This is a genomic window from Tateyamaria sp. LSS28, from assembly GCF_059611725.1.
The window spans coordinates 111882-223492 of sequence record NZ_JCAPFI010000006.1 but is presented as its reverse complement, the minus strand read 5'-3'; the positions used below and the strand labels follow the sequence as shown (position 1 = coordinate 223492).

114 protein-coding genes and 4 pseudogenes (1 of these 118 only partly in view) are annotated in these 111611 nt (G+C 59.8%); 63 read left to right on the top strand and 55 right to left on the bottom strand.

The window, feature by feature from the left end:
* Nucleotides 1–714, bottom strand: the 5' portion of a protein-coding gene (locus AC53L6_RS18950) for an L-threonylcarbamoyladenylate synthase (RefSeq protein WP_496908958.1). It extends 222 nt beyond the left edge of the window; 714 of the gene's 936 nt are visible here — the first part of the coding sequence; it begins with the start codon at nucleotides 712–714; the stop codon falls past the left edge of the window.
* A gap of 134 nt (nucleotides 715–848) precedes the next feature.
* Between AC53L6_RS18950 and AC53L6_RS18945 the strand changes: the two genes are divergently transcribed.
* The 5 genes from AC53L6_RS18945 to AC53L6_RS18925 all read left to right on the top strand — a co-directional run bounded on the left by AC53L6_RS18945 (nucleotide 849) and on the right by AC53L6_RS18925 (nucleotide 4933).
* Nucleotides 849–2555 (top strand): acyl-CoA dehydrogenase, encoded by a 1707-nt coding sequence (locus AC53L6_RS18945; protein ID WP_496908957.1) that lies wholly within the window; start codon nucleotides 849–851, stop codon nucleotides 2553–2555.
* Nucleotides 2555–3601 (top strand): MBL fold metallo-hydrolase, encoded by a 1047-nt coding sequence (locus tag AC53L6_RS18940; RefSeq protein WP_496908956.1) that lies wholly within the window; start codon nucleotides 2555–2557, stop codon nucleotides 3599–3601. Before AC53L6_RS18945 ends, AC53L6_RS18940 begins: the two co-directional genes overlap by 1 nt.
* Before the next feature lie 12 nt (nucleotides 3602–3613).
* Nucleotides 3614–4072 carry a DUF6173 family protein gene (locus tag AC53L6_RS18935; protein WP_299204890.1) on the top strand — a complete coding sequence of 153 codons (459 nt, stop codon included), beginning with the start codon at nucleotides 3614–3616 and terminating at the stop codon, nucleotides 4070–4072.
* Between the two features lie 81 nt (nucleotides 4073–4153).
* Complete coding sequence (locus tag AC53L6_RS18930) at nucleotides 4154–4288, top strand: aa3-type cytochrome c oxidase subunit IV (protein ID WP_496908955.1); 135 nt, start codon at nucleotides 4154–4156, stop codon at nucleotides 4286–4288.
* 39 nt (nucleotides 4289–4327) lie between these two features.
* On the top strand, nucleotides 4328–4933 hold the full coding sequence (locus tag AC53L6_RS18925; RefSeq protein ID WP_496908954.1) for a hypothetical protein: 606 nt from the start codon (nucleotides 4328–4330) through the stop codon (nucleotides 4931–4933).
* Nucleotides 4934–4984: 51 nt separating this feature from the next.
* On the opposite strand, the gene AC53L6_RS18920 is transcribed toward AC53L6_RS18925, so the two are convergent.
* Together AC53L6_RS18920 and AC53L6_RS18915 are read right to left on the bottom strand one after the other, a co-directional pair.
* Nucleotides 4985–5305 (bottom strand): AzlD domain-containing protein, encoded by a 321-nt coding sequence (locus AC53L6_RS18920; RefSeq protein ID WP_496908953.1) that lies wholly within the window; start codon nucleotides 5303–5305, stop codon nucleotides 4985–4987.
* Complete coding sequence (locus AC53L6_RS18915; protein ID WP_496908952.1) at nucleotides 5302–6012, bottom strand: AzlC family ABC transporter permease; 711 nt, start codon at nucleotides 6010–6012, stop codon at nucleotides 5302–5304. The genes AC53L6_RS18920 and AC53L6_RS18915 overlap by 4 nt, the downstream gene beginning before the upstream one ends.
* Before the next feature lie 48 nt (nucleotides 6013–6060).
* Between AC53L6_RS18915 and AC53L6_RS18910 the strand changes: the two genes are divergently transcribed.
* Genes AC53L6_RS18910 through AC53L6_RS18885 form a run of 6 tightly spaced genes read left to right on the top strand, consistent with a single transcriptional unit; the run spans nucleotide 6061 to nucleotide 10686 of the window.
* A complete protein-coding gene (locus AC53L6_RS18910; RefSeq protein ID WP_299604458.1) occupies nucleotides 6061–6948 on the top strand; it encodes a formate dehydrogenase accessory sulfurtransferase FdhD in 888 nt (295 codons plus the stop codon).
* On the top strand, nucleotides 6945–7478 hold the full coding sequence (locus AC53L6_RS18905) for a hypothetical protein (RefSeq protein ID WP_496908951.1): 534 nt from the start codon (nucleotides 6945–6947) through the stop codon (nucleotides 7476–7478). Before AC53L6_RS18910 ends, AC53L6_RS18905 begins: the two co-directional genes overlap by 4 nt.
* Entirely contained in the window at nucleotides 7475–8077 is a 603-nt protein-coding gene (gene mobA / locus AC53L6_RS18900; protein WP_496908950.1) for a molybdenum cofactor guanylyltransferase MobA, read from the top strand. The genes AC53L6_RS18905 and mobA overlap by 4 nt, the downstream gene beginning before the upstream one ends.
* Nucleotides 8074–8565 (top strand): molybdopterin-guanine dinucleotide biosynthesis protein B, encoded by a 492-nt coding sequence (gene mobB / locus AC53L6_RS18895; protein WP_496908949.1) that lies wholly within the window; start codon nucleotides 8074–8076, stop codon nucleotides 8563–8565. Before mobA ends, mobB begins: the two co-directional genes overlap by 4 nt.
* Entirely contained in the window at nucleotides 8562–9455 is an 894-nt protein-coding gene (locus AC53L6_RS18890; RefSeq protein ID WP_496908948.1) for a hypothetical protein, read from the top strand. The genes mobB and AC53L6_RS18890 overlap by 4 nt, the downstream gene beginning before the upstream one ends.
* Nucleotides 9442–10686 (top strand): molybdopterin-binding protein, encoded by a 1245-nt coding sequence (locus AC53L6_RS18885; protein ID WP_496908947.1) that lies wholly within the window; start codon nucleotides 9442–9444, stop codon nucleotides 10684–10686. The genes AC53L6_RS18890 and AC53L6_RS18885 overlap by 14 nt, the downstream gene beginning before the upstream one ends.
* Here the strand turns inward: AC53L6_RS18885 and AC53L6_RS18880 are convergent.
* From AC53L6_RS18880 to AC53L6_RS18870, 3 genes are all read right to left on the bottom strand, one after another.
* Nucleotides 10683–11693, bottom strand: coding sequence for a hypothetical protein (locus AC53L6_RS18880; RefSeq protein WP_299747226.1), 1011 nt, complete (start codon nucleotides 11691–11693; stop codon nucleotides 10683–10685). The two genes, AC53L6_RS18885 and AC53L6_RS18880, sit on opposite strands and share 4 nt — an antisense overlap.
* A gap of 4 nt (nucleotides 11694–11697) precedes the next feature.
* Nucleotides 11698–12168 (bottom strand): transcription elongation factor GreA, encoded by a 471-nt coding sequence (greA, locus tag AC53L6_RS18875; protein ID WP_299204921.1) that lies wholly within the window; start codon nucleotides 12166–12168, stop codon nucleotides 11698–11700.
* Between the two features lie 213 nt (nucleotides 12169–12381).
* The gene (locus AC53L6_RS18870) at nucleotides 12382–12762 is read right to left on the bottom strand and encodes a VOC family protein (RefSeq protein WP_299204924.1); all 381 of its coding nucleotides are present in this window, start codon (nucleotides 12760–12762) and stop codon (nucleotides 12382–12384) included.
* Between the two features lie 91 nt (nucleotides 12763–12853).
* Between AC53L6_RS18870 and soxR the strand changes: the two genes are divergently transcribed.
* Nucleotides 12854–13306 carry a redox-sensitive transcriptional activator SoxR gene (gene soxR, locus AC53L6_RS18865; protein ID WP_496908946.1) on the top strand — a complete coding sequence of 151 codons (453 nt, stop codon included), beginning with the start codon at nucleotides 12854–12856 and terminating at the stop codon, nucleotides 13304–13306.
* Here soxR and AC53L6_RS18860 read toward each other — a convergent pair.
* A complete protein-coding gene (locus tag AC53L6_RS18860) occupies nucleotides 13303–13611 on the bottom strand; it encodes an EthD family reductase (protein WP_299204930.1) in 309 nt (102 codons plus the stop codon). The two genes, soxR and AC53L6_RS18860, sit on opposite strands and share 4 nt — an antisense overlap.
* A 288-nt stretch (nucleotides 13612–13899) precedes the next feature.
* On the opposite strand from AC53L6_RS18860, the gene AC53L6_RS18855 reads away from it, so the two are divergent.
* The 3 genes from AC53L6_RS18855 (at nucleotide 13900) to AC53L6_RS18845 (ending at nucleotide 18215) form a co-directional block, all read left to right on the top strand.
* Entirely contained in the window at nucleotides 13900–15549 is a 1650-nt protein-coding gene (locus tag AC53L6_RS18855) for an electron transfer flavoprotein-ubiquinone oxidoreductase (protein ID WP_496908945.1), read from the top strand.
* Between the two features lie 163 nt (nucleotides 15550–15712).
* The gene (locus tag AC53L6_RS18850; RefSeq protein WP_496908944.1) at nucleotides 15713–17425 is read left to right on the top strand and encodes a tetratricopeptide repeat protein; all 1713 of its coding nucleotides are present in this window, start codon (nucleotides 15713–15715) and stop codon (nucleotides 17423–17425) included.
* Entirely contained in the window at nucleotides 17415–18215 is an 801-nt protein-coding gene (locus AC53L6_RS18845) for a 4-(cytidine 5'-diphospho)-2-C-methyl-D-erythritol kinase (RefSeq protein ID WP_496908943.1), read from the top strand. The genes AC53L6_RS18850 and AC53L6_RS18845 overlap by 11 nt, the downstream gene beginning before the upstream one ends.
* A gap of 9 nt (nucleotides 18216–18224) precedes the next feature.
* On the opposite strand, the gene AC53L6_RS18840 is transcribed toward AC53L6_RS18845, so the two are convergent.
* Entirely contained in the window at nucleotides 18225–19223 is a 999-nt protein-coding gene (locus AC53L6_RS18840; protein WP_496908942.1) for a polyprenyl synthetase family protein, read from the bottom strand.
* 56 nt (nucleotides 19224–19279) lie between these two features.
* On the opposite strand from AC53L6_RS18840, the gene AC53L6_RS18835 reads away from it, so the two are divergent.
* The 3 genes from AC53L6_RS18835 to AC53L6_RS18825 all read left to right on the top strand — a co-directional run bounded on the left by AC53L6_RS18835 (nucleotide 19280) and on the right by AC53L6_RS18825 (nucleotide 20494).
* Nucleotides 19280–19495: a putative signal transducing protein gene (locus AC53L6_RS18835; protein WP_299204945.1), complete on the top strand. Its 216-nt coding sequence runs from the start codon at nucleotides 19280–19282 to the stop codon at nucleotides 19493–19495.
* Complete coding sequence (locus tag AC53L6_RS18830; RefSeq protein ID WP_496908941.1) at nucleotides 19473–20216, top strand: tRNA1(Val) (adenine(37)-N6)-methyltransferase; 744 nt, start codon at nucleotides 19473–19475, stop codon at nucleotides 20214–20216. Before AC53L6_RS18835 ends, AC53L6_RS18830 begins: the two co-directional genes overlap by 23 nt.
* A 113-nt stretch (nucleotides 20217–20329) precedes the next feature.
* Nucleotides 20330–20494, top strand: a complete 165-nt coding sequence (locus tag AC53L6_RS18825; protein ID WP_299204951.1) for a YdcH family protein — start codon at nucleotides 20330–20332, stop codon at nucleotides 20492–20494.
* Here the strand turns inward: AC53L6_RS18825 and yddG are convergent.
* The 5 genes from yddG to AC53L6_RS18800 form a co-directional block, all read right to left on the bottom strand.
* Nucleotides 20491–21360 carry an aromatic amino acid exporter YddG gene (gene yddG, locus AC53L6_RS18820; RefSeq protein WP_299747240.1) on the bottom strand — a complete coding sequence of 290 codons (870 nt, stop codon included), beginning with the start codon at nucleotides 21358–21360 and terminating at the stop codon, nucleotides 20491–20493. The genes AC53L6_RS18825 and yddG overlap by 4 nt on opposite strands.
* Nucleotides 21357–22304 carry a transcriptional regulator GcvA gene (gene gcvA, locus AC53L6_RS18815; protein ID WP_299204957.1) on the bottom strand — a complete coding sequence of 316 codons (948 nt, stop codon included), beginning with the start codon at nucleotides 22302–22304 and terminating at the stop codon, nucleotides 21357–21359. Before gcvA ends, yddG begins: the two co-directional genes overlap by 4 nt.
* Nucleotides 22305–22618: 314 nt before the next feature.
* On the bottom strand, nucleotides 22619–23341 hold the full coding sequence (gene phbB / locus AC53L6_RS18810) for an acetoacetyl-CoA reductase (RefSeq protein ID WP_496908940.1): 723 nt from the start codon (nucleotides 23339–23341) through the stop codon (nucleotides 22619–22621).
* A 144-nt stretch (nucleotides 23342–23485) separates the two neighbouring features.
* Nucleotides 23486–24661 carry an acetyl-CoA C-acetyltransferase gene (locus AC53L6_RS18805; RefSeq protein ID WP_496908939.1) on the bottom strand — a complete coding sequence of 392 codons (1176 nt, stop codon included), beginning with the start codon at nucleotides 24659–24661 and terminating at the stop codon, nucleotides 23486–23488.
* Nucleotides 24662–24792: 131 nt separating this feature from the next.
* Entirely contained in the window at nucleotides 24793–25641 is an 849-nt protein-coding gene (locus AC53L6_RS18800; RefSeq protein WP_299604424.1) for an EAL domain-containing protein, read from the bottom strand.
* 123 nt (nucleotides 25642–25764) lie between these two features.
* Between AC53L6_RS18800 and AC53L6_RS18795 the strand changes: the two genes are divergently transcribed.
* Together AC53L6_RS18795 and rpsD are read left to right on the top strand one after the other, a co-directional pair.
* Nucleotides 25765–26343, top strand: a complete 579-nt coding sequence (locus AC53L6_RS18795) for a DNA-3-methyladenine glycosylase I (RefSeq protein WP_496908938.1) — start codon at nucleotides 25765–25767, stop codon at nucleotides 26341–26343.
* Between the two features lie 139 nt (nucleotides 26344–26482).
* Nucleotides 26483–27103: a 30S ribosomal protein S4 gene (rpsD, locus tag AC53L6_RS18790; RefSeq protein WP_299204972.1), complete on the top strand. Its 621-nt coding sequence runs from the start codon at nucleotides 26483–26485 to the stop codon at nucleotides 27101–27103.
* A gap of 62 nt (nucleotides 27104–27165) precedes the next feature.
* On the opposite strand, the gene AC53L6_RS18785 is transcribed toward rpsD, so the two are convergent.
* Nucleotides 27166–27624 carry a phage tail protein gene (locus AC53L6_RS18785; RefSeq protein ID WP_299747250.1) on the bottom strand — a complete coding sequence of 153 codons (459 nt, stop codon included), beginning with the start codon at nucleotides 27622–27624 and terminating at the stop codon, nucleotides 27166–27168.
* 128 nt (nucleotides 27625–27752) lie between these two features.
* Between AC53L6_RS18785 and AC53L6_RS18780 the strand changes: the two genes are divergently transcribed.
* Nucleotides 27753–28238 carry a DUF2867 domain-containing protein gene (locus AC53L6_RS18780; protein ID WP_299204978.1) on the top strand — a complete coding sequence of 162 codons (486 nt, stop codon included), beginning with the start codon at nucleotides 27753–27755 and terminating at the stop codon, nucleotides 28236–28238.
* Between the two features lie 9 nt (nucleotides 28239–28247).
* Here the strand turns inward: AC53L6_RS18780 and AC53L6_RS18775 are convergent, their stop codons facing one another.
* A complete protein-coding gene (locus tag AC53L6_RS18775; protein WP_299204981.1) occupies nucleotides 28248–28694 on the bottom strand; it encodes a helix-turn-helix domain-containing protein in 447 nt (148 codons plus the stop codon).
* A gap of 127 nt (nucleotides 28695–28821) precedes the next feature.
* On the opposite strand from AC53L6_RS18775, the gene AC53L6_RS18770 reads away from it, so the two are divergent.
* The 6 genes from AC53L6_RS18770 (at nucleotide 28822) to AC53L6_RS18745 (ending at nucleotide 35561) form a co-directional block, all read left to right on the top strand.
* Nucleotides 28822–29535: a YqiJ family protein gene (locus tag AC53L6_RS18770; RefSeq protein ID WP_496908937.1), complete on the top strand. Its 714-nt coding sequence runs from the start codon at nucleotides 28822–28824 to the stop codon at nucleotides 29533–29535.
* Between the two features lie 67 nt (nucleotides 29536–29602).
* Nucleotides 29603–31324 (top strand): flotillin family protein, encoded by a 1722-nt coding sequence (locus AC53L6_RS18765; protein WP_496908936.1) that lies wholly within the window; start codon nucleotides 29603–29605, stop codon nucleotides 31322–31324.
* Nucleotides 31325–31500: 176 nt separating this feature from the next.
* On the top strand, nucleotides 31501–32538 hold the full coding sequence (locus tag AC53L6_RS18760) for an endonuclease/exonuclease/phosphatase family protein (RefSeq protein WP_496908935.1): 1038 nt from the start codon (nucleotides 31501–31503) through the stop codon (nucleotides 32536–32538).
* 247 nt (nucleotides 32539–32785) lie between these two features.
* Nucleotides 32786–33868, top strand: coding sequence for a histidinol-phosphate transaminase (gene hisC, locus AC53L6_RS18755; RefSeq protein WP_496908934.1), 1083 nt, complete (start codon nucleotides 32786–32788; stop codon nucleotides 33866–33868).
* Nucleotides 33850–34782: a prephenate/arogenate dehydrogenase family protein gene (locus tag AC53L6_RS18750; RefSeq protein ID WP_496908933.1), complete on the top strand. Its 933-nt coding sequence runs from the start codon at nucleotides 33850–33852 to the stop codon at nucleotides 34780–34782. The genes hisC and AC53L6_RS18750 overlap by 19 nt, the downstream gene beginning before the upstream one ends.
* Nucleotides 34779–35561 carry an extensin-like domain-containing protein gene (locus AC53L6_RS18745; RefSeq protein WP_496908932.1) on the top strand — a complete coding sequence of 261 codons (783 nt, stop codon included), beginning with the start codon at nucleotides 34779–34781 and terminating at the stop codon, nucleotides 35559–35561. Before AC53L6_RS18750 ends, AC53L6_RS18745 begins: the two co-directional genes overlap by 4 nt.
* A gap of 12 nt (nucleotides 35562–35573) precedes the next feature.
* Here the strand turns inward: AC53L6_RS18745 and AC53L6_RS18740 are convergent, their stop codons facing one another.
* A complete protein-coding gene (locus AC53L6_RS18740) occupies nucleotides 35574–36572 on the bottom strand; it encodes a DUF2125 domain-containing protein (protein WP_496908931.1) in 999 nt (332 codons plus the stop codon).
* A gap of 66 nt (nucleotides 36573–36638) precedes the next feature.
* Here AC53L6_RS18740 and AC53L6_RS18735 point away from each other — a divergent pair, with 66 nt between their 5' ends.
* The 3 genes from AC53L6_RS18735 (at nucleotide 36639) to AC53L6_RS18725 (ending at nucleotide 40611) form a co-directional block, all read left to right on the top strand.
* On the top strand, nucleotides 36639–37169 hold the full coding sequence (locus tag AC53L6_RS18735) for a gamma-glutamylcyclotransferase (RefSeq protein ID WP_299747266.1): 531 nt from the start codon (nucleotides 36639–36641) through the stop codon (nucleotides 37167–37169).
* Between the two features lie 74 nt (nucleotides 37170–37243).
* Nucleotides 37244–38452 (top strand): biopolymer transporter ExbB, encoded by a 1209-nt coding sequence (locus AC53L6_RS18730; protein ID WP_496908930.1) that lies wholly within the window; start codon nucleotides 37244–37246, stop codon nucleotides 38450–38452.
* 2 nt (nucleotides 38453–38454) lie between these two features.
* On the top strand, nucleotides 38455–40611 hold the full coding sequence (locus AC53L6_RS18725; protein WP_496908929.1) for a peptidoglycan -binding protein: 2157 nt from the start codon (nucleotides 38455–38457) through the stop codon (nucleotides 40609–40611).
* Between the two features lie 77 nt (nucleotides 40612–40688).
* Here AC53L6_RS18725 and AC53L6_RS18720 read toward each other — a convergent pair whose 3' ends face one another.
* The 3 genes from AC53L6_RS18720 to gloB all read right to left on the bottom strand — a co-directional run bounded on the left by AC53L6_RS18720 (nucleotide 40689) and on the right by gloB (nucleotide 44945).
* Nucleotides 40689–41588, bottom strand: coding sequence for a M23 family metallopeptidase (locus AC53L6_RS18720; RefSeq protein ID WP_496908928.1), 900 nt, complete (start codon nucleotides 41586–41588; stop codon nucleotides 40689–40691).
* A gap of 71 nt (nucleotides 41589–41659) precedes the next feature.
* The gene (gene clpA, locus AC53L6_RS18715; protein ID WP_496908927.1) at nucleotides 41660–43981 is read right to left on the bottom strand and encodes an ATP-dependent Clp protease ATP-binding subunit ClpA; all 2322 of its coding nucleotides are present in this window, start codon (nucleotides 43979–43981) and stop codon (nucleotides 41660–41662) included.
* 196 nt (nucleotides 43982–44177) lie between these two features.
* Nucleotides 44178–44945 (bottom strand): hydroxyacylglutathione hydrolase, encoded by a 768-nt coding sequence (gloB, locus tag AC53L6_RS18710; protein ID WP_496908926.1) that lies wholly within the window; start codon nucleotides 44943–44945, stop codon nucleotides 44178–44180.
* A gap of 72 nt (nucleotides 44946–45017) precedes the next feature.
* On the opposite strand from gloB, the gene AC53L6_RS18705 reads away from it, so the two are divergent.
* Nucleotides 45018–45764, top strand: coding sequence for a class I SAM-dependent methyltransferase (locus tag AC53L6_RS18705; protein ID WP_299604390.1), 747 nt, complete (start codon nucleotides 45018–45020; stop codon nucleotides 45762–45764).
* A gap of 2 nt (nucleotides 45765–45766) precedes the next feature.
* Here AC53L6_RS18705 and AC53L6_RS18700 read toward each other — a convergent pair whose 3' ends face one another.
* On the bottom strand, nucleotides 45767–47290 hold the full coding sequence (locus AC53L6_RS18700; protein ID WP_496908925.1) for a calcium-binding protein: 1524 nt from the start codon (nucleotides 47288–47290) through the stop codon (nucleotides 45767–45769).
* A gap of 395 nt (nucleotides 47291–47685) precedes the next feature.
* Between AC53L6_RS18700 and AC53L6_RS18695 the strand changes: the two genes are divergently transcribed.
* From AC53L6_RS18695 to AC53L6_RS18665, 7 genes and pseudogenes are all read left to right on the top strand, one after another.
* Complete coding sequence (locus tag AC53L6_RS18695) at nucleotides 47686–48246, top strand: F0F1 ATP synthase subunit delta (RefSeq protein WP_299205015.1); 561 nt, start codon at nucleotides 47686–47688, stop codon at nucleotides 48244–48246.
* A complete protein-coding gene (gene atpA / locus AC53L6_RS18690; protein ID WP_496908924.1) occupies nucleotides 48247–49788 on the top strand; it encodes a F0F1 ATP synthase subunit alpha in 1542 nt (513 codons plus the stop codon).
* 12 nt (nucleotides 49789–49800) lie between these two features.
* Nucleotides 49801–50673 (top strand): F0F1 ATP synthase subunit gamma, encoded by an 873-nt coding sequence (locus AC53L6_RS18685; protein WP_299205023.1) that lies wholly within the window; start codon nucleotides 49801–49803, stop codon nucleotides 50671–50673.
* A gap of 18 nt (nucleotides 50674–50691) precedes the next feature.
* Nucleotides 50692–52116 (top strand): F0F1 ATP synthase subunit beta, encoded by a 1425-nt coding sequence (atpD, locus tag AC53L6_RS18680; RefSeq protein WP_299550135.1) that lies wholly within the window; start codon nucleotides 50692–50694, stop codon nucleotides 52114–52116.
* A 91-nt stretch (nucleotides 52117–52207) separates the two neighbouring features.
* Nucleotides 52208–52636 (top strand): F0F1 ATP synthase subunit epsilon, encoded by a 429-nt coding sequence (locus tag AC53L6_RS18675; RefSeq protein ID WP_496908923.1) that lies wholly within the window; start codon nucleotides 52208–52210, stop codon nucleotides 52634–52636.
* 117 nt (nucleotides 52637–52753) lie between these two features.
* Nucleotides 52754–53104 (top strand): H-type lectin domain-containing protein, encoded by a 351-nt coding sequence (locus AC53L6_RS18670; RefSeq protein ID WP_299205032.1) that lies wholly within the window; start codon nucleotides 52754–52756, stop codon nucleotides 53102–53104.
* A 665-nt stretch (nucleotides 53105–53769) separates the two neighbouring features.
* Nucleotides 53770–53865 (top strand): annotated as a pseudogene (locus AC53L6_RS18665) (IS5/IS1182 family transposase); the annotation flags it as partial.
* Between the two features lie 304 nt (nucleotides 53866–54169).
* On the opposite strand, the gene AC53L6_RS18660 reads toward AC53L6_RS18665, so the two are convergent.
* The 8 genes and pseudogenes from AC53L6_RS18660 to AC53L6_RS18625 all read right to left on the bottom strand — a co-directional run bounded on the left by AC53L6_RS18660 (nucleotide 54170) and on the right by AC53L6_RS18625 (nucleotide 67966).
* Complete coding sequence (locus AC53L6_RS18660; protein ID WP_496908922.1) at nucleotides 54170–64273, bottom strand: hypothetical protein; 10104 nt, start codon at nucleotides 64271–64273, stop codon at nucleotides 54170–54172.
* A 119-nt stretch (nucleotides 64274–64392) separates the two neighbouring features.
* On the bottom strand, nucleotides 64393–64758 hold the full coding sequence (locus AC53L6_RS18655) for a hypothetical protein (RefSeq protein ID WP_299772807.1): 366 nt from the start codon (nucleotides 64756–64758) through the stop codon (nucleotides 64393–64395).
* Nucleotides 64759–64809: 51 nt separating this feature from the next.
* Nucleotides 64810–65157, bottom strand: coding sequence for a hypothetical protein (locus tag AC53L6_RS18650; protein WP_299604372.1), 348 nt, complete (start codon nucleotides 65155–65157; stop codon nucleotides 64810–64812).
* A gap of 73 nt (nucleotides 65158–65230) precedes the next feature.
* Nucleotides 65231–65659, bottom strand: a complete 429-nt coding sequence (locus AC53L6_RS18645) for a hypothetical protein (protein ID WP_299772811.1) — start codon at nucleotides 65657–65659, stop codon at nucleotides 65231–65233.
* A 95-nt stretch (nucleotides 65660–65754) separates the two neighbouring features.
* Entirely contained in the window at nucleotides 65755–65967 is a 213-nt protein-coding gene (locus tag AC53L6_RS18640) for a hypothetical protein (protein ID WP_299205047.1), read from the bottom strand.
* Between the two features lie 225 nt (nucleotides 65968–66192).
* Nucleotides 66193–66380: pseudogene (locus tag AC53L6_RS18635) on the bottom strand (hypothetical protein); the annotation flags it as partial.
* Between the two features lie 69 nt (nucleotides 66381–66449).
* Complete coding sequence (locus tag AC53L6_RS18630; RefSeq protein ID WP_496908921.1) at nucleotides 66450–67280, bottom strand: GNAT family N-acetyltransferase; 831 nt, start codon at nucleotides 67278–67280, stop codon at nucleotides 66450–66452.
* Complete coding sequence (locus AC53L6_RS18625) at nucleotides 67277–67966, bottom strand: GntR family transcriptional regulator (RefSeq protein ID WP_496908920.1); 690 nt, start codon at nucleotides 67964–67966, stop codon at nucleotides 67277–67279. The genes AC53L6_RS18630 and AC53L6_RS18625 overlap by 4 nt, the downstream gene beginning before the upstream one ends.
* Before the next feature lie 223 nt (nucleotides 67967–68189).
* Here AC53L6_RS18625 and AC53L6_RS18620 point away from each other — a divergent pair, with 223 nt between their 5' ends.
* The 7 genes and pseudogenes from AC53L6_RS18620 (at nucleotide 68190) to AC53L6_RS18590 (ending at nucleotide 73400) form a co-directional block, all read left to right on the top strand.
* Nucleotides 68190–69173 carry an ABC transporter ATP-binding protein gene (locus tag AC53L6_RS18620; protein ID WP_496908919.1) on the top strand — a complete coding sequence of 328 codons (984 nt, stop codon included), beginning with the start codon at nucleotides 68190–68192 and terminating at the stop codon, nucleotides 69171–69173.
* 34 nt (nucleotides 69174–69207) lie between these two features.
* The gene (locus AC53L6_RS18615; RefSeq protein WP_299773045.1) at nucleotides 69208–70473 is read left to right on the top strand and encodes an ABC transporter substrate-binding protein; all 1266 of its coding nucleotides are present in this window, start codon (nucleotides 69208–69210) and stop codon (nucleotides 70471–70473) included.
* A 152-nt stretch (nucleotides 70474–70625) separates the two neighbouring features.
* Entirely contained in the window at nucleotides 70626–71393 is a 768-nt protein-coding gene (locus AC53L6_RS18610) for an ABC transporter permease (RefSeq protein WP_496909086.1), read from the top strand.
* 2 nt (nucleotides 71394–71395) lie between these two features.
* On the top strand, nucleotides 71396–72235 hold the full coding sequence (locus AC53L6_RS18605; protein ID WP_496908918.1) for an ABC transporter permease: 840 nt from the start codon (nucleotides 71396–71398) through the stop codon (nucleotides 72233–72235).
* Entirely contained in the window at nucleotides 72235–72876 is a 642-nt protein-coding gene (locus AC53L6_RS18600; protein WP_496908917.1) for an aspartate/glutamate racemase family protein, read from the top strand. The genes AC53L6_RS18605 and AC53L6_RS18600 overlap by 1 nt, the downstream gene beginning before the upstream one ends.
* A 106-nt stretch (nucleotides 72877–72982) precedes the next feature.
* Nucleotides 72983–73297: pseudogene (locus tag AC53L6_RS18595) on the top strand (hypothetical protein); the annotation flags it as partial.
* On the top strand, nucleotides 73272–73400 hold the full coding sequence (locus tag AC53L6_RS18590) for a hypothetical protein (RefSeq protein ID WP_496909092.1): 129 nt from the start codon (nucleotides 73272–73274) through the stop codon (nucleotides 73398–73400). The pseudogene AC53L6_RS18595 and the gene AC53L6_RS18590, both read left to right, overlap by 26 nt.
* Here the strand turns inward: AC53L6_RS18590 and AC53L6_RS18585 are convergent.
* From AC53L6_RS18585 to AC53L6_RS18555, 7 genes are all read right to left on the bottom strand, one after another.
* Nucleotides 73397–73825, bottom strand: a complete 429-nt coding sequence (locus tag AC53L6_RS18585; protein ID WP_496908916.1) for a VOC family protein — start codon at nucleotides 73823–73825, stop codon at nucleotides 73397–73399. The genes AC53L6_RS18590 and AC53L6_RS18585 overlap by 4 nt on opposite strands.
* 121 nt (nucleotides 73826–73946) lie before the next feature.
* Nucleotides 73947–74705 carry a DUF4332 domain-containing protein gene (locus AC53L6_RS18580; RefSeq protein WP_496908915.1) on the bottom strand — a complete coding sequence of 253 codons (759 nt, stop codon included), beginning with the start codon at nucleotides 74703–74705 and terminating at the stop codon, nucleotides 73947–73949.
* A gap of 337 nt (nucleotides 74706–75042) precedes the next feature.
* Nucleotides 75043–75771, bottom strand: a complete 729-nt coding sequence (locus AC53L6_RS18575; RefSeq protein WP_299705574.1) for an amino acid ABC transporter ATP-binding protein — start codon at nucleotides 75769–75771, stop codon at nucleotides 75043–75045.
* On the bottom strand, nucleotides 75758–76567 hold the full coding sequence (locus tag AC53L6_RS18570; protein ID WP_496908914.1) for an amino acid ABC transporter permease: 810 nt from the start codon (nucleotides 76565–76567) through the stop codon (nucleotides 75758–75760). The genes AC53L6_RS18575 and AC53L6_RS18570 overlap by 14 nt, the downstream gene beginning before the upstream one ends.
* Complete coding sequence (locus tag AC53L6_RS18565) at nucleotides 76564–77379, bottom strand: ABC transporter substrate-binding protein (RefSeq protein ID WP_299210293.1); 816 nt, start codon at nucleotides 77377–77379, stop codon at nucleotides 76564–76566. The genes AC53L6_RS18570 and AC53L6_RS18565 overlap by 4 nt, the downstream gene beginning before the upstream one ends.
* 113 nt (nucleotides 77380–77492) lie before the next feature.
* Nucleotides 77493–78023 carry a hypothetical protein gene (locus AC53L6_RS18560; protein WP_496908913.1) on the bottom strand — a complete coding sequence of 177 codons (531 nt, stop codon included), beginning with the start codon at nucleotides 78021–78023 and terminating at the stop codon, nucleotides 77493–77495.
* A gap of 17 nt (nucleotides 78024–78040) precedes the next feature.
* Complete coding sequence (locus AC53L6_RS18555) at nucleotides 78041–79060, bottom strand: ribose-phosphate pyrophosphokinase (RefSeq protein WP_496908912.1); 1020 nt, start codon at nucleotides 79058–79060, stop codon at nucleotides 78041–78043.
* 105 nt (nucleotides 79061–79165) lie between these two features.
* Here AC53L6_RS18555 and AC53L6_RS18550 point away from each other — a divergent pair, with 105 nt between their 5' ends.
* Nucleotides 79166–79765, top strand: coding sequence for a 2-hydroxychromene-2-carboxylate isomerase (locus AC53L6_RS18550; RefSeq protein WP_496908911.1), 600 nt, complete (start codon nucleotides 79166–79168; stop codon nucleotides 79763–79765).
* Nucleotides 79762–80559 carry an alpha/beta fold hydrolase gene (locus AC53L6_RS18545; RefSeq protein WP_496908910.1) on the top strand — a complete coding sequence of 266 codons (798 nt, stop codon included), beginning with the start codon at nucleotides 79762–79764 and terminating at the stop codon, nucleotides 80557–80559. Before AC53L6_RS18550 ends, AC53L6_RS18545 begins: the two co-directional genes overlap by 4 nt.
* A gap of 237 nt (nucleotides 80560–80796) precedes the next feature.
* Here the strand turns inward: AC53L6_RS18545 and AC53L6_RS18540 are convergent, their stop codons facing one another.
* The 6 genes from AC53L6_RS18540 to AC53L6_RS18515 form a co-directional block, all read right to left on the bottom strand.
* Nucleotides 80797–81267, bottom strand: a complete 471-nt coding sequence (locus AC53L6_RS18540; protein WP_299210283.1) for a YcgN family cysteine cluster protein — start codon at nucleotides 81265–81267, stop codon at nucleotides 80797–80799.
* The gene (locus AC53L6_RS18535; protein WP_496908909.1) at nucleotides 81264–82196 is read right to left on the bottom strand and encodes a bifunctional riboflavin kinase/FAD synthetase; all 933 of its coding nucleotides are present in this window, start codon (nucleotides 82194–82196) and stop codon (nucleotides 81264–81266) included. The genes AC53L6_RS18540 and AC53L6_RS18535 overlap by 4 nt, the downstream gene beginning before the upstream one ends.
* 119 nt (nucleotides 82197–82315) lie before the next feature.
* Complete coding sequence (locus AC53L6_RS18530; RefSeq protein WP_299555849.1) at nucleotides 82316–82759, bottom strand: MaoC family dehydratase; 444 nt, start codon at nucleotides 82757–82759, stop codon at nucleotides 82316–82318.
* Between the two features lie 89 nt (nucleotides 82760–82848).
* A complete protein-coding gene (locus tag AC53L6_RS18525) occupies nucleotides 82849–83721 on the bottom strand; it encodes a TIGR01459 family HAD-type hydrolase (protein WP_496908908.1) in 873 nt (290 codons plus the stop codon).
* 62 nt (nucleotides 83722–83783) lie between these two features.
* Entirely contained in the window at nucleotides 83784–84647 is an 864-nt protein-coding gene (locus AC53L6_RS18520) for a crotonase/enoyl-CoA hydratase family protein (RefSeq protein ID WP_496908907.1), read from the bottom strand.
* A gap of 108 nt (nucleotides 84648–84755) precedes the next feature.
* Nucleotides 84756–85676, bottom strand: a complete 921-nt coding sequence (locus tag AC53L6_RS18515; RefSeq protein WP_299210272.1) for a manganese-dependent inorganic pyrophosphatase — start codon at nucleotides 85674–85676, stop codon at nucleotides 84756–84758.
* 537 nt (nucleotides 85677–86213) lie between these two features.
* Here AC53L6_RS18515 and AC53L6_RS18510 point away from each other — a divergent pair.
* The gene (locus AC53L6_RS18510; protein WP_299210271.1) at nucleotides 86214–86888 is read left to right on the top strand and encodes a DUF2161 domain-containing phosphodiesterase; all 675 of its coding nucleotides are present in this window, start codon (nucleotides 86214–86216) and stop codon (nucleotides 86886–86888) included.
* 37 nt (nucleotides 86889–86925) lie between these two features.
* On the opposite strand, the gene AC53L6_RS18505 is transcribed toward AC53L6_RS18510, so the two are convergent.
* Entirely contained in the window at nucleotides 86926–87912 is a 987-nt protein-coding gene (locus AC53L6_RS18505) for a TraB/GumN family protein (RefSeq protein ID WP_496908906.1), read from the bottom strand.
* Nucleotides 87913–88136: 224 nt separating this feature from the next.
* Here AC53L6_RS18505 and AC53L6_RS18500 point away from each other — a divergent pair, with 224 nt between their 5' ends.
* Nucleotides 88137–88424 (top strand): co-chaperone GroES, encoded by a 288-nt coding sequence (locus AC53L6_RS18500; protein ID WP_147109029.1) that lies wholly within the window; start codon nucleotides 88137–88139, stop codon nucleotides 88422–88424.
* 53 nt (nucleotides 88425–88477) lie between these two features.
* Nucleotides 88478–90115, top strand: coding sequence for a chaperonin GroEL (gene groL / locus AC53L6_RS18495; protein ID WP_299210266.1), 1638 nt, complete (start codon nucleotides 88478–88480; stop codon nucleotides 90113–90115).
* Between the two features lie 136 nt (nucleotides 90116–90251).
* Here groL and AC53L6_RS18490 read toward each other — a convergent pair whose 3' ends face one another.
* The 4 genes from AC53L6_RS18490 to AC53L6_RS18475 all read right to left on the bottom strand — a co-directional run bounded on the left by AC53L6_RS18490 (nucleotide 90252) and on the right by AC53L6_RS18475 (nucleotide 93053).
* Nucleotides 90252–90887 (bottom strand): DUF1826 domain-containing protein, encoded by a 636-nt coding sequence (locus AC53L6_RS18490; protein ID WP_496908905.1) that lies wholly within the window; start codon nucleotides 90885–90887, stop codon nucleotides 90252–90254.
* Complete coding sequence (locus AC53L6_RS18485) at nucleotides 90884–92095, bottom strand: GTP-binding protein (RefSeq protein WP_496908904.1); 1212 nt, start codon at nucleotides 92093–92095, stop codon at nucleotides 90884–90886. The genes AC53L6_RS18490 and AC53L6_RS18485 overlap by 4 nt, the downstream gene beginning before the upstream one ends.
* 230 nt (nucleotides 92096–92325) lie before the next feature.
* Entirely contained in the window at nucleotides 92326–92760 is a 435-nt protein-coding gene (locus AC53L6_RS18480; RefSeq protein WP_496908903.1) for a MarR family transcriptional regulator, read from the bottom strand.
* On the bottom strand, nucleotides 92760–93053 hold the full coding sequence (locus AC53L6_RS18475) for a putative quinol monooxygenase (RefSeq protein WP_496908902.1): 294 nt from the start codon (nucleotides 93051–93053) through the stop codon (nucleotides 92760–92762). The genes AC53L6_RS18480 and AC53L6_RS18475 overlap by 1 nt, the downstream gene beginning before the upstream one ends.
* A 162-nt stretch (nucleotides 93054–93215) precedes the next feature.
* Between AC53L6_RS18475 and AC53L6_RS18470 the strand changes: the two genes are divergently transcribed.
* Together AC53L6_RS18470 and AC53L6_RS18465 are read left to right on the top strand one after the other, a co-directional pair.
* On the top strand, nucleotides 93216–93761 hold the full coding sequence (locus tag AC53L6_RS18470) for a P-loop NTPase family protein (protein WP_496908901.1): 546 nt from the start codon (nucleotides 93216–93218) through the stop codon (nucleotides 93759–93761).
* A gap of 4 nt (nucleotides 93762–93765) precedes the next feature.
* Entirely contained in the window at nucleotides 93766–94614 is an 849-nt protein-coding gene (locus AC53L6_RS18465; protein WP_496908900.1) for a DMT family transporter, read from the top strand.
* Here the strand turns inward: AC53L6_RS18465 and AC53L6_RS18460 are convergent.
* Nucleotides 94580–95032: an NUDIX domain-containing protein gene (locus tag AC53L6_RS18460; RefSeq protein WP_496908899.1), complete on the bottom strand. Its 453-nt coding sequence runs from the start codon at nucleotides 95030–95032 to the stop codon at nucleotides 94580–94582. The two genes, AC53L6_RS18465 and AC53L6_RS18460, sit on opposite strands and share 35 nt — an antisense overlap.
* 71 nt (nucleotides 95033–95103) lie before the next feature.
* Here AC53L6_RS18460 and AC53L6_RS18455 point away from each other — a divergent pair, with 71 nt between their 5' ends.
* Both AC53L6_RS18455 and AC53L6_RS18450 read left to right on the top strand, forming a co-directional pair.
* Entirely contained in the window at nucleotides 95104–95874 is a 771-nt protein-coding gene (locus AC53L6_RS18455; protein WP_299772869.1) for an alpha/beta hydrolase, read from the top strand.
* Nucleotides 95858–97006 carry an alpha-D-ribose 1-methylphosphonate 5-triphosphate diphosphatase gene (locus AC53L6_RS18450; RefSeq protein ID WP_496908898.1) on the top strand — a complete coding sequence of 383 codons (1149 nt, stop codon included), beginning with the start codon at nucleotides 95858–95860 and terminating at the stop codon, nucleotides 97004–97006. The genes AC53L6_RS18455 and AC53L6_RS18450 overlap by 17 nt, the downstream gene beginning before the upstream one ends.
* On the opposite strand, the gene AC53L6_RS18445 is transcribed toward AC53L6_RS18450, so the two are convergent.
* Together AC53L6_RS18445 and purE are read right to left on the bottom strand one after the other, a co-directional pair.
* On the bottom strand, nucleotides 97003–98070 hold the full coding sequence (locus AC53L6_RS18445) for a 5-(carboxyamino)imidazole ribonucleotide synthase (RefSeq protein WP_496908897.1): 1068 nt from the start codon (nucleotides 98068–98070) through the stop codon (nucleotides 97003–97005). The genes AC53L6_RS18450 and AC53L6_RS18445 overlap by 4 nt on opposite strands.
* Nucleotides 98063–98557, bottom strand: a complete 495-nt coding sequence (purE, locus tag AC53L6_RS18440) for a 5-(carboxyamino)imidazole ribonucleotide mutase (RefSeq protein ID WP_299772875.1) — start codon at nucleotides 98555–98557, stop codon at nucleotides 98063–98065. Before purE ends, AC53L6_RS18445 begins: the two co-directional genes overlap by 8 nt.
* Nucleotides 98558–98693: 136 nt before the next feature.
* Here purE and AC53L6_RS18435 point away from each other — a divergent pair, with 136 nt between their 5' ends.
* A complete protein-coding gene (locus tag AC53L6_RS18435) occupies nucleotides 98694–99053 on the top strand; it encodes a hypothetical protein (protein WP_496908896.1) in 360 nt (119 codons plus the stop codon).
* Nucleotides 99054–99056: 3 nt separating this feature from the next.
* Here AC53L6_RS18435 and AC53L6_RS18430 read toward each other — a convergent pair whose 3' ends face one another.
* Nucleotides 99057–99281 carry a YdcH family protein gene (locus AC53L6_RS18430; protein ID WP_299210241.1) on the bottom strand — a complete coding sequence of 75 codons (225 nt, stop codon included), beginning with the start codon at nucleotides 99279–99281 and terminating at the stop codon, nucleotides 99057–99059.
* Nucleotides 99282–99437: 156 nt separating this feature from the next.
* Between AC53L6_RS18430 and AC53L6_RS18425 the strand changes: the two genes are divergently transcribed.
* Complete coding sequence (locus tag AC53L6_RS18425) at nucleotides 99438–99848, top strand: Hsp20 family protein (RefSeq protein WP_299705506.1); 411 nt, start codon at nucleotides 99438–99440, stop codon at nucleotides 99846–99848.
* Nucleotides 99849–99851: 3 nt separating this feature from the next.
* A complete protein-coding gene (locus AC53L6_RS18420) occupies nucleotides 99852–100076 on the top strand; it encodes a DUF1150 family protein (RefSeq protein WP_299210236.1) in 225 nt (74 codons plus the stop codon).
* Nucleotides 100077–100274: 198 nt separating this feature from the next.
* On the opposite strand, the gene AC53L6_RS18415 is transcribed toward AC53L6_RS18420, so the two are convergent.
* The gene (locus AC53L6_RS18415) at nucleotides 100275–100724 is read right to left on the bottom strand and encodes a MarR family winged helix-turn-helix transcriptional regulator (protein WP_496908895.1); all 450 of its coding nucleotides are present in this window, start codon (nucleotides 100722–100724) and stop codon (nucleotides 100275–100277) included.
* 108 nt (nucleotides 100725–100832) lie between these two features.
* Between AC53L6_RS18415 and AC53L6_RS18410 the strand changes: the two are divergent.
* Both AC53L6_RS18410 and AC53L6_RS18405 read left to right on the top strand, forming a co-directional pair.
* A pseudogene (locus tag AC53L6_RS18410) lies at nucleotides 100833–101270 on the top strand (multicopper oxidase domain-containing protein); the annotation flags it as partial.
* Nucleotides 101262–102248 carry a multicopper oxidase domain-containing protein gene (locus AC53L6_RS18405; protein WP_496909085.1) on the top strand — a complete coding sequence of 329 codons (987 nt, stop codon included), beginning with the start codon at nucleotides 101262–101264 and terminating at the stop codon, nucleotides 102246–102248. The pseudogene AC53L6_RS18410 and the gene AC53L6_RS18405, both read left to right, overlap by 9 nt.
* 92 nt (nucleotides 102249–102340) lie before the next feature.
* Here the strand turns inward: AC53L6_RS18405 and AC53L6_RS18400 are convergent, their stop codons facing one another.
* Entirely contained in the window at nucleotides 102341–103765 is a 1425-nt protein-coding gene (locus tag AC53L6_RS18400) for an MFS transporter (protein ID WP_496908894.1), read from the bottom strand.
* 113 nt (nucleotides 103766–103878) lie between these two features.
* On the opposite strand from AC53L6_RS18400, the gene AC53L6_RS18395 reads away from it, so the two are divergent.
* Nucleotides 103879–104292: an RrF2 family transcriptional regulator gene (locus AC53L6_RS18395; protein WP_299747363.1), complete on the top strand. Its 414-nt coding sequence runs from the start codon at nucleotides 103879–103881 to the stop codon at nucleotides 104290–104292.
* Nucleotides 104293–104409: 117 nt separating this feature from the next.
* Nucleotides 104410–105279, top strand: a complete 870-nt coding sequence (locus AC53L6_RS18390) for a PhzF family phenazine biosynthesis protein (protein WP_496908893.1) — start codon at nucleotides 104410–104412, stop codon at nucleotides 105277–105279.
* Between the two features lie 248 nt (nucleotides 105280–105527).
* On the opposite strand, the gene AC53L6_RS18385 is transcribed toward AC53L6_RS18390, so the two are convergent.
* Nucleotides 105528–107603, bottom strand: a complete 2076-nt coding sequence (locus tag AC53L6_RS18385; protein WP_496908892.1) for a bifunctional sulfate adenylyltransferase/adenylylsulfate kinase — start codon at nucleotides 107601–107603, stop codon at nucleotides 105528–105530.
* 135 nt (nucleotides 107604–107738) lie between these two features.
* On the bottom strand, nucleotides 107739–109520 hold the full coding sequence (locus AC53L6_RS18380; RefSeq protein WP_496908891.1) for an adenylate/guanylate cyclase domain-containing protein: 1782 nt from the start codon (nucleotides 109518–109520) through the stop codon (nucleotides 107739–107741).
* Between the two features lie 46 nt (nucleotides 109521–109566).
* Here AC53L6_RS18380 and AC53L6_RS18375 point away from each other — a divergent pair, with 46 nt between their 5' ends.
* A complete protein-coding gene (locus AC53L6_RS18375) occupies nucleotides 109567–109935 on the top strand; it encodes a YunG family protein (protein ID WP_496908890.1) in 369 nt (122 codons plus the stop codon).
* 9 nt (nucleotides 109936–109944) lie between these two features.
* Here AC53L6_RS18375 and trxB read toward each other — a convergent pair whose 3' ends face one another.
* Nucleotides 109945–110913 (bottom strand): thioredoxin-disulfide reductase, encoded by a 969-nt coding sequence (trxB, locus tag AC53L6_RS18370; protein ID WP_496908889.1) that lies wholly within the window; start codon nucleotides 110911–110913, stop codon nucleotides 109945–109947.
* Between the two features lie 188 nt (nucleotides 110914–111101).
* Here trxB and AC53L6_RS18365 point away from each other — a divergent pair, with 188 nt between their 5' ends.
* Complete coding sequence (locus AC53L6_RS18365) at nucleotides 111102–111602, top strand: Lrp/AsnC family transcriptional regulator (protein ID WP_496908888.1); 501 nt, start codon at nucleotides 111102–111104, stop codon at nucleotides 111600–111602.
* Nucleotides 111603–111611 lie beyond the last annotated feature (9 nt).

Here is a 111611-nt window from a genome sequence, read left to right as displayed (position 1 = left end):
ATTGGCATTCAGGCGGACCGCCGCACCGGGGGCGTAATGTGATGCCAATTGGCCCGGTGCCGTGATGGCATCCCCTGCTTGCGCAAGGGGCCCGACAACGCGCTCGATGTCTTCCTGCGCCAGCCCACCGGGGCGCAACAGGGCAAGCGGATGGCCCCCGACGATTGCCGATTCCAGGCCCACGGTGCAGGGGCCTGCGTCAACGATGGCATCGATGCGCCCGCCCAGGCCCTCCATGACATGCGCCGCCGTTGTAGGGCTGATCCGTCCCGATGGGTTCGCGGATGGGGCCGCCACAGGCCCGTCAAAGACGCGCAGAACGTCCTGTGCGGCGGGATGTGCTGGCACCCGCAGCGCGAGCGTGTCGAGACCCGCCGTGACCAGCGGCGACAGACCGTGCCCATCCACCAGCGGTGCCACCAGCGTCAGTGGCCCAGGCCAGAAGCTTTCGGCAAGGTCGGCCAGCAGGCCCGTGATGTCGGCATATCGACGCGCCATATTCAGATCCGGCACATGCACGATCAGCGGGTTGAAGCGCGGGCGCCCCTTCGCCTCAAAGATGCGCGCCACCGCGTGGCTGTTCCGGGCGTCCGCGCCCAGACCATAGACCGTTTCGGTTGGAAACGACACTAACCCACCCGCCGCAAGCAGTCGCGCCGCCTCGGCAATCCCGCCCGCATCTGCAGGCAACAGGGCTGTCTCGCTTTGTGTCATTCGGCCTTGTCCGCTTTGTCGTGACGCCGCGTTTGAGTTGCGGTACGCCCATCAGAAACGCATCTATGATTTCAAACATGCCCCTTTAAGCGCGGTTGCTGCGCTTGCCAAGACTTTGATACCGGAGCTGACACATGCCATATCGCGCCCCCGTGGACGACTATACCTTCCTCTTCGATCATGTCGTTGGACTGGATCAGGTCGCCGCCACCGACCGTTTCGCCGATGCGACGTCCGATGTCACCGCCGCGATCCTGACTGAAGCGGGCAAGCTCTGCGAAGACGTGGTAGCACCCTTGCAACGCGCCGGTGACTTGCACCCGGCAAAGCTGGAAAACGGTGTCGTACGGACCTCGCCCGGCTATGCCGATGGGTACAAGGCCATCGCCGAAGGTGGCTGGGTCGGTATCGCTGCGGATCCTGAATATGGCGGCATGGGCCTGCCGATGACGGTGACCACTGCGGTGAACGAGATGATGTCGGCGGCCTGCCTGTCGCTGCAACTGGCACCGCTGATGACGCAGGGCCAGATCGAAGCGCTGGAACACCACGCCTCGGACGAGATCAAGGCGCTGTACCTGCCCAAGCTGATCTCGGGCGAGTGGACGGGCACCATGAATCTTACCGAGCCACAGGCCGGATCGGATGTTGGTGCCCTTTCGTCCAAGGCCGAGGACAACGGCGACGGTACCTACAGCATCTCGGGCCAGAAAATCTACATCTCTTGGGGCGACAACGACTTTACCGAAAATGTCTGCCACCTTGTGCTGGCCCGCCTGCCGGGCGCACCCGCCGGGACCAAGGGTATTTCCCTATTCCTCGTCCCGCGCAATATCCCGGATGAAAACGGCAATCCCGGTGTCGCCAACACGCTCAAGGTCGTGAGCCTTGAACACAAGATGGGCCTGCACGGCTCGCCCACCTGTGTCATGCAATACGACAATGCCAAGGGCTGGATGGTCGGCCCCGAAGGCGGCGGCATGGCGGCCATGTTCACCATGATGAACAACGCGCGACTTGGCGTCGGGGGACAGGGCGTAGGCGCAGCCGAGGGGGCATACCAGCACGCGCTCAGCTATGCGCTGGATCGCAAGCAGGGCAAAACCGAAGGCGACACCGGCACCATCATTGACCATGCGGATGTGCGCCGCATGCTGATGACGATGCGCGCCGAAACATACGCGGCGCGGGGTATCGCACTTCTGTGCGCCAAGGCGATTGATATGACGACTGCCACCGATGACGAAACCTGGAAATCCCGCGCGGCTTTGCTAACGCCAATTGCCAAAGCCTTTGGCACGGACATCGGCAACGAAGTGGCGGGCATGGGCATCCAAGTCCACGGCGGCATGGGCTTTGTCGAGGAAACGGGGGCAGCCCAATACGCCCGCGATGTACGTGTCACCACCATCTACGAAGGGACCAACGGCATCCAGGCCATGGATCTTGTGGCGCGCAAGATGATGGACGGGGGCGAGGCCGCGGCCCGCATCTTTGATGAGATTGAAGCTGCTGCAGAAGCTGCCCGCGCGACCTTCCCCAAGATGGCCGAAGCGGTCTGGCAGGCAAGCGAGACGCTCCGCGAGACGACGGAATGGATGATCGCGCAGAACCACCGCGTCCGGTTTGCGGGGGCTGTGCCGTACCTGCGCGCCTTTGCCCGCGTGCTGGGTGGCCATATCCACCTGCAATCCGCTCTCAATGATCAGGGCGGCGCGCATGAAAAAGTGGCGCGCTTCTACATCCAGCGGCTGCTGCCCGAACATGACAGCCTGCTTGCACAGGCACAGGCAGGCGACTACGACGTCTATGCACTGACACCAGAAGAGTTCGCCGCCTGATGAAAGACACACCGCCCGCTGGACTGAGATATCCGTGGGCGGAAGCGCCGGAGCACGGGGCCGCAATCGAAGTGGCCCCCGGTGTCCTCTGGATGCGGTTGCCTCTGCCGATGAAGTTGGATCACGTGAACGTCTACGCGCTGGACGATGGTGACAGCTGGACCGTGATCGACACGGGCTTTGCATCCAAGAAAACGAAAGCCATCTGGCAATCGCTGATGGAAGGCCCGTTGGGCGGAAAACCAATTGCGCGCGCGATCGTCACCCACCATCACCCCGACCACGTTGGGTTGGCGGGGTGGCTGCAATCCGACTTCGGGGCGGAACTTATCACCACGCGCACCGCGTGGTTGTTTGCGCGCATGCTGACCCTGGATGTGCAGGAAAAGCCTGTGCAGGAAACGCTCGACTTCTATCGCAGCGCGGGCATGGATGCGGCCATCTATGATCAGCGTGCCCAGGAACGCCCCTTCAACTTCGGGGACATCGTGGCACCCATGCCGCTGGGCTATACACGGATCAAGCAGGGCGACACGATCACCATGGGTGGCCGCACTTGGGACATCCACATTGGCAATGGTCATGCGCCCGAACATGCCACGTTCTGGAGCAGGGACGACAACCTTGTGCTGTCCGGCGATCAGATCCTGCCGTCGATCAGCCCCAATATCGGTGTCTACGCCACGGAACCCATGGCCGACCCTATTGGTGATTGGCTGGAAGCCTGCGAACGGCTCAAACTGCTGGCGCGCGATGACCACCTTGTGCTGGGCGGACATAAGTTGCCGTTCACCGGTTTGCCCACACGGATGCGGCAACTGATCGACAACCACCATGGCGCACTCAAGCGGCTGATGGAGTATATTGACACCCCTAAGGCAGCCTCCGAGTGTTTTGCACCGCTCTTCAAGCGCAAGATTGGCGAAGGCGAATATGGCCTCGCACTGGTTGAAGCTGTCGCGCATCTGTCGCACCTTTACCAAGAAGGGCGGGCGAGCCGCACCCGACGGGAGGATGGCGCGTGGGTTTACCAGCGCGCCGAGTGACAGGAGCAGGTCATGAATGACGAGATCAAAACGGCAGCCGAAGCGGTGGAAGCCGATGCCTTGCCCCGTGCGTATGAGGTGCATTGTGACCCCGACGCGCGCAATGCCGCGGATCAGCCGGTGCCCAAGGGCGTAAGCAAAACCCCGACCGAGAACAAAAGCCCGGCCCAATGGGCCTATGAGCGCATCATCATGTACCTCAAGAACTTCGAGGAAAACCTGGATAACGAACACGAGGTGGCCATGGGGTTCACCGGTGGCGATGCCGGTGTGCTGCGAATCGAGGGGATGGGATATTTCCCGCCTGACGTGGTCACGTTTTATGGTTCGGATCCGACAGGGTCGAAAACGCAGTTGATCCAGCACGTCAGCCAGTTGAATGTCATGCTGCGCGCGTTGCCGAAGGCAGTAGAACAGGCGGAACCGAACCGGATCGGTTTTCGGTTGGCCCAGGACCTCGAAGAGGAATAGAACCGTGCCGCAAAGACGCAGTGACACGACACCGCGGATGCGCTAAAGCGCAGCGCAGCTATTTGGACAAGGGAACCGGATATGGCAGATCACAAAGCGGGCGAGATGGATATTGAGGTCCAGGAAAAAACCTTTGACGGGTTCATGTCGTGGGTCACATGGTCAGTGATCGTGATCCTCGTGCTGCTCGTCGGTATGGCGATCTTCATTTCATAAAGCCTTTTGCATCTTGACGATTGATTGGGGAGTACGGGTATGCGTTTGATTGCAGCCCTAGCAGTGTGTGTCACGCTTGCCGGATGCGCGCCGCCTCCCACTGTGTCTTATGCGTCAAATGAACGTGTGGCGTCCGTCGCCTATCGCGAACCGGGTCCGGCCACCATTACGGTGCTGACCATGGTCAGCAATCGCGACGGGTCTGGTGGGCATTCGGCTCTGATGATCAACGGCAGCCAGCGCGTGATCTTTGACCCGGCAGGGTCCTTCGTGAACGACCGTGTGCCGGAGCAGCAGGACGTGCTTTATGGCGTGTCGCCTGCCGTTCTGGCGGGATACAAGAGCGCACACGCGCGCAGCACCTATCACGTTGTCAGTCAGACCGTGGAAGTGACCCCCGAACAGGCCGAGATTGCGTTGCGGCTGGCCCGGCAGAATGGTGCGGTGGCTCGTGCGTTCTGCACCAATGCCAACACGGCGCTGCTACGCCAGGTGCCGGGTTTCCAAGACATCCGCACCACCTTCTTTCCGACCAACCTGATGGAACAGATGGCCGCGCGCGTCGGCGTGATGGAAGAGAAGTATTACGAAGACGACGAAGGTACGATTGTCGACGGCATCGAAAACCTTGTTATTGCCGAGTGACGGGGTCGGACGCTCTTTGACTGTGTCAAAGTCGCCCCGCCCGCCGTCCCATCAGAGGACATAGATCAACAGAAACAGCGTTGCGGCCCCCGCGCCGATGGCGGCAAACACGTTCCGCGTCCACATCCCCACCGCGAGCGTTACAATGGCAGCCCCGACGCGCGTGATGTCCGTGCTGCCGCCTTCACCGGAGTAGACGACCAGCGGTGCAACCAATGCAGGCAGGATTGCGACGGCTGTATAGCGCAGGTGACGCAGCAACCACGCAGGCAGGGGGCGGTCGCCAACAAAACCCAGAAATGTAAAGCGCAACAGGAAGCTGCCCACGCCAAGGCAGATGATCACGGTCCACAAGGTCGCGGTGTCTGTCATGGTGCGCGCCCCTTCAGCCAAAGCTCGGCCTGCGCCCCCGCCATCATCCCTGCCGCACCGGCGATGATCAGGCCAAGCGAGTAGGGGACTGACACCGCCAGCAACCCGACGATCACAGCCACCGTGGCGGCGATCAGATGGGGCAAGGTGCGTACCATGGGCGCAACCATCGACAGGAACGCGATCGGCAGCGCGAAATCGAGGGGCAAGTCCGCGGGCAGCTGCGTGCCCAGAGCCGCACCGGCGTAGCTCATCCCGAACCAGACGATCATCACCAGCAGGCAGGTCCCAAAATAGTAGGCCATGCGCTGCGGTATGGTCAGCTCTGGGACGGCTTCGAATTTTGCGTGGCTCAGAGCATAGCTTTGATCGACCAGCAGATAGGCAGCGAACACGCGCTGCCACAGCGGGGCATGGCCCAGATACGGCGTCAGCGCGGCTGAATACATCGCCACGCGCAGGTTCACGGCCGGTGCTGACAGGATGACCACGACTGTCGGCGCATCGTTTTCCATCACCTGCAACGCGGTGAACTGGGCGGCACCCGCAATGACGGCCAGCGAAAAGGTCATCACCTCGAACACGTTCAGCCCCGCTTCGGTCGCGAGTACGCCAAACAGCATGGCAAACGGGCCAGCGACGAAGATAAACGGTGCGCCGTCGCGCACACCCGCCCAAAAAGCGGATTTGGTGGTGGTGATGGGCATGAGGGGGCCTTAGACTATCCGCCAAGACTTAAGAGCTACTAAGGGGGGATGCAATTGGCACGTGACAGCGATCAAAGTGGATACCTGATTGCACCCGATCCATCGGCACCCCGACTGACACGCGCCGTCACAGGGTTCGACCATACCGGGGCCGAAACGGAAATCTCCGTGGTCGAGGAACGGCCCTTGACCATCTATCTGAACGGGCAGGAAATTGTCACTGCCATGACCATTGGCGATTACCCCGACTATCTGGCGCTTGGCTTTCTGCGGAACCAGCGGATGCTGACCGATGCGGACACGGTGACGCGCGTCGACTATGACGAGGAACTGGAGACGGTTGTTGTCCGCACTGAGAACCCCACGAACCACGAAGACAAGCTGAAGAAAAAGACGCGCACCAGCGGCTGCGCGGTGGGCACCGTCTTTGGCGACATGATGGAGGGGCTGGAGGATGTCACGCTGCCACAGGCGCAGGTCCGTACCTCATGGCTTTACGCCCTCAGCGCTGCCATCAACCGCACGCCGTCGCTCTACCTTGAGGCCGGGGCAATCCACGGCACGGTACTGTGCCAGCAGGACCAACCGCTAGTCTACATGGAAGACGTGGGCCGCCACAACGCGGTGGACAAGGTGGCGGGCTGGATGCTGCAAACAAGCAGCAACCCAGCGGACAAAATCCTCTACACCACCGGTCGCCTCACCTCTGAAATGGTAATCAAGACGGCGCTCATGGGCATCCCCGTCCTTGCGTCCCGCTCGGGCTTCACCGCCTGGGGCGTTGAGATCGCACGCGAAGTCGGCCTGACGCTGATCGGACGGATGCGAGGACAGCGTTTCGTCTGCCTGAGCGGAGAAGAACGCCTGATCCGCGACACCGACCCGGCCAGCGTCAAGGATGAACCAAAGGGCGCAGGGCGCAAGGGGACCGCGTGACCGATACTCTTACCCTGAACTACACGGTCGATGAAGCCTCGGCCCGCGACATGCTCGACGGTATGATGCCAGCCCCTGCTGCCATGCAACGGCTCAGCAAAGCAGCCTCCGTATCGCTGTCGGCCATAGCGATGATTATCGGTATGCTCACCGGTTTCGCAATCTCGTTCTACGCCAGGCTGGGCGAAATCGCATTTTCCATCCTTCCCATTGGTCTTGGCTTAGGGTGCGTTGTGGCCTGCTATGTCTGGGCGCGGCGGGTCAACAGGCAGGTGCGCCAATCACAGATCGACGTGATGCGCCCGGGTTCTCCGGTCAGCTACGTTTTTGATACATCCGGTCTTTCCCTCAAGACATGGTGTCAGCAGTGGCAAACCAGTTGGGCCGGGGTGACTGAAATCAGAACCTCCGACAAGGGACTGGTGATCATGTGTGGACTTGTCGGGTTCGCCATCCCACGCGCCGCGCTGGGCGATCACCCCAATGCCACGAGCACACAGATCACGAACCTATGGACACAGCACAAATGACCCCACCCCTCGGTGTGATCCTCGCGGGCGGGTTGGCCACGCGCATGGGCGGCGGCGACAAGGGGCTGCTGTGGGCAGGCAACAAGCGCCTGATCGACCACGTGATCGACCGGCTCAGCCCCCAAGTGGCAGACCTGGCGCTCAACGCAAACGGCGACCCGGCCCGTTTTGCAGACCTGAACCTGCCGGTGGTTCCAGACAGCATTGAAGGCTTCGCAGGCCCCCTCGCAGGCGTCCTCGCGGGCCTCGACTGGGCGGCGGAGCAGGGTGCCGACACCATCGTGACCGCCGCCGCCGACACACCGTTCTTTCCCTGTGATCTCGTCCCGCGCTTGCAACTCGCAACCGAAGGGATGCAGCACCCTCTGGCCCTTGCTGCCACCCCTGATCCCAAGCGGGGACAGGCACGGCACCCCACCTTTGGTCTCTGGCCCGTTGCCCTGCGCGATGACCTGCGCGCGGCCCTTCAGGACGGGCTGCGCAAGGTCGTCCTCTGGACCGACAAACATGATGGCCGTACCGCGCTTTTTCCGGACGAGGCGGCATTCTTCAACGTCAACACGCCCGAAGACCTCGCGCGTGCAAAGGATATGGCATGAGACTTTACGGCGTCGTTGGCTGGAAAAACGCGGGCAAGACCGGCCTGATGGAACGACTGGTGACCGAGATCACCGGGCGCGGCCACTCGGTGTCGACCGTCAAACATGCCCACCACACCTTTGATGTGGATCATCCCGGCAAAGACAGCCACCGCCACCGCGTCGCTGGCGCGTCCGAGGTGCTGCTTGCCTCCCGCAACCGTGTGGCGCTCATGCAGGAGTTACGGGATCAGGATGAACCGACGCTCGATCAACTTCTGACCCGGCTCAGCCCAGTCGATCTGGTGCTGGTCGAGGGGTACAAACGCGACGCGCACCCCAAGGTCGAGGCGCATAGGGCCGAAACAGGTAACGCGCTGATCGCCCCCGACGATCCCACCATTCGGGCCATTGCCAGCGATACAGCCCTGACGATGGACCGCCCGGTCTTCGATCTGAACGACACCGAATCCATTGCTGATTTCATCCTTTCCGAGGTTGGATTGTGAGTGTCGGCGACACCGGCGCGGTGTTCGACACCATAATCGTCGCGGATTGGTCGGCAGGCAAAAGGCGGCCTGCGCGGCCCAGCAAAGACTCCATCTGGCTCGGCATCGCCCGCGATGGCGTGGCTGAGACACCGATCTACTGCCGGTCCCGACAAGATGCTGAAAACCGGATCAACCAGATCATCGACGATGAAACCGCGGCTGGGCACCGGATGCTTTTGTCGTTCGACTTCCCCTTTGGATACCCGCGTGGCTTTGCCCGCCATATCACAGGTCAGGATGATCCTTTCGCGCTCTGGGATTGGATCAGTGCACGGATCACCGATGCAGCCGACGGCACCAATAACCGTTACGCCGTCGCCGAAGAGATGAATGCGCTTTTCGAGGGGTCCGGTCCCTTCTGGGGTAAGCCAAACGACCGCGACTGGCCCGCGGTTCCCTATCGCAAGGCCGATATCACCTACGACATCGTGCCCGAACGCCGCACCTGTGACTTGGCGGCCAAGGCCGCCTCGAGCTGTTTCCAACTGGCTTTCCCGCCCACGGTCGGTGGCCAAGTCCTCATGGGCCTGCCCACGCTCAACCGCCTGCGTGCCCGCGCTGGTGTCGCGGTGTGGCCCTTCGAAGACTGGACCGAGGCGTCGGTCGTGTTGGCAGAAATCTGGCCCGGCCTCATTGAACCGGCGGTCAAGGCCACGCAAACGGACGATATCCGTGATGCTGTGCAGGTGCGCCTGCTAGCGGCGGCCCTATCGCGCTTGCCAGCGGCCACATTGCAGACTTGGATGACCGACCTGCCGGACGTCGCGCGCGAGGAGGCGTGGATCCTCGGGGCAGGCCACAATGCAGAACTCGTTTCATATGCCGAGGACACAGATGCCGCCGCTTAAGAACGACTGTTTCGCCCTGCCGCCTGGCGTTCACTGGACTCCGGTTGACGAGGCTTTGGCTGACCTGCGGACCCGCTTGTCCTGCGTTGTGGGGCAAGAGGTTCTACCCGTCGCAGACACTCTTGATCGCATCCTTGCCACCGACATCACCGCGCCGCGTGCCCATCCGCCGCTGCCAAACACGGCCGTAGATGGTTACGGGTTCCTTAACGGACGCGGGGACGGCGACCACCATATCCCGCTTGTCGCCCAACATATGCCAGCCGGTGCGACCCCCGACGCAAGTGTCCCCGCGGGGACAGCCATTCGAATCCTCACAGGTGCCGCGCTCCCGCCGGGCGTTGACACGGTCATTCTGCAAGAGGATGTGACAGTCGAAGACGGTGCCATCCACTTCACCGGACCCATCAAGCAGGGGGCCAACACCCGCAAGGCGGGCGAAGATGTCGAAGCGGGTGATGTGATCGCCCAAGCGGGGCGTAGATTGACGCCTGCGGACCTTGCCTTGCTCTCTGCCGTGGGTGTGGCTGAGGTGCGTGTTCGTCGCTCGTTGCGTGTCGGTATCCTGTCCACCGGGGATGAATTGGTCCAACCGGGCGATGATGCTGGACCGGGGCAGATCTATGATGCGAACCGGCCCATGTTGCGTGGGCTGATTGCGCGTCTCGGTCATGTGCCCGTCGATCTGGGCCATGTGGTTGATGATCGGGCAGCTTTGCGCGCGCGTCTTGATCAAGGTGCAGAGCAAGCGGATGTCATCTTTACCAGTGGCGGTGCCTCTGCGGGGGATGCAGACCACGTGTCGGCCTTGTTGAACGAGGCGGGGGCGATGGCGCTGTGGCGTGTGGCGATCAAGCCCGGGCGACCCTTGGCCCTGGGAATGTGGCAGGGCAAACCTGTCTTTGGACTGCCGGGGAACCCGGTGGCTGCGATGGTCTGCACGCTTGTGTTTGGTGCGCCTGCGCTGTCGTTGTTGGCCGGAGCGGACTGGAAAAGCCCGCAGGGGTTCATGGTCCCCGCGGGATTTGCCAAGACCAAGAAGGCCGGGCGGCGTGAGTTCCTGCGCGCCCGAATGCGCGCCGGTCAGGTCGAGGTTTTTGCCTCGGAAGGGTCCGGACGGATCAGTGGGCTGAGCTGGGCCGAGGGTCTGGTCGAGTTGCCTGAGGAGGCGATGTCGGTTCGCCAAGGCGACCTTGTACGCTTCATCCCCTGGGCGGGGTTTGGCGCCTAGTCGAACGTTCCCGCCACGCGGCCCAGCAGCATGAAAGCGCGGGCGGTGCGGGTGTCACTCAGGGCTGAGAGTTCTGCATCCGTGGCCGTCTCGGCAAAAGTGGACACCGTCTGGTCGAAGCGACGCAGGAAGTGGTGCGCCGCGTCGCGGAAGATCGGATCCTGCTTCATGCGGCCAGCAGACAGCGCCAATGACGAACGGTCCCGCACGCCGCCCAACGGAGCGACGGCACGTCCGCGCGCACCTTGGGCAAACTGGCGCCACACTTCGGGCCGAGCACGGTCGGGGCGCAGATCGTCCATGTAGATACCGTCCTGGCTAAGCAAGGTCAGTATGTCCTGCGCGGCCTGGACGAGTTTCGACGTCTCCCGGTCGCGCATGGCCTTGCGCAGCGCGGCAAAGCCTTCTTCGTCTTCTGCCGTTTCGGGGAAGTTCAGGGCGCGGATGAAATCCTCGGTCGCAAGCGGCGGCGCGATATCTTCGGCACTGGTGCCGAGCGCAAGGGTGGGTTGGTCACCGCTGGGTTCCGGCTGCGCTGCGGGTTGCTGGGCCGGGGCTTGCTCGCGGCGGCTTTGGAAAGTTGCAAGCGCCGATTCTGTCTTGCGGGTGGCGGCGGCAATCTCGTCCAGTTTGCGGGCCACGGACGGCTCATCCGCCACGTTGCGCCCCTGATTCTGGGCGATATAGGCGTGCCGGATTGCGTCGATGGCGGTCTGCAAACGCTGGCTTTCCTCGCGCATCACCTTGCTGGACCGGGCCGCCGTCGCTGCAACCCAGATCATCGCGATCGGCATGAAGATGGCGAGCATCGTGATCAGAAACCGCAGACCTTCGCCCGTCCCCGCGGGGTCATCACCAGCCAACAGGAAATAGGCCGCTGCCCCGACCAGCCAGATGGCGGTCAGGATCAGCGCGGCAACTTCGATCCCTGTGACACCCCCTTCATTGGGTTTGTCATAGATACCCAGGGGTGTCGGGCGCGTTTGTGGTTCGGGCTTTTCGGCCATGGCCTCAGCTATAGCTGATTTTCAGGACTTCATAGGACTTTTCGCCGCCCGGCGTGCGCACTTCGACGCTGTCGCCCTCTTCCTTGCCGATCAGGGCGCGGGCGATGGGCGATTTTATGTTCAAAAGGCCCTTTTCGATGTTGGCTTCGTACTCACCAACGATCTGGTAGGTCTTTTCCTCGTCCGTATCTTCGTCCACCAGCGTCACGGTCGCGCCGAACTTAATGGCCCCGGACAGCTTGGTGGGATCGATCACTTCGGCCAGCGAGATCACGCTCTCGAGCTCTTTGATCCGGCCCTCGATAAAGGACTGCTTCTCCTTGGCCGAATGATATTCCGCGTTCTCGGACAGGTCACCATGTTCGCGCGCCTCGGCAATCGCCTTGATGATTGCGGGGCGTTCCTCGGACTTGAGGTGCTTCAATTCCGTTTCCAGTGCAGTCGCACCGGCGCGGGTCATTGGGATCTTTTCCATTGGCGTCGTCCTAATAACAGGCGGCGGCCCGCGATGGAGCCGCCGTTGTTTGCGATAGGAGATACCTGACCCAATGGAGCGGGGGAATGCAAGAGGGTTTGGGGCTTTGCCCCCGGCGCGGCGCGCCTCCCCCATGGTATTTTCGGTCAGAAGAATGAACAGGCGTCCCGGAAACGGTCTGGGGGACCGTTTCGCCTGTGAATGGGCGGAGCCCTAGTCGTATTGCACCACCTCGAACTCGATATTGTCCTTGTCATGAAAATAGAAGCGGCGGCCCGGTTCATAGTCGTGGTGCTGGCCCACACGGAACCCCTGTTCGCGTGCGGCGTTCTCGATCCCTTCGAGGTCGTCCGTCACGATGGCAATGTGGTTGAGCCCGCCGATGGTCGCATAGGAGTTATCGGTGGCCTTGCCCGCCGCGTCCTGCGTGTACAGCGCGAGATAGTGTTTGTCGGTCCCGACGTGGACGGTGCGCCCGACCTCCATCGCGTTGCCGGCCCACCGGATATGCCAGCCAAAGAGGTCGCACATCCATGCTGCGGTCGCATCCGGGTTGGAAACGGTGAGATTGGTGTGTTCGAGCATTGCGGGCATGATCTGGTCCTTTCGTCATGTGGTCTTTCCTTTTCAGGTCGATGAGGGCATCCTGCGACCTCAAGTTAACTTGAGGTCAAGGATTTTTTTCATGGCTGTATCCGAGGGTTTGAGCATTGGCGAAATCGCGTCACGGACAGGGTTGGCCGTGTCGGCCATTCGCTACTATGAGGACGAGGGGCTGGTGGCCCCGTGGCGCAATGCCGGTGGGCAGAGGCGGTTTCAGCGTGCAGACATCCGGCGGCTGAGCTTCGTCATGGTGGCGCAGCAATTTGGCTTCACGCTGGCCCAGATAAAGACAGAACTGGACCTGCTGCCCCGCCACCGCGCCCCGAACAAGCGGGACTGGGCGCGCATCAGCGTGGAATTTCGGGAAGGTCTGGACGAGCGTATCGCGCGGCTGGAAAAACTGCGCGATACATTGGATGGGTGCATCGGTTGTGGCTGTTTGAGCCTTGAGGTTTGTGCGCTGTACAATCCGAAAGATACGGCAGCGGACAAGGGGCAGGGGCCACGCTATCTGATGGGGGACACGCCGCCCTAGTCGTAGGTTTGTCCGATCAGCATCGTCGGAGCAACATTGGTGAAGTTGGGCAGATCGGCCAGCACAGGTCCTGACGCGGCGAGGGTTGCGTCAAGCGCGGCCTGATCCGCAAAGACAAAGGTGGCAATGGCGTGAAAGCCTGGCGGTGTGTCTGGTCCGCCTGCAAGCCCTTTGGTCACCACTTGGCTTTGAATATGCGCGCCCATGTGTTCGGACACGAGATCCATGTGGCTGGATTGGTAGTAGGTGTCGTCAAATGTGGTGCCGTCGCTGACAGGATAGAGCACTTGCAGGGTCATGGGCATTGTCCGGGTCCTTGTGTTGCGTGTGACCACCATGCGCGGACGCGCAGATTCGGCAAACCGTGGTGTCTGTTGGTGACGGAAACGTGTTGGATTGAATGTGCATGAAATTGCGGCTTCGGTTTGCCTGACGTGGTGCGCCGCCACGTCATTTGCCATAACGTGTCGTCGTTTCGTGAATTTTTGATGGATTTTTTCACGAAGACAGTACACCACGTTGCGCAAAGCCTATCTGTAGGCTAGCGAAACGGAAATTTGCGCAAAGGCGCGGGAGAATAGGGGAGCCGCCACATGGCAGAGATTGAACGCGAAGCGATGGAATATGACGTGGTGATCGTTGGGGCCGGCCCGGCGGGCCTGTCAGCAGCCATTCGTCTCAAGCAGTTGGACGCCGACCTGAACGTGGTTGTGTTGGAAAAGGGGTCCGAAGTGGGCGCCCACATCCTGTCCGGCGCTGTGCTGGATCCCAGCGGTCTGGACGCGTTGATCCCTGATTGGAAGGAAAAGGGCGCGCCGCTGAACGTGCCGGTCAAGGACGACAATTTCTATATGCTGGGCGAGGCGGGTCAGGTCCGTATCCCCAACTTCCCGATGCCGCCCCTGATGAACAACCACGGCAACTACATTGTCTCGATGGGCAATGTATGTCGCTGGATGGCCGAGCAGGCCGAGGAAATGGGCGTCGAAATCTTCCCCGGCATGGCCTGTTCCGAGCTGGTCTATGGCGACAATGGCGAGGTGAAGGGCGTTGTGGCCGGTGTGTTCGGTCTGGAAGAAGACGGGTCCATCGGCGAGAACACCGAGCCGGGCATGGAGCTGCACGGCAAGTACGTGTTCCTGTCCGAAGGTGTGCGCGGGTCGCTGTCGAAAGAAGTCATCGCCAAGTATGACCTGTCGAACGGCAAGGAGCCGCAGAAATACGGCCTGGGCATGAAAGAGATCTGGGAGATTGATCCAGCAAAGCACAAGGAAGGGTCTGTCACCCACACGATGGGCTGGCCCCTTGGATCGAACGCGGGCGGCGGATCTTTCATCTACCACCTTGAGAACAATCAGGTTTATGTCGGTTTCGTCGTTCACCTGAACTACAAGAACCCGCACCTGTTCCCCTACATGGAGTTCCAACGCTTTAAGCATCATCCGATGGTGGCAGAGCTGCTCAAGGGCGGGAAGCGCGTGGCTTACGGCGCGCGGGCAATTTCCGAAGGCGGATACCAGTCGATGCCCAAGATGGTGGCACCCGGCGTGGCGTTGCTGGGCTGTTCCGTTGGCATGGTCAACGTGCCGCGCATCAAAGGCAACCACAACGCGATGCATTCGGGCATTCACGCAGCCGAAGCGGCGTTTGAAGCGATCAAGGCGGATCGATCCGGTGACGAGTTGACGGCGTACGAGACCGAAGTACGCAATGGCGTTATCGGCAGTGACCTCAAGAAGGTGCGCAACGTAAAGCCGCTGTGGTCCAAGTACGGCCTCACCGCCAGCCTCGTGCTGGGCGGCTTTGACATGTGGACCAACACGCTGGGCTTTTCGCTGTTTGGCACGATTGGCCATGGCAAGAACGACGCCGACGCCACCGAAGAGGCAAGCAAGCACAAACCCATCGACTATCCCAAGCCTGATGGCACGCTGTCCTTTGACCGGCTGACCAACGTGTCCTTCAGCTTTACCAACCACGAGGAAAGCCAGCCTGCGCACCTCAAGCTGACCGATGCGGATGTGCCTGTGAATGTGAACCTTGCAAAATATGCGGGTCCGTCGGCCCGGTACTGTCCGGCGGGCGTCTATGAATTCGTTGAGGAAGAGGGCAAGGACACGCGCTTTGTCATCAACTTCCAGAACTGCGTGCACTGCAAGACCTGTGACATCAAGGACCCGGCGCAGAACATCACTTGGACCACGCCGCAGGGCGGGGACGGGCCGAACTATCCGAATATGTGATCGGTTCGCGATCTCGCGCGAAATGTGAACAAAAACGACGCCGGGCCCTGTGCCCGGCGTTTTTTCTGGCACGCAACCGCTGACCATTTCGCGAGGTTCCGTTGCACATGTGCGCAGACGTGCTAGCCTATTGCCCAACAACAGGCAAAAGGCAGTGCATTCCGTGATCCGATCGCTTCTTTCAAGTGTCGCTTTGGCCGCCGTGCTGGCGACCACCCCGCATATCGCACCCGCGCAATCCGTGGCCGGATCGTATCTGGCCGGACGGCATGCTGCGATCACAAGCGATTTTGAAGCGGCGGCCAGGTACTACCAGGCTGCTCTGGCCCGAGATCCGGGCAACGTGGAACTGATGGAAGACGCCATCGTTTCGCAGCTGGCGCTGGGCCGTGTGGATCGTGCCCTGCCCATCGCGCGCCTTGTCGAAGAACAGGACGTGCGGAGCCAGGCCGCGCATATGGTCATCATCGCCGACATGTTGGCGCGGGAAGACTATGCTGGCTACCTGGAGCGTGACGTGGAGACGCAGGGCATCGGCCCGCTTGTCGACGGGTTGCTGAACGCCTGGGCCCTTGTCGGGGCCGAAGATATCGAAGGGGCATTGGCCGCCTTTGACGCCGTGTCTGAACAGCGGGGCGTGCGCGGTTTCGCCATGTATCACAAGGCGATGGCGCTGGCTGGCCTGGGCCAGTTCGAAGCCGCCGGAGAGATTTTCGAGGCCGAAGGTTCTGGTCCTCTGCAACAGACCCGCCGCGGTGCCATGGCGCGCGCCGAGGTGCTGTCGCAACTGGGGCGTAACGACCAGGCCATTGCATCGCTTGAAGTGGCTTTTGGCACTGTGAGTGACCCGGAGCTCGATGCCATGACACTGGCGCTTGAGGCGGGGGAGACGCTGGCCTTTACCCACATCACCTCTGCCCGTGACGGGATGGCCGAGGTGTTTTATTCGCTGGCAGGTGCTCTGCGACAGGACGCAGGGGCGGACTACACCCTGCTTTATGGCCGGATTGCGCGGCACTTGCGGCCCGATCACGTCGACGCATTGCTGCTGAACGCTGATCTGCTGGAAACGCTGGAACAGTTCGATCTGGCCAACGCGGTCTACAAGCAGGTGCCGGCCGATCACCCTGCCTTCCACGCGGCTGAACTGGGCCGGGCTGCGGCTTTGCGCGAGTCTGGCAAGCCTGACGCGGCAATCGAAGTGCTTGAGCAGTTGGCCAAACGCTTTGGTGACCTGCCATTGGTTCATTCGACCTTGGGCGATGTGCTGCGCCAGCAAAACCGGTTCGAGGCCGCCGTGGTAGCCTATGACCGCGCGCTGGATCTGACCGACCCGGATGATCGCCGTGCGTGGTTCCTGCATTATGCCCGCGCCATTTCGCATGAACGGCTCGAGGAATGGCCCGAGGCCGAGGCTGACTTTCGGCGCGCGCTGGAGCTGAACCCCGGGCAGCCACAGGTGCTGAATTACCTTGGTTATTCGCTGGTCGAAAAGCAGATCAAGCTGGACGAAGCGCTTGAGATGATCGAACAGGCTGTCGAGGCAAGTCCGGACAGCGGGTATATCGTCGATAGCCTTGGCTGGGTGCTGTACCGTCTGGGCCGCTACGAAGAAGCGGTTGGTCATATGGAGCGTGCGGTCGAGCTGATGCCAGTCGATCCGGTGGTCAATGACCATTTGGGCGATGTGTACTGGGCCGTGGGACGTGAACGCGAAGCGCGGTTCCAATGGATGCGCGCCTTGAGCTTTGTCGATCCAGCGGACACGGATGCTGAGGCGGACCCGGCGCGGATGCGGCGCAAGCTGGATGTGGGCCTCGACGCGGTGCTGGCCGAAGAGGGCGCGGAGCCACTGCAGGTGGCGAATGGCGACTGAGGTCTTTGCACCTGCCAAGATCAACCTGACCCTGCATGTGACCGGCCAACGCGCAGATGGCTACCACCTACTTGATTCCCTTGTGGTTTTTGCTGATGTCGGTGATCGGCTGACCATCGACCCCGCCCCCCGAATGCATCTGGATGTGTCGGGGCCGTTTTCTGTTGGCGTGCCGACCGACGAACGGAACCTTGTTTGGCGCGCAGCCGAGCTGGCTGGCACGGCTGTGCGGATTTCTTTGGAAAAGAATCTGCCCCATGGGGCGGGTATCGGTGGTGGATCATCCGATGCGGCCGCGATCCTGCGCGCCCTCGGGGCCGAGGCGCACGCGTTGGCATTGGGTGCGGATGTTCCGGTATGCCTGTTGGATGCGCCACAGCGGATGCGTGGCATAGGAGAGGTGGTAGCGCCGGTTGGCGGCGTGCCCTCTCTGGATCTGGTGATGGTCAATCCGGGCATTCACGTGCCGACGTCAGATGTGTTCAAGCGTTTGAGGTCCAAGGACAATCCGCCGATGGACGCGCGATTGCACTGGCAGGACCGCGCCACGTTTCTGGCGTGGTTGGCCGACCAGAGGAACGATCTGCAAGCGCCCGCGGCGTCCGGAAATCCGGCGATACTGGCGGCATTGAAGACGCTGAACGGGGCTGAGCTTGCGCGCATGTCCGGGTCAGGCTCGACCTGTTTCGGTGTCTATTCCGACGCAGAGGTGGCCCGCGATGTGGCTGCCAAGATTGCGGAGAAGCAGCCCCGGTGGTGGGTTCGGACTGTGAAGACTGTTGGGTCGTAGGCGGGGCGGTCAGTTGATCCGTTCGACCACGTAGTCGGCGAGGTCGATCAGCATATCGCGCAGGTCATGCGCGGGCAGGGTGCCGAGTGACGCCTTGGCCTTGTCCGCCCATGCGATGGCGTCGCGCTTTGTCTCTTCCAACGCGTTGTGCTTGTGTAAAAGGTCTAGCGCGTGGTCGAGGTCGCCCTCGTCTTGCTGCCCCTTTTCGATGGTGCGCGACCAGAAGGCGCGCTCTTCCGAATCCGCCTTTGCGACAGCCTTGATCACCGGCAGTGTCAGTTTGCGTTCGCGGAAATCGTCGCCCACATTCTTGCCAGTGGCGGACGACTGGCCCTGATAGTCCAGCAGGTCATCGACAATCTGGAACGCGATGCCAAGTGCGTCGCCATAGTCGAACAGGGCCTGCGTTGTTGCCTCGTCCTTGCCAGCGATCACGCCGCCCACTTCCATGGCAGCCGAGAACAGGGCCGCGGTCTTGCCCCGCACCACTTGCAGATAGATCGCTTCGTCGGTGGCAAGGTCTTGGGCCGCAGTCATTTGCAGCACTTCGCCTTCTGCGATGGTGGCGGCGGCGTCTGACAGGATGCGCAGGACGGAGATGTTGCCGGTTTCGGTCATCAGCTGGAAGCTGCGGGCGAACAGGTAGTCGCCGACCAAAACGGAAGACTTGTTGTCCCACAGCAGGTTGGCCGTGGGCCGTCCGCGCCGTTGAGCGCTTTCATCCACCACGTCGTCATGCAGCAGCGTGGCCGTGTGAATGAATTCAACTGTGGCGGCCAGATGCACATGGTAGGGCCCCGGATAGCCGCACAGATGCGCTGAGGCGAGCGTGAGCATGGGCCGCAGCCGCTTGCCACCGGCTTCGACCAGATGGCGTGTTACCTCGGGGATTCGGGGCGCGTGTTCCGATGCCATGCGGTTACGGATCAGGTCATTCACACCCTCCAGATCTGCCGCAAGATAGCTGGCAAGCCGGTCATGCGGCTTTGCGATTGTGGACGCGTCCATCACTTTCCCCATAGCACCCCTCGACAGTTAGGCCGGTGTGCCCCTACATCCATGATATGAAGGAACTTTTGCGCAGCACCGACCCGACGATCATCGCCTTTGCCTCCGCCCTTCTTGAGGGCGAGGATATAGACTGCTTTCAGATGGACGTAAATATGAGCATCCTCGAAGGTGGGATCGGAATTTTCCCACGGCGCCTGATGGTGCGGGACGATGATTATGATGCCGCTTTGCGGGTTGTGACCGACAATGACATCGACCTTGGACGCTGACCTGACCCACGATGCCTTTCTGGGTGGGCGGCTGCATTTGTGGCAACCGCGCGACGGGTATCGGGCGGGCGTTGATCCGGTGTTGCTGGCTGCCTCGGTGCCTGCGCGCGCGGGGCAATCGGTGCTGGATCTTGGGTGTGGCGTTGGGGCTGCGGCCTTGTGTCTTGGCGCGCGGGTGTCCGGGTTGGAGCTGGTCGGTGTCGAACGGCAGGCCGACTATGCCACACTTGCGGTACGGAACGGCTTGCAGGCTCATGCCGCCGATCTGACGGATATGCCCGCAGAGCTGCGAGATCGCAGCTTTGATCATGTTCTGGCCAATCCCCCCTATTTTAATCGTGCGGCGGGGCACGTGGCCGATGATTCGGGGCGCGAGGCGGGGCGCGGTGTTGAGACACCTGTTGCGGCATGGATCGATGCGGCGGCGCGACGGCTGCGGCACAAGGGCTACCTGCACATGATTCACCGGGCCGAGCGGCTGCCGGACCTATTGGCTGGTGCTGCTGGGCGGTTGGGCAGCCCCGAGATCTGGCCGCTTTGCCCGCGGGTCGGAAAAGCGGCAGAACTGGTGATTTTCCGGGCGCGCAAGAACGGGCGCGCAGATTTTCGCCTGCATTTTCCCGTCGTTTTGCACGAGGGCACGCGGCACGAGAGGGATGGCGAAAGCTATACCCATGAAATTCAGTCGGTTTTACGTAAAGGCGCTGCGCTGCATCTTTAATCCGGCGTTGACCATACATACATTTTGTAGGTCCACATGCTGCGCCTGCGGCGTGACTTATGAGCAAAGCTGTGCTTGGCTGTGGAGGCAACTTTATCAGCAAGGAGGACTGCATGAGCGTGATCGCCCATCTCGAGGAGTTGAAAAAGAAGCACCAGACCCTGAGTGATCAGGTTGAGACGGCCCAACGATCGCCGGGCGTGGATCAGATCGAAGTGGCCACCATGAAAAAGCAGAAGCTGAAACTGAAAGAGGAAATTACCCGACTTTCGAGTTAGGGCACCCCCTTCAGGCTGGCGCGGGCTGCCAAGAGCGCTCCGCCAGTGATCAGGATGGCCGCAAGGGCCAGTGACCAGCTGGGCGCAGCAACGCCAGCCAGTATCAGGACTACAGTCGACAAGAGCGGCGCCGCGTAAGAAGCGGTGCCGAGCATCTGGATATCGCCGCGTTTCACGCCGATATCCCAGACATAGAAGGCAAGCCCCACTGGGCCGAGGCCCAGCAAGATGGCGCTTGACCATCCCAAGCTACCCAATGGCCATACCGTTTCTTCCAGCATCAGGTGTAGCGGCACCGAAAGAATGGCGCTCGCCACGCAAAACACGGCAACGGATGCTGTCGGCACAGTGCCAAAACGGCGTGACAGGACGGAATAGCTGGACCAGGTGACGGCGCACGCCATGGCGAGCAGGTAACCGGGTAGGGCACCCGCATCGAACCCCGTGGACCCGCCGGTGACAATCAGCGCGGCCCCCGCAAAACCGACCACCGCCCCCAGCACGTGGCCAGTGCGGAGTGTTTCACCCGGCAGCAGGCCGGAAAACAGAACGATCAGCAGGGGCCAGAGATAGGCGATCAGGCTGGCCTCTGCCGCAGGGGCAAGGCGCAAGGCCGAAAAATAGAGCGCGTGATAGCCGAACAACCCCAATGTGCCCATGACGTAGACGTAAAGGGGCACGGTCCGCAGTTGGCTCAGGCCGCCACTGACGGCGGTCCAGATCAACCCAAGTGTTCCGCCGATGGCAAAGCACAGCGCGTTCAACAGGAATGGCGGCGTCGGCGCCGAGCCGACAGTCAGTAGGGCCAAGACGCCCCAAAGCAGCACAGCCACGAAGCCGATCATGGTGGCGGTGCCGCGTGTCATGCAGCTTGAAAATCGGATGAAGGTTTACGGATCATGCGGTCGGTGATGTAGCTTGTCTTGTCGATCTCGACGATCATCCAATCGAGGAAGGCTGCGATGTGGGGCCGGGTTTCGGCTCCTTCGGCGCAGAGAAACCGGAAACGCACGCCGGTGTCCAGCGCGTTCGGCCAAGGAGCCACAAGGCGACCGTCATGCATGTCCTTAACCACCAGTGACCGCCGACCCAACGTCACACCCATTCCTGCCAGTGCGGCATCAACCGCGTGGTCGGCCTGGCTGAACCGGGCACCGTGGGTTGGGGCAAAGTCGATCCCCATCATCCGAAACCATGTGCTCCAGTCCGCGCTTGGACGCAGATTGACGATGCTGTCGTCAAAGATCAGCGGCGCGTCCTTGAGGCTTTCTGGCGTCGGGTATTGCGCGGCGAGTTCGGGTGTCATCACCGGACAGACCCATTCCATCGCCAGCAGTTTGCTGAACATGTCCTCGTCCTTGCCGGTTCCAAAGCGGATGGCAACATCGACCCCGTCGCGGTTCAGGTCGACCATCTTTAGGGATGCCGAAAAGTGCAGTTCGATCTCGGGATGGGCTTGCGCAAAATCATAGAGCCTTGGAGCAAGCCATTTGGCGGTGAACGCTGGTCCCGCGGTGACGGTTAGCGTTCCTGTGTCCAATGTCCTCTCGGCAGCGCGCCAGGCGGCTGCCAGGGTCTGGAATCCATCAGCCATGCCGGGTGCCATGGCCCGACCGGCTTCCGTCAGCTCCACAGCGCGGTTCAGCCTATGAAACACTTGGGTGCCCAGATATTCCTCAAGCGATTTGATTTGAAAGCTGAGGGCGGCGGGCGTGACATGCAGCTCTTCCGCGGCCTTTGCAAAGGACATGTGGCGGGCCGCGGCATCAAAGGCACGCAACGCGGTCAAAGGGGGAAGGCGGTCAGGCATATTCACTTAAGTACAGCTTAAGTGAAGTTATGGAAAGTCTCGTTTGTGGGCTTTCATAAAAGGGCGCATATTGATCCCAATTCAGAAACGCTGATCCATCAAAGGATACCGCCCATGTTAGAGACATCCGCACACCCCGCCATCCGCCAAGGTTTGGAACGCGCCCATGCGGAGCGTGGCGCAGCCCTTGCAGACGCCTGGAACTGGTTGTTTGGGGGCAAGACTTCCCGCTGATGCGCGCGCGGCATCTTACGGGATAAAGAAGGGCCGGTGCATCGCTGCACCGGCCCTTTTTATGTCGGAATGGCCTGACGTCAGACGAAGAACTGCGCGCCGTTTGCCGAGATGGTCGAGCCGTTGATAAAGCCCGAATCGTCCGAGGCGAGGAAGACAACGCAGCGCGCGATTTCTTCCGGTTCACCCAAGCGGCCCGCCGGGATCTGGCCGATAATGCTTTCGCGCACTTTCTCAGGCACGGCCATGACCATTTCCGTCGCGATGTAGCCGGGGCAGATGGCGTTGGCGGTGATGCCTGCGCGCGCGCCTTCCTGGGCCAGAGACTTCACGATGCCCAGATCGCCAGCCTTGGTGGCGGCATAGTTCACTTGTGCGAACTGGCCTTTCTGACCGTTGATGGAAGAGATCACGATGACACGGCCAAACTTGCGCTCGCGCATGCCGGACCAGACGGGGTGAACAGTGTTGAACACGCCGGTGAGGTTGGTGTCGATAACCTGATGCCACTGTTCCGGCGTCATTTTGTGGAAGGGGGCGTCGCGGGTGATGCCCGCGTTTGCCACGACGATTTCGATGGGCCCCAAGTCAGCTTCGACCTGGGCGAGGCCCGCTTTCGATTCGTCGTAGTCGGCCACGTTCCATTTGTAGGTCTTGATGCCAGTCTCGTCCGTGAACTTGGCGGCAGCCTCGTCGTTGCCCGCATAGGTGGCGGCGACGGTGTATCCTGCGTCTTTCAGGGTTTTCGAAATGGCCTCGCCGATACCGCGGGAACCGCCGGTGACAAGTGCTACACGGGACATGGGGAGAACTCCTTTTGGGTGCGTTTCGCATTGTTTCGCTCAAATGCGGTCTGGGCGCAACAATATTACGCACCTACTTTGGCCTTGAGCGAATTTTGATGGGGAAGGGGTAGGCGGCGCCGTGCGGCACCGCCTTGATCTGGATCATTCGCGTTCGAGGCACATGGCAACGCCCATGCCGCCGCCAATGCACAGCGTGGCAAGGCCCTTCTTGGCGTCGCGGCGCTTCATTTCGAAGAGCAGAGTGTTGAGGATACGTGCGCCCGAGGCACCGATTGGGTGGCCGATGGCGATGGCGCCACCGTTCACGTTCACGATCGACGGATCCCAGCCCATGTCCTTGTTCACGGCGCAGGCTTGGGCGGCAAAGGCTTCGTTGGCTTCGACGAGGTCGAGATCCTCGGGCTTCCAGCCTGCTTTTTCCAGCGCTTTGCGCGAGGCGTAGATCGGGCCGACACCCATGATCGACGGGTCAAGGCCCACGGTCGCATAGCTGGCGATGCGTGCCAGAGGCTCGATCCCCCGCTTTTCGGCATTCTCTGCGCTCATCAACAGGGCGGCGGCGGCACCGTCGTTCAGGCCGGAGGCGTTGGCGGCTGTGACCGACCCATCCTTGGTGAAAGCGGGGCGCAGTTTCTGCATGGCTTCCATGGTTGCGCCGTGGCGGATGTATTCGTCGGCATCGACCACGATGTCGCCCTTGCGGGTCTTCACGGTGAAGGCGGTGATTTCATCGCCGAACTTGCCAGCCTTCTGCGCGGCTTCGGCCTTGTTTTGCGAGGCAACGGCGAATTCGTCCTGCATATCACGAGTGATCTGCCATTGGTCGGCAACATTCTCCGCCGTTTGGCCCATATGGTAGCCGTTGAAGGCATCCCACAGACCGTCGCGGATCATGGTGTCGATGTACTTCATGTCGCCCATCTTGTGACCGGCGCGCAGGGCTGCGGCGTGGGGACTGAGTGTCATGTTTTCCTGGCCGCCAGCGGCCACGATGTCGGCATCACCCAATGCGATGTGCTGGGCGCCGAGAGCGACGGCGCGCAGACCCGAACCGCAAACCTGGTTGATGGACCAGGCGGCGCTTTCCTTGGGCAGGCCGGCGTTGACATGTGCCTGACGGGCAGGGTTCTGACCCTGAGCGGCGGTCAGCACTTGGCCGAGAATGGTTTCGGAAACCTCGGATTTTTCGATACCTGCGCGGTCCACGATCGCTTCGAGAACGGTTGCGCCAAGATCATGGGCGGGGGTGTTGGCAAATGAGCCACCAAAGCTGCCAACGGCAGTCCGGGCGGCCGAAGCGATGACGATGTTGGTCATAGGGTCGGGGTCCTCTGTCAGTTTCCTTGAGGACCAATCCGAGACTTTGCACGCCGGTGCGGGCCTCAGAATGGTCCCGCGCTGCGTGTGCAGTATCGGATTCGCTATGACGCGACAACTGACGTTATGTCTCAGGCGCGCATGCCAGCCTTCTGTGCTCCCACGCCCTGACCAAAGAGCCAGTCGGGGCGAACCTGGGGTGCCTGGAAATAGAAGCCCTGCAAACAGTCGACACCCATCTGTGTCAGCACTTCGACGTCTTCTTGCTGTTCGACCCCTTCGGCCACAACTAACATGTCAAAATGATGTCCGATCTGGATGATTGCAGCGGTCAGTGCCTGCGTGTCCGGATCGTTGGCAATGCCATTGCAGAACTGCATGTCGATTTTGAGCACGTCAAAAAAGAAGTCCTTGAAGTAGCGCAATGCGGTATAGCCCGCACCGAAATCGTCAAGCGCAAAGCAGATCCCCTTGGTACTGAGCCGATCCATGAAATCCACGACCAGTTCAGGTTGGTCCATGGCCGACCCTTCGGTTATTTCCAGAATCAGCCGTTCACCGACCGAGGGATCCTTTTTAAGCCACCGGTTCAGCGTCTGCATCCAACGCTGGTAGCCGATAGAGCGGGCAGACATGTTGATAGACAACCGTATCGATGGATTTTCATTCAGCGTGCGCAGCCCCATGTTCAGCGCCACCACGTCAATCTCGCGCCCAAGTTCGGTACGCTCAACAACGGGCATGAAATCCTTGGCCGGGATGATGCGTCCCGTGTCGTCCATGACCCGGATCAGCCCTTCGTAAAAGCCGACGCGGGATGGATCGTTGGCGATCACGACCGGTTGGAATGCAAGCAAGGTCTGCTGATGTTCGACCGCTTGTTCGACCATCGCCAGCGTGCTGCGGTCACGCGACGATACGGCGGCATTCAGCGGATTGTCCGCGCCAACGGGCACGTTTGAGAACCGGTGTTTCGTCATGGGCTGGCAGCGACCCTTGTGCTTGAAAACTGCTGCCAACATTGTGCCCAAGCTGTAAAAACTGTCTTAATGTTTGCATTTTGTTCCAATTTTAGTTGTTAATCAAAACAAGGGGGATTTGGCATGGTGCACCGCTGTGGGTGGGAGGGGGAAGCCCCCGACTACGTCGCCTATCATGACACCGAATGGGGGGTGCCTGAACATGATGCGCAGGCCCTGTGGGAAAAGCTGATCCTTGATGGATTCCAAGCTGGACTGAGCTGGATCACCATCCTGCGTAAGCGCGATGCCTTCCGCGAAGCCTTTGCTGATTTTGACCCGGCTGTCGTCGCCGAGTGGGGCGAAGATGATGTGCAACGTCTGTTGGCCAATCCCGGCATCATCCGCCACCGTGGCAAGATCGAAGCAACGATCAACAATGCCCGCGCCTATCTCGAGGTTAATGCGACTGTAGGCTTCGATAAATTTCTATGGAATTATGTGGATGGTGCGCCGCTTCAGACCAACTTTGCCAGCCGTGATCAGGTACCGCCCAAGACGAAACTGAGCGAGCAGGTGTCCAAGGATTTGCGGGCCCGTGGCTTCAAGTTCGTGGGGCCCACGATCGTCTATGCTTTCATGGAAGCAACCGGGTTGGTCAATGATCACATCACCCCGTGTTTCCGCCATGCCGAATGCGCTGCCATGGGTGGGCCGAAGTAGCCGTTGACTCTGTCAATTCTGGTCGTATAAGCGCGGCTTCATTGGTGTTGGTGGCCTTCGCAAGAAGATCCCTGTCGTCCCGGCCAAATCCGGGGAGAGGACAACGCCCTTTGGAAACCTGAACCGAAGGAGATCAGCCGTGACAAAACGCACGTCTGCCAAGTACAAGATCGATCGCCGCATGGGCGAAAACATTTGGGGCCGCCCCAAATCCCCCGTCAACCGTCGTGAATATGGCCCCGGCCAGCACGGTCAGCGCCGCAAGGGCAAGCTGTCCGACTTCGGTATTCAGCTGCGCGCCAAGCAGAAGCTGAAAGGCTACTACGGCGACCTGACCGAGAAACAGTTCCGCCGCATCTATGCCGAAGCGGTACGTGTCGGCGGTGACACCGGCGAAAACCTGATCGGTCTGCTGGAGCGCCGCCTCGACGCGGTTGTTTACCGCGCGAAATTCGTGGCAACCGTCTTTGCCGCCCGTCAGTTCGTGAACCACGGCCACGTGCGCGTGAACGGCCGCAAGGTCAACATCCCCTCCTACCGCGTGAAAGAGGGTGACGTGATCGAGGTGCGTGACCGTTCGAAGCAACTGGCAGTGCTGTTGGAAGCAACACAGCTGCCCGAGCGCGACGTGCCCGACTACATTGACGCAGATCACTCGAAAATGACCGCCACCTTCACCCGCACCCCCACTTTGGGCGACGTGCCGTACCCGGTGATGATGGAACCAAACCTGGTCGTCGAATTCTACGCCAAGAACTAAGACGCTGCGGGACTATCCCGTCGTCAGATTTCAAAGGGTCGCCTGCATTGGGCGGCCCTTTTTCATGCGTTTTCGATGGTGATCCCTTCGTGCGCGATCTCGATTCTGTCGACGGCGATTTCGTTGCCCTCTGCCTTGAGGTCGGTGCCTGTGATCTTTGTGGGAAAGGCGTTCATCACCCGCCAGACCATGGTCGGCGTACCGCTTCCATCACGCAGTGAAATGGTCAGGTCCTGACGCTTGATCGTGTTCATCTTGATGCCGCTGAACCAGTCCCAAAACGTTTGACCCCGTGTGAAGACACCCTTTTTGAGGGTCAGGTTACCGGTCTTGCGGAGGCCGGGCATCTTGATCGTGGAAAAGACCTTGCTGTTGCCTGCGCGATATTCAATGGGCTGGCTCTCGACATCGAGACCGCTCACCTCCTGAAATGTCATGTCCTCGCCGGCCATCGTAACTTGGAAATAGAAGGCTGGTAGAGGCCAGATGCTTTGTGATTGTGGGCTGTCATCATCGGTCATGGCGCAGTTCCTGTCGGATGGAGGTGGCGCTACTGTAGCAAGCTTTCAGTTCCGTTGTGGTTTCATGTCACAGGGTAAGGGCTGGCATGCGTCAATAGAGTGACCATGGACAGCCAAAGGAGTGCCACATGTTTTCCGCACCGCGCGTCACCGCCACCCAATTGTCCGCCGACAGTGCCTTGCACGGGCATATGCAGCGGGGTGATTTTCTGGATTGCTATTCGGTTTCGAGCACGACCAGCCCGCGCGCGGCAGCCGAGATCATCACGGCCTTTCCGGGTTGGGCGCAGATATTGGTTAGACTGCGTGGCTTGATCACAACCCCGTTTGGCTTGTCGCAGGATGGGCCAGACGCCGCTGACAAGCTTGGGCCATTTCCTGTGGAGAGCGAGACGGGGACCGAACTAATCGCCGGGTTCAACGACAGACATCTGGATTTCCGGGTCAGCGTTCGGTCCGAGGATGGTGTCGTTTCGCTGGCAACCTGGGTGCATACGCACAATATGGGCGGGCGGCTTTACTTGGCCGCGATCATGCCCTTCCACGTTCTGATCGCACGGGATGCGCTTGCCCGCGTGGCCCGCGCCCCTGCGACACCGCCGCACCCGGCTTAGGCCGACCAGCTACTTGTCGTCCCAGAAGGTGGGGGGCATGTCGTGCAGCAATTCTGCTGCCTTGTCCTCGATCCAGTCCTGCCGAGCATCTGTTGACCACGTGCCAGCATCCGGTTCATCTGCGATAAGCGCGTGTGCGAGTTTCATGGCTTGCGCGTATTTCAGGTCTTCGATCCGTGCCTCAGGCACGATGGCATAGACAAACCGCGCGCCCATGGCGGCGGCCAGCTGTTCCATCTGCTTGATCGAAACGGCTCCGTCCTGTTCGCTGCGTTCCGCCTGATACACCGCGTTTCGACTTACACCCTTGCGTCGTGCCACCTGTTCTGCAGACATGCCCAAAGCATGGCGGACCGAAGCGATCCAACCTTTGTCAGGCACGGCAACATCGGACACTTGGCTGGCCGTACGATCAATCATCCGCGCAAGGCGGCGGCGGTGGAGAAAGTCCGGCATGGTGTGCGCTCAATCCCGTGTGAAACCGTGGCTGGTACAGATGTTAGATAGGTATGAATAAAAAAAATACAATTTCTGCACATAAATACCTAACAATTTTTTTATCAGCGACTATATGGATATGGAAATGAAAGACATGATTGCACTTTTCCTATCGCCCGAGAGCGCCCCGTTTGCCATCGCTTTGGCCGTGGTGGCTGGCTTGTTTGTCCTTGAGATATTGAGCGCCGTTTTGGGCGGCACACTCATGGGCCTTGGCAGCGACGCGCCAGATATTGACGTGGATGCGGACTTTGACCTGTCGGTGGAATTCGCGGCTGACATTGATCCCGGTGTGGATGCCGTCGATGCCGTGGATGCGGCAGAGATGCCTGACATTGATGCGGGTGCTCAGTCCTCCGGGCTGTTCACATGGATCGGTGCGCGCGACGTGCCCTTCCTGATCTGGCTTGCGTCATTCCTGACCATGTTCGGCCTGTTTGGCCTGATCCTTCAGTCCTTTGTCGCGGGCCTGTTCGGGCAGGGGCTGCCTGCCCTCATCGCCTCGGCTGTTGCGGCTGTCCCGGCGCTGGCCGTGACCCGCGTTATCGCCAACTGGGTGGCCCTGATCATGCCCAAGACGGAAACAAGCGCCACGCGGGCCCGGTTTCTTGGCGGCTATCACGGCACGATCACCCAAGGCACCGCTGCGCGTGGTCGCCCGGCTGAGGTCAAGATCAAGGATCGGCACAACAACATCCACTACCTTCGGGTCGAGCCGCTTCATGATGATGATGTTTTCCCCAAGGGCAGCGATGTCACGCTCATTCGCAAGCGTGGTGACAAGTTCTTCGTGATCTGACCCCGCCGGGGGCTCATCATACACGCTGTCTGTCTAACCTTACCTTTGTTCATGTAGGAGTATTCATATGCAACTCACTGCAATTCTGACGATTGCCGCCATCATTCTTGGTTTGCTTGTCCTGATCGGCTTGATCATGGCGCGCCTTTACAAACGTGCGACACGCGAAACCAGCCTGGTCAAAACCGGGTCCGGCGGGCGCAAGGTCATCATGGATGGCGGCACCATTGTTGTCCCGTTCCTGCACGAGATCTCCAAGGTCAACATGAAGACGCTTCGCCTGGAAGTGGCGCGGGTGGCTGAACAGTCGCTGATCACCAAGGACCGGATGCGTGTTGATGTGGGCGTTGAATTCTACGTCTCGGTCAACGCCACCGAAGACGGCATTTCGCGCGCGGCCCAAACGCTGGGCGACCGGACATTCCACGTCGAACAGCTGCGCGAGATGATCGAGGGTAAGCTGGTTGACGGTCTGCGCGCCGTGGCCGCCCAAATGACCATGGACGAGTTGCACGAAAACCGTGCCAGCTTTGTCCAGGAGGTGCAGAATGCCATCTCCGAAGACCTGCTGAAGAACGGTTTGGAGCTTGAGGCCGTGTCGCTGACCGCGTTGGACCAGACACCGTTTGATTCGCTCGATGAAAACAACGCGTTCAACGCGGTTGGTATGCAGAAGCTGGCAGCCGTCATTGCCACCTCGCGCAAACAGCGGGCCGAGATTTCGGCAGAGGCCGATGTGTCCGTCGCCCAATCCGAGATGGAAGCCGAAAAGCGCAAGTATCAGATCGAGCGCGAGCAGAAGCAGGCCGAGATCGCCCAGATCGAGGAAATCCAGACGCTGCAGGCGGAACAGGAGGCACAGATCGCGCGCAACCAGGAAGCGTCGGACCGCGCCAAGGAAGAAGCACGGATTGAACGCGAGAAAGCAGTACGTTCAGCCGAGATTGCGCGTGAGCGCAGCATCCGCGAAGCCGAGATCGCCAAGGAACGCGAGCTGGAAGTGGCGGATCAGGAACGCCAGATCATCGTGGCCCGCAAGTCCGAGGAGGAAAGCCAGGCGCGCGCATCGGCTGACACCGCGAGGGCAGAGGCCAAGAAAGCGGCGGAAGCCATTGAAACGGCGCGCGCCGTGGCCGAGGCGGAGCGGATCAAGCGGATCGCCATCATCGAGGCGCAGAAAGAGGCGGAGCGTCAGGCAACGGGTATTCGCGTGACAGCCGAGGCGGAAAAGGACGCTGCAAGCGACCGTGCTGCGGCCCAACTGGAAGAAGCGCAGGCCGATGCAAATGCGTTGACCGTGCGTGCCGAGGCAAAAAGGACCGACATGCTGGCAACAGCCGAAGGTCAGAAAGCCATAGCGAACTCCGAGAACGAGCTGAGTGCCGAGATCGTGGCGATGAAGATCCGTCTTGCCCAGCTTGAGGCCATGCCTGCCATCATCGCGGAAATGGTCAAACCGGCTGAAAAGATCGACTCGATCAAGATCCACCAGGTGACGGGCATGACCCCCGCCAGTGGTGGTGCAGACGGTGCGCCGAACGTTGGCACGCCGGTCAATCAGGCCTTGGATTCCGTGCTGGGTATGGCACTCCAGATGCCCGCGATGCAGGCCCTTGGCAAAGAGCTTGGGATCAGCATGGAAGACGGGATGGCCGGCATCGCGGATGCAGCTGTGGGCAAAACGGTGACTGTGGTTGATCAACCCGCCCAGCCGAAGTCGATCGAAGGTGCAGCAGCCAAACCGTCAGATGCAAACAGCATCCAGGAGCCTGCAAGCAACAAAGCGTAGGCACCTGTCCAACTTCACCCGAACCTTTGGGGGCGCTGATGCAGCGCCCCTTTTTCGTTTTGTGCGCGGGCGTTCGGGCACGTCCGTGCCTTGCACCGGGTTTTGCGTTTTTCACACCCACGTCATGTAACCTGTGGTAGCGTTCGGGCATTGATTGACGTGAATTGGAGACGACCATGGGCGCCCGCGACATTTCCTTTGCGAGCTTCAACCTCTTGAACCTTCAGACCCCTGGCGACGCCATTTATGGCGACACGGACGGGTGGGACCCGGACATCTACCAGCGCAAGATTGACTTCAGCGCAGCGACCATGGCGCGTTTGGACGCCGACGTCGTGGGCCTGCAAGAGCTCTGGGCCCCTGCTGCGCTGGATCAGGTCTTGGCCGATGCCGGTATGAACAGCGACTACACCGCCCTGACACCCCCGGATCACGCGGGGGACAAGATTGTATGCGCCGCCGCCGTCCGCACCGACGTGCTTGTTGGCGATCCGGAATGGATCGTGGATTTCCCGGACGAGTACGTGCTCAAGTCTGGCGGCGATGACCCGCAACAGGACTATCTTGAGGTCAACCTGAGCACCTTTTCCCGCCCGGTCCTGCATTTCCAGGTGCAGCCCGATCCGCGGACACCCGTAATCCATGTCTTTGTCTGCCACTTCAAATCCCGCCGTCCCACGCAGATCTGGCGCGAGCGCAGCTGGTACGACAAGGATGTGCATGGGGATCATACAACCGCGTTGGGTTATGCCATTTCCACCGTCCGCCGCACGGCCGAAGCGGCCGCCCTGCGGGTCATCATCACGAAGCTGGTCAAGAAGACGGACACGCCCGTTGTTGTCATTGGCGACATGAACGACGGCAAGGTGAGCAACACGCTGAACATCCTGTCCGAACAGCCCACCTACCTGTCGCCCCTGTCAGCGGGGGGCGGGGACAATGCCCTGTACACGGCACAGACGATACAGGAATACCGGTCCGTGCGCGATGTCTACTACACCCACGTCTACAAGGGTCAGCGGGAAAGCCTGGACCACATCATGTTCAGCCAGGAGTTCTATGACAACTCCAAGCGCCGCAAATGGGCCTTTGACGAGATGGTGGTGCAGAACGACCACCTGAACTACGACGATCACAAGGAAAGTGGGACCAACGACCACGGGGTTATCCGGGTGGGGTTCAAGTGGAAGCCCGCACCGGACGTAACCAGTTAAGACTGGACCGGAATCAAGCCGAAGGCGCCGGTCCAGCGGCGGACCGTCCCGTCGGTCTGCCGCTACATCGCCCTCAATCGCCGGACATCAGCCACAGAGGCAAATGATCCACACAAATCGCGTTGTTCATACGCCAGTGCGGCAGCCCACGATCCGCCGCCGGACCGGCTGGTGCTCCGCGCGCTTTTGCCCCTAGCCACTCCGGCCTCCCAGCCCTAAAACCTCTCTAATGGACGAAGAGGACACTATGGCCGCAATAACACCGCAACCCGGAATCATGGACATCTCGCTGTACCAGGGCGGGGCGTCGCATCTGGCCGGTGTGGAGAACGTTCTCAAGCTGTCCTCGAACGAGAACCCGGCGGGCCCGCCCCCGGCGGCGATCGAGGCGTTGACCAACGCCGCTACCCGTATGCACCTCTATCCCTCGACCGACCACGCGGCGTTGCGCACAGCCATTGCCGAGGTCTGGAACGTGGACGCAGATCGCGTGATCTGCGGTGTGGGTAGCGACGAGGTGTTGCAATTCGTAACCCAGGCGTTCTCCGGGCCGGGTGATGAGATCATCCACACCGCGCACGGATTTTCCATGTATCCGATCCTTGCCAACATGGCGGGTGCGACGCCTGTTTCCGTGCCCGAACGGGACCGGGTTGTCGATGTGGATGCCATTTTGAACGCCGTCACCGAACGCACGCGTATCGTGCTGCTTACCAACCCCGGCAACCCTACGGGCACACGTTTATCGGATACAGAACTGGTGCGGTTGGCCAATGATCTGCCCGAACACGTGATCCTTGTGATCGACGGGGCCTATACTGAATACGCCGATGGGTATGATGGCGGCCTTACCTTGGCCGAGGCACGACCCAACGTCCTGATGACACGCACCTTTTCTAAGATCTACGGGCTCGGCGGCTTGCGTGTCGGCTGGGGGTATGGACCCAAGAACATGATTGACGTGATGACCCGCATCCGCCAACCGTTCAACCTGTCCACCGTCGCATTGGCGGCGGCAGAGGCAGCGGTGCGGGACACCAAATGGGTCGAGGAGTGCGCTGCGCTGAATGCGGATCAACGGGCGCGTTTGACGGGGGCTTTGCGCCAACTTGGCCTGGCCTGCGATGGCAGCGATACGAATTTCGTACTGGCCCGCGCGGCTTCGGTGCCCGAGGCGGATGCAGCTGAGGCTGCCTTGAACGCCGATGGCATCCTTGTACGCCGCGTAGGCGGCTACGGGTTTCCCGAGGGTCTGCGTATCACCGTGGGCAATGCCGAACAGACGGGCCGCGTGATCTCGGCCCTGACAGAATGGCGAAACGCATCGTGAGCGTGATCTACAACAAGATTGCCTTTATCGGCTTGGGATTGATTGCAGGGTCCATGGCGTGGGCCACACAGCGCGCTGGCGCGGCCAAGACAATCAGCGGGTACGCCCGGTCCGAGGCGACGCGCGACACGACACGGCGGCTGGGTTTTTGTGACATCGTGACCGACACTGCGGCTGACGCAGTACGGGACGCCGACCTTGTCGTTCTGGCCGTCCCCATCGGTGCGATGGGCCCTGTGATGGCAGAGATCAAGGAGGCGCTGAAACCCGGTGCCACCGTGATCGACGTGGGATCGGTGAAACAGGCCGTGTTCGACGCGGTGCAGCCCCACCTGCCGGATGGCGTGCACTTTGTAGGCACCCACCCCATGGCCGGGACGGAACACAGCGGACCGGAGGCCGGCTTTGCCGAGCTTTATGACAACCGCTGGACACTGATCGTCACGCCGGATGATGCGGACGCCGAGGTTGTGGCGACGGTTGAACGCTACTGGGCGGCACTGGGCGCGATGACGGACCGGATGAATGTGCAGCACCATGATCGGGTCTGCGCGGTCGTCAGCCACATCCCGCACCTGATTGCCTATACCATGGTCGGCGTGGCCGATGATTTGCGGCGCGTGACCGACAGTGAGGTGATCAAGTTTTCAGCCGCCGGTTTCCGGGATTTCACCCGCATCGCGGCCAGCGATCCAACGATGTGGCGTGATGTTTTCCTGACGAACAAGGATGCAACGCTGGAAATTCTTGGCCGCTTCACCGAAGAGCTGTTTGCCCTGCAACGGGCCATTCGCACGGGCGATGGGGATCACCTGTTCGATTATTTCACGCGCACCCGCGCCATCCGCCGGGGGATCATCGAGGCCGGGCAGGACACGGATGCGCCTGACTTTGGCCGGGGTGCGCAACGATGAAGGCGCTGGTGCTTGGACTGATGCTGGCCGCTGGTTTTGCGGTTGCGGCCCCCGAAGCGTCAAAACGCCCAGTCGCGCGGGCAGGTACGGACGCCCGGAATGTCGTGCGTGATGTGGCCGTGGCCCCGGCGGTGCCAACCGTGGCGTCCGCCGTGCCATCAGCGGCGATCTTGCCCGAAAGTGCCACGTCCCTGCGCCCGGCATTGCGCCCTAGGGCGATTGTCGAAAAAGCCATGGCGCGCCGGGCCGAACGTCGTCGCGGACAGGTCTGTGGTGATCCTGACTTGCAAGGGGATTTCGTGGGTTTCGTGCCGGGCCGCATCAATGGCTGCGGCATATCCGAGGCTGTACGGCTGCGCTCGGTGTCGGGAGTGACGCTCAGCCAATCGGCCCTGATGGATTGCACAACAGCCAAGGCGCTCAAAAGCTGGACAGAACGGGGGGCCAAACCCGCGTTGCGCGGCACAGGGGGCGGGTTGGCCAGCTACCGCGTCGCCGCACATTATGCCTGCCGGACGCGCAACAACCAGCCGGGCGCGCGTATCTCGGAACATGGCAAGGGACGGGCCATCGACATCTCGGGTTTCCAGCTCAAGGACGGAACCACGCTGACCGTGCTGAACGACTGGAACTCGCGCCACCGTCGGGCGCTGCGGTCCATGCACAAGGCGGCATGCGGACCGTTTGGCACAGTACTGGGCCCAAACTCGGACCGGTTTCACCGGGATCACTTCCATTTTGACACGGCCCGCTACCGAGGTGGAACCTACTGCCGATAAGGCTGGCTTGCGTCAGCGCAGGATCAAACGCGGTGCCGGGGCCAGCGGGATAAAGCCAAAGCGGATCGCGCCGTCCCTGACTGACAGCTCGACATCCAGCGTGTTTTCATTGCCCGACGCGCCGGCCAGTGCCTGCAGAACACCTTCGGCCTGACCGCGCAATTGGGTTGGCAGCAGCCCTGCCGTTTCTGACATATCCAGCATCTCGCGCCAGTTCTCGGCCTGAATGGCGACTGTCCCCGTGGGTACACCTTGTGCATCGACGGTCAGGTCGGCCGAGAGGTTGAATTTCATGTCGCCCCAGATCGCCTCGACCAGATGCAGGTCAATGACACGGGGCTGCGGGCGGCGCTGATCCAGCGCGCGCCGATCCCATGGCTGGTCAAAGGTCACGTCGGCGCGCAGTTGCAGGCTGTCGAAGGCGCGCGGAAAGTTATCCGGCAGGCGCAGGCCGCGTCGAGTCGCCGCGCCGGGGGTGAACGTGCCTGCGGTGGCGATCAGCCCATATTGCGCACCCTCAACCCGCGTCATGGTCAGGGTGAGGTCGTCGGCCTGCATCTGCACGCCCTCTGGGTCGCTGACCAGCCAGGGTCCGGCTGTCCATCCCAATGCCTCAAGCTCAAGCGCTGTGCCGGGATGCAGGTTCAGGGCCATCACCCCGTCTGCCATGGTCAATGTGGACCGACCAAGGGGTGACGCGATCAGGATCGGGCCGTCATCCAGCGTGACGGCCACGTCGCCCGGCCACCATGTAGGGGCCGCTATATCAAGTGCTTGCGTTTCGATGGCCAGACCTGCCTGTGGGTCGGCCAAGGCGATGTCGCGCAACCGGGCCTGCAAGGCAAAAGGGAAACCGCCGCTCTCAACGTCACGCAACTCGGCCTGCCATCCATCGGCCTGCCGTGCGTCGAACCATGTCTGTACGCCACTGCGCAATCCAGCAGAGGCAACCCACCACCAGCCGCACCATGCCAGCACCGCCAGTGCAACGATCCACATCACTTTGCGCATGGGTGCCCCTTTTCCTTTTCTTCCAAATCGGGTCTACCCCACGGCGCAACAAAAGGACCAGTGACAATGACCATGTGGGTTTTCGGCTATGGCAGCCTGCTTTGGAACCCCGGCTTCGATGTGGCCGAAGCCGCGCGCGGTACCTTGCCGGGCTGGGCGCGGTCGTTTTGCATGCGGTCGATCCACCACCGCGGGTCCGAGGCTGAACCGGGGCTTGTTCTGGCCCTTGATGCCGCTGCCAACGCCTCTTGCGACGGTGTAGCCCTGCGTGTGAAACCGGGGACCGAAGACGAAACACTTGCTTATCTCAGAGAGCGCGAACTGATCTCGTCCGCCTATCTGGAAAAAACGCTGAATGTGGATCTGCTCAGCGGTACGCGGGTCGAGGCCGTGACTTATGTCATCGATCCCGAGCATGTGCAGTATTGCGGTGGTTTGCCGCTTGAAGAGCAGGCGCAGATCATTGCCCACGCGCATGGCGGGCGGGGCCCAAACAGTGAATATCTGTACAACACGGCCCAACATCTGGCCGAGATGGGCGTGGCCGATCCCGACCTGGATTGGCTGTCACGCCGCGTCGCAGCGATACTGGCATAAATCCTTGGCGCTTGGCTACAAAAGCCGATAGTCTGCCGCAAAAGCAGAACAGAGCAGGGGTCAGGAGCCACGCTATGGCACAGACCACACCCAAGGCACAGCCGCATTTCTCGCAGCCGGTTCAACAGATTTTCGCCATGGTCTTTGTACTGGGCATGTCGCTGTTTGGTGCGGTACTCGCACTGCCGCGCGTGCTGCCAGTGTTTCAGGCGAACCCCTATCTGAACGGCTTTATCCTTATGGTCTTTGCCATCGGGGTTATCGCCTGTTTCTGGCAGGTGTTTTCGCTGATCTCATCGGTGCGCTGGATCGAAGAATTTGCAAGCGACCGGGCGGATGCGCAGACAAAGGCGCCGCAGCTTCTGGGGTCGCTCGCGTCGCTGCTGCGGTCGCGGGGCGCGCGGATGCAGCTTTCAGCATCCTCGACCCGTTCCATTCTGGACTCTGTGGCCACCCGGATCGACGAAGTGCGCGATATCACGCGCTACATCGTCAACATGCTGATTTTTCTTGGTCTTTTGGGCACGTTCTACGGTCTGGCTACAACAGTTCCTGCGGTGGTCGACACGATCCGCAGCCTTGCCCCACAAGAGGGTGAAGGCGGGGTGGCGGTGTTCAATCGGCTGATGACGGGGCTTGAGGCGCAATTGGGCGGCATGGGTGTCGCCTTTGCCTCGTCCCTTCTGGGTTTGGCCGGGTCGCTTGTGGTGGGCCTGCTTGAGCTCTTCGCGGGGCGTGGGCAAAACCGCTTTTACCGTGAACTTGAGGAATGGCTGAGTTCCATCACCCGCGTTGGGTTGTCCGATGGCGAGGGTGGAGGCGACCAGAGTGCAATGGCAGGTGTGATCGACCATCTGGCCGAGCAGATGGAAAGCCTGCAAACCATGTTCACGCAGTCGGATATCAGCCGATCGATGGTGGATGAGAAACTGGGCCTTCTGGCGGATTCCGTTGATCGCATGACCGCGCGGCTTGAGGCACAGGGCGGTGGAAACGAGACGCTGGCGCGGATGGCCGATGGGCAGGAACGCCTGATCGACGTGATCGAACGGCAGGGCACGGGCGACGGGATCGACGCTGAAAGCCGGATGCGGTTGCGGTCGATCGACGTTCAGATGCTGCGTATTCTCGAAGAAATCAGCGCGGGTCGACAGGAAACGATGGCGGAACTGCGCACCGATATTTCCGCCCTTGCCACGGCGCTCAGCCAGCCGCGGGGCCAAGGGCGCAAGCCGGGCGGCAACACTCGCAACCGCCAGGGCCACTCCGCAGGGGATAGCTGACCATGGCGCTGTCTCGACGCACAGGGCAACGGTTCCAGGCGTCCATCTGGCCGGGCTTCGTGGATGCGATGACCGGTCTGCTGCTGGTTCTGATGTTTGTTCTGACGATCTTCATGATCGTGCAATTTGTTCTGCGCGAAACGATCTCGGGTCAGGAAAACGAACTGGATCAACTGGCCGGTGAGGTGGCAGCCCTCGCGCAGGCACTTGGCTTGGAAGAACGTCGCGCGAACCAGTTGGATTCCCGCCTGTCCGCGCTGAGCGCGACATTGACCGATGCACAGACGCAAGTGGACACGCAGGCCGCGACAATTGCTGCCCTCACGGCGGAACGCGATGCACAAGCAACTGCGCTTGCACAGGCCGAAACCCGCATCACCAGCTTTGAGGCGCAAGTGGCTGCGCTGATTGCGGACCGCGATACCGCGCTTGAGACGGTGGCCGGGCTTGAAGAAGAACAGACACGCCTGTTGTCCGAGCAGGAGGCACTGAACCTGGCCCTCGCCGCGGCCCGGAACGAGGTGGACGCACAAGCCGAACAGGCGCGTTTAGCCGCTGCACGGACCGACGCATTGCAGGCGCTGATCGCGGATCTGCGCAACAGGAATGCGGACAGCGCGGATCAGGCCGCCGCCTTGCAAGCCGATCTCGATGCGGCGCAAGAGGCGTTGAGCGCAGAAGAAGCCGGGCGTCTGGTCGAAGCCGCAGCCGCCGAAGCGTTGCGCGAACGGCTCGAGAATGCCGACACCGAGCTGACGGCCATGACCCTCGCGCTCGAAGCGCAGCGGAAGGAGGCCGAGGATACGCTCACCCTCTTGGCTGCTGCCCGGGCCGTGGAGAAGGATTTGAACGACCGTCTGGCGGCGGCGCTGCTGTCTGTGCAGGAATCCGGCAGTTCGGCGTCGGCGGCGCAGATCCGCATCGAAGATCTGGAAGCCGAGCTGTCCGCCGCTCTGGCAGCACTTGATACGTCAAACGCGGAAAAGACCGCACTGTCCGAAGCGCAGGCAAGCCTTGAAGCGCGCCTTGCCACGGCTCTGATCGACGCGGAGACCGGGACGGAAGCGTCCCGGGCCCTCGCTGACGTCGAGGCTCAGATGGCCGTGATCGAAGAACGCCTTGCGGCGCTAGATCTGGAACGTGAGGATCTGCGCGAGCGGTTGGCGGCAGCCGTGGCCGAGAAGGTGGCCGCAGAGGGGCAGGTGGCTGCACAGGATGCCAATCTGGCAGAGTTGCGCACGCAGCTGGCCACCGCATTGGCCGCGCGTGAGGCGGCACTGGCTGACGCGCAAGCCGCGGGCAGCAGCAATTCGGACGTCCGCGAACAACTGGCTGCGGCGCTGGCCGCTAAACTCGCGGCAGAAGAGGCGCTTACCACGCAGATGTCCGAGGCAGAGCAGCGCGCAGCCCTTTTGACAGCGGCACGTGAGGCTCTGAATGCCGAGGAAGCGGCCACGCTTGAGGCGCAGCGTCAGACAGAGTTGTTGAACCAACAGGTTTCGCAACTTCGGACGCAATTGGGACAGCTTCAGGCACTTCTGGATGACGCTGTCGTGCGTGACGCAGCCAAAGACGTGCAATTGAGCACACTGGGCCGCGATCTGAACACTGCGCTGGCACGTGCGGCGCTGGAGGAACGCAGGCGGCGCGAGCTGGAAGAGGAAGAGCGCAAGCGGCTTGAGGCAGAGGCGCAGGATCTGGAGCGCTACCGGTCCGAGTTCTTTGGCCAGTTGCGCGACGTGCTGGGCGCTCAGGAAGGTGTGCGGATCGTTGGAGACCGGTTTGTCTTTTCCTCGGAAGTCTTGTTCCCGCCCGGTGGCGCTGAATTGTCGGTGGCAGGCCGGGGAGAGATCGGGAATATCGCGGGTATCCTGCGCGGTGTTGCAGATGACATTCCCGCTGGCATCGACTGGGTACTGCAGGTGGACGGGCACACGGACAACGTGCCGTTGTCGGGGCAGGGCGAGTTTGCGGACAATTGGGAGCTGAGCCAGGCGCGCGCACTGTCGGTTGTGCGGTACATGGTTAATTTCCTCGGCCTGCCGCCGGATCGGCTGTCCGCCAACGGGTTCGGACAATATCAGCCGATCAATCCTGTGGACACCGTTGAAGCGCGGGCGCAAAACCGTCGGATCGAGCTCAAATTCACCGAGAAATAGGGCGCACGGATACGTGCGCCTTACAGTCGTGTCCGGACGGCAGAAGCACCGTTGGGACAGAGCAGTAAAACTGCGCCTTACTGGATGACGGTGGTGCCTTGAACGCGGCTGATTTCCTGTTGCCCCCGTCGCAGAACCACGGTGCCGATGTAGCGCCCGCTGGGCCAGCTGGCCGTTGTTCGTTTCTTGCCAAGGGCGCGGAAAAACTGCGCCTGATTGCGATCTATTTCGACCATGTCGTCAATCAGCGTTCCGTCAGGGCCGTGGATACTCAGTTGCATCTTGTCCCCCGCCTTTCCGCCAAACGCATAGCCAAAAACCACGATCGCAGGGGCATCTACCGGCATATGCGCGGCTCTGGCGCGACCAGCCTTGATGTCATCGAACTCGGGCACTCTGTCGGAAAAGCCCACCTCCAGCACAGCGCCCGGCCGGTATTGCGGGGGCGTTTGCCAGAGCGTGTTGGCGCTGGGGGCCCCGCATTCAACCTTTCCATCGGGGTCAAAGGGATCAACCACCGCTCCGTCCTTGCGAAGGGTCATATGGACATGTGGAAACTGGGTCCGGCCTGAAAGGCCCACCTCTCCCAAAACAGTGCCCTCATCCACGCGGTCGCCCGTTTTGACGGTGACACTTTGGCGTTTGAGGTGGCAATATTGGGTGCTCCACCCATCGCCGTGATCGATCAGTACACCATTGCCGCATTCGCGCCCGTTGATCTGGCTGCTTTCGTCCGCACGGAAAAGCCTGTCTTCCATCCCGTCGCGTGTGCCCTGGACCGTGCCGGGGGCTGCGGCAATGACAGTCACACCGCGCCGCATCTGGTCCAGGGACCGAAGGGCGAAATCCGTGCCCTGATGCGTATCGTAGCTGAGTGTAGAGCAGCGGAAATCCATGGCCTCGGGCGACGGATCATGATCCACATATTGCTGGATGAAGCATTCGGTACCCAGATCGCAATCAATGGGCAGGTTCAACGAAATCTCCCTCGCCGCGAGCGGGGTCGCAGCGAGGGTCGATATCAATGCGGCAAACGCTGCCGCCCGCATCAGTCTGCGGTCAGAAGCGGTGGCTTGTCGCCCGAGATGCGTGGTTTGTCAGGGCCAGAGAGCTTCAGATCCAGCTCGCCATTCTTGACACCCACGCGGACAACGCCGCCTTTCATCAGCTTGCCAAAGAGCAACTCTTCGGCCAGCGGTTTCTTGATATGCTCCTGGATCACACGGCCCAACGGGCGCGCGCCCATCTTGTCGTCGTAGCCCTTGTCGGCTAGCCACTCGGCGGCAGGCTTCGTCAACTCGATGGTCACGTTACGATCCATGAGCTGCGCTTCCAGTTGCAGCACGAATTTCTCGACCACGGACAGGATCGTGTCTTTGCCCAGCGGTGCAAAGCTGATCACAGCATCCAGGCGGTTACGGAATTCCGGCGTGAATGTACGTTCGATCGCTGCCGTATCCTCGCCCTCGCGCCGGTCGCGGCCAAAGCCGATTGCGGCCTTCGCCATGTCAGCCGCACCGGCATTCGACGTCATGATCAGGATCACGTTGCGGAAATCCACGGTCCGACCGTTGTGGTCGGTCAGTTTGCCGTGGTCCATCACCTGCAGCAGGATATTGTAGACATCCGGGTGCGCCTTTTCCATCTCGTCCAACAACAGAACGCAATGCGGATGCTGGTCAACGCCATCGGTGAGCATGCCACCCTGATCGAACCCGACATATCCCGGAGGGGCACCGATCAGGCGGCTGACGGCGTGTTTCTCCATGTATTCCGACATGTCGAAGCGCAGCATTTCCACACCCAGCGTGTCCGCCAGTTGCTTGGCCACCTCGGTTTTGCCCACGCCCGTAGGACCGGCAAACAGGTAGTTGCCGATGGGCTTTTCAGGTTCGCGCAGACCCGCCCGCGCCAGTTTGATGGCCGAGGCCAGCGCCTCGATCGCAGGATCCTGACCAAACACCACGCGCTTGAGGGATACTTCGAGGTCCTTGAGGGTCTCTGCATCGTCCTTGGACACGTTTTTTGGAGGAATACGGGCAATCTTCGCCACGACATTCTCGATCTCCTTGGTGCCGATGGTCTTGCGGCGCTTAGCGGCCGTGACCAGATGCTGGGCCGCGCCCGCCTCGTCGATCACGTCAATCGCGCTGTCAGGCAGCTTGCGGTCGTTGATGTAGCGGCTCGCCAGCTCAACGGATGTCTTGATCGCATCCGAGGTGTATTTGACCCCGTGGTGATCCTCGAAATAGGGCTTGAGGCCCTTGAGGATTTTCGTGGCGTCTTCAACCGAGGGCTCGTTGACGTCAATTTTCTGGAACCGGCGGCTCAGCGCGCGGTCCTTTTCAAAATGCTGGCGGAACTCTTTGTAGGTTGTGGAGCCCATGGTGCGCAGCTTGCCGCCCTGCAAAGCAGGTTTCAGCAGGTTGGACGCATCCATTGCGCCGCCGGATGTTGCTCCGGCGCCGATCACGGTGTGAATCTCGTCGATGAACAGGACCGCATCCTTGTGCTCTTCCAACTCGGTCACGACGGCTTTCAGGCGTTCTTCAAAATCACCGCGATACCGCGTACCGGCCAGCAGCGCGCCCATATCGAGCGAATAGATGGTGGTGCCAGACAGCACTTCGGGTGTCTCACCGGCGACGATCTTGCGCGCCAGCCCTTCGGCGATGGCGGTCTTGCCCACGCCCGGATCACCCACAAGAAGTGGGTTGTTTTTGCGGCGGCGGCACAGCACCTGAATGCAGCGCTCCACTTCGGCCGATCGGCCGATCAGCGGATCGATATCGCCCTCGCGCGACTTTTCGTTCAGGTCCACGCAATACTTGGCAAGTGCGCTTTCCTTCTTCTCGCCCTCTGTCACGCCTTGCGGCTCTTCTTCGGCTTCCGGCGCACCGGAGACAGGTCGCGCTTCGCCAAAGGCGGGGTCCTTGGCCACACCGTGCGCGATAAAGTTCACCGCGTCATAGCGGGTCATGTCCTGCTCTTGCAGGAAATAGGCTGCGTTCGATTCGCGCTCGGCAAAGATGGCGACCAATACGTTGGCACCGGTCACTTCTGTGCGGCCCGATGACTGCACGTGAATGGCCGCGCGTTGGATAACGCGCTGGAAGGCGGCTGTGGGCACGGCTTCGGAGCCGTCAATATCAGTCACCAGGTTCGACAGGTCGTCGTCCACAAACTCCTCAAGCGTGCCGCGCAACTCGTCGATATCGACTGAACACGCCTGCATGACACGGCGTGCATCAGGTTCGTCGACCAGCGACAGCAGCAAATGCTCCAGCGTTGCGAATTCGTGCCGGCGTTCGTTGGCCAGCGCAAGCGCCTGATGAATGGCTTTTTCGAGTGTCGTCGAGAATGAAGGCACGGCTCGTGCTCCTTTCGATCGGGGTCGGGTGGGGGCGCCAAGGTATGTCGAGGCCCCGTACCAACCATGGCCTCATGTGTTTAAGTTTGGTTGAAGATCGCGCAGCTTCAAGGCTTTTTTGCACCTTGACCCTCACAATATGCGTGAGAAACGTTACGATGGTGTCACTTTGGGCGCATTGGTGGGCTGATCCGTCTCAGAAGTTGTCCTTCCGGGTGCGGATTTCCGTGAATACGTCGGTGGCGTTGGCACCTTTCATGCCCAGATGAGCCTGAATGGCGGGGTCGTGGGCGCGCAGAAATGGATTTGTCGCCCGTTCCTCGGACAAAAGCGATGGAACAGTCGGGGTGCCCGATGCGCGTTTCTCGGCCACCTCGCGGATTCGCGATATAAGGTCCGTATTCTCAGGATCAATGGTGAGGGCGAATTTCCCGTTGGCCGTTGTGTATTCATGGCCGGAGTAAACATGGGTATCACCGGGCAGGGCGGCCAGCTTTTGCAGGCTGTCATGCATTTGCGGCTTGGTGCCCTCGAACACCCGCCCGCAGCCTAACGCCATCAGGCTATCGGCGGTAAACACCGCCTTGGAGGCGGGAAAGTGGAACGCGATGTGACCAACGGTGTGGCCTGACACGTCGATGACCGTGCCAGTTTCCGACCCGATGGTGACCGTGTCGCCCTCGGCCACCTGTGCATCCAGCGCAGGCAGGCGGTGCGCATCGGCGCTGGCGCCCGTGACGCGGGCAGGGTGCTGGGCAAGCAGATTCTGCAAACCGTCCACGTGATCGTAATGGTGATGCGTGATCAGAACATCCGTCAGCTTCCATCCCGTCTCGGCCAATGCTGCAAGAATTGGCGCGGCCTCGGGCGCGTCAATTAATGCGGTGTCTCCAGTGTCCGGGTCATGGGCCAGAAACGCATAGTTGTCGGCGAGGCAGGGGATCGTGCGAATGTCGAGAGGCATGGCAATTCGGCTCTTTGTGCTTAGTGTTAGAACCAAGGTGGTCCGAACGGGCCGGATGAACAAGAGACGATCATGCATCTTGATGTGCAGGACCTGCGCAATTTCTATTACCGCAGCGCGCTGGGGCGCGCCGCGCAGGCATCGCTGCGGCGACGGCTTGTCGAATTGTGGCCCGAAGCCAAAGGCCAGACCGTTGCAGGCTTCGGCTTTGCCGCACCGCTCTTGCGCCCCTATCTGAAAGAAGCGCGACGTGTCGTGGCGCTTATGCCCGGCCCCCAGGGGGTGATGCCGTGGCCGCCTGATATGCCGAATGTGTCCGTGCTGACCGAAGAAACCCTGTGGCCCATTGAAACGGGGCACGTGGACAAGCTGGTCGTCTTGCACGGGCTCGAGACGTCAGAGCGCGCCTATGACCTGCTGGAAGAGGCGTGGCGTGTGCTGGGGCCTGGCGGCAAGGCGTTGTTCATCGTGCCGAACCGCGCCGGGCTCTGGTCGCGTCGTGATCGCACGCCCTTTGGCTATGGACGGCCCTATTCGGCCAGCCAACTCGAAACACAGCTGCGCAAACACCAGTTCCTGCCCGAACGGCATGTGGGCGCGCTCTACCAGTTTCCGTCCACCAAACGGCTGTGGATGAAATCAGCCCCAATGTTCGAAAAGGTGGGGCGATTGATGCCGGGTATGGTGGCAGGTGGGGCGTTCATGGTCGAAGCATCGAAACTGGTCTATCCGCCCAAGGGCAAGGCCGTGCGGTCCAAGGCCAAGCGGCAAAAGGTGCCGCAAGGGGTCACGGCACCTGTCGCGGGGCGGGTCTCGTGACGTTAGTTGACGATCACAATCTGATCCGTTGTGATATCCGATATGCCGTTGATGCGGATAATTGCTGCACCCGGGTCTAAAGTACCGTTGGGTGCGTAGGTCAAACGCACATCAGTAACGCCATCTTCCAGGTTCTGAACGACTTCGACGTTGTCGACCGTGGCACCATTGAAAGAACCGATCTGCAGCAGGTCTTCGCTTGGGTCGAAATCCGTTACTTGAAGAAAAACGGCCTCGGGGGCGCCATAGGGATCTCGGACCTGGGCACTGATGGTGTCGGCACCCTCGCCTCCGGTGATGGTGGCCGGACCATCCTCATCGTTGTAGGAACTGACAAGGGTGAACAGGTCATCGCCTTCACCGCCAAGCGCAGTGCTCCCCTCTGCAAGTTGCAACGTATCGTTGCCCGCTCCCCCATAGCCGGTTGCGCCCATGTCCACATTGAGGGAATCGTTCCCCAATCCACCGAAAGCTTCTGACCCGATGCCGCCCACAACCAGCCGGTCGTCGCCAGCGTCTCCGAAAAGCGTCACCACACCGTCGCTTCGCGCGTTCAGTTGGTCATTCCCATCGCCTCCACGGGCTTCACCCCCGTATATGCTAACGGTGTCGTTCCCTGTACCAGCATCCACGGTTGCATTCGAGGTGCGTATCAAGTCGTCGCCGTCACCTCCGTCGATGACGACAGCAGGTTCCGTACCGTCGATCCGCCAGAACGATATGTCTCGAATGCTAAAAACACCTTCGATCGTGTCGTCACCTGCGCCGCCGGAGAGAGTGGTTTCACCATGATCCGCGATCAGGATGTCGTTCCCGTCGCCACCCTCGAGGGCAATCCCTTCTGTTCCGGTCGTCAGCCAATCCCCTTCGCTGGTGCCGGTCGTATCTTCGGTCACCACCTGCTCGGTAATGCCACCACGGGTCACAACATAGTCTTCGTTCAGAAAGGTGATCAGTTCGTCGCCATCGGTTGTGGCCTCCAAATAGTGGACATCAATGTCCACGTTGGAGGTGATGTTGGGCAAAACATCCCGCATCGCGCCCGGATCGGGCAGCGGGTTTCCATCCTCTGGCAAATCCAGCGCAACCGTTCCCAACAGCTCCAGCCCGAAATGGTTCTCGAAATCTGCCAACTGATAATCGTAGGGATCGCCGCCAAAGTCCTGTTGCCCGGGGATGTCCCAACGGTCCTCGAAATCGTTATCAGACAGGTCCACCCCTTCCGGTACCAGATAAAAGCGTGCCTCATAAGTCCGGTAGAAATCGCCGGGGCTGTCCTCACTGTTGACATAGATAACACTGGCCACGTTGCGGGTCTCATCAGCGCCTACGTCGATCATTACTTCATTAGCCGCCGCATCGAAGTCGAACGCTGCACCGATGTCCTGATCGCCGGGGTCTGTTGGAGTGTCGGGTTCGTCCGGCCCGTCCTGTGGCGGAACTGCATCCTCACCGTTTTCGCCATCGTCCAACATGCCGAATGACAGCGCACCCGTCACCAACGCTAAAAGCATCAACGCGCCCATACCAATTCCTTTCCCGTTCGCCCCCCGAACGCCCGGAAGTTGTATCTGACGCCAATGCGAGTCAACAAACCGATCTTGCAAGTGCTGTCGCGCTCAATGACCCGTTGCGATTGAACCACATATCGCCCCGTTAGACCCGGAATCGCCCCCAAACGCCCACGTTTTGTGACGGAAATTTTGCAATTCCTGCGGGCCAAACGGTCGCAGTTTTGTTAACCCCTTGAAATCGCGAAATAACCGCCCTAACGCCCGTTCACGAACACATGTTGCGGGGTGGCAAACCCTCTGCTACATCCCCCCTGATTTTCACGCCTTGGCCAAAATCAGGGCGGTCCAACACCCCGGGCCACGCATCCGTGTGCAGCAATCCGGGCCAAGACATCGAAAGGGTGGACGTGTCCGAACCAGCTTCGATCTCCACAGGTATTGCCGCGCGCTATGCCACTGCTGTCTACGAACTTGCCAAAGAAGGCAAAGCCGTCAAAAAACTCGAAGGTGATATTGAAACCCTGACAGCCGCCATGGCTGACAGCGGCGACTTCAATGCCCTGATCCAATCGCCCGTTTACAGCCGGGAAGAGCAGGCCGCCGCCATCACTGCGATCGCCAAGAAAGCCAAGCTGACCGACCTGATGTCGAACACGCTGGCCCTGATGGCCGAAAAGCGCCGCCTGTTCGTGCTGCCGCAACTGGTGCAGGCGCTGCGCGAGGTGATCGCCGAGGACAAAGGCGAAGTGACCGCAGACGTGACGTCCGCCAAGGCGCTGACCAAGACGCAAAGCGACAAGCTTGCCAAGACGCTCAAGGCCCGTATGGGCAAGGACGTCACCATCAATGCAACCGTCGATGAAAGCCTTATCGGCGGTTTGATCGTAAAAGTGGGCTCGAAGATGATCGACACGTCGATCCGCTCCAAGCTCTCTTCCCTCCAGAATGCAATGAAAGAGGTCGGATAAATGGGTATCCAAGCAGCAGAAATTTCTGCGATCCTGAAAGACCAGATCAAGAACTTTGGTCAGGAAGCAGAAGTGGCCGAAGTGGGCCGCGTTTTGTCGGTAGGGGACGGGATTGCCCGCGTCTATGGCCTCGACAATGTGCAAGCCGGTGAGATGGTCGAATTTCCCGGTGGCATTCAGGGCATGGCCCTGAACCTCGAGAACGACAACGTCGGTGTTGTTATCTTCGGGTCCGACCGTGACATCAAAGAAGGCGACACCGTCAAGCGCACCAACTCCATCGTGGACGTGCCTGCCGGGAACGAACTGCTGGGCCGCGTTGTAGACGGTCTGGGCAACCCGCTGGACGGCAAAGGCCCCATCGCCTCGTCCGAGCGCCGCGTCGCTGACGTCAAAGCCCCCGGCATCATCCCCCGTAAATCGGTGCACGAGCCGATGGCGACCGGCCTCAAAGCCGTTGACGCGATGATCCCCATTGGCCGTGGCCAGCGCGAACTGATCATTGGTGACCGTCAGACCGGCAAGACCGCCGTTGCTCTGGACGCGATCCTGAACCAGAAATCCTACAACGACGCTGCGGGCGATGATGAGAGCAAGAAGCTCTACTGCATCTACGTGGCCGTCGGCCAAAAGCGTTCGACCGTGGCGCAGCTGGTGAAGAAGCTCGAAGAATCCGGTGCGATCGACTACTCGATCGTCGTGGCTGCAACCGCATCCGACCCGGCCCCCATGCAGTTCCTGGCACCCTACGCCGCGACCGCCATGGCCGAGTTTTTCCGTGACAATGGCCGCCACGCGCTGATCATCTATGATGACCTGTCGAAGCAGGCTGTGTCCTATCGCCAGATGTCGTTGCTGCTGCGCCGCCCACCGGGCCGCGAAGCTTACCCTGGCGACGTTTTCTACCTTCACTCGCGCCTGCTGGAACGTTCGGCCAAGCTGAACGAAGACAACGGTGCCGGTTCGCTGACGGCCCTGCCGATCATCGAAACCCAAGGCGGCGACGTGTCGGCCTTTATCCCGACCAACGTGATCTCGATCACCGACGGCCAGATCTTCCTTGAAACCGAACTGTTCTATCAGGGCATCCGCCCCGCCGTGAACACTGGTCTGTCGGTGAGCCGCGTGGGTTCCTCGGCCCAGACATCGGCGATGTCGTCGGTCGCCGGTCCGGTGAAACTGTCGCTGGCCCAGTACCGCGAAATGGCCGCCTTTGCCCAGTTCGGCTCTGACCTTGATGCCGCCACGCAGCAGCTGCTGAACCGTGGTGCGCGCCTGACCGAACTTATGAAGCAATCGCAGTATTCGCCCCTGACCAACGCGGAAATCGTCTGCGTGATCTTTGCAGGCACCAATGGCTACCTCGACAACATCGACGTCAGCGCAGTTGGTAAATTCGAAGCGGGCCTGCTCAACTTCCTGCGCTCGCAGAAAGCCGACTTCCTGAAGTGGATCGCTGACGAAGATCCCAAGTTCAAGAGCGGCGAGAACGTCGACAAGATGAAGGCGGTCCTCGACGAGTTCGCTTCGACCTTCGCATAAGGAGATCGGGCAATGCCAAATCTCAAGGACCTGAAAAACAGGATCGAAAGCGTCAAGTCGACGCGGAAGATCACCAAGGCCATGCAAATGGTGGCCGCCGCGAAATTGCGGCGGGCCCAGGAAGCTGCCGAAATGTCGCGTCCCTATGCCGAACGGTTCACAGCCGTGATGGCGGGGCTGGCGTCGGCGGCGGCGGGCTCCGACAGCGCACCCAAACTGCTCAGCGGTACGGGCTCGGATCAGACGCATCTCTTGGTGGTGATGACATCGGAACGTGGTTTGTGCGGTGGTTTTAACACCAACATCGCCAAACTGGCACGGGCCAAGGCGACGGAACTGCAAGCCGCAGGCAAGACGGTCAAGATCCTGACCGTCGGCAAGAAAGGCCGTGATCAGCTGAAACGCGACTTTGGCAACATGTTTGTCGGTCACGTGGACATGACCGAGGTCAAGCGCATGAGCTATGCAGACGCTCAGGGTGTGGCCAAGGACGTGCTGGGCCGCTTTGATGCGGGCGAATATGACGTGGCGACGATCTTCTTCTCGAAGTTCCAGAACGTCGTGACACAGATCCCCACAGCGCAACAGATCATCCCCTTCGCGATCCCCGAGGATTACGAGGGCAGCGACACGCTCTATGATTACGAGCCGGACGAAGAGGCCATTCTGGCCGACCTTCTGCCGCGTGGCGTGGCCACGGCGATCTTTTCCGGCCTGCTGGAAAACGGTGCGTCCGAACAGGGCGCCCGGATGAGCGCCATGGACAACGCGACGCGCAACGCTGGCGACATGATCGACAAGCTGACCATCGAGTTCAACCGCTCGCGTCAGGCTGTGATCACGAACGAGCTGATTGAAATCATTTCCGGCGCGGAAGCGCTGTAAGACACCCGGAGACGAAAAATGGCAAACGCTAAAGGCAAAATCACACAAGTCATCGGGGCCGTCTGCGACGTGCAATTCGATGACCACCTGCCAGAGATTCTGAACGCTCTGGAAACCGACAACCACGGCAACCGCCTGATCCTTGAGGTCGCGCAGCACCTTGGTGAAAACACCGTGCGCTGCATCGCGATGGACAGCTCCGAAGGTCTGGTACGCGGTCAGGAAGTGACTGACACTGACGGCCCGATCATGGTGCCGGTTGGCCCGAAAACACTGGGTCGTATCCTCAACGTCGTGGGCGAGCCCGTTGACGAAGGTGGCCCGGTTGAAGCGGAAGAAAAACGCGCCATTCACCAGGACGCGCCAGCCTTTTCAGAGCAGTCGACAGAATCCGAAGTCCTCGTGACCGGCATCAAGGTTGTTGACTTGCTGGCCCCTTACGCCAAAGGCGGCAAAATCGGCCTCTTTGGCGGTGCTGGCGTGGGCAAAACCGTTCTGATCATGGAACTGATCAACAACATCGCCAAAGTGCACTCGGGCTACTCCGTGTTCGCAGGTGTGGGTGAACGGACACGTGAAGGCAACGACCTTTATCACGAGATGATCGAGTCTAACGTGATCAAGCCCGACAACCTCGAAGAAAGCCAAGTGGCGCTGGTGTACGGCCAGATGAACGAACCTCCCGGTGCGCGTGCCCGTGTGGCCCTGACCGGTCTGACGCTGGCGGAACAGTTCCGTGATGCCTCCGGGACCGACGTTCTGTTCTTCGTCGACAACATCTTCCGCTTCACCCAAGCGGGTTCCGAAGTGTCCGCTCTGCTCGGCCGTATTCCTTCGGCGGTGGGCTACCAGCCAACACTGGCCACCGACATGGGTGCGATGCAGGAACGGATCACCTCGACCAAATCCGGTTCGATCACATCCATTCAGGCCGTTTACGTGCCTGCGGATGACTTGACCGACCCCGCGCCTGCGACAACCTTTGCGCACCTCGATGCGACCACTGTTCTGAACCGCGCGATCTCGGAACTCGGCATCTACCCCGCCGTGGACCCGCTCGACAGCTCCTCGCGCCTGATGGACCCGCAGATCGTGGGTGAAGAGCACTACAAGGTGGCCTCGGACGTGCAGCAGATCCTGCAGCGCTACAAGTCGCTCCAGGACATCATCGCCATCCTCGGGATGGACGAACTGTCGGAAGAGGACAAGCTGACCGTGGCCCGCGCCCGGAAAATCCAGCGCTTCCTGTCGCAGCCCTTCGATGTGGCCAAAGTGTTCACCGGCTCGGACGGTGTTCAGGTTCCGCTGGAAGACACGATTGCCTCGTTCAAGGCGGTTGTGGCCGGTGAGTATGACCACCTGCCCGAAGGTGCGTTCTACATGGTTGGCGGCATCGACGAAGTGATCGCCAAAGCCGAGAAGATGGCGGCCGACGCAGCTTAAGGTGCATGGCGGGGTGAAACCCCGCCCTACATCTCCGAACGAACTCCGGGCGTAAGGTGGGGTTTAACCCCACCGCCCATTGAAGGAGAAGATGATGCAATTTGATTTGGTATCGCCCGAGCGCAGCCTCGCATCCATGGACGCGACAGCCGTACAGATCCCCGGTGCCGATGGCGATATGACCGTGATGGCCGACCATGCCCCCACGATCACGACCCTGCGCCCCGGCGTGCTCAAGGTCGAGGCGGGCAGCGACACCCACGAATATATCGTGACCGGTGGCTTTGCCGAGATCGGCGCCCAAGGCGTGTCCGTGCTGGCCGAACGTGCCGTCGCAAAGGGTGATATGACGCAGGACCAGTTGGACGCGATGTTCGACGAGGTGCAGGATGTCTACAACCGCGCCAAGGATGCGGCACAAGGCGACACTGGCCCCGTTGACGATGCGGCCAAGCTGCTGGCCGACATGGCAGCCATGGGGTCCGAGATCGGGCTGAGCACCAAGCAGCCCAGCCTGTAACACTCTTTCAAGAGATGTGTGAAAGGCCTCGCATATCGCGGGGCCTTTTTTCGATTTTGAGGCCTTAAATTACCGGCCTGACGTGGTACGAAACCGAAGTCCAATAAGAACGATCTGATGAAACGACTGCGCAACCACCTGATAGGCATCGACCAAGGCGACACCGTCCTGTTCTCCGATTTCGAGGACGGGGGCGAGATGTGGACTGGCCGTGGGCAACGCGAACGCCGCCGTAGAGTGAGCTTTTCCGAACCGTTCCGGACAGAGCCGTCCGTTCATGTGTCGATCTCCATGTGGGACGTTGATACCGCCTCCGCCTTGCGCGCCGATGCCATGGCCGAAACCATCACAAAAGACGGGTTTGACCTCGTGTTCCGCACCTGGGGCGACACGCGCATTGCACGCGTGCGGCTGGCCTGGATGGCCATGGGCGAGTTGCGACAGGCGGACGATTGGGATTTGTACTAACTCCGGTTTTTTCGTCAGCGATGTTTTGACACTCGGCGATTGGTGGCTGTGCTGGACGGAGCTGCCGCCGACGGTTCCAATTCCAATGTGCGAGACGAATAGCGGACAGTCGTTGTTGCGAGTACAATCGATACTCTATCGATTTAGCCAGAAGTATTCATCCACCAAACTCTGAACCAGCTGGTTGGGAGCTGATGGACATGCTGCAAGAAAGTCGTTTCGAACAGTCTTGGCGTCATGCATCAAGTTCGCGCCCGCGGCATGTGTTGGCTTTATTGAGAAGAACGTACTCGTCATTTTCTCGAGGGTCTCTAGGATAAGATCTGCCTTCGTTTCTCCAAAAAACTCAATGACTTCGGACCAAGCATCTGTACGCCATTTTTTTCGTCCAATCGCGTTCGATAGAGGTGATCTCGCACATATTTCCAGGGCTTTCGACAGATCATCAGGCGCTATTTTTGCCGTACTTCTAGGCTTGGACATCGCGATGTTCTCAGTTTTGTTGCAACTATTGGGACATGTTACTTGAGTACACCATTTCAGAGCTAACTCGGCATTCCAGCATTTGTCAAAGGGGGCTCACTGCCGACCTCGGAGCAAACGCAGCATCGTGCTGTCTGCCCCGGCGTACTCAGATGGTAGTCGGGACAGCGACCAGTATGGGCGTCAAATACAACAAACGGCGTAACCGCCTCGAGATCATGTTCGGCAGGCTCAAGGACAGGCGGCGTGCCGCAACGCGGTATGATCGCTGCCCATAGGTGTTCCTCTCGGCAATCGCCATCGCTGCAATCGTCATCTATTGGCTATGATTCATGACCCTAGAACAATGCGGATCTTCTCTTCAGCAGAAAATTCTCACCGCGTCTTGCGCTTGATCTTTCTTACAAGTTTGTCAGCTATCCATTCGGCCCAGTATTCGATCTCAGCTCGTATCCCCTCAAGGATCATGATGAGCTCACAATTCTCGCTTAGCTAAACAACCCAGTCTGTCTCAAAGGCCGTGACTGGGGTCACAGGTACACATACTGGACCTACACAGGCGCAGCCGTAAGGTTGGTGGGATCACCACCAACCTGAACTATCCTTCGGCACAGGGATCACCAGCTCCTGGAACTGCACCAGCGGCAGTCGGTCATTGTCGGTGACAATCGTGGTCGCAAATACCGTCAGCAGGAACTTTAGACTGCTGTCGGGGGATTGTGCGCTCGTGGTTGCTTGCCAATTTGCCAGATTTGACGCGATCTGAGCAGCCAGTGTCCTTTCATCACCCGGATCAACTTTACCTGCGACCAGGAAGACCGGCAGCACGCTGTAGGCGCTGTTGCCCTTATTCGCCATGACCTCATACCGGTAGGAAATCGAGCTTTCAGTTTCCAACGGTGGGTTGGTGCCGTTCTGAACCGAATCCTTCGGCGGGGTGGTCAGGTCGATCAACATCGCCTCAATGGCTTCTGCCAGCGTCACCTTTGACTCGAGGTCTATCTGGTCTGGTGCACCAATCAGAGGCACGATAGGCGTGGGCCACGCGACCGTTTCAGTGCGATAGACAAAGTCCGGGTTGGTCTGCTGGGGTGGAACGGCGAGGTTTCGGTTCCGCTCGGTGAACGCGCTTGGCAGCACATTCTGGTAGTCAAGGACGTAAAGGTTCTCCCATGTCAGCGTCAGAACACGTTCCGACTTGCCGTTGTCGGGCGAATAGATCGCTGTATCACCGCTGGCTGATTTGAACGTGTAACCAGTGATCGTTGGCCATGGCGGCGTGCCGCTTGAGCGCGACCAAGTGCCTTTCACCTGTAAGTCCGTGCTGTTTTCGACATTCTGGATGTTAAAGTGCCAGACTTCAGTGTCGTCATCCGCCGTGACCCGGTCCAGCCCACCGCGCGGTGGCTCCGGCGGTTGCCAGCTGCTCCATGTTGCCGCAACGCCTGCGATGATCGCGCTGAAATCCTTGAGCGCGTTGACCGACTCTGCACCACCATCGGCGGGCAGTTGTTCGATTTTGGGTTCGAGCTGTGGATATTCAAAGACAAACCGCGCCAGCGCATCGAACAAATCCTTGGGCGGGTCGCGCCCGTCGTCGGTGGCCAACAAGGCCCCGGTAGAGACCGATGTGGGACCCATGTTCGTTTGCAGTTGGTTGAACGTCAGCGACAGGTTCAGGGTGTCCTGATCGGCGGCCGAGCGTTCGACCTGCAACTCGTAGCTCCAGACCAGCGCATCCTGAATGGTGCTGACCGTCGTTTTGGCCTGCGCCTTGGTCGACAGCAGTTTGGGCAAGGGCGGATAGCTGCGCAACGGGATCGGAATCCGTGTTTCGCCAATCGGCTGTGTCAGCGTGTTGTCCTGTTCCTGCGGCAGATCGCCGGGGTTTTGTTGCAGGACAAAGGTCAGCCAGCTGGACGGGACATATCCACGATCCGATGCCTGACCATCGCGCTGATGCTCCAACTGGTTGACCTCATAGTTCAGATCCAGATTGAAAGCGCGCTGTGCCTCTGGGTCACTGGCCGAGACCAGGAAGTTCAGCCAGTTCTTTTGGTCGTCTGTGGTTTGCACCAGCGGTAGGGTCGACGGCGTCAGCGAATAGGGCAGCTTGTCCGGGTCACCCTGTCCGGGGACCTGCACGGCACCATAGAGTTGTGGCGGCATCGAAGGGTCCCCGCTGGGTTCGATCGGACCGTTGAGGTTCACAATCGCCTCCAGCTGCGTCAGCGTCGAGAAGCCATAGTCATTGGCCAACGTGCGCAGCAAGGCCTGCCGCCACGTCTCTTTGGCAGACTTCGGATCACCCGTGCCGTCCGGTTCGTCGTAGACATAGGTGATCTTGTCCGAAATCGACCCGGCCAACGTTTCCTTGTTCTCCACAAAAGGATCGTACAGCTCGTCCTCGATGCTGGAATGATCCGCAACGGCCGGGGCCATGATCGGGCTAAAGATCGTTTCGACCGTGGTCAGGAACAGCGCGCCCCATTGGTCCATATCCGTACTGTTGAAAATACGATTGACCAGATCATAGCCTTTGTCCGAGCCGCTGGGATTGCCGTAATCCTTCAGGTTCGGCACGTCCCGCGTGATCAGTTGACGGCTGAGGGGGGGCGGTGCATAGAAGATCGGCTCTGGTTTGCCATCTTCGCCTTTGACGATCTCGACCTCTGTGCCCACGCCCTTGCCCCAGCGCTGCAACCAAATGCTGCGGCGGCCAAAGCGTTGGCTGGTGATATCGCTGTTCTGTCCCGTGGCAACCTTAACCACGCCAACCTTGTCATCGAACGGATAATACGCCGTCTCGAACTTGTCGGCGAACGTCGTCAGGCCCGAGGGATCGTCCTTTTCGCCTGTGTCCTCAACCGGCTGCATCGGAGAGGTGACCATGCGGACCTCAGGTGCTTTGTCGGCAATGTCATCAGGCACATCGGCCCGTTGAAGCACCAGGCTGACCACCAGCTCCTGCAAGTCACCCGCCCAGTTTGCAGGCTGTGATTTGTCGAGCGGCATGGCCAACGTAATGGCCGCAGGTGCCTCACCGGTACCGCCTGCCCGTAGCCAGTCCAGCAGAGGCGTTATGTAACCCACGAGGCCCGAGATCACGCTGCCTCCTGACGTCAGCACACCCAAAGGTGCATCCGCCAGCGTGTCGCCGGTATCCACCGCAGCGCTGGTGTTCGGTTGATCGGTCAGTTGTTCATAGATCTTGGCATATTGGTCGGTTGTGACCTGCAATTGATCTGCATTCACCTTGCCTTCGGCATCCTGGATCGTCGACGGATCGAACGACATGCGCAGTTCCAACTGCACGCCACCCTTGTCTTCGACCGCGTAATACACCTGCGTGCCCGACCAATCGGCCAACCCCATCAGATCGTCGTTGTAAACGACCTTCAGGTCCGTGGTGGCCATCAGCGATGCAGGGACCGAGTTTCCGAACACGTCCTCGATCGAGATGCGCACTGTGAACGTATCGTTGATCGCGCCGTAGCGGTTGTCGCTCCCCACCGGCGTCGCCGTTTCGAACGCCTTGGAATAGATCCACGTGACCGCGTCGGCACCGGCACCGCTTTCGTCATTGGCATTGATCGGACGGCTCCAGTTCTCATTGGGCTGATCAGTGCCATTGATCTTTTCGATGCGGTAGCTGACCATCTGGTACAGCCCCTGCAGAAAGTCACCGCTGCCTGCATCTGCCTCGTCTGGTGCGTTGTCCCAAGTGATCGACCACCCGACTGAACCGCCAGCATAAGCAGCGGCATATCCCTGGACTGGAGTGCCGTCCGAGTCTTCGGCCAACGTGCTGAAGATCGCCTTGCCCTTGTCGGGCGCCGATCCGATCAACGCGTTTTGGTAGGGTGCTGCACGTGTGATCGACCCTTTGGTGCCGAATTGCACCACCAACGCCAGATCAGCCGGACCGTTCTGGAATATGTTCAGATCAAGCCCTTCGACTTGCAGGTAGAAACCCGACGAATGCACGACGGACACTTCCCATGTCAGGCGCAGGAACCGGGCAAGTTGCACACCACCTTCACCTGGTTTCGCCCAGTTTAGGCTGGGGGTCGGTTCGGCATCCGTGCCCGCATTGGCTTCGGCCACCGCGTTGGCGGCGGCCACCCCCGCAGGTGTGCTGACGGTCGACAGATCGGTGCGCACCAATACGCGGGGTGTCTTGGAAGACGCCCAGTTGCCCCGGCTTTCGCTCACCAACAAGTCGATGGAGTTCACCGACTCGTTGCCTGCGTCAATCTCGTCCAGCAGGGCCTGCAACATCGCGCGGTTGGCTTCGTCCGTACCCAACAACGAGAACGTGTCGGTCAGGATTGCGCCCGGCTCAACCGCATCCGGATCGGGGATCGAGGCCAATCGGATCGGCAGGACCAGTGCGCTGTCCGCCTCCCAGGGCGTGCCGCCACTTGAAAGGTCAGTCTGCTGATCGGCATCTGATTCACCACCAAACAGCTGGTTGACCAGCCACGGACCTGTGGTTGCGCCCGTGTCCTTGCGCCAATCCCGCACCGCTTGCACAACATCCTCGGACAATGTGTTGATGATGTAGTCGTCATCCCCGTCGGACCAGCTGTTGATGTTGTTCATCGGGAAAATCAGCGGTTTTTCGACCAGTGCGCGCAATGGTCCCACGGTCCACGGCGGCGTGGCCGGGCCCGTGGTGTGCACCATGGATGGATCAAGGCTGGATGTGGCATCATCCGCGACCTTGATCCACTCGGGCGTGTCGGCGGTGGTGGTCAACTTTGCCCCCAACACCCACGCATCATCCGCTTTGACCAGCGCGAATTGCTGCCCCGTCAGGACATACAGCGCCTCCAGCTTGCTGGTGTCATTGGGATCAGGCAGACGCACACCGCCCATCAGGAAACGCGACACAAAGCCGCCCAGATCGTCAATGCTGATTTCGCTCAACGCGGTGTCGAGATCTGGCGCACCGGTCTCGATCAGCAATTCAATGACCTGCTGACCCAGCAGGTTGAAATATTCGTCGAATACCAGCGCGGCAGTCGATTCCTCCACCATCTCAGCGGCTTGCAGACTGTCACCACCGCCAAAATACGCCGCGACAATGTCGGTGTAGTTCGACGGCAAGCGCAGGTGGCCGAAACTGGCGATGGCGCTGCGCAGCGAGGCGTTCATCACCTTGCCGCCATTGTACTCGAGGCCAAGGCTGTCGGGCATGGCCATCGACACAACGGCGGTGTCAGCCGTGAATATGGTCTTCCCGATGTTGAAGATGAACGTATCGGACAGCGCCTTCAGAATGGCTTCGCGGTCGAATTCACCGTTTTGCAACGCTGCTTCGGTTGCTGCCAACTGTTCCTGGAACGTGGTCGCGGATCCGCTGTAATTGTGCACCAGCCAGCTGGACAATTCCGACGCAAGAACGCCAAACGGACTGCCCAGACTACCGGATTCCAGGACCAGAGTGGCGACGCCCTGTGGCGCCCAGTTTTCTGTCGAATCCCCGGTCGCAATGGCTGTCGGTTGCAGGACAAAGCCCACAGTGATCGGGGTCTTGTCTTTGACAAGCCGCGTGTGGATGCCGTGGGACAACCGCGCCCATGGGGCGCTGGCTGGCCTTGCCATGGCCTCCAGGAGGATATCCGCCTCGAGCGGTCGGCCAGAATTTACGGCCGTGGGCGTTGGTCCACTGAGTTTCGCAACCGCAGACCCGCTGCCGATCACCGTGTCGATCAGGTCCAGCTTGGCGGTAAACGAGAACGATATCTTGACGAACACGATCTTGATCGACGCCTTGGCAACCACTTCGGCTGTCAATTTCAATGGCGACGAATGCGCGGTCTCAATCGCGAATGCGACGGTCAATGAAATGGTCAGCGACACGTCCACCGCGATGATCTTGAAATCGACCTTGCCGAACACGTTGCCGGTCAGCGACAGGCTGACACCCCACCACCAGTAGTCGACACCGGTCTGTGTCATCTTGCCATCGAACGAAGCAAGGAACCCTTCGATTGTGCAGCCCAGCATCAGGCTCGCTCCGGCCTTCAGCGGGCCTTTTTCGAACTCCTTGCCGACGCCTCCTGCAATCCCCAGACCAAAGGTCCAGATCAGATTGAATTCGGTCCCGAACTGGTCAGGCGCGGCGGCACTGCTGAGTTTGCCCAGGTAGAACCCGGCCTTGACGATCAGGGGCAACGGGCCCGCCTGGAACTGGACCGTGATCGGATGTGCCGTTGTCCCGGTGAAAGGCCAGCCGATGGCAAACCGCCAATCGCCATTGGTCCAGATCGAAATGCTGAAATTCGGAAGCGACAGCATCACGGGACCCAGCGGGATGGTGCCCAGATCCAGATAAATGTCGGCGGAATAAACACCGACTTCATCGCTCACTTTTCGGTAGATGATGGTAAAGGTAAAGCCTTTGACCTTGCCCAGGAATCCACCTTCGTCCTTGTCGTCACCGTCCTTGTCATCGTCGGCCATCACGGCGTTGCCGTCGCTGGCAACCAGCCTCTTGCCATTGCCGTTTTTGCCGCCGCCGCCGTCAGGCTCTTTCTTTTCCGGCGGAGTGATGTTGATCTGCAATCCATAAAAGCTGGAATCGATCAGGACCGTTGTCAGCTTGAGGCTTTGGTATTTGAACTGAAGCGCAAAGGCGATGCCTGCGTCCGAATTGTAGAGATCGAGATTGGCAAAGATCAGACGCGCCACCTGTTCGACCGTCTTGTCGGTCATCAGATTCAACTGATTGAATACGTCGGTGATCACGTTTGGATTGGTCGGGTCGGTCTTGATCTCGAACGACCGGCCCAGATACCCCTGCGGCACATCCACCAGCGTCACGCTGATCGTTGGCCCGTTCCAGTTTGTGTCGGTGGATTTACCAATCCAGAACAGTGAGTTGCGACCGCCAGGATCGCCGGGCGCGCCAAAAATGCCAAGATCCTTGGGCCCAACCCCATAGCTAAGGAAGAAATTCAGCAACATCGACTGAAAATGCATGAACCGCAGCATTGAAACATAAGTCGTCTCGCCAAACTCGAACCGGTCGAGCTGCACGTATTCAAAGTCCGAGGCAATGACGCCTTCGAACATGAACCCTTTGGGCCCAGAAATTTCTGGCGGCAGGCGCAGGATCACGCCCACCTGCTTTTCCGGATCTGTCGCGTCGGGATCCCAGCCGATCAACAGCGTCGCGGTCAGGTCGGTCTTGAACGACGCCAACATGCCGAACGTGCCCAGCGGCACTTCGAATTGAAGGCTGTAGCGCGGGGCGCCAGTGTTGGTCCCGCTGCCCGTCTTGACCTGCCACTCTCCAATTTCGGATGGGGTCAGTCCGTCGGGGGATGGCAAAACGGCCTCGATGATACCGGGGAACGTGCGCTCGAAACTGTAATCCCGCGCCTCGCTGAGCATTTGGTCAACCTTGACGCCGGTCAGGTTGGTTGGGATTCCGTCAATCAAATCGGCGGTGTTGTCGGCCTTGATGCAGGTCGTCATGTCAAAGCTGTAACCAGTGATCGCCAAACCTTTGGTCGGAACGTTGTCGGCAACCTCGCCATACGAGAACAGATCGCCCGCAATCCCGTCCTTGAATGCCAGCAATCCGCTGATCCGGAAGGCGGACGCGGCGATCACTTCGCAATCACCGGTCCCATCACGCCGTGTGACCGGGACCAGAGTCGCCTCGGTTATCGATTGGGCCACAAGTGCGGTGAATTTGTCGCCCGTGTCGTCATAGACGAAGCTGCGCTCGTCCTGGGTCGAGAACAACAGCGATCCGGTGCCATCCTCGAACAAGGTATAAACGCCGTCGATGACAATGGTGCCATATTCCGGATAATCCAGCGATGGCCCTGGTTGCAGGGTTACGCTGCTCCCGAACAACTCCTTGATGCTGAACGCAATCTGAGAGTCGAACACCGCCAATTTGCTGTTGGCGTATTGCACGTTCAACAGCAACACCCGGAAATCCGGGAACTCGGTCGGCGGCGAGGCGGGGATGGTGTAAGGCGGATCAAGCTTCGAGGCGTCGTAGTTGATGACCGAAAACAGCGAGCTGTGTTCGACCGACGCGGCGCTGTCCTTGTCCTCGACCCGGTTGATCGTGATGCCAAAGTGATGCGCCAACAGCTGCCCTTTGATCCCGCCCAGCAGGATCTGAATGTCCAGCGGCAGCTCGTCATAATTGAGCGGGCAGTTGAAAATCAGGATGCCGTTCCAATTGGGGTCATCAATCGTCTGGCGGAAGGCCGCGAACAGGTCGCCTCCTTCGTCGGCTGCCTTCAAATAAGTCAGCAGCCGGGTCTGAACATCTGATTTCGTCGCACCATCTGCGATCAACGTGGTCCAGGTGTTGTCATCCTCGATCAGGGCGCGTGCCGAGACCCCGGGCACAAACTTAAAGATCGCAACAGCCTGATTGTCGGCATTGCCCATTTGGACATCAAAGGTGAAATCCCCGAGCTTGATGTTCTTGTCGGGAAACGGTTCGAACGCGCTCTGATCTGTCGCCACCATGAAAAGGCTGTCGTTCAGCACAGTGTTTGAAAACGTCGGGTTGACCACGCCATTGCTGCCCTCATTCGAGGTCAGTTGCAGGAACTGGTCCGGGTTCTGCGGGCTGCGTGCAAGGATCAGGTTCTTTATTGTTCCCGCGGGCGGCGTGCCACCGTTGACGGGGTTCAGCTCCACCAACAGGCCCAACGGCGTGCGCGCAAAGCCGCCGTCAAAGGCCAGGTTGGTGGACGTATCAAAAAAGATCGGGCCGTAATCGACGCTGAAATAGGGTCGCAAGGTGTCCCGCCGATCCGGCGAGACCACCTGTCGTTCAATCGCCGAAAGCTCTTCGGCGGACAGGTCTGCGTTGGGGTTCACGATCCCTTCGTCATCGTCAGAGTAGAACACCCCGCCATAGGGCAGCATGGGAAAGGCCACGTCTTCGTTGGCCTGTTCGAATTGCAGCAGGCTTGCTCCCACCGCAATCGGAAACTCGTATCGCGCCTTCGCTGCGTCCAACTCACGTCCGAAGTAAGTCGACGATGACGCCTGCGCACAATAGCTGGTGTTGACCACTTCGACGTCGTCAGCAGCTTCGACTGCGGATTGCTTGAGTACGCGTATCCAGCTTGTGGTCAACGCGCCGTCCAACGTGGTGGGCGTGCCATCCTGCGGATCGTAGGATTTGGCAAAGGCTGGTTTGCCCGATTCAAACAACAACCGGTCACCGGGCTCGACCAAAACATACTCGGTTCCCGCCAGCCCGCTGCGGATCTGGACGCGTTCTTCTGTTGTCAGACCATCCCCCGGGGCTACTTCGAACTCACCTACCGGGCAAAGGTACCGGTCGCTTTCCTCTGTCCCGGTGTTCTTGGCAAAGGCGAAGCCGCCGGTCAGATCTTGGGTCTTGGGGGCCGCTGGAGAGATCGAAACAGGCGCATTGGTCGTGCTGGACAAGTATTGCGATGTCAGCGCATTGGGTTCGCCCAGATCAAGGGCCATGCGTGTGCGCAGGTCGTTCAGTGGTGAAAGCGGTTGCAGATAAACGTTGAAAAACAAATCTTTGACTCTGATCGGCCCCGGATCAGATGCAGGCGTGAACAGTGGGTATTGCGCCGCGTCAGCGCCTGTCGCGTCAGGGCCATAGAACACGCGCTGCAAACCCGCGTATTGCTGGCCCAACTCGTAATGACTCCAATCCCAGGCAAAGGTCAGCGTGCCGCGGTGATTGCCGGATAAGGGCAGCACCACTTGCGTTGGACGTGTGCCGACAGGTTGGGGTAAGTCGTTTTCGACGATCTGCACCTGAATGCTTTCTTCGCCTGATGCCTTGTCGAACTTGATGGCCGGTGCATCGATATCGAGCGAAATTCGCGTGTTACGCCGCAAGTCCAGCTGCCACGTCCCGATTTGCAACGTCGCGTTTGTCGGCACTGCATAAGCGGTTGACGACGCAACAATGTCATAAGTGTTTGCATCGTGACGCCAGGCGATGCGGGAAAACGTGGTGGGTTCCTTGGTCAGAACGCCGTTCAACTCGGCCAGCAGCGCGTTGGGGTCAACGTCTTCGTCAGAAAAGACATAGGCACCCGTCCTGTCATAGCTTTCGGGTAAGGTCAGCGTATCCGTCGTGCTTTGGCCTTCGAACAGATAGTAATAGGTCAACGCGATATTGCCGCCGCCGGACCCGTTGTTGCTGGCAACATACAAGGTCGCTGTGTCATCGGTCGCGGCCCGCGCGAAACTGATGTCATCGCCACTTTCATGCGGAACAACTGCTGGGGCCGTGCGGGTTGTGAACAGCGCAGCGTCCGGTTCGTGCTCCTCCATCGCGGCCATCGCGACCGTTTTTTCCTCGTCGAACAGGATTACGATGATCTCAAACCCGTCCGTTGTCACCGTGTTGCGCGGCTGAAGAGCGTTGTCGAAAACAATGATCTGGACATCCAGAACCGTTTTGACTTCGTGTCCGACATAGATTTCATATTTGATCGTCGGGCCGTTGTTGATATTGACCACCAACTCGTTGGACCCGGTGCCCAGAACATCCGCCGCCGGGGTTGCGGCCCACCCGTATTCGGTGGTCATATCCAGTTGCGCGTTCTGCAGGTCCAGACCCTTGATCGAGCGTTTTCCGCCCTGGTTCAGAACCAGTTCGATATCGCTGATCGAGCCATTCAGGAAATATGCGTTCGCCATAGCTCAACACCCCCCAGAAGTGTGCGCGGTATAGGGATAACGCCCGACCGGAAAACCGGCCGGTCGGACATCTTATGATTGTAGATCATGTCAGGCGGCTGCAGCGCCGCCTTGACAGGTTAGCCGTCTCGCTTGTCGACCAAGGTGATCGTGATGCCCGAACTGTCGCCGGTGGCGTCTTCACCGACGATCGTGTCCTCGAACATGAAGAAATACAGATCCAGCACGGTCGAGACCTTGGATGTAATGGTGTAGCGACGGGTCTTTGCTTTTTGCTCGGACACGAACAAAACCTCGTTGTCGTGTGTATCCCCGCCAAACACGTTTGGGCTGGGACGGGCCTCGATTTTTGCCGCCCATGCGGGGCCTGAAACCGCTGTCCCGTCGGTATTCACCGAAACCGCTGCCAACGGGTTCTGTGCACCTGTGTTCAGTGTCACCTTCACATCAGTGGGGCTTGCATTGATAAAATACGCTTTTGCCATTTCTGGACTTCCTCCTGGTTGAAAAAAATCTGGTCTGCGTGAGTGGTTCCTTCAGGACGGGTAAATCTTTTGGCCCAGCTGTTTTTCGAGCTGCGAAAACACCACATAATCGGGGAATATCCATAACAGCATTTCGATATTCGGTGCTGCGTCCGCCGGATCGGTAAGGTCGTTGTACAATTGCGATCCCGAACTTCCTTCGGACTGCACAACCAACGTGTTGTGCCGCCCCCAGACCCCGGGCGCAGGCTCGCTTGCCGGTTCGCGACGGACCGTCAGGGAATTCGGGATGTAGTTATACTTGGCCTCGCTGTGCGCGAGCGGTGCCAAGGCCTTGGTGTTCAGCGTGGACGTCATCTTGTCCGCTTGCCAATTTATTATGCGCAGGTTCGAAGCCATCTGCTCCCTCCTGTCGTGGCAGCATCAATGCGCTTCGGGGGGGACGCCTTTCTGGCCGTGCAGTGTGTGCCCGTTACGTGCGCCACTGGTCGGAGCTGAATGCATTCAGCGATTGGATGCGCATCTTCCGCGTCAAATCCTGGTTCCATGGAACGATGGTAATTTTTGAACTGTCGCCGGTCATGTCCGCGCCGGTGATCGCGCCGTCTCGAATGTAGAAATACAAATCCAGCACGATCGATACATCCGATTGTACGTTGAACACCAGTGGAGCGGTGTGTGATTCCATGAACACGGTGATTGCATTGATCTGTTTTTTTCCGCCAAAGATGTTGCGCCCGGCATGGGCTGCAATCGTGGCTGGCCATGAATTGTATTTCATTACAGGCATTTGACGTTTTGTAACGATCTCGAAGGCGGCCAATGGATTGTTTGTTGGGGCTGCGTTCAGGTTGACCGTCATGGAGAGGGGCGTTGCGTTGATGAAATATGCCTTGGCCATAGCCTATTGCGTAGCTGCTTGATCGCGACGTTGAAAGCGTCAGATGGGAGGAGGACACCAATGCACCACCACTCATTTCGGAAAAGCGATCGGATTTAGGTGGCAGGGAATACATCTTCTGAAAGACCTGCAATTTGTGAACAAAACGGAAAATCAATAGTTACTCCCGTTAAGGTAGTATGAAGCTGATCAAAAGTCACTCCCAACAATTTCACCAACGCGCCTATATATTTCTTGACACATTGAAAATAAATGAGATTTTCAGCTTCGAAAGCATGGCTGCTCTGTGGTTTTGAAGCCAGAATCATGTGTATCTATGCGGGAAAAATACACCATAAGTCGATCATGTGGCGAAACGGCTATCTGAGCTCGTATGGAGTGTGAGCTGAGTGCGTACGGGTCAGAATAGTCGATTACACGATTCTGGTTTTTCTATCTGCTGCACTACCGGCCCGATTTGAATGGGCGGGGCAACCTTTTTGCCTGTCCGTCATCAGGTAAATTGAGACTGATGGCAGTTTGACTTTGATGAGTCATCGCTCATCTGGTTTCAGCTGAGCCGCTGATTTTGCGTGCTGCAAGCGCCTCAGTCTCATGGTTTTCGTTTTTGTCCTTCGTGTTCGAGCAGTATTGTGTGCCTGCGGCCTGTGTAGACGTCGGCGGGTGTCAGGTTACGCAATCTTTCATGATAGCGCTGATGGTTGTAGTGACCGATGAAAGCACCCTAGCAGCTCAGGACGTTTGGCTTGGCCAAATCCCTTGAACCAGAATGGGAGATCTTGGCGCGTTTTCAGCCAAGCTCAAGGCTTGTAACCGCGTAAGTTGGGTGGTTCCTGGCTGGAGAAGACCCGCGATACATACGCGCTGTTTTGAAACCGGCCTCCAACCCGAAACGTTCGCAAAGGTCAGCCAAGCCTGCTGATGTCTCAGGAACGTCCAAGGTCACAGGCCCATCAAACGTTGTCGCTGCGTGCGCAATCAACCTGTACGCCATCTCGGTATCTGCGGCGACCAAAGGACCGATCTTTGCCCCCGACCTGCAGGAACGCACCGTGCAAAAGCCGCCGACAGCGCCTTTATCCTCAAGGACAATAGTGGTTCGGGTCGAGGCACCGGAAAACCATGCCTGCAGGTAGGTGGGTTTTGCCACGCCCGAGGCCTCGGCCTCCATCTGGATCAAGGCCGGGATGTCACCGGAGCGTATACGGCGAATGTTCGGATCGTGCTGCCCAGGTAAATGGCCTGTAAAACGTGTGGTGCCGCCTGCATGTATAAATCCCGATGCGCGGTAATTCTGTTGCTGTGCCTCTACCCCGTCCAGTCCGACCGTCCGGTGCTGTGCATGCTGCATCGCATGCGCCCAAAGGCCAAACCCGATGCCCCGCCCGCGATAGGCTGGACGTACGATGTAAAGACCGAGAAATGCAAAATCGGGCGTATGATTGACGACCGAGATTGCAGCAATCGGTGTATCGTCCCGGTCAACAGCCACAAAAAACCCATCCCGGTCCGCTGCGAAAAAGGCCTCCGCATCATCCAGACCGGGGTTCCAGCCTTCATCCCTGGCCCAATCCAGGATCAGCTTCAACTCTGGCAGTGTTGCAGTGCGATATTCAATCATCGCCTGAGCGCGTCCTTTAACGAGGTTGTGGCTTCTTGACGCTCGCGCAGATCAAGTTGCGAGAAGATATCGAGCAAATGCCCCTTCATCAGCTCTTCGGCATTATCACCGTCACCCTTGCGCAAAGCATCGACAAGGGCGTGGTGCGCATTGCTTTCGCAAAGCGCATTCCGACGCCGCCAATACAAGGCAATGACCAGAGACGAGCGGGACACCAACTGTCGCAAGAATTGTTCGATGGTCTGCTGATCAGCCATGCGCGCGATCTCGAGATGAAAGTCGCCGGACAGCTTCAACGCGAGCCCTGCCTCGCCACGGTCGAGCGCCGCGTGCTCCTGTTCGACATGGTGCTCAAGTAGTACGATATCTTCGGCATTGGCGCGATCCGCTGCGGCACGCGCCGTACTTGGTTCAATTAACGCACGCGCTTGAAAGACCTCTCGCGCTTCTTTCAGCGTGGGTTTCGAGACAAAGGCGCCCCTGTTCTTTTCAATTGTGAGCAGGCCCTCGAATTCCATCGAGCGCAAGGCCTGCCGCACAATGGTACGGCTGACACCAAATATCTCGCAGACCTCATCTTCACGCAGCTTCGCACCGGGTTGCAGGCGGTGTTCGTGAACGGCCTCGGTCAATTGACCAACGATTTCCTCAACGGTTGCGGTCTTGGGCTCAGTTAAAAGCGGCATTCAGCACCCCCTTGTCGCAACCTGCACAGCGGGCAGAGGGCGCTCAAGACCTCACACAAAACGAATCCGGATTGTATACAATTTTTGCCTGAATTTTGCACAATGCTCGCACCAATTGGTCGATTTCGGGCAACTCGCCATTTCTGAGCTTGGCAAAGGTCTGATTCAACTTGGTCGAACCAAATTTCATCGGCCAGCGTGGTCTCATGACCTTGGGGGTACGATGAGCCAGAAGCTGGACCTTGAACTAATCAGCCTGACAAAACGCTATGGGGCGACTGTTGCCGTTGACGCGATCAGTTACCACTTCAGCGCAGGCACATATGCTTGCCTTTTGGGGCCGTCCGGTTGCGGGAAATCCTCGACCTTGCGGATGATCGCAGGTCACGAAAACGTTTCGGATGGGTCAATCACCCTCGGCGGGCGAGACATTTCGCACTTGCCACCCGCCAAACGCGGCACCGCGATGATGTTTCAAAACTACGCGCTGTTCCCGCATCTCAGCGTATTGGACAACGTCGCCTTCAGCCTACGCATGCAAGGCGTCGAGACCGCGGCGCGACGTGCCGGGGCGAAAGAGATGCTGGAACTGGTCGATATGACTGCTTTGGCAGACCGCCTTCCCGCACAATTGTCTGGTGGGCAGCAACAACGCGCGGCTCTCGCACGCGCGCTGATCACGAAGCCAGATGTGCTGCTGCTGGATGAGCCGCTATCGGCCCTTGATCCATTCTTACGTATTCGCATGCGGGCAGAATTGAAAAAACTCCAGCGCGAACTTGGGATCACCTTTGTTCACGTGACCCACGGCCAGGATGAAGCCTTGGCGCTTGCCGACGAGATTGTCGTGATGAACGACGCAAAGATTGAACAGGCTGGCAAAACACGGTCTGTCTTCGAGGCCCCCAAGTCGGCGTTTGTCGCCCGATTCCTGGGCTCGCACAATGTTGTGTCCATGCCTGACGGCATGGTGGCCATTCGATCTGATGCTTTGCAGGTCACATCTGCGGGTACCGCCAAACTGCCCGGCACAATCACCAATATCGAATATCAGGGCACGCATGTCGCACTGACCGCCGTCGTTCGAGGCGAACAAGAGGTCACTGCACTTCTCTCGGACAAGGATTTCTTCGGCGACCCGAAGGATTTGGGAGAGGCCATTGGCCTCGACTGGGAAACCGAGGCCGCACACGCCTTGGCAAGTTAACGAAACCTAAAACAGGGAAACTGACATGACGACAATTTCAAAAGTACGCTATTCGCGTCGCTCGCTTTTGAAGTCGGGTGGCGCGGCGGTGGCGGCCGCCGCGCTTCCGGCTCCAATGGTATGGGGACAAGAGACGAAAAACATCACCTTGCGTCAGTTTGGCACCGGGGTGTCGAACCTGAATGAGGTGGCCAAAAAGGTCAAGGAAGACCTGGGCTTTACGCTGGAGATGACAGCGCTGGATTCCGACAGCGTGACCCAGCGTGCGGCGACGCAGCCCGACAGCTTTGACATTGCCGACATCGAATACTGGATCTGCAAAAAGGTCTGGCCCACAGGCAACCTGCAGGCGATGGATACGTCCAAGATCGCCAACTACGACAAGATCGTGGGTATCTTCCGCAACGGGAAACTGACCCCCGAAAGCGTGATTGCTCAAGGCACCGCGCCGCACACCGTTGGCTTCACATCCGGCGTCAACGGCACTGACTTCGTGGACGAAGAGTCAGGCTATATGACCCTGATCCCAACGATCTATAACGCTGATACCCTGGGCATCCGCCCCGACCTGATTGGCCGTCCGATCAACAACTGGTCCGAACTGCTGAACCCAGAGTTCGCAGGCAAGGCCTCGATCCTCGACATTTCCTCCATCGGCATCATGGACATGGCCATGGTGGTCGAGTCGATGGGTGAATACACCTACCCTGACAAAGGCAACATGACCAAAGAAGAGATCGACATGACACTCGGTATCTTCACCGAAGCGAAGAAAGCCGGGCAATTCCGGGCCTTCTGGAAGTCGTTCGATGAATCCGTGAACCTGATGGCATCCGGCGAAGTCGTGATTCAATCCATGTGGTCGCCAGCCATCACCGCAGTGCGCAGCCAAGGCATCCCATGCGTTTATCAGCCGCTGGAAGAGGGCTATCGCTCTTGGGGGGGTGGTATTGGCCTTTCGGCCTCGCTGTCCGACATGGAGTTGGATGCGGCCTATGAATACATCAACTGGTACCTCTCCGGCTGGGTTGGCGGCTTCCTGATGCGTCAGGGTTACTATTCCGCTGTGCCTGAAACCTCCAAAACCTTCATGTCTAACGACGAATGGGGCTTCTGGTTCGAGGGCAAAGCGGCCCAGGGCGACATCGCCAACCCATTCGGGGACGTCATGGAAAAAGCCGGCGCCGTGCGCGACGGGGGGTCTTTCTACGACCGCATGGGCGCCGTGGCCTGCTGGAACGCGGTGATGGACGAGAACCAGTACATGGTCCGCAAATGGAACGAGTTCATCGCAGCCTAGGCGATGCTTGCCGGAGAGCTGCGGCCCTCCGGCATCTCCGAGCAACGACAAAGACAACAGAGGCAGGTTTGCGCAACAATTCGGTCATAGGTTGGCTTTTGGCGACCCCACTGTCGCTTGTGCTGCTCGTCTTTCTTGTCGCGCCCATTGCAATGATCATCGTCGTCAGCTTCTGGGGCGCGACGGAATGGTCGATCTATCCAGCATTCCAATTCGACAATTACCAGTTTCTGCTTACCTCTGACGTCACATATCGGGTGTTCCTGAACACGTTCAAATACGCGGCCATGACGTGGGTTTTCACCTTGCTGATCGGCTTCACCGTCGCCTACTACCTTGCTTTCCATATCCGCAGCCTGACATGGCAGATCGTGCTGTTCTTGCTCTGCACGATCCCCTTCCTGACCTCGAACATCATTCGCATGATTTCCTGGATCCCGTTTCTGGGCCGCAACGGGATTGCAAATTCAACGCTGGTCTCGATGGGTGTGATCGATGAGCCGCTTGAGTGGCTGCTCTTCAGTGATTTCAGCGTGATCCTCGCCTTCGTGCATCTATACACGCTGTTCATGGTGGTCCCGATCTTCAACACGATGATGCGGATCGACAAATCCCTGATTGAGGCTGCGGCGGATGCGGGGGCCACCGGCTGGCGGACGCTGTGGCATGTGATCATCCCCCTGACCAAACCGGGCATTATGATTGGGACGATCTTCGTCGTGGCGCTGGTAATGGGCGACTTCATCACCGTGCGGTTCATGAGCGGGTCTCAGTCGGCCAATGTAGGCCGGATGATCCAGAACGATATCGGCCTACTGCAATACCCCTCGGCCTCTGCCACCGCTGTGATCCTGCTGATCACGGTGCTGCTTCTCATCGGAACCCTGTTGCGGTTCGTCGATATCAGGAAGGAGCTTTGAGCATGGAGCCACGCCCCAGATCCTTCTACGTTCTCAGCGCCTTCTTCGTCCTGTTTCTGATCTTCCTCTATGGCCCCACGCTGACCATTGGCATCCTATCGTTCCAAGCGGCAGGTGGCGGGCTGACTTTCCCGATGCGCGGGGTCTCACTTCACTGGTTCCGGGACCTCTTCGAGCAACAGGCGGTGGGCGACATTTGGGGATCCTTCTCCCGGTCCTTCATCCTCGGGCTCATGGTGATGGTGACCACAGTGGTGGTCTCAGTCATGGGGGGATTGGCGTTCCGCAAACGCTTTGCCGGGTCCGCGATCCTGTTCTACCTGATCATCACATCACTGGTGATCCCGTCGATCCTCATCTCCCTTGGCGTCGGCCTCATCTGGTCCCAGTCAAGCTTGCCCGTGCATTGGTCGACCTCCGGTTTCGGCGCCCAGCTGACCTGGACCTTACCGTTCGGCCTTTTGATCATGTTCGCAGTCTTCAACCGGTTTGACCGCTCCTATGAAGAAGCCGCGCGCGACCTCGGGGCCAGCCCGTGGCAAGTCATCCGACACGTGGTCTTGCCCATCATCGCGCCTTCACTCATCGGGGTCGCGCTCTTCGGCTTCACCCTGAGCTATGACGAATTTGCGCGGACGCTTCTGACCTCAGGCAGCTACAACACACTGCCGCTCGAAATCTTTGGGATGACGACGAACGTAACAACACCCGTGCTTTTTGCCCTTGGCACTCTAACGACGGTGTTCTCGTTGCTTGTCATCGCGACCTTCCTGTTGGTGGTCTGGATTTTGAACCGTCGCCGCGCACAACAAGGGTCTGATGCGGGCCAAGGCATGGTTTGATGGCGATTGTTATTATCAACCCTAATTCCACCACCAGCATGACAGAGGCCATGGTGTCAGTGGCCCAAAGTGCCGCGCCCGATCTGACGTTCGAAGGTTGGACATCAGAAAAAGGATCACCCTCGATACAAGGGCCGGAAGATGGAGAGGCCGCCGCACCGCATCTGCTCGATCTCGTTGATCGCGCGTCCGCCCAAGGTGCGGAGGGGATCATCATCGGGTGTTTTGACGACACGGCTCTCCAAGAGGCGTCACAACGCGTATCTTGCCCTGTCATCGGGATTGGCCAAGCGTCTTATCACTACGCTGCAATGCGGGGTTGGCGGTTCAGTGTTGTGACAACGCTTGCGGTGTCTGTCCCGGTATTGGAAGCAAATATTCGAAACCAGGGGCTCGGACATGCTGTGGCGAAGGTACGCGCTTCGAATGTCCCAGTTCTGGAACTCGAAGCCGATCCGATGTGCTCTGCGCGAACGATCAAGGAAGAAGCCTTGCGGGCCGAGCAAGACGACGACATCGCCGCAGTCATTCTCGGCTGCGCAGGAATGGTGCAAGTGGTCGCAGCGGTGCGTGACGCACTCAAAATCGAAACCATTGATCCAGTCGCGTGCGCCGCGAAGTGTCTGAAATGGATGACTTGAAGTTTGGCCCTTGATAGCGGTCGTTCCATCTCGTGCCGAAAGTCGTTCGCTGGTTGTAAAAAATATACGCGGCGGAACCCTGATGCGAGTGGTGTTCTGCGATACAATGTTCCGTCAACGTCGGGTTGTCGTTGTAGAAGGGCATGGCGGTTCGGAGAACCATCGCGACTTGGCGCTCTTTAACATGGCAATCGACAGTAGGCTGTGACGTGGTGAAGATGAAAGTCGTCGACGTCATGGTGTCTGGTCAGATCAAAAGGCGAGCGTCGGTGCTGCAAAGCAAAACGCAAAACCTGTGCGCTTCGAGATATCTGAAGGGACGCGTGCGTCGGTGGAAACGTGGATGGGAGACGACCTCATGGTCGGATCTGAGTACCTGTGGCCAGGGCGTTTCCATGAGCGCCTACATATCTCGACGCGCCATTCCGGACATTCGCCGCGTCTGCTACCTCGTGGAGGTGCCCAACTCACAGATCGCGAACAAAGCTGGCATCTGCCCGCAAGAGTTCATGTCGGCTCATTAAAATGCGATCGTAACCGACCGCGCGCTACGCCGTGCCTCACCATGGTACACCGCCTCGATGTTGTTTCCGTCGGGGTCGAGCACGAAAGCAGCATAGTAGCCTGGGTGATATGCGCGCTCGCCGGGTGCACCGTTGTCGCGTCCACCATAATCCATGGCTGCCCGATAAAACGCATCCACTGTCGCACGGTTCTTTGCCTGGAAGGCAAGGTGGTGACGTCCGGTTAGAACACCAAGAGCCGTTGGGCTTTCAGCCGAGGATACGACGAGTTCGTCAGCCCAGAAATAGTCCTGGTCCGTGCTCACGATGGGGATGTCCAACACCGTCAGAACGGCTGTGTAGAAGTTAAGGCTTGCTTGCAGGTCGCGTACAACAAGCTGGAGGTGGTCGATAAGCCGACCACGATGCAGTTCATTGGTTTCCAAGGACTTTCTCCATATGCGACAAACTTTGAAACGCTCTCCTTGACCGTCGACCCCGGCGATGACAGTCGAAGATCAAGTCGAGCCAGGAATGCGTCAGGGCGTCCGCAATCAAACCAGTCATTCAGTGCCTGGGAACATACGCCGCTGCCGCCACCAGTCGCCTGACATCTCTCAAGCCCACCTTGCCCTTGTAGAATTTGCTGCCCTTGTTCGCGTCCACGATCGCGTCACAAAGGCTCTCAGGATCGGCCTTGGCAACGGATGCGGCATTGATGTGGCCGCTGGCCAGCAATGCTCTCGCGAATTTCGGGCTGACCCACTGAACCCGGCACAGATCAGAGATTGCGACGAGTTCCATCACTTCGGCGACGTCCACGCCGACTTTGGTCGCCAGCAAATCTACACCATCTTGCGCAGCATCGAACAGCTCCTTGGTGTTTGTGAGGCCCGCCTCTTTCAGACGCGACGCAAAACTCCCTTCCAGCCAGTCAATCTCATTCAGGGATCTTGGTTTCGGGAAGAAGCCACCAAGCGTCCGCTTGAGTAACTGAAGGTAACCCGGGTCGACACCGGATGCTGTCGATAAGGATGCCAGCGAGGTTGATGACTTGAGCGCGGTGCGAAGATCCGCGAGCGACTCTATGCCTGCGGTCCGAAGAGCGGCAAATTTGACGTCGAGTTTATCAAGCAAAGGCTCATGGCTTGGAATCAGATCGGACGTTTCCAGCCGTTTCTGCAAATCGGTCAGATCGGTTGCGTTATCGTCCAGGTAATAACGTGTCACGGTTTTGCCTTGAGGATCGTTTCGGCGTTCAACAGCCAAGAACGAAATCAAAAATGAAGCCGCGGTCGCGGCGTTACTCTCTGCTTTCGTGGGCAAGTTTTCTGGCCTGCAACGAGACCCACCAGATCACACCCGCTCCAATCAGGAAAACTCCGAAACCGGCGAAGAAGAGGCAGATAAAGAGCATCGGTGACATAATCATATGACTCTCGATTCAGTGCGTTGAGTTCCCTGTTCGCAAACCGAGGGTAACAATGGTGAAGCAATCGGCCGTTGATACATATCAATCGGTATATTGACCTGCAAAGCCGCTCAGGTTCAACGATGCCATTTGGAACGGCACGAGAGCAGTGCTGCAAGCATGTCCAGACATTCGAACTGTTCGCAGCATCAAACACTTTGGGCTCTGACCGGACATCCGAAGCTGTAACAGCTACCGCAGCACACTCGCCAGAAACCGCCGCGTCCGCTCCCGCTCGGGGGCCGAGAATATCCGCTCCGGCGCCCCTTCCTCCGCCACCACACCCTGATCCATGAACACCACGCGGTCTGCCACGTCGCGGGCAAAGGCCATCTCATGCGTGGCCAGCACCATCGTCATGCCGTCGTCGCGCAGTTTCCGCAGCACGTCCAGCACCTCGCCCACCAGTTCCGGATCAAGGGCCGAGGTGATCTCGTCCAGCAGCATGGTCTGCGGCCGCATCGCCAACGCGCGAATTACGGCCACCCGCTGTTGCTGCCCACCTGACAGCTGGTCGGGATATTTGCGCATGTGATCCGCCAACCCAAAGCGCGCAAACAACGCCTCGATCCGCTCCTGTGCATCCTCGCCCAGCACGCGGCGGGGGGCGAGGGCGACGTTGTCATAGGCCGTCATGTGCGGGAACAGGTTGAAGCTTTGGAACACGATCCCGATGCGCTGGCGGATGGGCGTCAGGTCAAAGCCCGGCTCTGCGATATCGACGCCATCCAGGCGCACTTCACCGTCATCCACCGGCTCCAACCCGTTCATGCAGCGCAACAGCGTGGATTTGCCCGACCCGGACGCGCCGATCAGGCACACCATCTCACCGGGTGCGATGTCCATATCGATGCCTTTCAGAACCTGAACATCGCCAAAGCTCTTGGTCACGCCGCGCAGCGACAGTCTAGGTTCGGGCATCGCGGTCCCTGTTCATCAGGTAGTCGGCATAACGCGTGGCAGGCACGGTGACAAACAGAAAGATGACGGCGGCTGCCACATAGGGCGTGAAGTTTGCCAGCAGCGATTTGAATATGCCCGCTTGCCGCAGGATTTCCACGGGGCCTATGAACGACAAGAGTGCCACGTCCTTTTGTAGGGCGACCAGCATGTTCATGTTGGCAGGCACCACGCGACGGATGGCTTGGGGCAGGATGACATAGCGCATCGTGTCCCGTTCGCTCAGGCCCAGACAGATGGCGGCGTTGCGCTGGCTGGCATGGATGCTCTCAATGCCGGACCGCAACACCTCGGCAATATAGGCTGAATAGGTTAGCACCAGCGCCACGGTGCCCCAGATGTAAGGGGAGTTCCACGGACGGGCGAGGCCCAGACCCGGGATGCCAAAGCCCACCAGATAAACCAGCAGAACCACCGGAATGCCACGAAACAGGTCGACATAAACCGCACCGAAGATGCGCAGCGGAAACAGGGCCGGGTTGGTGTTCCCTCGCGCCAGTGCGATGGCAAGTCCCAGGCCAAAGATCAGGGGCACCGACCACGCGAAAATCGCCACGTCCAGCACGAAGGCGCGCAACAGGTCGGGAAAGACCCGCACAAACACCTCGCCATTGAAGAACGAGGCGCGCACCGCCTCCCAGCCCGGGGCCAGCGGCACAAGGAACACGACAAGGGCCAGCACAATTGCCGTGCTGACCCCTGCAATCAGATTGGCGCGACGTTTCTGTTGCGCCTCATACGCGGCCCGTCTTGTCACTTGATCAGTGGAACCCCGGTGGCTTCCTGCAGCCACTGCGCCTCGATCTCGCCCAGCTTGCCGTTTTCGGTCATCGCGGCCAGCGCCTCATCGACACAGGCTTTCAGCTCGGATCCTTCGGGCATCAGCATCCCGAACTGGTCAGGGTTCTCGGCTGCCGATGGATCGAACTGACCCAGCACCACACCGTTGTCCATCAGGACGGCGGCGGTGAAGAGGGCGGTGGGCAGGTCGAACAGGGCTGCATCGATCTGGCCCGCCTTCATGGCGGCGGTGACGTTGGCATTGTCGTCATAGACCAGCGGGCTGGCATCGGGCGCGATCTGCTCCATCACTACGGGCAGCGCTGTGGTCGAGGCGACAACGCCCCACTTCAGCCCCTTGAGGCTTTCCAGTGTCGGCTCTGCGCCGCCCTCGACAACGGGTGTCGTGGTCATCACGGCCTGTGGCGCGGTGTAGTAGGGGGCCGAGAAATCCACGACCTTGTCGCGCTCTTCCGTGATCGAATATTGCTGCATGTTCAGATCGAAATTCTTGGCGCCGGGCTGGATCGCCTCGTCAAAGGATGTGCGCACCCACGTGACCTGGTCGGCGCCAAATCCCATCTCTTCGGCCAGCGCATAGGCCACTGCAGCCTCGAACCCTTCGCCCGCCTCGGGCGCATCATTCAGAACCCAGGGGTAGTAGGCCGGGTTTCCGGTTGCGATGGTCAACGTGCCCTCGGTCAGCGTCTTGCCAGCCGCACAATGGCCCGCCGCAAAGGCACCGGTGGCTGCGACCGATAGGATGGCGGCCGTTACAAAGGTCTTCATGTGAAATCTCCCCATTGTTTTGCAGGGATATTCGGGCAACGCGGCGGGGCTGTCCAGAGGTCATGCAGGCAGCTTGGCCCCGCAAAGACACCATGCTTCATTGCTGGGCAGGATCAGATGGTTAACAGTTTACTTCCAGCAAGGGACACAGGTCCCCGATGCAGGATGTGCGGCACGCCAACGAACAAGAGCGGCCTGCGCCGGAGCTTCGCCATCTCAGCCAGATAGGCCCGTGTGCCATCTGCCACGGCGCGCAAATCGTGCAAACGGTCAGTGGAAAACGGAACAATGTCCGTCATTGCTGCAGCCATGTCTTCCCTGGGGCTCGTGTCGCGATGCAGCCAGATGCGGGTCGCGCTGGCCTCCAGCCGCGCGGCATCAAACACCAGAAATTGACGTCCCCGGGCGGGCCAACCAAAACCCGCTGCGATCATCGCATCCCGCAAATCCTCGGGGTGCACGGTCGAAAATTGCACGCAGTCAACCCAAAGGCATCCCAATTCAGGCAGAGGACGGCGCAGCGATCCCATCCTGTTACGGTACTTCGCAATCGCGCTCTCATACAGATCGGGCTGCGTCCGCTCCAACGTCGACAGCGGCACCAGAGCATCCCCCGGCAACTCTGAGGGGTGTAGATGATACACGGCTGTTGCGCGCGCGATCACTCCGCGGCGTACATCCCGTCATAGATCGGCGACAGCGTCTCGGCCTCGAACAACGACGACACCGACGTACCATGCCAGATGTTCAGAATGGCTTGGGCAAAGACTGGGGCCGTTGGCACAATCCGGATGTTCGGTGCGTTTTTCACCGCGTCGGTGGGCTGAATGCTGTCGGTGATCACCAGCGACTTCATCACTGAATTGGTGACCCGCTCAACGGCAGGGCCGGACATCACGCCATGCGAGATGTAGGAATGGACCTCTTTCGCACCATTTTCGATCAACACCTCAGCTGCTTTGCAGAGCGTCCCGGCAGTGTCGCACATGTCGTCCACAATGATGCAAACCTTGTCCGTCACATCGCCGATGACGGTCATCTCGGCCACTTCGCCGGGCTTCTCGCGCCGTTTGTCGACGATGGACAGCGGCGCGTTCAACCGCTTCGCCAGCTCGCGTGCCCGCGCCACACCACCCACGTCGGGTGACACGATCATCAACTCGTCCATACGGCCCGCAAACTGCGTCTTGATGTCGAGCGCAAAGATGGGCGAGGCATACAAGTTGTCCACCGGAATATCAAAAAACCCCTGGATCTGCGCGGCGTGCAGGTCCATGGTCAGAACCCGCTCGATCCCTGCGCCGACCAGCATGTTGGCCACCAGCTTTGATGAAATCGGCGTGCGCGCCTTGGTGCGGCGATCCTGACGGGCGTAACCGAAGTAAGGGATCACTGCGGTGATGCGGGCCGCCGACGACCGGCGCAGCGCATCACACATGATCAAAAGCTCCATCAGGTTGTCATTGGCCGGGTTTGACGTGGGCTGGATGATGAACATATCCTCACCGCGCACGTTTTCGAACACCTCGACGAAAATCTCGCCATCGTTGAAACGTTCGACGCGGGCGTCCACCAGCCCAACGTTGACCCCGCGGTGCAGCGACATGCGCCGCGCAATTGCATTTGCCAATGGCAGATTGGCATTGCCCGAGATCAACTTGGGCTCTTCGATGTTCGGCATGACGTGTCCCCGCGCAGCACGATTGTGACAGATTCGTGATGTTGACTCCGCTTAACACGTGCTTACCGTCCCGCGAAACCTGTGACCCCACGATCGGAGACCAAAATGGCCCATATCGACTATTATTTTGCAACGCTGTCGCCCTACACCTACCTGGCCGGGAAACGGTTCGAGGCGCTGGCACAGCAACACGGGGCCACCGTGACCTACAAACCGCTGGATGTGATCGCCCTGTTTGGGCGGACCGGCGGGACACCTCCCAAGGATCGGCACATCAACCGGGTCGAATACCGCGCACAGGAACTGGTGCGGCAGGCCAAAAAATACGACATGCCGTTCAACCTCAAACCCGCGCATTGGCCCACCAACGCGGCGCCATCCTCCTACGCTATCATCGCGGCACAAAATGCGGGCGGCGGTGACCTCGGGACATTGGTGCACGCCATCCTTCGCGCCGTCTGGGCCGAGGAAAAGGACATCGCCCAAGACGACGTGATCAAGGCCTGCCTGACCGAGGCAGGGTTTGATCCGTCGCTGGCCGACAGCGGGCTGCTCAGTGGGGCCGAAACCTACGCGGCCAACCTCGAAGAGGCGGTGGACAAGGGCGTCTTCGGCGCACCCTTTTACATCGTGGACGGGGACCAGCGGTTCTGGGGCCAGGACAAGCTCGAAGATCTTGATCTGCACCTATCGGGCAAATTGTGATCCCACATATCCACGCCCGGACCTTCGGGTCCGGGCCACGCCCCGCACTTGCCATCCACTGCTCGCTTGGACATTCCGGTGTCTGGCGTGGGGTGGCCCAGTCTATGGGTGACGGCTTGACGCTCCACGCCTATGACCTGCCCAACCATGGCAAGTCTGGCGATTGGGACGGGCAGGGGGTCATGCACGACACGGCCACCGCCATGGCGCTCAAGGTCATGGACGATATTGGCACCGAACCCATCGACATCATCGGCCACAGCTTTGGCGCGACCGTGGCGCTGCGTCTTGCCATCGAACATGCGCCGCGTGTGCGCAGCGTAGCGATGTACGAACCCGTCTATTTCGCGCCCATCATCGCCGACGATCCCGACTTTGGCCCCAACTACAAACGCGACACCGCCGATTTCGATGCCGCCATCGACGCAAGCGACACCGAAGCCGCCGCGCGCGCCTTCAACCGCGCTTGGGCCGAAGGACCCGCATGGGACGACATCCCGGCCCAAAGCCGCGCCTATATGGTGGACCGCATCCACTTCGTCCGCCATTCCGCCCTGTTCCTGATCGAAGACAGCGCAGGCCTGCTTGCACCGGGCCGTTTCGAACAGGCGACCATGCCCGCGCTTCTGATGGGGGGTGCCACGTCGCGCTGGGCAGCACCGGTCAACAATGCCATTGCACGACGTCTTCCACGGGTCACATCACATGTGTTCGACGGGGTGGGGCACATGGGACCGATCACACATCCCGACGCCGTGGCGCAGGTCTGGCACACCTTCCTGAATGCGATCTGATACCGCGGCGTAACGCCCCGGCTTAACTTTTTTCTTAACGCTTTATCAAGAGGTTGGGGAAAATGCGCAGTTTGGGTGGCAAAATGTGCAGTTTCGCGAAATGCCCTCGGTTTCGGGCGATTTCTGCGGGCGCAAAATGTGCAGTTTCAGGGCGAAACATCGCGATTTGCCGCCGTCGGGGCTTCTGAACACGGCAATTCTGTTGCCCGAACGTCCGGTTAACGCACCGCGCGTCGCTCAGGTCGGCTCGTCAATGATGTGGTCTTCCCAATCGTCGTCCGCCACATCGAACTCACTAAAGGTGCGCCCCTGCATCGACACACCCGCCGCATGGACCGTGTCCGCGGTGCCCGAGATCAACGGATGCCAATCAAACAATGGCTTGCCCTCATAAACGAGGCGATAGGCGCAAGTCTTTGGAATCCAATACAAATGTTCTTCGATATTCGACGGTTTGAGCACAATGCAATCCGGCACGAATTGATGCCGCGTCTCGTAATGGGCACATCGGCAGGTGTCGTCATCCAGCAACCGGCACGCCACGCGGGTCAACGCCACCTCCCCGGAATCCTCGTCTTCCAGCTTGTTCAGACAGCATTTTCCGCACCCATCACACAGCGCTTCCCACTCCTTGCGGGTCAGCTTTGCAATAGATTTTTTCTCCCAAAAACGGGGGGTTAGACCATCGCGGTCAATCGGATCACTCATAGGTCAGCCAGGATCGCGCGCGCCTGCGCACTGTCGGCATCCATCTGCGCAACCAATGCGTCCACGCTGTCAAATTTCACTTCGCCCCGCAGATGCGCAACCAAGGCGACGGACACCGGCGCACCATACAAATCGCCTGAAAAATCAAAGACAAAAGTCTCAAGGTTCGGTCGGTTTTCCCCAAACATCGGGCGCACACCAAGTGACGCAACCCCATGATACGAACCCGCATGAGGCCCGTCCAACACGTTGAAAAGAACAGCATAAACGCCAAAGGCGGGCGGGTGCAGCCCATCAATCGACATGTTGGCGGTCGGATACCCCAAGGTACGCCCGCGCTGCTCGCCCCCGATGATCGGCCCCTCAATCCGGTGCCAGTGCCCCAGCATGTCCGCTGCATCCTGCGGTCTGCCATCGGACAAGGCTTGACGGATGGCGGTCGAGGATACGGTGTTGTCGGCGCGTTCCAACAAGGGCGCGACAGTCACGCCAAACCCCATCTCCTGCCCAAAACGCTTCATGTCTGCGGCGGTGCCCGCACGCTTCTTGCCAAAGCAGAAATCGGCCCCCACCACGACATGGGACAGGCCCAGCCCATCGCAAATCACATCCCGTGCAAACTCTTCTGGACTCAACCCCGCCAAGCCGGAATGAAACGGCAATTCAAAGAGATAGCGGATACCCATCTTCTCCAGGCGGCTTGCGCGTGCGGCCTGGCTCATCAATCGAAAGGGGGGCGCATCCGGGGCAAAATACTCGCGCGGATGGGGCTCGAATGTCAGGACGCCGACGGGCGCATCAGGCGCGGCTGTCTGTGCCAGATCAATAACGGACCGATGACCAATATGGACGCCATCAAAGTTGCCGATGGCGACGCTGGCCCCCCGGTCGGCGGCATCAACAAACTGGTAGTCCCGAATGATCTTCATGACCCTTGCCTAGCCAAGCGTTCAAACAAGGGCAAGGACCCGTTTCTTCTGACTGAAAATACCACGGGGGAGGCCGAAGGCCGGGGGCAGAGCCCCCAAAGCCGTTTTAAATGAGAGGTTTAGTCGAACTTCCGCGACGGCGCGAGTACTGTTGCTTCGCCAATCAACACCTTCTTGCCGTCCACGGCACAGTGGCAATCCAGCCTCACGCGGCGCTTGGCAAAGTCGATGTCGATTACTTTGACCTCGGCATAGACCATGTCGCCCGGACGCACCGGGGCCAGAAACTTCAACGATTGGCCCATATAGACGGTGCCATGCCCTGGAAGCTGTTCACCGATAACGGCTGAGATCAGACCGGCGGTCAGCATTCCGTGCGCGATACGCCCCGCAAAGATCGTGTCGCGGGCATAGTCGTCATCCAGGTGTACCGGGTTCCGGTCGGTCGAGACCTGCGCAAACATCTCGATGTCTTCATCCGTGACGACTTTCCGCAGGTGGCGGGACATCCCCATTTCGATGTCTTCGATGCAGATCGTGCCGCGGGGCATATTGTCCAACATGAGCTTGCTCCGGTAATAATCCGAACGTTTGTTCGGTGTGTGCGCAATCTAATTACTTTGCGCGCGCAGAAAAGCAAGCTAAAAGTAGGTCAGCGCAGATGCCCTATCGTAAAGGTCGGCGCGCTTTTTTCCTTTTCAAGGTAGGAGCTTAGCGCATCTGGATCCGGCTGGTGCGACGTTTTGGTTTCCGCCGCTGCCAATCCACCTGAAATGAACAGAGAATCAATGTCCTCTCCCATCGCACCCGCGATATCGGTCAACACACCGTCACCGATGGCCAGAATACCGCTGTCTGGCACGTCCACGCCAAGCTCTGCCAACCGTCGGCGCGCCAGATCATAGATCGGCGGATGCGGCTTTCCGAAATACAGGCTCTCGCCGCCCATCTCGGTATACAGCTTCGCCAATGCGCCCGCGCACCATTCACGGACCTCGCCACGATCGACAACGATGTCGGGGTTGGCGCAGAGCAGCTTCAGCCCCAATTGTTTTGCCATCAGGAACTCTGGCCGCATCACATCCGGGTCTGCCATTGCGTCGCGCGGACCTGTGCAAACAATCCCCTCGGCCTCGGCCAGCGGCACCATGTCGATCTTCACCGGATCCTGGATAACACCAATGGGCTCAAAGAACTTCTCCTCGCCCGGCTGTCCAATGAAATACACTTTGGACCCAACAAATCCCCGGAACATGGCCGCGCGCGCGCTGTCGCCTGACGTGGCGATCGTGTCCCAGGCGTCATCGGGTACACCGAAATGCACCAACTGCTTCGTCACACCTGCGCGCGGACGGGGTGAGTTGGTCACCAGCACCACCTTGCCGCCCTTGGCCCGATACGCTTGCAACGCGGCCACGGCCTCGGGCAGGGCATGCACACCATTGTGCACGCAACCCCAAAGATCGACGAACAGCGCGTCATAGCGATCCGAGATCTCGGACAGGGAAGTGATGATCTGGGCCATGAAGCCTCCGGTATGAATTGGTCAATCGGGGTGTGCCACAGCCGGGGCAGGGGCGAAAGGGCCTAGTCGGCGCGACGATCCGGGTCGTTCAACGGGTGGTCTCTCGTCCAGTCATACAGGCCCTCGTCCCGCTCCTTCACCGCCTGTTTCCAACCCACGGCTTCGGATCGGGCCTTGAAATTCAGCCCCTCGGGTGAATGCCGGGTAATCCCGTCAAACACGGTAGCAAGACGCTGTGTCTGGTTGATCGTGGCCTCAAGTGTCTGGTTGATCACCATCTTATTCATGGCCAGTTGATTGATTGGCACCGATGCCATGCGCGCGGCAAGCGATTCAACCTCGGCATCCAATTGATCGACTGGCACGGCCTTCAACACCAACCCCATCTCAGCCGCTTCCGTCCCTGTGATCGTGTCGCCAGTCAGCAGCATGCGCTTGGCCCGCTCTGGCCCAAGCCGGTAAACCCACATGGCCGTTGTTGGACAGCCCCAAACACGGGCCGGCATGTACCCAATCTGGGCCTCATCCTCCATCACCACCATGTCGCAGCAAAGCGCAATGTCAGACCCGCCCGCAACAGCAAAACCGTGCACTTTGGCAATAACCGGTTTCATGGCCCGGAACAGCGACATGAAGCACTGCGTATTGGCCCACATGAACTGGTAGTCCTGCATCGGGTCCCAAGGCATCTCTTGCGTGATCTTGTTGTCCGGGTCCTGCGCATAGTGCGCGAGGTCATAGCCGGCGCAAAAGGCACGACCCGCCCCGGACAGCACCATCACATGCACGTCCCGGTCTGCATCAAACCCTTCCACTGCCGCCTGCAACTCGCGCGGCAGATCGTCGTCGATGGCATTCATCACGTCTGGACGGTTCAGGATGATGCGGCCGATCCGGCCGTCTTTTTCGGTCTTGATGGTGCGCATGATGTCCTCCCGCAGCAACGGTGGCACAAAAAAGTAAGGCGGACCACTGGTCCGCCTGCCTCGCGCTTCTTCCATCTGTAAGGCGGAGGTGTCCTCCGCCACGCAACCTCAGACTTTGAGGTTCGGGATGATCTGTTTTTTTCGGCTCATGATGCCGGGCAGCACCACGGTGTCGCCCGACACGGTCGCATCAAAGCTCTTCTCGGCCACACCCTTCACCCGGTCATTCGGGATCAGCATGGTGGCTTCCTCGTTCAGGATGTCGACCACGAACAACAGCACTTCGTCCGCGCCATCCTCTTTCGCCACATCGACCATGGACGCCATCAGGCTGTCCTTGCGGTCCAAAACCAGCTTGGGCGCAGTGGTTTCCAGAACCGACACGCGGAATTGCGTGCCATCGACAGCGTATTCCTTGCTGTCCATGCGCAGCAGTTCGACATCCGAAAACGCGGACACGTCCGATTTCGCCTCAAACATCTCGGACGCATAGGCCGACAGGTCCACACCCAGATCCTTTGCCAGATCATGTGCAATCGCCTTGTCTTCCTGCGTGGTGGTGGGCGAGCGGAATTCCAACGTGTCCGACAGGATGCAGGACAGCATTGCGCCTTTCACACCGTTCGGCATCTGCGCCATGTCCTTGCCGATCATCTTCCACATGATGGTTGCGGTGCAGGCCAGCGGTTCGATGCGAATGTCGATCGGGCCTTTGGTCTCAAGCCCGCCAACCAGCTTGTGGTGATCAATGATGGCGGTGATGTCGGCATCGTTGATGGCGTCGGGCAGCTCAGCCGGGTTGTTGGTGTCCACGATCACAACCGGTTGGTCCGCGTCCACGGCACTGATGATGCGTGGCTTGGGCAGGTCCCATTTCTCAAGGACAAATGCGGCTTCCGTGTTGGGCTCACCCAGCAGCACAGGCTCGGCCTCAACGCCCTTGATCTCATTCAGATACCATGCCCAGATGATGGGCGAACCGGTGGAGTCCGTATCAGGCGATTTGTGGCCAAAAACGAGCGTTGTCATAATGGGGATTCCTTTGGGAGAAGAGAATTTGGCGCCCTTATAGCAAGCTTGGCCTGCGTGTCACGGGGGCCGGTCAGAGTGCAATTGTCGCGCCTGACGATCTGTTGTATGATTGCGAAACACAAACCAAGGAGTGCTCTGAAAATGAACAAGCTGGCCTGACTGCCCACCTGTTCCGCGCACGATACGCGCACCTTTTCAGAGGAGTGTTTTCCAATGGACAAGCCTGCCTGACCCGCATCTGCGGGGATCGTTCTGCACGTATGTGCAGTCCCATCCAATTCAGACAGAAGGGGCACCCCATGCCCATATCCAAGAAAAGAGCCCTGAAATTGGGCGACACCCGCACGACATCACAACCCCGCAAACCCGTTGCACAACGGCCAAGCGTCAACCGCAGGCCTGACCACGTCCTGCACACGCAGGTGCGCGGCGGGCGTCCCCCGCGCTTTCCCGGGCGCACCGGCGGGCGATAGGGCTTGCCAACGGTCCCGTGCGTGGGGTTTCCTCGCACGGGCCAACTGCTTGGAAACAAACGTGACAGCCCGCGAAACCGACCTCTACCCACCCGTCAAAACCTTTCTCGAAGGGCAAGGGTACGTGGTGAAGTCCGAGGTTGGGGCCGCCGATGTCGTGGCCGTGCGCGGTGGAGAACCGCCAGTCATTGTCGAGTTGAAGCTGGGATTTTCACTGGCGCTTGTACACCAATGTGTCGCCCGGCTTGGGGTCAGCGACGATGTTTATATGGCCGTCGAACGGGGCAAGGGAAAACGCTTCCTCAAGGCGACCAAGGACATGACGCGCCTGTGTCGTCGCCTTGGACTTGGCCTTTTGACCGTGCGCCTGTCCGATGGGCTGGTACAGGTCCATTGTGATCCCGGCCCCTATGCACCCCGCAAGAACGCCAAGCGGCAGGGCCGGTTGCTCAAAGAATTTGCGGCCCGGCAGGGTGATCCCAACGACGGGGGGCAGACCCGCGTGGGGCTGATCACCGCCTATCGTCAGGACGCGCTGAAGCTGGCGCTGTTTCTGTACGAAGTCGGCGCCAGCAAGGGCGCAGATGTTGCACGTGAGACGGGTGTGATCCGGGCGACAACGATGATGCGCAACGATCATTATGGCTGGTTCGAAAAGGTCGAAAAGGGCGTCTATGGCCTGACGCCCAAGGGGGCCGAAGCGGTGGCGCAGTCTGGGCAGGTTCTTGGGGGCTAGTCAGGCTTGTTGATTGCGGGCCAACGCCATGCAGTGCTCAGAACGGCATACGCTCCAATTCAAACCCACGATCTGACAGTTGCTGCAGCAAGCCGGAGTCGCCGGACAAATGCGCGGCACCCACAGCGATGACGATATTGGCTTCAGTGCGTGCATCGATCCGGTCCATCCACGCCAGATTCCGTTGGACCAGCAACTCCTCCATCATGTCGTCAAACAGCACGTCAAACTCGCCATCAGGAAGATCGACCTGACCCCGCGAAAACACACGTGAGAATGCAAGAAGCTCGCCATGCTTCTCATCGAAGTAGCTTTCGACAGTTGTCGCGGTCGAATCCACGATGAACTGCTCCATCTGAGCAATCATCGGCAGAAACCGCACCTGTTCTTCAATCGGCTCCGATCCAAGCAGCGCGATCAAATCCTGATGGGTCTCCAATTCGACGATGGGTACGTCCGCCGCAGTGGCCCGGGCCATGACCATCTTGTCCAGCCCAACCTTACCGGCATGCAGATCAGCCATGGCGCAGGGCGCTATTCCCAATGTCAGTGACAGGAACCATGGCTGGTATTTTGCAGCCATGAAGGGCGGCACGCCGCGGGCCTGCGCCGCCTCGGACAACACGGTCCAGGTTTCAGGCGAAACAAGGTCAATCAGGCTTGGGCCATTTGACAGGAACGCGATGGACGGATCGGTCGCGATGGCATTCAGCAACGCCGCTTCTTCCTTGGCGGTGATCTCGACCATCAACAGGTCGGCTGTTTCAACCACCGGCTCCAACCGGTCCACAATGGCCTCCATACGCGCATCGAAGATATGCATCGTGCCGACAAGGTTGATCACTTGGTTGTCCCGGACCGCGCGCCAATGGTTTCCCTCGGAAAATGGCAGGTTGGTCGAAATCGAAGCAATCTCATTCTGCGCGGCATCATCAAGTGTGGGGCGCAGATCAGTTCCGGTGCACGCGGCATGTGCCGCCAAGGGCGCCATAAATGATAAAGCCAACAAAAGCTGTCGAACCATCCTGCATTTCCTTTTTTTGTCCGCCCGCACCGAACGCTAAGTCAGCTCCGCCCCATTGCCAAGGATCTGTCAAAAAACCTTTGCAAAATTATGGCGGCGACACTGGTTGACTCATGGTTGGGGCTTCCCTAGATACGCAACGTTATCACTCGAACATGCTGAGTGCTAACGGTCCCCGATCCGGGGGCCAAGGGAGTAACTTTGAGCCTCAAGGAGCTGCAAAGATGGCATTGAAACCGCTTCATGACCGCGTGCTTGTACGCCGCACGGAAAGCGAAGAGAAAACCGCTGGTGGGCTGATCATCCCCGACAGCGCCAAGGAAAAGCCCAGCGAAGGCGAAATCGTGTCTGCAGGCCCCGGCGCCCGCAAAGACAGCGGTGAGCTGATCGAAATGGGTGTGAAAGCCGGCGACAAGGTGCTGTTCGGCAAATGGTCCGGCACCGAGGTCACCATCGACGGCGAAGAGCTGCTGATGATGAAAGAATCCGACATCATGGGGATCATCGAGTAAGCGCGTCCGCGTTTCTCTGATCTTCATTCCCTAATTCTCAAAGGAGAAAATACATGGCAAAGGACGTCAAGTTCGACACAGATGCCCGCGGGCGCATGCTGGCCGGCGTGAACATTCTGGCTGACGCCGTCAAAGTGACACTGGGCCCCAAAGGCCGCAACGTGGTGCTGGACAAATCCTTCGGCGCACCCCGCATCACCAAGGACGGTGTATCGGTCGCCAAGGAAATCGAACTGGAAGACAAGTTCGAAAACATGGGCGCGCAAATGGTCAAAGAAGTGGCCCAGCGCACCAATGACGAAGCGGGTGACGGTACAACAACCGCAACCGTGCTGGCCCAGGCCATCGTCAAAGAAGGCATGAAATCGGTTGCCGCTGGCATGAACCCGATGGACCTCAAGCGCGGCATCGACATGGCGACCACCAAAGTGGTTGAAGCCATCAAGGCAGCCTCGCGTGAAGTGAACGACAGTGCCGAAGTGGCACAGGTCGGCACCATCTCCGCCAACGGCGAAGCCGAGATCGGCCAGCAGATCGCAGACGCGATGCAGAAGGTCGGCAACGAGGGCGTCATCACCGTTGAAGAGAACAAGGGTCTGGAAACAGAAACCGACGTTGTCGAAGGTATGCAATTCGACCGTGGCTACCTGTCGCCTTACTTCGTGACCAATGCGGACAAGATGACCGCCGAGCTCGAAGACTGCATGATCCTGCTGCACGAAAAGAAACTGTCGTCGCTGCAGCCCATGGTTCCGCTGCTCGAGTCGGTGATCCAGTCGCAGAAGCCTCTGCTGATCATCGCCGAAGACGTTGAAGGCGAAGCGCTGGCGACCCTCGTGGTCAACAAACTGCGCGGCGGCCTGAAGATCGCAGCTGTCAAAGCACCTGGTTTCGGCGACCGCCGCAAAGCCATGCTGCAAGACATCGCGATCCTGACCGGCGGCCAGGTGATCTCCGAAGATCTCGGCATGAAGCTCGAGAACGTGACAATGGACATGCTGGGCACCGCCAAGCGTCTTCAGATCACCAAGGACGAGACCACAGTCATCGACGGCAATGGCGAGAAAGCCGAGATCGAGGCACGCGTTGCCCAGATCCGCGGCCAGATCGAAGAAACCACGTCGGACTACGACCGTGAGAAGCTGCAAGAGCGCGTTGCCAAACTGGCAGGCGGTGTTGCTGTCATCCGCGTCGGCGGCATGACAGAAGTTGAAGTGAAAGAGCGCAAAGACCGTGTCGATGACGCCCTGAACGCAACCCGCGCTGCTGTGCAAGAAGGTGTTGTTGTGGGCGGCGGTGTTGCCCTGGTTCAGGCGGCCAAGTCGCTTGACGGCCTGACCGGTGTGAACAACGACCAGAACGTCGGTATCTCGATCGTGCGTAAGGCTATCGAGTCGCCTCTGCGTCAGATCGCTGAAAACGCCGGTGTCGACGGCGCCGTTGTGGCTGGCAAGATCCGCGAAAGCGACGACGTGACCTTTGGCTTCAACGCTCAGACCGAAGAATATGGCGACATGTTCAACTTCGGCGTGATCGACCCGGCCAAAGTGGTGCGTACAGCCCTGCAAGACGCAGCTTCGGTTGCTTCGCTGCTGATCACCACCGAAGCGATGGTGGCTGACAAGCCCGCCAAAGAAGGTGCCGGCGCACCTGCAATGCCCGACATGGGCGGCATGGGCGGCATGATGTAATCAGGGTTTCTGCTCCGCAGAAGCTTGTACCGCTGAAATTGAGAGAGGCCGTCCAACAGGGCGGCCTCTTTTTTTCTGTATTGTTGGCTCAGCGTTCAATGCGGACAATCAACTGCATGATTGGCAGAGGTTGCGCTCACTCCTCACCGTCCGGCTCAGATATGGGGTCCAGCACAAGGACAAGGCGGGTTTCACCGGTGCCCTCGATCGGGGGCGAGCGATGCAACAAACCGGACGACGGCTGCTCTGGCCAAAGTGTTCCGCGCAGCAGGATCGGAGCGCCCGTTGGGACAGTAAACACGCGTCCCGGCGCGTTCCCACGGGGCGACACGCCGTACTGTGTTCCGGTGCCACGATAGGTGCAGACCAGTCGAGCAGTCACGGCGTCGATGTGGAACTTGCGGCAGGCGTTGGTCGTCACCACATCCAGACGCAGCCGCAGTAAAGCGGCAGACATCAGGTCCGCAAACGTGTCGGCGAGCAAGCTGATATCTGCCTGCAGCCAGTCCCGTTCGGGTCCAGACGGCAAACCGGACATGTCGAACAGATGCCCGACCGTCTCAGCGACTGCGCTGGTCGGCAGCATGACACGACCGCGCGGCAGAACGTCCGGGTCAAGTGCGTTTAGCCAGCCTTGAACATTCGGTGGGATTTGCCGACGCCATATCGCGGCCGCGCACCCCGGTTTCAAAAACGTATCGAGCGATGCTGGATGATCCGCGATCCCAACGCCTATGGCGGCATCCTTCACCACGTCTCGCACGAAATTCATGCCGCATCCTCCACCCGTTTCCAGATCGGGAACGGATCGGGATAGTCCGGCAAGTCATCAGGCCTCTTGGCAGCAACAGCCGGGACAAGGCACGTGTCCAATCGCGCCTTCAGGGTCGGCCAATCGATACCTGCGCCAATGAAAACGATCTCTTGGCGGCGGTCGCCCCATGGTTCCTGCCAATGCGCCTCCATATACGCGCGGGCGCTGTCATGCGTCGGGCGTCGCTTCTCTGGAACCGAGGCCCACCAAGTGCCCAAGGGTTGGACGCTGGACAGCGCTCCGGCCAGAGAAAACTCAGCCACCCAATCGGGGCGCGTGGATATCCAGAAATGCCCCTTGGCCCGGATCACGCCCGGCAGATCGCTGTTCAACACCTCCAGAATACGTTCAGGGACAAAAGGAAACCGCGCCCGATAGACATAAGAGGCCACACCATACTCTTCCGTCTCCGGCACGTGGTCGGCAAATCCATACAGCTCCTTGGCCCACATGGGATGTTCGTGCGCCTTCTCGAAGTCGAAGCGACCGGTATCGAGAATTTTCTGTGCGTCGACCACAGAACGGTTGGTTTCGATGATTTCGGCATCTGCATTGAGGCTGCGAATAATCTTGCGGGCGGCATCGACCTTTTCTGAACCGGCGTCAGCGACCTTGTTCAGAATGACCACGTCGGCAAACTCGATCTGGTCGGTCAGAAGATGTACGAGCGTGCGTTCATCCTCCTCTCCCATGGTCTCGCCACGGTCGCGCAGGAAGTCATGCGATGCAAAATCGTTCAACAGGTTCACCGCATCGACGACCGTCACCATTGTATCAAGCCGCGCAACATCCGAAAGGCTGTCGCCAGCCTCATCCCTGAAGTCAAAGGTCGCCGCTACGGGCAATGGTTCGGAAATGCCAGTGGATTCGATCAACAGGTAGTCGAAACGCCCTTCGGCAGCCAAGCGGCGCACTTCGTCCAAGAGATCGTCGCGCAAAGTGCAGCAGATGCAGCCATTCGACATCTCGACCAGCGTTTCGTCCGTCCGGCTCAGTTCCGTGTCCGCGCGCACGAGGTCTGCATCGATATTCACCTCGGACATGTCATTCACGATCACCGCGACCCGGCGACCGTCGCGATTGTTAAGGACACGGTTCAGCAGCGTGGTCTTTCCCGCGCCAAGAAAACCTGAGAGCACCGTGACCGGAAGACGGGTATCTGACATGCATCACTCCTTTGCTTGATATACAAGTTACGTAACTTATTGGGTTGCGAATTTAATGCAACAGTAAGAGTTACGTTTTGCACCGACAAAGAAACACATGAATGGGCGAAGCAATCGCCCGCTGATTGCACCTCGGATTCAAGAGTGGAGGCATCGCTCCGGCAAGATGTGCAAGCGAACCTGTTTCGCTTTGACCACATGGGCGGGGGGATCACTTGGTCCTTGAACGTTCATACTTCGGACTTGTGCAAAAGGGCAAAGTAACCGGGCAGGACACCGGCAAAAACCCCGTGACCCTTTTCTGTCAGGCTCAGTTGCTTTTGGCGTTGGTCGGCAGGTTGCATGGTTGCGGGGGCAAGTAACCCCTTGTCCATCAGGCTTCCAATCGCCTTGCTCAGCACCGGCTTTGACACGTCCAGCCGTTTGGCAATTTCAGCCGCCGACAGGCTGTCGCGATCAGGTTCCCGCACGATCATCATCAACGACAGAAACTGCGTTTGTGAAAGGGTGTGGGTGCGCAGGAACGCCTCAATGTCGCGCAGCAGGATACTTGCTTGGCGCAGACGCTCCAGCACGGTCAGCACGTGTACTGCGTCAACGTTGGGGACGTCCGCCGTCACGCCTGCAATCATTTCAGTGCTGGGCAGCTCTTTCAGAAAGAACATCAGGCGTGCCGCCGCATCCGCACGATCTCAACCGGTTCTGCCAGCCAGTCCTCATAGGCGGCAAAGACACGTTTTATATAGTCCATGTCATAATGCGCATCGAGCGCTGCGTCGTCCGCCCAATGCTCCACAAGATAGAGTGCGCCTGTGTCCTCCATTCCCACATTCAACTCAAACCGGTGGCACCCTGGCTCGGCGCGGGTGGCCGACAGAATACCCTCGATTGCCGCTAGGGCGTCTGATTTATGCTCGGGTTTCGGACGAATGGTGGCGAACACGCTGAGCTCGGTCATGGCAGATTCTCCAAATGGTTAGCATGATAACTATATGGAGCTATGCTGAGCAGACACAAGAGCTGCTGGCGGGTCGGCCCGGACATGCATCTGCCGGTGCTCAGGCTCCAATCGCGGCGCGTCCTATTGCACCTGTTCCCACCTTGCGCCACGGTCCGACACATGCAGCGTGTAATGATCATCGGGCAGCCCGGATCCGGCAAATCGACCCTGGCGCGGCATCTGGGGGACAAGACGTTTCTCCCCGTCATCCACATTGACCACATCCACTGGAAACCCGGATGGGTCGAGCGTGACAGGGCTGAAAAGACGCGGATGACACTCGATGTCATTGAGCAGCCCAAATGGATATTCGAAGGCGGGCATAGCGCGACATGGCCCGAGCGGCTCGCGCGGGCCGATACGCTGATCTGGCTCGACCTGCCTGTCGGGCTGCGCCTGCGCCGCGTGATATGGCGATCCCTGCGGTACTTCGGTCAAAGCCGACCGGACTTGCCCAAAGGATGCCCGGAACAGCTGGATTGGGACTTCCTGTCCTTCATTTGGCGGACGCGGAACAGCGCCCGCGAAAGGGCACGTGCCCTCTATGAAAACGCGCCTCGGGAAAAGACCACGTACCACTTCACGTCCCGCACCCAGGTCCACAACTTTCTGTCAGACCTTGAAACGGCACTTGCCATCGGCAACCTCGGCATTCCACACCGCTGATACCATGCGCCTGATCCTTTTGACCTGCCTCACCATGATTGCCTTTGCCGCCAATTCGGTCCTGAACCGTATGGCGGTCGACAGCGATGCCATCGACCCGTCCAGCTTTGCGATGATCCGCGTGGTGGCGGGGGCGGTTGCTCTTTGCATGATCCTGACGGTGCGCGGCGGTGGCCTTCCACTGTTGCAGCGCGGACGGCTTGTCGGCGCCACAAGCCTCGCTGCATACATGATCGGCTTCTCGCTAGCCTACGTGACGCTGGACGCGGGCCTTGGTGCCTTGATCTTGTTCGGTACGGTGCAGGTTAGCATGTTCGGCTGGTCGGCCATGCGCGGCGCGCGGCCGACGGCGCGACAGGTTGCGGGGGCAGGCATTGCCTTTGCCGGGCTGTTGATTGCCCTCTGGCCGACGGACGGCGCGGGCGGAGATATCGCCGGTGCCCTCTTGATGGTCATCGCCGGGCTTGGCTGGGCCGCGTACACCCTTGCGGGCAAAGGGGCGCAGGACCCGCTGTCCGCCACTGCGGCCAACTTTGTTGTCGCCACACCACTGCTGGCGGTCTTGCTGCTTGGAACGGGCTTGCACGCCGCGCCATCTGGCATTGCGCTTGCCATCCTGTCGGGGGCCGTCACGTCCGGCCTGGGCTATGCGCTGTGGTATTCGGTGCTGCCACAACTTCAGGGTCAGACAGCGGCGGTGGTGCAGCTGAGCGTGCCCATCATCGCTATCGCAGGCGGTGCCTTGCTTTTAGGCGAAGCCCTGTCGCTCACGCTTGCGCTTTCCGCAGCCCTGGTCATTGGCGGCATCGCTACAGCGACTACCGCATCAAAGGCTCAATCGGGTCGTAGCTGACACCAGCACCGCCAAAGGCAACAGCCCCAAGGCTGTCGGGCTTGTGTGGCACCTGCGCCAGCTCTTCTGCCGTCAGCCAGCGCCGCTCTGTCACAACGGCTTCGGCATCGTGCCAAACCTCCGGGCGCAGCGTCCCGGGAACAATGGTGCAGCGAAAGAACACCTCGACCTGATGAAACTGGCTGGGCGGATCATGGTATTCATTGACCAGACACGGCGCGCCAACTTCGACCGTCAGCCCGGTTTCTTCATGGACCTCACGCGCCAGGTTGTCCGGCAGGCTGCTGCCAACCTCGACCCCGCCTCCGGGGGCACACATCAAGGCGCTCTTGGCCGTATGCCATGCGTTGACCATCAACAAGCGGTCATCCTCAACGATAACGGCGCGCACGGCAATGCGGGGGGATTTGGGGCGCATGGGCAAAACCTTTCCAAGGGCGACGACGCGTAATCATTCCATAAGCGGGCGCATGGGGCTATCTCAAGGGTATGAGATGGATTGCTGCCCTTGTTCTGGCCCTCTTGGCGACCGGTGCCCGCGCTGACTGCGTGGTGCTGTTGCATGGCCTCGCGCGGACCGAGGCATCGCTTCTGGTGCTACAACAGGCGCTGCTCACGGATGGCTACCGCGTTGTACGCCCGGGCTATCCGTCCACCAACGAAACGGTTGAGACGCTGGCACGTGACGTTGTGCCCCGTGCCCTCGAAAGCTGCGGTGCCGAAACGGTGCATTTCGTTACGCACTCCATGGGGGGCATTCTTGTGCGCTATTGGTTTGCCAACCATGGCGTGCCCGCCAATCTGGGCCGTGTGGTGATGCTGGCCCCGCCCAACCGTGGCAGCGAAGTGGTGGATGAACTTGGTGACCTTGAGGCTTTCGGCTGGTTCAACGGCCCCGCAGGCCGGCAACTTGGCACGGGTGATGACAGCCTGCCGCGCAGCTTGCCCGCCGTCACATACCCGGTGGGCATCATCGCTGGGGAACAATCCCTCAATCCCTATTTCTCGTCGCTCCTGCCGGGGCGGGATGATGGCAAGGTGTCGGTGCTGGCCACCCCGGTGGCGGGTATGGCCGATCACATCGTGCTGCCTGTCACCCACACCTTCATGATGAATAACCCGAATGTCATCGCGCAGGTGCTGACCTTTCTTGACAATGGCGCCTTTGACCGCGAACTGCGCTGGATTGATGCCGTGCTGGAACAGTTGGGATGTCCGGACGGGGGTTGCCTGCAAGGAAGCGATGATGCTGAAAATTGATCTGGTTGGCGGTGCGGTTCTGCAGCCTTCCGGACTGGAAACTGCCCGCCTGTCGATGGCTAATGGCGTTGTGGTCGATGCGCCTACGGGCCGGTCCGTTGACCTGAGTGGTTATCGCATCCTGCCCGGTATCGTCGACGTGCATGGCGACGGGTTCGAACGGCACATGGCCCCGCGCCGGGGCGCGATGAAACAGATGAACGAAGGGATCGTGGCCGCCGAGGCCGAGATTGCGGCCAACGGTATCACCACCGCCGTCATGGCCCAGTTCATCAGCTGGGAAGGCGGGCTGCGCAGCCTCGACTTTGCCGATCAGGTGTTCAACGCGATGATCGCCACACGTGGCGACGTTGTAACAGACTTGCGCCCGCAACTGCGCTTCGAAACCCATATGCTCGATCTGTACGCGGAGCTGCCGCAACGCATTGCTGACTGGCAGGTGGGCTATGTCGTATTCAACGACCATCTGCCCCATGATCGACTGGCCGAGGGGCGCAAACCGCCACGGCTTACCGGGCAGGCGCTCAAGGCCGGGCGGAACCCGGATGTTCACTTCCAGATGCTTTTGGACTTGCATGCGCGCGGGGACGAGGTGCCCGAGGCGCTTGATGCGCTGTGCACGCAGCTTCGACAACAAGGCGTGCAAATCGGCAGTCACGACGACAGTACCGGCGATCAGCGCACCACGTGGCGCGCCCGTGGGGCCACGGTCGCCGAGTTCCCCGAAACAGCGGAGGCGGCAGAGGCCGCACATACCGCAGGCGACCTCGTCGTTCTAGGGTCGCCCAACGTCGTGCGGGGCGGATCGCACAAGGGCAATGCCTCCGCGCTGGACCTGATCACCATGGGGTTCTGCGACGCGATCGCGTCGGACTACCACTACCCATCGCAGCGCCGTGCCGCACTGATGCTGGCCAAAACTGGGTTAATGGATTTGGCCGGAGCCTGGGCGCTTGTGTCATCCGGCCCGGCAAAAGTGCTGGGACTCACGGATCGCGGCACGCTTTCACCGGGCAAACGGGCGGATCTGGTGATCCTGGATGAAACGGACCGGGTGGCCGCCACACTCTCGGGCGGGCGGGTCAGCTACATGTCCGGCGACATCGCGCAACGCTTCGTGGCAGCGGCCTAGCCGACCACGCGGTTTACGTGGCCCATCTTGCGGCCCGGACGGGCTTCGGCCTTGCCATAAAGGTGCACGGCGGTGCCCGCCTCGGCAGCCAATGCCGGAACCCGGTCGACATCATCACCGATCAGGTTTTCCATCACAACATCCGAATGACGCTGACCATTACCCAGCGGCCAGCCTGCAATGGCGCGGATATGCTGCTCGAACTGGTCCACAACGCACCCATTCTGGGTCCAGTGCCCGGAATTGTGCACACGCGGCGCGATCTCGTTCACGATCAGGCCCTGTGGCGTGACGAACAGCTCAACACCCAGAACCCCCACATAATCCAGAGCGTTCAGGATGTTGGCTGCCAGCAGGACCGCGTCCGTGCGCTGGCTGGCATTCAGGCGGGCAGGGACTGTGGTGGTGTGCAGGATACCATCCTTGTGCACGTTTTCACCGGGATCAAAGCAGGCAACAGCCCCATCCAGCCCACGGGCCGCGATGACGGACACCTCGTGGCTGAAATCGACAAAGCCTTCCAGGATCGCGGGCGCGCCCTTCATCTCGGCAAGCGCTGCCTCAGCCCCCGCCGCATCCATGATGCGGGCCTGTCCCTTGCCATCATAGCCAAAGCGACGGGTCTTCAGGATGGCCGGTGTGCCAATATCAGCAAGCGCTGCGGTAAGGGCATCTACGTCGGGCACGTCCGCAAAAGGCGCAGTCTTCAACCCCAGACCGGTCAGGAAGTCCTTTTCGACCAAACGATCCTGGCTCACCCGCAGCGCTTCGCGGCCCGGGCGGATCGGCACGTGATCTTCAAGGGCATCCAGCGTCAGCGTAGGGATGTTCTCGAACTCGTAGGTGACAGCGTCAACGGTGGTGGCGAAGGCATAAAGGGCGTCGTTGTCCTCGTAAGGGGCTGTGGTCACCATATGGGCGACATCACCCGCTGGGGGTTGGGCGGACGGATCAAAGACATGAGTGCGAACGCCCAAACGGCTTGCAGCAACGGACAGCATACGGCCCAACTGGCCGCCGCCCAGAATTCCAATGGTCGAACCCGGCGCCAGTGGCTCAGTCATCGCTCGGCACCTCGGGGATCGAGGCGGACAAGGCGTCGCGCCACGCCTCCAGCCGCTCGGCCAAGGCCGGGTCCGACACGGCCAGAATGCCAGCCGCCATCAATCCTGCATTGGCCGCACCTGCTGCACCAATCGCCATGGTTGCCACGGGGAATCCGCGCGGCATCTGCAGGATGGAATAGAGGCTATCGACCCCGCTCAGCGCCTTGGTCTGGACCGGCACACCAATCACAGGCACGCGGGTCTTTGACGCCATCATGCCCGGCAAATGGGCCGCACCGCCGGCACCCGCAATGATCACCTTCAATCCCCGGTCCACAGCCGTCTTGCCGTAATCCCACAGCCGATCCGGCGTGCGATGGGCGGACACGATGCGCACCTCGTAAGGCACCTCAAGCGCGTCCAGCATCTCGGCAGCCTCGCGCATGGTGGGCCAGTCCGACTGGCTGCCCATGATTATGCCAACGGGGGGAGGGGTGTCTGTCATCTCAAATCGCCCTGCGGTCAGAAAGCGCGCACTATAGCCAGATCGCGGCGCGGGGCAATGGCGGCACAGCGGGTTTCATTTGACACGATGCTGCGCTGCGGCAAGGCTGGCAGCATTGAGACAAGGAGATTGCAAAATGATGACCCCATTTGACGTCTGGGCCCCCATGTTCCGCGCCCCTTTTTCGGGCGATGTGACGCAAGAAATCGTGCCGCGCGTCTTTTCCCCTGATATCGCAGGCAGCGCCGAGATTGAGGCCAAGATCCAGACAGACGTGGCCAGCTACGGCACGCAACTGGGCAAGGTGCTCGAAGCATTGCAGACCCTCGCGGCGGCAACCAAGACGGACCTGCCCGAGATCGACGCACTGGTGGCCCAGATCGAAGGCGTAAAGGATCAAAACAAGGACACGATCCGCGCGGATGCCGAACGCGCCCTGGCACGGCTCAAGGCGGTGGACAAGGACGGCTGGCGCAGCCTCACGCGCGGCGAATAGGGATCAGGCGATGATATCGGGGGTCAAACGATCCTCGATGATCGCAATCTGGTCCTTCAGCCTAAGCTTTTTCTTCTTCAGGCGCTGTATGGTCAACTGATCCCCGGTGGCCTTTTCCTGCAAGGCATGAATGGCTTCGTCCAGATCACGATGCTCGCGTTTGAACACTTCCAGTTCAACGCGCAATACCTCGTCTGTCTTCATCGAGATATCAGAAGGAGCATTCATGATGCGATTCCAAGCAATTGCAGAGCCTTTAATATAATCACAACCCTGCGATGCGCCTAGACCTTGTTCCCAACAAGGTTTCTGCCCATATTTATACCATCCGCTGCCGCATCAGGGGCGGATACAGACTGTCGCTTGACCAAAAGGACGTGTCGCATGACGAAGATGACCCTTGCCTCGTACCCACATATGTTGGGATTCGAGCAACTTGAACGGCTGCTGGAACGCACAGCCAAAAGCTCCGAGGGCTACCCTCCGTTCAATATCGAACAGACATCAGACTATTCCTACCGCATCACGCTTGCCGTGGCCGGCTTTGCGGAAATTGACCTGTCGATCACCGTGGAAGATCGCCAGCTTGTGATCCGGGGCCGTCAGGCCGAAGAGACCGAAGAACGCGTTTTTCTGCACCGTGGCATCGCCGCGCGACAATTCCAGCGCAGTTTCGTCCTCGCCGACGGTGTCGAAGTCGGCGAAGCCATCATGGAAAACGGTCTGCTACACGTCGATCTCACCCGGTCAAAGCCCGAAACAATCGTCCAAACGATCAACATCAGGAAAGGATAAGTCATGAACACGCCCTATGATTTGAACGCCGATGTGGGCCGGATGGTCTATGTAAAGGCCATCGATGTGGATGCCCTGCCGCAAGAGGTGCAGGAGCAGGCCGAAGGGCTGGACCAGCTCTTTGCCGTGCACGATGCCGAAGGGCAGCAACTGGCCCTTGTGGCTGACCGCAAACTGGCCTTTGCGCTGGCGCGTCAGCACGACTACGCACCCCAACCACTACATTGATACACTGAGCCGTCTGGCCGCTTGCGATAGCGAACAGCACGTCGTCTTTCTGCGCTTTGCGTGGGCTTCGCTTTGATGACCAAGGCAACCCGGCTCAATCCGCTTGTGATCGCTGGGTAGGCCAGCGATCACATTTGTACGAGCAATCAAGTGCGCTGCATCCGGCTACGAAGGGTATTCGGAATGCCGCTGCCCCTCTCAGGGAGACGTCTTGGACAACAGTTCGACAAGACACTGCCGCATGACCTCTCGCCCGTCTTCTCCAAGCACGTCTGCGATCTCTTCCTCTATGCCGCGGATTTGATGCGCTGCAATTGTACGCCACCGTTGCCCCTTGTCAGTGATCGAAACGACCTTGTCCCGCTTGCTGCCGGGAACCGGATCAACGGACAGCATGTCCTGTGCCACAAGGCGATCAACAGCCTGCTGCGCCGCTTGGCGTGAAAACCCCATTTCGCGATGTATGTCGGACAATTTGATCGTGCGTCCGCGAAGCTGTGCAAACACCCGAATGTCTGCTGGGCGCACAGTCGCGAATTCAGTCTCGGCTCGCGCCTCGTCCATCCGCTGGTTCCATTGCGCAAGCAGCGTCATCATCAGACCCTTGATGTTTTGCCCGAGAAAGTCGTTATCCGTTTTACCAATCATGGTTGATGAAATGCTCTCTGATACCCATTCATCAACCATAGTTGATAAGGGTTGGAGGCTCCAATAGACAGACGTGCTTTTCTCAGGACGGCAGCTGCGGCCGCGTTTGTGGCAATCGGTAGCTTGGCGGGGGCCCAATCGGTGCGACGTCTTCCCGTGATCCCGGTGACTGACCTGACCGACGGCATCAATGGCCGCATCCCCCTTGCCCTGGGCCCCGGTACCCACGATTTCGGCAGCGGTGCGGCCAGCCAGACCTTTGGCATCAACAACAGCTATCTGGCTCCAATCTTGCGGGTGCGGCAAGGGCAAACACTGCCCTTCGATGTGCGCAACGGCATCAACGAAGTCTCCACATTGCATTGGCATGGCCTGCGCATTCCGGGCGACGTGGATGGCGGCCCGCATTAAGAGATCGAACCGGGTGCCACGTGGTCTCCCGACGTGCCCATCGTTCAAAGCGCGTCCATGAACTGGTTTCACTCTCACATGCACGGAAAGACCGCGCAGCGGACATACAAGGGTCTCGCCGGTGTGATGCTGATCGAAGACGACGCCAGCCTGTCAGCCGACTTGCCCAAGACCTACGGCGTCGATGACTTCACGTTGGTTCTTCAGGACAAGGCGTTCGATCCTGCTGGGCAGATGACCTATGAATTGACCGGCGAAGTCTTCGAAGATGGGTTTGAAGGGGACACTTTGGTGGTCAACGGGGCCATCGCGCCCGTTGCCCAATCCGTGCCGACCGGGTTGGTGCGCTTGCGCATCCTCAACGCTTGCAATGCCCGGTTTCTGGAACTTTCGATGGCAACTGGACCCCTGACGGTCATCGCATCCGATGGCGGGTTTCTGGCCTCCGCGGTCGAGGTGGAAAGCATCCTGATGTCGCCTGGCGAACGCTACGAGGTGCTTGTCGATATGAAGTCAATCGAAAGCAACGCCCTGAACGTCAGCCTGGACGGAGGTGGCGGTTTCCTGGCGAACCTGTTCGGCGGCAACCAGACGATTGCCGCGCTGACCCTGACCGCAAATGGAGAACAGGTATTTTCCGGCACCATGCCAAACACCCTCGCAAACCTTTCACCGCCTGATCGCACCGAGGCCACCACAACCCGCTCATTCCAGCTTGAGATGGGCGGGGACGCCGACCTCGCTGCGTTGGCGCTGGTCTGGGGCAATTTCTGCGGTGACGGCGTGATGAGCATCAACGGACAACCGATGCGAATGGACAGGATCGACGAACGGGTCCGCAAGGGCGATACCGAGATATGGAGGATCGCGGTGGACGACATGTTGCACCCGTTTCACATCCACGGATGCTCTTTCCGCATTCTCACCCAGAACGGCACGGAACCAGCGGCCCATGTACAAGGCTGGAAAGACATGGTTCATGTGGATGAAGGCTGGTCCGAAGTCTTGGTCAAGTTCGAGCACGACGCGCCAGAGGATGCCCCATACATGTATCACTGCCATATCCTCGAACATGAAGACTGCGGGATGATGGGGCAGTTTACCGTAACGTGACGGACCATTGCCGGCTGCATCTTGGCGAGTGGTCCTCTCCTAATCCGTGCGGCTGTCGCCAAGCATTCCCGGCGAGTGTCTGAGGGTCGGCGTCACCCTGTCACCTCATGTTGCCCCCGGTGGGCAGCAAGCAGGCAAAGCACCGTCGCAGCTGCAAAAACAACGGCTGGAAACAAAAGCGCCAGTGCCGCGGCGTCTGCCGTCGTGGACCCCAGCCGCCCCAAGTACAGACCACCAACAATGGCGATGCTAAGCGTGATACCGATCTGCTGCCCGGTTTGAATGACGCCGGAGGCGGCGCCCGCAAACTCCTTGGGCGCAATGGCCAGCGTGTTCGACATGAGAGAGACATTGCTCAGCCCCATGCCAAACCCGATCAGTGAAAGGGGCAACAGCAGGGATAGGACCCCGATGCCATCGCCAAAGGTCCAGAAGGCCAGGATGACCAGAACAACACCGCCGCAGGTCAAGGCCGATCCAAGGCAGGGCAGCGCCCATGGGTTTGCCGGTGCGATGCGCCCGGCAATCGCAGCCCCCATGGCCGCGAACACCGGATGCGCGACAAGGGCAACGGCAACCGCCCCGGGCGACAATTGTGGGCCCGCCTGCAATGCCAGGGCCAGCAAGAACGGAACCCCCGCGATGCCACAGAAAACCAACAGGATCATCGCTGTGCCTTGCAAAAAGGGGCGGGACAGCAACAACGCACCGGGCAACAACGGCTCGACGTCGCGACGCACGTAATACAGTTGGTTGCGTGCCACATATGCCAAGATCAGCAAACTGAGCGGGGGAATGGCCACGATCCAAATGGGCCACCCAAACACCCTGCCTTGCACCGCTGCATAGACCAATCCGGTGACGGCCAGCGCGACCAGCGCACCGTTCCGCACGTCAAGCCTCTTCAAGGTCCGGGTGGCGTCACGGGGCACATACACAGCGACCACAGCGGCTGACAGAACACAGGGTGTGAGTGCTGCCAGAAAAACCATGCGCCAGCCCAGACCAAAGGGATCGACGGTCAAGATCAGGCCGCCGACAATCGGGCCCGCGATGGCCCCCAGCGCGCTCACCATGCCGAAATACCCAACCGCACGCCGCCTTTGCTCGGGCGGCAAGATCACTTGGGTCAGGGCAAGGACTTGGGGCATCATGGTCGCTGCACCGATGCCCTGACAGGTGCGTGCGATGATAAGCGTTGCGATGTTTTGCGCGGTGCCCGCCCCAAGCCCACCGATTGCAAATGCAAGAACGCCAATCAGAAAAAGGCGGCGGCGCCCCAGCACGTCGCCAAACCGCCCCAAAGGCAACAGCAACGCGGCAAAGGGCACCAGATAGGCCAGCAAGATCCACTGGGATTGCGTTCCCGTCGCACCAAGGTCCCGTGCAATGCTCGGCACCGCCAGGTTCACCACCGTTACGTCCAGCAGGGACACAAAGGCCGCAATCAAAAGGGCCCAGACGGCGATCCATTGGGTCTTCGTTGCAGGCTGGGGCAAGGTGTGAAGCAGTGACATTATCGCACTCCAATTTTGATTGATTCACGTGACTTTTAATGTCACATGATGGGTGCCGTCAATCTCTCGTGATAACAATTGTCACAAGATGTCAGTTCGGATATGTATGTCCCATGAGAACAGACAATCGGCTTCCCAGGGTGCTGCACATACTGCTGCATCTGGACGAGATAGATGAGCCAGTGACATCGGAACGCATGGGCGAGATGTTCGGAATGGACGCGTCATTGGTGCGACGCACCATGGGGGGATTGCGCAAGCATGGCCTCGTGACATCGACCAAGGGGCACGGTGGTGGCTGGCACCTGCAACGCCCCCTGTCTGAAATCAGTCTTATGGATGTCTACATCGCGCTTGGCTCACCAAGTGTGTTTGCCATAGGCGCACCGGAACCTTCGTCGCCCTGTCTGCTTGAACATGCCGCAAGCGACGCAACACGGGCAGCGATGGGCGCGGCCAGACAGGTGTTCGAAAAAGAGCTTGGCCGTGTTTCTGTTTCAGACCTTGCCCGGAATGCCCAGATTTGAATTGCACAACGTCCGTCCCGCACGGTCTGCGCCAACCACGCCTTCGACTTGACCTTGTCTCCAAGCAATGCGCTGTTCGAGCAGTGACAGCGCGGTGCGATGGGAAAGGGGCAGAGCATGAGTTTTGATGTCGATTGGGTGGACGCATTCACCGATCGGGCCTTTGGTGGCAATGGCTGCGCCGTGGTGCATGGCGGCGCTGGGCTGGACGACGCGACTTGCATGGCCTTTGTGCGCGAAACCTCTTTGGTGGAATGCACATTCACAGGCCCCTCCGATGCGGCCGACATCCGCATCCGCTATTTCCTGGCCAGTCGTGAAATCCCATTTGCCGGTCACCCGACGGTGGCCACGGTCGCTGCGTTGCGCCACCGCGATCTGATCACGGATGGCGCCCTGACCCTCGAAACCAACGCCGGGATCGTCCCGGTCGAAGTGGACGGTATGTCCATTCGCATGACCCAGGTTGCGCCGACATTTGGCGCGCGTCCCGATACGGCGCTGGTCGCGGCGGTGGGTGGCCTACCTGCGGACGCGATCATTCATCCGCCCCGCGTTGTGTCCACCGGACTGCCATTCACGATCACGGTGCTCAAGGATCGCGCAACGCTTGAGCGTGCGACGTTCAACATGGACGCCTTTCAAACCTATCTCGGCGCGCTGGGCGTGCACGGCACGGACGTGATGGAACCGTTCTGGTGTACGCTTGAAAGCGCGACCAAGGCAGGGGACACCTTTGCCCGCTTGCTGATGGCACCGCCCAGCCCGGCAGAGGACCCCTTCACCGGTTCTGCCACTGGCGCAATGGCCGCCTATCTCTGGTCCGAAGGGTTGATCGACAGCCCGGACTTCACTGCTGAACAAGGGCACGGCCTGGGCCGCCCCGGACAGGCACGCGTGGCTGTGCAAGGTTCCCGTGACGCCATCACCGGGGTGGTCGTGGAAGGGCAGGCGCATATCCTGATGAGCGGTCAACTGCACCTCTAGTGCAAGCCGGTAAGGCGCATCCTGATGCGCCGCCCGCTTTCATCGGGCAGTGTGCCATTTGCGTGGTTAACATCCGAAAACCGCACCGCGCGCTGCACAAGCATCTGATATTCCTGCTGGAACACAGATTGCTGAACATCGCCTGATGGCGCCGCACAGGCTGTCCCCGCGGGGACAAAACGAAAAAGGCGCACCAGAATGGTGCGCCTTACGTTTTAAAGTAAGGCGGAGGTGCCCTCCGCCCCGCCTTACTCGGCGGCGATCAACCCCATGCTTTCCAGCTTCAGCAAAACCTGGTGGGCGCAGTTGTCCACGTCCACATTCTCGGTCTCGACGCTCAGCTCGGGGCTTTGTGGCACGTCATAGGGATCAGAGATGCCGGTAAACTCCTTGATCTTGCCTTCCCGCGCCAGCTTGTAGAGCCCCTTGCGGTCGCGGCGCTCGCATTCCTCGATCGAGGTGGCGACGTGCACTTCGACAAAGGCGCCGAACTCTTCGATATCCTCGCGCACGGCCCGACGGGTCGTCGCGTAGGGCGCAATGGGGGCACAGATCGCGATGCCACCGTTCTTGGTGATCTCGGACGCGACATAGCCGATGCGGCGGATGTTCAGATCGCGGTGCTCTTTCGAAAAGCCCAGTTCCGAGGACAGGTTCTTCCGCACGATGTCCCCATCCAGCAGGGTCACAGGACGGCCACCCATCTCCATCAGCTTGACCATCAGCGCGTTGGCAATGGTCGACTTGCCCGAGCCTGAGAAGCCCGTGAAGAACACGGTAAAGCCTTGCTGCGAACGCGGCGGCTTGGTGCGGCGCAACTCCTTGACCACTTCGGGGAAGCTGAACCATTCGGGGATCTCAAGACCCTCGGACAGACGGCGGCGCAGTTCGGTGCCCGAGATGTTCAGGATGGTGACATTGTCCTTGTCCGCAATCTCGTCATTTGGCTCGTACTGGGCGCGCTCCTGCACATAGACCATGTGTTTGAAGTCGACCATTTCGATGCCCATCTCCTCCTGATGATCGCGGAACAGATCCTGCGCGTCATAGGGGCCATAGAAATCCTCACCGGCCGAGTTCTTGCCGGGACCTGCGTGGTCGCGACCAACGATGAAGTGGGTGCAGCCGTGGTTCTTGCGGATCAGGCCGTGCCAGACCGCCTCGCGCGGGCCGGCCATGCGCATGGCCAGGTTCAGCAAGCTCATCGACGTGGTGGCCTGCGGATACTTGTCGAGGACGGCCTCGTAGCAGCGCACGCGAGTAAAGTGATCGACATCGCCGGGCTTGGTCAGGCCAACAACCGGATGGATCAGCAAGTTGGCCTGGGCCTCGCGGGCGGCACGGAAGGTCAGCTCCTGGTGCGCGCGGTGCAGGGGGTTGCGGGTCTGGAAGGCCACGACCTTGCGCCAACCCATCTTGCGGAAATAGGCGCGCAGCTCATTCGGCGTGTCGCGACGTCCGCGGAAATCATAATGCACGGGCTGCTGAATGCCAGTGATCGGACCACCAAGATAGATCTCGCCCGCAGTGTTGTGCAGGTAGTTCACGGCCGGATGGGCGCTGTCATCGGCGCCAAAAACCTTCTCGGCCTCGTGGCTCTTGTTGGGGGTCCAGCGGTCAGTCACCGTCATGGTGGCGAGGATCACGCCTTCCTGGTCGCGCAGGGCGATGTCCTGACCGATTTCGAGGCTGCTCGCGAATTTGTCGTTTACATCCAACGTGATAGGCATCGGCCACAAGGCACCATCCGAGGTGCGCATGGTCTCCACAACGCCGTTGTAGTCCGCTTCCGACAGGAACCCCTTGAGCGGGTTGAAACCGCCATTCATCAGCAATTCCAGGTCGCAGATCTGGCGCGGGGTCAGATCCCAGCTTACCAGGTCGGCCGCTTCCATCTTCATCTTCTGGGCGCTGTCATACGAGACATACAGCTCAGGAATCGGAGCAAGGTTGTTTTCCATCAATTTGTTCCTGTGTTTCAGCGGGTTTAACCCGGACGTGGTGCCTGTCAGTTCGGCAAAAAGAGCATCGTATTCCGCAAATTTGCGGGCGAGGAATTGGTCGGTGAGCCGGTTCTTTTCGGCGGCCCCCCGCATGGTGAGCGCATAGGAAAAGCGTTGCCGCTTGTCTGGGCCGTCCATGTCGTTCACCTGAACAAAGCCCGCATCGGTGGCCTGTCGCAAAAGGGTGTTGAGGCGTCCAAGGGACACGCCAATTTCCTGCGCCATAGCGCGTTGGGTGACACCAGAGGCCTGATCCAGCTGCCGCAACAGGCGGAACAACTGGTCGTCGCTTTCCGGTGTTGATTTGGGTGCGGCTGACATCACATGCATTCGGTTGCGTTCACGGGTGAACACATTTCACAGAAAGTTTGTTCACGAAAGAACAAACTTTTGCAATGCGCGGATTTCCGCAGTTGTGGCAAATGCGTAACGGCCATGTCAGCGGCGTCAACAGTGTCAGGCAGGTGCGGCAATCCACAGCGCAAGGGCGCCGATATCGGTTGCATTGGCCAAGGGGACCGCCTCCAGCGGCGCCTCGCGTCCGCGCAGTGACAAGGACACCACGACATCCTCGGGCGCGTCCAGACCGGCGGCGTGCAACGTGTCCATGGACACAAGCACTTGCGCGCCGCGCGCCTTCGTCTCGCTTTCCAATCGCGATGCAATGTTCACGGTGTCACCGATCAGCGTGCGGGGCGCGTGACCAGCAGCGCCAATTTCGCCCAGCACAACATTGCCCAAATGCACGCCGATCCCAATGGCCACCGGTGCGCTGCCTTCGCTGTCCAGTCTTTGATTGAAGTCGGCGAGGGCTTTGCCAATACCCTCAACCGCCTGAATGGCGGAGCGGGCGGATATTTCGGCCGTGGCGCTTTCGAACACCGCCATCAACCCATCACCCATATACTTGTCCACCGTCCCGCCGGCGGCGTTGATCGGGGGTACAATCTCGTCAAAAAAGCGGTTCAGCAGATGCACAACGTCATAGGGCAATTGCCCATCCGTCCGGGCCGTGAACCCGCGCATGTCCAGAAACAGAACGGCCAGCTGCGCCTCTTTGCCCTGACTGGCATGGGCGCGCCCGCGTTTGCCATCGCGGTCAAAGACGCGGAACACCCGAACCGAGCTTGTGGGCCGCACTTGGCAGGCCAACCGTGCGTTGGGCGGCGCGTTCACGGCGATCAGGCTTTTTTGTTCGGCCTCTGACGGGGCAGGTAAGTCTTCCAGCCCTTCCTCGACAATCACGCGGCAGGTCGTACACCGACCCCGCCCACCACACAGAGCCGTATGGGTGACACCGCTGCTGCGGGAGGTTTCAAGAATGGTCTGACCACGCGGGGCCCGGACGCTGGGCCCGTCCACATAGTGGATGCGGATGGGGCGGGCGATGGCCGCGAGCCCGCGCCGCGCCAGAAAGGCGACAATGGCGAACCCCAGCACGGCCCAGACCGCCAGCGTCATGTTGTTGGCGGCGGAGGCCAGCGCCGCGAAGCCCTGTGCGTCGGGCCAGTTCCACGCCGCATGCGCCACCTCTTCAGCGCGCGGATTGCTGAGCAATCCGGTGATTGTGCGGGCAAAGGTCATGTACCCAACCAGGGCCAGCGTCGGCAATATGACCGCGATGCCGATCAGCCATGGGATGGCCCGTTGCCACCAGGATGTCAGGCGCAGCCACATGTGCAGGCCGATCCAGCCATGGCCCCACGCCACCAGCAAAAGAACGGCTTGTGCCCAGCCATCCCCCGTCCCCCAGATCAGCCGGTTGACGTATCCAAACATCGTGGTGACGCCCAGCATCTCGTGTGCGGCGCGGGTGTATATCAGGTGATCCACCAACATGATGGGGATCAGCAGGCCCAAAAGGATCTGCACCCAGTCGGTCAGCGGCATGCGCAACGTCCGTGCCACAACGACTTTGCCCAGAGACAACAGCATGTGGGCCAAGAAGGCCGACATAATCACTGCCGTGCCCACATCCGACCGGATCACCCAAAGGCGTGCGGTCTGAAACGTGTCAAAAGCCGTGGGCGAAATCAGGATCGTTGCAAGATTCAGGATGTGCAGGGTCAGATAGACCATCAGGATCAGACCGCTGACGATCCTGATCCTTGTTGCCAAACTGCCGCGCCAGATCGCGTGCGCCATGACTGCCCTTTGCTTGTTTTTGCTTCGGTACAGGGTGGCGGGGGCGATCCGTCTGGTCAAGGCGTCGAACGGTGATCGTGTTGCGTTCGTCATCGACGGCGATAGCATTGGCGTTCAATGAAGCGGAGAGCAGTGGCGCATGACCTTTGACGAACAAACGGTACGTTCTGCATTGCATGGGGCCTGGTCGCTCAAAACGGCAGTGCAATGGCAGGCGGAAAATCCCGCCTTGGGTCAGTGCAATGTCACTGCGGCGGTCATCTGCGATATGTTCGGTGGAGAGGTGTTGCGCACGCGGTTGCCCGGTGTCTGGCACTACTACAATCGGATCAATGATGAGCGATATGATCTGACAGATAGCCAGTTCAAGGCACCGGGCGCGCTATTCGACGCTCCCGACGCTTACGCCGACGAGGTATCGTCTGTCAGTGCTGCAATGACGGGTATCCCGCAACGGGAATACGACGCGTTGAAGCATGCCGTGGAAAAAGCACTGGATACGCCGTAGTGTATTTACCTACTCGGCTGCCATCTCCTCGGCACCGCTTTCGGTTTCCGCGATGAAACGTTCGGCCTCAAGTGCCGCCTGGCAGCCCATGCCGGCGGATGTGATTGCCTGACGGTATTGCCAGTCGGTGATGTCGCCTGCGGCAAACACACCGGGGATCGACGTTTCGGTGCTGTCGGGCTTGGTCACCACGTAGCCGCCCATATGGGTTTCGAGCGTGTCTTTGACCAGTTCGTTGGCGGGCGCGTGGCCGATGGCGACAAAGACGCCCTTGGCGGGGATGTCCGTGATCTCACCCGTCTTTACGTTCTTCACCTTCACGCCCTCGACCCCCAGCGGGTTGTCGGTGCCGTAGACCTCTTCCAGTTGGTGGAACCACAGCGGTTCGATCTTGGGGTTCTTGAACAGGCGGTCCTGCAGGATTTTCTCGGCGCGCAACTCGTCCCGGCGGTGGATCAGCGTGACCTTGGAGGCGAAGTTGGTCAGGAACAACGCTTCTTCGACGGCTGTGTTGCCGCCGCCGATCACGACGATCTCCTGACCCCGGTAGAAGAACCCGTCGCAGGTGGCACAGGCGGATACGCCAAAGCCTTTGAATTTTTCTTCGGATGGCATGCCCAGCCATTTGGCGCGGGCGCCGGTGGCGAGGATGACGGAATCGGCCACGTATTCGGTGCCGCTGTCGGATTGGGCCACGAAGGGGCGTTTGGACCAGTCGACGGATGTAATGATGTCACCGATGATTTCGGTTCCCATCGCCTTGGCGTGTTCCTGCATGCGGATCATCAGGTCGGGGCCCTGAACCTCGGTATCCCCGGGCCAATTCTCGACCTCGGTGGTGGTGGTCAACTGGCCGCCGGGCTCGATCCCCTGCACAAGGATCGGGTTCAGCATGGCGCGGCTGGCATAGACCCCCGCAGTGTATCCCGCAGGACCGGACCCAATGATCAGAACCTTTGTGCGCTTCGTCTCAGCCATTGTGACCCCCGTCTGGTGTTTGAAAGCCTGTCTGATATAGACGCCGAACGCGCGGGATTGAACCCTGGAAATGGGCAGCCGGGTTGCAGTGCACGCAATGCGTCATTTCGGAAAATTGCGCAATTGTGAAATATTATTGCGCGCGCCTGCGGGCATGTTATAACAACCGCAAATTCATGGGGGCTTTGATGGCGAGCACGCGACTCGATCCGATTGACCGGAAAATTCTGGCAGAACTGCAGGCGGACGGTCGCATGACCAATGTGGAGCTTGCGAAGCGAGTCGGCATCTCGGCGCCGCCCTGCCTGCGCCGGGTGCGGACGTTGGAGGAAAGCGGATACATCCGCGGCTACCATGCGGACGTGGACAGCCATGAGCTGGGGTTCGAGGTGCAGGTCTTTGCCAATGTGGGGCTGGCCAGCCAGGCGGAGGCCGATCTGAGCACCTTCGAAGACAAGTGCCGTGCGTGGCCGCTGGTCCGGGAATGCCACATGCTGAATGGCGAGGTCGATTTCATCCTGAAATGCGTGGCGCCCGACCTGTCCAGCTTTCAAAGCTTTCTGACGGGCGAGTTGCTGACAACGCCGAACGTGGCTTCGGTCAAGACCTCGCTGGTGATCCGGCAGGCCAAGGATTCCCCCGGCGTGCCGTTCGACGTGTTGGAAGCGCGGTTGGCGAAATCCGCCTGATCGGCTCCG

Coding starts and splice junctions, on each gene's coding strand:
- AC53L6_RS18945 (WP_496908957.1), top strand. CDS start 849: ATGCCATATCGCGCCCCCGTGGACGACTATACCTTCCTCTTCGATCAT.
- AC53L6_RS18940 (WP_496908956.1), top strand. CDS start 2,555: ATGAAAGACACACCGCCCGCTGGACTGAGATATCCGTGGGCGGAAGCG.
- AC53L6_RS18935 (WP_299204890.1), top strand. CDS start 3,614: ATGAATGACGAGATCAAAACGGCAGCCGAAGCGGTGGAAGCCGATGCC.
- AC53L6_RS18930 (WP_496908955.1), top strand. CDS start 4,154: ATGGCAGATCACAAAGCGGGCGAGATGGATATTGAGGTCCAGGAAAAA.
- AC53L6_RS18925 (WP_496908954.1), top strand. CDS start 4,328: ATGCGTTTGATTGCAGCCCTAGCAGTGTGTGTCACGCTTGCCGGATGC.
- AC53L6_RS18920 (WP_496908953.1), bottom strand. CDS start 5,305: ATGACAGACACCGCGACCTTGTGGACCGTGATCATCTGCCTTGGCGTG.
- AC53L6_RS18915 (WP_496908952.1), bottom strand. CDS start 6,012: ATGCCCATCACCACCACCAAATCCGCTTTTTGGGCGGGTGTGCGCGAC.
- AC53L6_RS18910 (WP_299604458.1), top strand. CDS start 6,061: ATGCAATTGGCACGTGACAGCGATCAAAGTGGATACCTGATTGCACCC.
- mobA (WP_496908950.1), top strand. CDS start 7,475: ATGACCCCACCCCTCGGTGTGATCCTCGCGGGCGGGTTGGCCACGCGC.
- mobB (WP_496908949.1), top strand. CDS start 8,074: ATGAGACTTTACGGCGTCGTTGGCTGGAAAAACGCGGGCAAGACCGGC.
- AC53L6_RS18885 (WP_496908947.1), top strand. CDS start 9,442: ATGCCGCCGCTTAAGAACGACTGTTTCGCCCTGCCGCCTGGCGTTCAC.
- AC53L6_RS18880 (WP_299747226.1), bottom strand. CDS start 11,693: ATGGCCGAAAAGCCCGAACCACAAACGCGCCCGACACCCCTGGGTATC.
- greA (WP_299204921.1), bottom strand. CDS start 12,168: ATGGAAAAGATCCCAATGACCCGCGCCGGTGCGACTGCACTGGAAACG.
- AC53L6_RS18870 (WP_299204924.1), bottom strand. CDS start 12,762: ATGCCCGCAATGCTCGAACACACCAATCTCACCGTTTCCAACCCGGAT.
- soxR (WP_496908946.1), top strand. CDS start 12,854: ATGGCTGTATCCGAGGGTTTGAGCATTGGCGAAATCGCGTCACGGACA.
- AC53L6_RS18860 (WP_299204930.1), bottom strand. CDS start 13,611: ATGCCCATGACCCTGCAAGTGCTCTATCCTGTCAGCGACGGCACCACA.
- AC53L6_RS18855 (WP_496908945.1), top strand. CDS start 13,900: ATGGCAGAGATTGAACGCGAAGCGATGGAATATGACGTGGTGATCGTT.
- AC53L6_RS18845 (WP_496908943.1), top strand. CDS start 17,415: ATGGCGACTGAGGTCTTTGCACCTGCCAAGATCAACCTGACCCTGCAT.
- AC53L6_RS18840 (WP_496908942.1), bottom strand. CDS start 19,223: ATGGACGCGTCCACAATCGCAAAGCCGCATGACCGGCTTGCCAGCTAT.
- AC53L6_RS18835 (WP_299204945.1), top strand. CDS start 19,280: ATGAAGGAACTTTTGCGCAGCACCGACCCGACGATCATCGCCTTTGCC.
- AC53L6_RS18830 (WP_496908941.1), top strand. CDS start 19,473: ATGACATCGACCTTGGACGCTGACCTGACCCACGATGCCTTTCTGGGT.
- AC53L6_RS18825 (WP_299204951.1), top strand. CDS start 20,330: ATGAGCGTGATCGCCCATCTCGAGGAGTTGAAAAAGAAGCACCAGACC.
- yddG (WP_299747240.1), bottom strand. CDS start 21,360: ATGACACGCGGCACCGCCACCATGATCGGCTTCGTGGCTGTGCTGCTT.
- gcvA (WP_299204957.1), bottom strand. CDS start 22,304: ATGCCTGACCGCCTTCCCCCTTTGACCGCGTTGCGTGCCTTTGATGCC.
- phbB (WP_496908940.1), bottom strand. CDS start 23,341: ATGTCCCGTGTAGCACTTGTCACCGGCGGTTCCCGCGGTATCGGCGAG.
- AC53L6_RS18805 (WP_496908939.1), bottom strand. CDS start 24,661: ATGACCAACATCGTCATCGCTTCGGCCGCCCGGACTGCCGTTGGCAGC.
- AC53L6_RS18800 (WP_299604424.1), bottom strand. CDS start 25,641: ATGACGAAACACCGGTTCTCAAACGTGCCCGTTGGCGCGGACAATCCG.
- AC53L6_RS18795 (WP_496908938.1), top strand. CDS start 25,765: ATGGTGCACCGCTGTGGGTGGGAGGGGGAAGCCCCCGACTACGTCGCC.
- AC53L6_RS18785 (WP_299747250.1), bottom strand. CDS start 27,624: ATGACCGATGATGACAGCCCACAATCACAAAGCATCTGGCCTCTACCA.
- AC53L6_RS18780 (WP_299204978.1), top strand. CDS start 27,753: ATGTTTTCCGCACCGCGCGTCACCGCCACCCAATTGTCCGCCGACAGT.
- AC53L6_RS18775 (WP_299204981.1), bottom strand. CDS start 28,694: ATGCCGGACTTTCTCCACCGCCGCCGCCTTGCGCGGATGATTGATCGT.
- AC53L6_RS18770 (WP_496908937.1), top strand. CDS start 28,822: ATGAAAGACATGATTGCACTTTTCCTATCGCCCGAGAGCGCCCCGTTT.
- AC53L6_RS18765 (WP_496908936.1), top strand. CDS start 29,603: ATGCAACTCACTGCAATTCTGACGATTGCCGCCATCATTCTTGGTTTG.
- AC53L6_RS18760 (WP_496908935.1), top strand. CDS start 31,501: ATGGGCGCCCGCGACATTTCCTTTGCGAGCTTCAACCTCTTGAACCTT.
- hisC (WP_496908934.1), top strand. CDS start 32,786: ATGGCCGCAATAACACCGCAACCCGGAATCATGGACATCTCGCTGTAC.
- AC53L6_RS18750 (WP_496908933.1), top strand. CDS start 33,850: ATGGCGAAACGCATCGTGAGCGTGATCTACAACAAGATTGCCTTTATC.
- AC53L6_RS18745 (WP_496908932.1), top strand. CDS start 34,779: ATGAAGGCGCTGGTGCTTGGACTGATGCTGGCCGCTGGTTTTGCGGTT.
- AC53L6_RS18740 (WP_496908931.1), bottom strand. CDS start 36,572: ATGCGCAAAGTGATGTGGATCGTTGCACTGGCGGTGCTGGCATGGTGC.
- AC53L6_RS18735 (WP_299747266.1), top strand. CDS start 36,639: ATGACCATGTGGGTTTTCGGCTATGGCAGCCTGCTTTGGAACCCCGGC.
- AC53L6_RS18730 (WP_496908930.1), top strand. CDS start 37,244: ATGGCACAGACCACACCCAAGGCACAGCCGCATTTCTCGCAGCCGGTT.
- AC53L6_RS18725 (WP_496908929.1), top strand. CDS start 38,455: ATGGCGCTGTCTCGACGCACAGGGCAACGGTTCCAGGCGTCCATCTGG.
- gloB (WP_496908926.1), bottom strand. CDS start 44,945: ATGCCTCTCGACATTCGCACGATCCCCTGCCTCGCCGACAACTATGCG.
- AC53L6_RS18705 (WP_299604390.1), top strand. CDS start 45,018: ATGCATCTTGATGTGCAGGACCTGCGCAATTTCTATTACCGCAGCGCG.
- AC53L6_RS18700 (WP_496908925.1), bottom strand. CDS start 47,290: ATGGGCGCGTTGATGCTTTTAGCGTTGGTGACGGGTGCGCTGTCATTC.
- atpA (WP_496908924.1), top strand. CDS start 48,247: ATGGGTATCCAAGCAGCAGAAATTTCTGCGATCCTGAAAGACCAGATC.
- AC53L6_RS18685 (WP_299205023.1), top strand. CDS start 49,801: ATGCCAAATCTCAAGGACCTGAAAAACAGGATCGAAAGCGTCAAGTCG.
- atpD (WP_299550135.1), top strand. CDS start 50,692: ATGGCAAACGCTAAAGGCAAAATCACACAAGTCATCGGGGCCGTCTGC.
- AC53L6_RS18675 (WP_496908923.1), top strand. CDS start 52,208: ATGATGCAATTTGATTTGGTATCGCCCGAGCGCAGCCTCGCATCCATG.
- AC53L6_RS18670 (WP_299205032.1), top strand. CDS start 52,754: ATGAAACGACTGCGCAACCACCTGATAGGCATCGACCAAGGCGACACC.
- AC53L6_RS18660 (WP_496908922.1), bottom strand. CDS start 64,273: ATGGCGAACGCATATTTCCTGAATGGCTCGATCAGCGATATCGAACTG.
- AC53L6_RS18655 (WP_299772807.1), bottom strand. CDS start 64,758: ATGGCAAAAGCGTATTTTATCAATGCAAGCCCCACTGATGTGAAGGTG.
- AC53L6_RS18650 (WP_299604372.1), bottom strand. CDS start 65,157: ATGGCTTCGAACCTGCGCATAATAAATTGGCAAGCGGACAAGATGACG.
- AC53L6_RS18645 (WP_299772811.1), bottom strand. CDS start 65,659: ATGGCCAAGGCATATTTCATCAACGCAACGCCCCTCTCCATGACGGTC.
- AC53L6_RS18640 (WP_299205047.1), bottom strand. CDS start 65,967: ATGATTCTGGCTTCAAAACCACAGAGCAGCCATGCTTTCGAAGCTGAA.
- AC53L6_RS18630 (WP_496908921.1), bottom strand. CDS start 67,280: ATGATTGAATATCGCACTGCAACACTGCCAGAGTTGAAGCTGATCCTG.
- AC53L6_RS18625 (WP_496908920.1), bottom strand. CDS start 67,966: ATGCCGCTTTTAACTGAGCCCAAGACCGCAACCGTTGAGGAAATCGTT.
- AC53L6_RS18620 (WP_496908919.1), top strand. CDS start 68,190: ATGAGCCAGAAGCTGGACCTTGAACTAATCAGCCTGACAAAACGCTAT.
- AC53L6_RS18610 (WP_496909086.1), top strand. CDS start 70,626: ATGATCATCGTCGTCAGCTTCTGGGGCGCGACGGAATGGTCGATCTAT.
- AC53L6_RS18605 (WP_496908918.1), top strand. CDS start 71,396: ATGGAGCCACGCCCCAGATCCTTCTACGTTCTCAGCGCCTTCTTCGTC.
- AC53L6_RS18600 (WP_496908917.1), top strand. CDS start 72,235: ATGGCGATTGTTATTATCAACCCTAATTCCACCACCAGCATGACAGAG.
- AC53L6_RS18590 (WP_496909092.1), top strand. CDS start 73,272: ATGAGCGCCTACATATCTCGACGCGCCATTCCGGACATTCGCCGCGTC.
- AC53L6_RS18575 (WP_299705574.1), bottom strand. CDS start 75,771: ATGCCCGAACCTAGACTGTCGCTGCGCGGCGTGACCAAGAGCTTTGGC.
- AC53L6_RS18565 (WP_299210293.1), bottom strand. CDS start 77,379: ATGAAGACCTTTGTAACGGCCGCCATCCTATCGGTCGCAGCCACCGGT.
- AC53L6_RS18555 (WP_496908912.1), bottom strand. CDS start 79,060: ATGCCGAACATCGAAGAGCCCAAGTTGATCTCGGGCAATGCCAATCTG.
- AC53L6_RS18550 (WP_496908911.1), top strand. CDS start 79,166: ATGGCCCATATCGACTATTATTTTGCAACGCTGTCGCCCTACACCTAC.
- AC53L6_RS18540 (WP_299210283.1), bottom strand. CDS start 81,267: ATGAGTGATCCGATTGACCGCGATGGTCTAACCCCCCGTTTTTGGGAG.
- AC53L6_RS18535 (WP_496908909.1), bottom strand. CDS start 82,196: ATGAAGATCATTCGGGACTACCAGTTTGTTGATGCCGCCGACCGGGGG.
- AC53L6_RS18530 (WP_299555849.1), bottom strand. CDS start 82,759: ATGTTGGACAATATGCCCCGCGGCACGATCTGCATCGAAGACATCGAA.
- AC53L6_RS18525 (WP_496908908.1), bottom strand. CDS start 83,721: ATGGCCCAGATCATCACTTCCCTGTCCGAGATCTCGGATCGCTATGAC.
- AC53L6_RS18520 (WP_496908907.1), bottom strand. CDS start 84,647: ATGCGCACCATCAAGACCGAAAAAGACGGCCGGATCGGCCGCATCATC.
- AC53L6_RS18515 (WP_299210272.1), bottom strand. CDS start 85,676: ATGACAACGCTCGTTTTTGGCCACAAATCGCCTGATACGGACTCCACC.
- AC53L6_RS18505 (WP_496908906.1), bottom strand. CDS start 87,912: ATGGTTCGACAGCTTTTGTTGGCTTTATCATTTATGGCGCCCTTGGCG.
- AC53L6_RS18500 (WP_147109029.1), top strand. CDS start 88,137: ATGGCATTGAAACCGCTTCATGACCGCGTGCTTGTACGCCGCACGGAA.
- groL (WP_299210266.1), top strand. CDS start 88,478: ATGGCAAAGGACGTCAAGTTCGACACAGATGCCCGCGGGCGCATGCTG.
- AC53L6_RS18490 (WP_496908905.1), bottom strand. CDS start 90,887: ATGAATTTCGTGCGAGACGTGGTGAAGGATGCCGCCATAGGCGTTGGG.
- AC53L6_RS18485 (WP_496908904.1), bottom strand. CDS start 92,095: ATGTCAGATACCCGTCTTCCGGTCACGGTGCTCTCAGGTTTTCTTGGC.
- AC53L6_RS18480 (WP_496908903.1), bottom strand. CDS start 92,760: ATGTTCTTTCTGAAAGAGCTGCCCAGCACTGAAATGATTGCAGGCGTG.
- AC53L6_RS18475 (WP_496908902.1), bottom strand. CDS start 93,053: ATGACCGAGCTCAGCGTGTTCGCCACCATTCGTCCGAAACCCGAGCAT.
- AC53L6_RS18470 (WP_496908901.1), top strand. CDS start 93,216: ATGCAGCGTGTAATGATCATCGGGCAGCCCGGATCCGGCAAATCGACC.
- AC53L6_RS18465 (WP_496908900.1), top strand. CDS start 93,766: ATGCGCCTGATCCTTTTGACCTGCCTCACCATGATTGCCTTTGCCGCC.
- AC53L6_RS18460 (WP_496908899.1), bottom strand. CDS start 95,032: ATGCGCCCCAAATCCCCCCGCATTGCCGTGCGCGCCGTTATCGTTGAG.
- AC53L6_RS18455 (WP_299772869.1), top strand. CDS start 95,104: ATGAGATGGATTGCTGCCCTTGTTCTGGCCCTCTTGGCGACCGGTGCC.
- AC53L6_RS18450 (WP_496908898.1), top strand. CDS start 95,858: ATGATGCTGAAAATTGATCTGGTTGGCGGTGCGGTTCTGCAGCCTTCC.
- AC53L6_RS18445 (WP_496908897.1), bottom strand. CDS start 98,070: ATGACTGAGCCACTGGCGCCGGGTTCGACCATTGGAATTCTGGGCGGC.
- purE (WP_299772875.1), bottom strand. CDS start 98,557: ATGACAGACACCCCTCCCCCCGTTGGCATAATCATGGGCAGCCAGTCG.
- AC53L6_RS18435 (WP_496908896.1), top strand. CDS start 98,694: ATGATGACCCCATTTGACGTCTGGGCCCCCATGTTCCGCGCCCCTTTT.
- AC53L6_RS18430 (WP_299210241.1), bottom strand. CDS start 99,281: ATGAATGCTCCTTCTGATATCTCGATGAAGACAGACGAGGTATTGCGC.
- AC53L6_RS18425 (WP_299705506.1), top strand. CDS start 99,438: ATGACGAAGATGACCCTTGCCTCGTACCCACATATGTTGGGATTCGAG.
- AC53L6_RS18420 (WP_299210236.1), top strand. CDS start 99,852: ATGAACACGCCCTATGATTTGAACGCCGATGTGGGCCGGATGGTCTAT.
- AC53L6_RS18415 (WP_496908895.1), bottom strand. CDS start 100,724: ATGATTGGTAAAACGGATAACGACTTTCTCGGGCAAAACATCAAGGGT.
- AC53L6_RS18405 (WP_496909085.1), top strand. CDS start 101,262: ATGCTGATCGAAGACGACGCCAGCCTGTCAGCCGACTTGCCCAAGACC.
- AC53L6_RS18400 (WP_496908894.1), bottom strand. CDS start 103,765: ATGTCACTGCTTCACACCTTGCCCCAGCCTGCAACGAAGACCCAATGG.
- AC53L6_RS18395 (WP_299747363.1), top strand. CDS start 103,879: ATGAGAACAGACAATCGGCTTCCCAGGGTGCTGCACATACTGCTGCAT.
- AC53L6_RS18390 (WP_496908893.1), top strand. CDS start 104,410: ATGAGTTTTGATGTCGATTGGGTGGACGCATTCACCGATCGGGCCTTT.
- AC53L6_RS18385 (WP_496908892.1), bottom strand. CDS start 107,603: ATGTCAGCCGCACCCAAATCAACACCGGAAAGCGACGACCAGTTGTTC.
- AC53L6_RS18380 (WP_496908891.1), bottom strand. CDS start 109,520: ATGACGAACGCAACACGATCACCGTTCGACGCCTTGACCAGACGGATC.
- AC53L6_RS18375 (WP_496908890.1), top strand. CDS start 109,567: ATGACCTTTGACGAACAAACGGTACGTTCTGCATTGCATGGGGCCTGG.
- trxB (WP_496908889.1), bottom strand. CDS start 110,913: ATGGCTGAGACGAAGCGCACAAAGGTTCTGATCATTGGGTCCGGTCCT.
- AC53L6_RS18365 (WP_496908888.1), top strand. CDS start 111,102: ATGGCGAGCACGCGACTCGATCCGATTGACCGGAAAATTCTGGCAGAA.